General features: G+C 38.3%; 110 protein-coding genes, 2 tRNA genes, 1 rRNA gene, 3 pseudogenes, 2 riboswitches and 2 other annotated features. Of the genes and pseudogenes, 80 read left to right on the top strand and 36 right to left on the bottom strand.

All coding sequences use genetic code 11. The features are described from left to right. The first annotated feature begins 9 nt into the window (after window positions 1–9). The 9 genes from rrf (at window position 10) to OXPF_RS16280 (ending at window position 6,487) form a co-directional block, all read left to right on the top strand. Window positions 10–126: ribosomal RNA gene (gene rrf / locus OXPF_RS16240) — 5S ribosomal RNA — on the top strand. A gap of 206 nt (window positions 127–332) precedes the next feature. After that, window positions 333–419: riboswitch (cyclic di-GMP riboswitch) on the top strand. 115 nt (window positions 420–534) lie between these two features. Further along, entirely contained in the window at window positions 535–1,623 is a 1,089-nt protein-coding gene (locus tag OXPF_RS16245; RefSeq protein ID WP_054876289.1) for an HD-GYP domain-containing protein, read from the top strand. 497 nt (window positions 1,624–2,120) lie between these two features. Beyond that, window positions 2,121–3,290, top strand: a complete 1,170-nt coding sequence (locus tag OXPF_RS16250; RefSeq protein ID WP_054876290.1) for a DEAD/DEAH box helicase — start codon at window positions 2,121–2,123, stop codon at window positions 3,288–3,290. Window positions 3,291–3,445: 155 nt separating this feature from the next. After that, window positions 3,446–4,321: a UbiA-like polyprenyltransferase gene (locus OXPF_RS16255; RefSeq protein WP_054876291.1), complete on the top strand. Its 876-nt coding sequence runs from the start codon at window positions 3,446–3,448 to the stop codon at window positions 4,319–4,321. Further along, window positions 4,318–4,917 carry a UbiX family flavin prenyltransferase gene (locus OXPF_RS16260; protein WP_083480008.1) on the top strand — a complete coding sequence of 200 codons (600 nt, stop codon included), beginning with the start codon at window positions 4,318–4,320 and terminating at the stop codon, window positions 4,915–4,917. Before OXPF_RS16255 ends, OXPF_RS16260 begins: the two co-directional genes overlap by 4 nt. Before the next feature lie 105 nt (window positions 4,918–5,022). Beyond that, window positions 5,023–5,098 (top strand) — tRNA-Ala (locus OXPF_RS16265). Window positions 5,099–5,101: 3 nt separating this feature from the next. Beyond that, window positions 5,102–5,177, top strand: a tRNA-Lys gene (locus OXPF_RS16270). A 112-nt stretch (window positions 5,178–5,289) separates the two neighbouring features. Beyond that, window positions 5,290–6,015, top strand: coding sequence for a M48 family metallopeptidase (locus OXPF_RS16275; protein ID WP_054876293.1), 726 nt, complete (start codon window positions 5,290–5,292; stop codon window positions 6,013–6,015). Window positions 6,016–6,025: 10 nt separating this feature from the next. Further along, complete coding sequence (locus OXPF_RS16280; protein WP_054876294.1) at window positions 6,026–6,487, top strand: GNAT family N-acetyltransferase; 462 nt, start codon at window positions 6,026–6,028, stop codon at window positions 6,485–6,487. On the opposite strand, the gene yqeB is transcribed toward OXPF_RS16280, so the two are convergent. Continuing rightward, complete coding sequence (gene yqeB, locus OXPF_RS16285) at window positions 6,484–7,290, bottom strand: selenium-dependent molybdenum cofactor biosynthesis protein YqeB (RefSeq protein ID WP_083480009.1); 807 nt, start codon at window positions 7,288–7,290, stop codon at window positions 6,484–6,486. The genes OXPF_RS16280 and yqeB overlap by 4 nt on opposite strands. 100 nt (window positions 7,291–7,390) lie before the next feature. After that, window positions 7,391–8,797 carry an aminopeptidase gene (locus tag OXPF_RS16290; RefSeq protein WP_054876295.1) on the bottom strand — a complete coding sequence of 469 codons (1,407 nt, stop codon included), beginning with the start codon at window positions 8,795–8,797 and terminating at the stop codon, window positions 7,391–7,393. A 187-nt stretch (window positions 8,798–8,984) separates the two neighbouring features. Between OXPF_RS16290 and OXPF_RS16295 the strand changes: the two genes are divergently transcribed. Both OXPF_RS16295 and OXPF_RS16300 read left to right on the top strand, forming a co-directional pair. Continuing rightward, window positions 8,985–9,881, top strand: coding sequence for a DMT family transporter (locus OXPF_RS16295; RefSeq protein WP_242854435.1), 897 nt, complete (start codon window positions 8,985–8,987; stop codon window positions 9,879–9,881). Window positions 9,882–10,059: 178 nt separating this feature from the next. After that, window positions 10,060–10,737 carry a bactofilin family protein gene (locus OXPF_RS16300; RefSeq protein ID WP_054876296.1) on the top strand — a complete coding sequence of 226 codons (678 nt, stop codon included), beginning with the start codon at window positions 10,060–10,062 and terminating at the stop codon, window positions 10,735–10,737. 228 nt (window positions 10,738–10,965) lie between these two features. On the opposite strand, the gene OXPF_RS16305 is transcribed toward OXPF_RS16300, so the two are convergent. Next, on the bottom strand, window positions 10,966–13,386 hold the full coding sequence (locus OXPF_RS16305; protein ID WP_054876297.1) for a histidine kinase N-terminal 7TM domain-containing protein: 2,421 nt from the start codon (window positions 13,384–13,386) through the stop codon (window positions 10,966–10,968). 416 nt (window positions 13,387–13,802) lie between these two features. On the opposite strand from OXPF_RS16305, the gene OXPF_RS16310 reads away from it, so the two are divergent. The 5 genes from OXPF_RS16310 to OXPF_RS16330 all read left to right on the top strand — a co-directional run bounded on the left by OXPF_RS16310 (window position 13,803) and on the right by OXPF_RS16330 (window position 17,833). After that, complete coding sequence (locus OXPF_RS16310; RefSeq protein WP_054876298.1) at window positions 13,803–14,003, top strand: hypothetical protein; 201 nt, start codon at window positions 13,803–13,805, stop codon at window positions 14,001–14,003. A 108-nt stretch (window positions 14,004–14,111) separates the two neighbouring features. Then, window positions 14,112–15,266 (top strand): amidohydrolase, encoded by a 1,155-nt coding sequence (locus tag OXPF_RS16315; RefSeq protein WP_054876299.1) that lies wholly within the window; start codon window positions 14,112–14,114, stop codon window positions 15,264–15,266. Between the two features lie 24 nt (window positions 15,267–15,290). Then, complete coding sequence (locus tag OXPF_RS16320) at window positions 15,291–16,442, top strand: THUMP domain-containing class I SAM-dependent RNA methyltransferase (protein WP_054876300.1); 1,152 nt, start codon at window positions 15,291–15,293, stop codon at window positions 16,440–16,442. A gap of 768 nt (window positions 16,443–17,210) precedes the next feature. Then, window positions 17,211–17,399 carry an alpha/beta-type small acid-soluble spore protein gene (locus OXPF_RS16325; RefSeq protein ID WP_054876301.1) on the top strand — a complete coding sequence of 63 codons (189 nt, stop codon included), beginning with the start codon at window positions 17,211–17,213 and terminating at the stop codon, window positions 17,397–17,399. 239 nt (window positions 17,400–17,638) lie between these two features. Beyond that, window positions 17,639–17,833 carry an alpha/beta-type small acid-soluble spore protein gene (locus OXPF_RS16330; RefSeq protein ID WP_054876302.1) on the top strand — a complete coding sequence of 65 codons (195 nt, stop codon included), beginning with the start codon at window positions 17,639–17,641 and terminating at the stop codon, window positions 17,831–17,833. A 46-nt stretch (window positions 17,834–17,879) separates the two neighbouring features. Here OXPF_RS16330 and OXPF_RS16335 read toward each other — a convergent pair whose 3' ends face one another. Both OXPF_RS16335 and lepB read right to left on the bottom strand, forming a co-directional pair. Continuing rightward, window positions 17,880–18,182 carry a hypothetical protein gene (locus tag OXPF_RS16335; protein WP_054876303.1) on the bottom strand — a complete coding sequence of 101 codons (303 nt, stop codon included), beginning with the start codon at window positions 18,180–18,182 and terminating at the stop codon, window positions 17,880–17,882. Between the two features lie 45 nt (window positions 18,183–18,227). Further along, window positions 18,228–18,746, bottom strand: coding sequence for a signal peptidase I (gene lepB, locus OXPF_RS16340; RefSeq protein WP_054876393.1), 519 nt, complete (start codon window positions 18,744–18,746; stop codon window positions 18,228–18,230). Between the two features lie 339 nt (window positions 18,747–19,085). Here lepB and OXPF_RS16345 point away from each other — a divergent pair, with 339 nt between their 5' ends. Then, complete coding sequence (locus OXPF_RS16345; RefSeq protein WP_054876304.1) at window positions 19,086–19,610, top strand: hypothetical protein; 525 nt, start codon at window positions 19,086–19,088, stop codon at window positions 19,608–19,610. 26 nt (window positions 19,611–19,636) lie between these two features. Here OXPF_RS16345 and OXPF_RS16350 read toward each other — a convergent pair whose 3' ends face one another. Next, window positions 19,637–20,806 carry a M20 family metallopeptidase gene (locus OXPF_RS16350; RefSeq protein WP_054876305.1) on the bottom strand — a complete coding sequence of 390 codons (1,170 nt, stop codon included), beginning with the start codon at window positions 20,804–20,806 and terminating at the stop codon, window positions 19,637–19,639. A 133-nt stretch (window positions 20,807–20,939) separates the two neighbouring features. On the opposite strand from OXPF_RS16350, the gene OXPF_RS16355 reads away from it, so the two are divergent. From OXPF_RS16355 to rsmI, 10 genes are all read left to right on the top strand, one after another. Then, on the top strand, window positions 20,940–21,158 hold the full coding sequence (locus tag OXPF_RS16355) for a sigma factor G inhibitor Gin (protein WP_083480010.1): 219 nt from the start codon (window positions 20,940–20,942) through the stop codon (window positions 21,156–21,158). Between the two features lie 173 nt (window positions 21,159–21,331). After that, complete coding sequence (locus OXPF_RS16360) at window positions 21,332–22,783, top strand: aminotransferase class I/II-fold pyridoxal phosphate-dependent enzyme (RefSeq protein ID WP_083480011.1); 1,452 nt, start codon at window positions 21,332–21,334, stop codon at window positions 22,781–22,783. Window positions 22,784–22,812: 29 nt separating this feature from the next. Further along, on the top strand, window positions 22,813–23,484 hold the full coding sequence (locus OXPF_RS16365) for a dTMP kinase (RefSeq protein WP_054876307.1): 672 nt from the start codon (window positions 22,813–22,815) through the stop codon (window positions 23,482–23,484). Between the two features lie 13 nt (window positions 23,485–23,497). Then, window positions 23,498–24,475: a DNA polymerase III subunit delta' gene (gene holB / locus OXPF_RS16370; RefSeq protein WP_054876308.1), complete on the top strand. Its 978-nt coding sequence runs from the start codon at window positions 23,498–23,500 to the stop codon at window positions 24,473–24,475. Window position 24,476: 1 nt separating this feature from the next. Continuing rightward, entirely contained in the window at window positions 24,477–25,385 is a 909-nt protein-coding gene (locus OXPF_RS16375; protein WP_054876309.1) for a PSP1 domain-containing protein, read from the top strand. 113 nt (window positions 25,386–25,498) lie between these two features. After that, window positions 25,499–25,669, top strand: coding sequence for a DUF362 domain-containing protein (locus OXPF_RS16380; protein WP_054876310.1), 171 nt, complete (start codon window positions 25,499–25,501; stop codon window positions 25,667–25,669). 103 nt (window positions 25,670–25,772) lie between these two features. Beyond that, complete coding sequence (locus OXPF_RS16385) at window positions 25,773–26,450, top strand: cytochrome c biogenesis CcdA family protein (RefSeq protein WP_054876311.1); 678 nt, start codon at window positions 25,773–25,775, stop codon at window positions 26,448–26,450. Window positions 26,451–26,483: 33 nt separating this feature from the next. Continuing rightward, on the top strand, window positions 26,484–27,056 hold the full coding sequence (locus OXPF_RS16390) for a peroxiredoxin family protein (RefSeq protein ID WP_054876312.1): 573 nt from the start codon (window positions 26,484–26,486) through the stop codon (window positions 27,054–27,056). Beyond that, complete coding sequence (locus OXPF_RS16395; protein WP_242854436.1) at window positions 27,046–27,831, top strand: tRNA1(Val) (adenine(37)-N6)-methyltransferase; 786 nt, start codon at window positions 27,046–27,048, stop codon at window positions 27,829–27,831. The genes OXPF_RS16390 and OXPF_RS16395 overlap by 11 nt, the downstream gene beginning before the upstream one ends. Continuing rightward, window positions 27,831–28,667 (top strand): 16S rRNA (cytidine(1402)-2'-O)-methyltransferase, encoded by an 837-nt coding sequence (rsmI, locus tag OXPF_RS16400; protein ID WP_054876313.1) that lies wholly within the window; start codon window positions 27,831–27,833, stop codon window positions 28,665–28,667. Before OXPF_RS16395 ends, rsmI begins: the two co-directional genes overlap by 1 nt. 35 nt (window positions 28,668–28,702) lie before the next feature. On the opposite strand, the gene OXPF_RS16405 is transcribed toward rsmI, so the two are convergent. Beyond that, window positions 28,703–28,951 carry an AbrB/MazE/SpoVT family DNA-binding domain-containing protein gene (locus OXPF_RS16405; protein WP_054876314.1) on the bottom strand — a complete coding sequence of 83 codons (249 nt, stop codon included), beginning with the start codon at window positions 28,949–28,951 and terminating at the stop codon, window positions 28,703–28,705. Window positions 28,952–29,744: 793 nt separating this feature from the next. Here OXPF_RS16405 and OXPF_RS16410 point away from each other — a divergent pair. Further along, entirely contained in the window at window positions 29,745–30,842 is a 1,098-nt protein-coding gene (locus OXPF_RS16410; protein WP_054876315.1) for an HD-GYP domain-containing protein, read from the top strand. A gap of 46 nt (window positions 30,843–30,888) precedes the next feature. On the opposite strand, the gene OXPF_RS16415 is transcribed toward OXPF_RS16410, so the two are convergent. From OXPF_RS16415 to OXPF_RS16430, 4 genes are all read right to left on the bottom strand, one after another. After that, window positions 30,889–31,374 carry a hypothetical protein gene (locus tag OXPF_RS16415; RefSeq protein WP_160317248.1) on the bottom strand — a complete coding sequence of 162 codons (486 nt, stop codon included), beginning with the start codon at window positions 31,372–31,374 and terminating at the stop codon, window positions 30,889–30,891. 145 nt (window positions 31,375–31,519) lie between these two features. After that, on the bottom strand, window positions 31,520–32,641 hold the full coding sequence (locus OXPF_RS16420; RefSeq protein ID WP_054876317.1) for an aminotransferase class I/II-fold pyridoxal phosphate-dependent enzyme: 1,122 nt from the start codon (window positions 32,639–32,641) through the stop codon (window positions 31,520–31,522). A gap of 74 nt (window positions 32,642–32,715) precedes the next feature. Then, window positions 32,716–34,071: a PFL family protein gene (locus tag OXPF_RS16425; RefSeq protein WP_423230586.1), complete on the bottom strand. Its 1,356-nt coding sequence runs from the start codon at window positions 34,069–34,071 to the stop codon at window positions 32,716–32,718. 15 nt (window positions 34,072–34,086) lie between these two features. Beyond that, complete coding sequence (locus OXPF_RS16430; RefSeq protein WP_054876319.1) at window positions 34,087–34,356, bottom strand: ACT domain-containing protein; 270 nt, start codon at window positions 34,354–34,356, stop codon at window positions 34,087–34,089. 297 nt (window positions 34,357–34,653) lie between these two features. Between OXPF_RS16430 and OXPF_RS16435 the strand changes: the two genes are divergently transcribed. Beyond that, entirely contained in the window at window positions 34,654–35,046 is a 393-nt protein-coding gene (locus OXPF_RS16435; protein ID WP_054876320.1) for a bacteriohemerythrin, read from the top strand. Window positions 35,047–35,211: 165 nt separating this feature from the next. Here OXPF_RS16435 and OXPF_RS16440 read toward each other — a convergent pair whose 3' ends face one another. Next, entirely contained in the window at window positions 35,212–35,442 is a 231-nt protein-coding gene (locus tag OXPF_RS16440; protein ID WP_054876321.1) for a hypothetical protein, read from the bottom strand. A 16-nt stretch (window positions 35,443–35,458) separates the two neighbouring features. Beyond that, complete coding sequence (locus OXPF_RS16445) at window positions 35,459–35,707, bottom strand: hypothetical protein (protein ID WP_054876322.1); 249 nt, start codon at window positions 35,705–35,707, stop codon at window positions 35,459–35,461. A gap of 229 nt (window positions 35,708–35,936) precedes the next feature. On the opposite strand from OXPF_RS16445, the gene OXPF_RS16450 reads away from it, so the two are divergent. The 13 genes from OXPF_RS16450 to OXPF_RS16510 all read left to right on the top strand — a co-directional run bounded on the left by OXPF_RS16450 (window position 35,937) and on the right by OXPF_RS16510 (window position 49,969). Next, window positions 35,937–36,515 carry a nucleoside recognition domain-containing protein gene (locus tag OXPF_RS16450; RefSeq protein ID WP_054876323.1) on the top strand — a complete coding sequence of 193 codons (579 nt, stop codon included), beginning with the start codon at window positions 35,937–35,939 and terminating at the stop codon, window positions 36,513–36,515. 12 nt (window positions 36,516–36,527) lie between these two features. Then, entirely contained in the window at window positions 36,528–37,064 is a 537-nt protein-coding gene (locus OXPF_RS16455) for a spore maturation protein (protein ID WP_054876324.1), read from the top strand. An 88-nt stretch (window positions 37,065–37,152) separates the two neighbouring features. After that, window positions 37,153–38,751: an RDD family protein gene (locus OXPF_RS16460; protein WP_054876325.1), complete on the top strand. Its 1,599-nt coding sequence runs from the start codon at window positions 37,153–37,155 to the stop codon at window positions 38,749–38,751. A 139-nt stretch (window positions 38,752–38,890) separates the two neighbouring features. Continuing rightward, window positions 38,891–40,300, top strand: coding sequence for an MATE family efflux transporter (locus OXPF_RS16465; RefSeq protein WP_054876326.1), 1,410 nt, complete (start codon window positions 38,891–38,893; stop codon window positions 40,298–40,300). Window positions 40,301–40,696: 396 nt separating this feature from the next. Beyond that, window positions 40,697–41,278 (top strand): sigma-70 family RNA polymerase sigma factor, encoded by a 582-nt coding sequence (locus OXPF_RS16470; RefSeq protein ID WP_054876327.1) that lies wholly within the window; start codon window positions 40,697–40,699, stop codon window positions 41,276–41,278. Further along, window positions 41,260–41,709, top strand: a complete 450-nt coding sequence (locus OXPF_RS16475) for an anti-sigma factor family protein (protein WP_054876328.1) — start codon at window positions 41,260–41,262, stop codon at window positions 41,707–41,709. The genes OXPF_RS16470 and OXPF_RS16475 overlap by 19 nt, the downstream gene beginning before the upstream one ends. Before the next feature lies 1 nt (window position 41,710). Further along, window positions 41,711–42,418 (top strand): B-box zinc finger protein, encoded by a 708-nt coding sequence (locus OXPF_RS16480; RefSeq protein ID WP_054876329.1) that lies wholly within the window; start codon window positions 41,711–41,713, stop codon window positions 42,416–42,418. 56 nt (window positions 42,419–42,474) lie between these two features. After that, window positions 42,475–42,742, top strand: a binding site (T-box leader). Between the two features lie 109 nt (window positions 42,743–42,851). Continuing rightward, the gene (gene metG / locus OXPF_RS16485) at window positions 42,852–44,801 is read left to right on the top strand and encodes a methionine--tRNA ligase (protein WP_054876330.1); all 1,950 of its coding nucleotides are present in this window, start codon (window positions 42,852–42,854) and stop codon (window positions 44,799–44,801) included. Further along, complete coding sequence (locus OXPF_RS16490; RefSeq protein ID WP_054876331.1) at window positions 44,798–45,565, top strand: TatD family hydrolase; 768 nt, start codon at window positions 44,798–44,800, stop codon at window positions 45,563–45,565. Before metG ends, OXPF_RS16490 begins: the two co-directional genes overlap by 4 nt. Window positions 45,566–45,905: 340 nt before the next feature. After that, window positions 45,906–46,940, top strand: a complete 1,035-nt coding sequence (locus OXPF_RS16495) for a 3D domain-containing protein (RefSeq protein ID WP_054876332.1) — start codon at window positions 45,906–45,908, stop codon at window positions 46,938–46,940. A gap of 85 nt (window positions 46,941–47,025) precedes the next feature. Beyond that, window positions 47,026–47,580, top strand: a complete 555-nt coding sequence (rnmV, locus tag OXPF_RS16500) for a ribonuclease M5 (RefSeq protein WP_054876333.1) — start codon at window positions 47,026–47,028, stop codon at window positions 47,578–47,580. Then, window positions 47,567–48,430: a 16S rRNA (adenine(1518)-N(6)/adenine(1519)-N(6))-dimethyltransferase RsmA gene (gene rsmA, locus OXPF_RS16505; protein WP_242854437.1), complete on the top strand. Its 864-nt coding sequence runs from the start codon at window positions 47,567–47,569 to the stop codon at window positions 48,428–48,430. The genes rnmV and rsmA overlap by 14 nt, the downstream gene beginning before the upstream one ends. 78 nt (window positions 48,431–48,508) lie before the next feature. Continuing rightward, the gene (locus OXPF_RS16510) at window positions 48,509–49,969 is read left to right on the top strand and encodes a DUF7922 domain-containing protein (protein ID WP_054876334.1); all 1,461 of its coding nucleotides are present in this window, start codon (window positions 48,509–48,511) and stop codon (window positions 49,967–49,969) included. A 41-nt stretch (window positions 49,970–50,010) separates the two neighbouring features. On the opposite strand, the gene OXPF_RS16515 is transcribed toward OXPF_RS16510, so the two are convergent. Then, a complete protein-coding gene (locus OXPF_RS16515; protein WP_054876335.1) occupies window positions 50,011–51,306 on the bottom strand; it encodes a PTS transporter subunit EIIC in 1,296 nt (431 codons plus the stop codon). A gap of 173 nt (window positions 51,307–51,479) precedes the next feature. Between OXPF_RS16515 and OXPF_RS16520 the strand changes: the two genes are divergently transcribed. The 3 genes from OXPF_RS16520 (at window position 51,480) to OXPF_RS16530 (ending at window position 53,051) form a co-directional block, all read left to right on the top strand. After that, a complete protein-coding gene (locus tag OXPF_RS16520; RefSeq protein ID WP_054876336.1) occupies window positions 51,480–52,058 on the top strand; it encodes a hypothetical protein in 579 nt (192 codons plus the stop codon). A gap of 8 nt (window positions 52,059–52,066) precedes the next feature. Further along, on the top strand, window positions 52,067–52,651 hold the full coding sequence (locus OXPF_RS16525; RefSeq protein ID WP_054876337.1) for a hypothetical protein: 585 nt from the start codon (window positions 52,067–52,069) through the stop codon (window positions 52,649–52,651). A gap of 187 nt (window positions 52,652–52,838) precedes the next feature. Beyond that, a complete protein-coding gene (locus tag OXPF_RS16530) occupies window positions 52,839–53,051 on the top strand; it encodes a hypothetical protein (RefSeq protein ID WP_054876338.1) in 213 nt (70 codons plus the stop codon). Window positions 53,052–53,134: 83 nt separating this feature from the next. Here OXPF_RS16530 and OXPF_RS16535 read toward each other — a convergent pair. Next, window positions 53,135–54,074, bottom strand: a pseudogene (locus OXPF_RS16535) (transposase); the annotation flags it as partial. A gap of 172 nt (window positions 54,075–54,246) precedes the next feature. Between OXPF_RS16535 and OXPF_RS16540 the strand changes: the two are divergent. The 5 genes from OXPF_RS16540 to OXPF_RS16560 all read left to right on the top strand — a co-directional run bounded on the left by OXPF_RS16540 (window position 54,247) and on the right by OXPF_RS16560 (window position 58,906). After that, window positions 54,247–54,804 (top strand): RNA polymerase sigma factor, encoded by a 558-nt coding sequence (locus tag OXPF_RS16540; protein WP_054876339.1) that lies wholly within the window; start codon window positions 54,247–54,249, stop codon window positions 54,802–54,804. Beyond that, complete coding sequence (locus OXPF_RS16545) at window positions 54,791–55,147, top strand: hypothetical protein (RefSeq protein WP_054876340.1); 357 nt, start codon at window positions 54,791–54,793, stop codon at window positions 55,145–55,147. The genes OXPF_RS16540 and OXPF_RS16545 overlap by 14 nt, the downstream gene beginning before the upstream one ends. Continuing rightward, window positions 55,128–57,374 (top strand): tetratricopeptide repeat protein, encoded by a 2,247-nt coding sequence (locus tag OXPF_RS16550; protein WP_054876341.1) that lies wholly within the window; start codon window positions 55,128–55,130, stop codon window positions 57,372–57,374. The genes OXPF_RS16545 and OXPF_RS16550 overlap by 20 nt, the downstream gene beginning before the upstream one ends. A gap of 152 nt (window positions 57,375–57,526) precedes the next feature. Continuing rightward, window positions 57,527–58,063, top strand: coding sequence for a GNAT family N-acetyltransferase (locus OXPF_RS16555; protein WP_054876342.1), 537 nt, complete (start codon window positions 57,527–57,529; stop codon window positions 58,061–58,063). A gap of 36 nt (window positions 58,064–58,099) precedes the next feature. After that, window positions 58,100–58,906, top strand: a complete 807-nt coding sequence (locus OXPF_RS16560) for a hypothetical protein (RefSeq protein WP_054876343.1) — start codon at window positions 58,100–58,102, stop codon at window positions 58,904–58,906. A gap of 116 nt (window positions 58,907–59,022) precedes the next feature. On the opposite strand, the gene OXPF_RS16565 is transcribed toward OXPF_RS16560, so the two are convergent. Next, window positions 59,023–59,550: a hypothetical protein gene (locus OXPF_RS16565; protein WP_054876344.1), complete on the bottom strand. Its 528-nt coding sequence runs from the start codon at window positions 59,548–59,550 to the stop codon at window positions 59,023–59,025. Window positions 59,551–59,693: 143 nt separating this feature from the next. On the opposite strand from OXPF_RS16565, the gene OXPF_RS16570 reads away from it, so the two are divergent. From OXPF_RS16570 to OXPF_RS16640, 15 genes are all read left to right on the top strand, one after another. Then, complete coding sequence (locus tag OXPF_RS16570; RefSeq protein WP_054876345.1) at window positions 59,694–60,359, top strand: stage II sporulation protein P; 666 nt, start codon at window positions 59,694–59,696, stop codon at window positions 60,357–60,359. 141 nt (window positions 60,360–60,500) lie between these two features. After that, window positions 60,501–61,334 carry a polyamine aminopropyltransferase gene (gene speE / locus OXPF_RS16575; RefSeq protein WP_054876346.1) on the top strand — a complete coding sequence of 278 codons (834 nt, stop codon included), beginning with the start codon at window positions 60,501–60,503 and terminating at the stop codon, window positions 61,332–61,334. A 234-nt stretch (window positions 61,335–61,568) separates the two neighbouring features. Next, the gene (locus OXPF_RS16580; protein WP_054876347.1) at window positions 61,569–63,161 is read left to right on the top strand and encodes an ABC transporter substrate-binding protein; all 1,593 of its coding nucleotides are present in this window, start codon (window positions 61,569–61,571) and stop codon (window positions 63,159–63,161) included. A 79-nt stretch (window positions 63,162–63,240) separates the two neighbouring features. Beyond that, on the top strand, window positions 63,241–64,245 hold the full coding sequence (locus OXPF_RS16585; protein WP_054876348.1) for an ABC transporter permease: 1,005 nt from the start codon (window positions 63,241–63,243) through the stop codon (window positions 64,243–64,245). 52 nt (window positions 64,246–64,297) lie between these two features. After that, complete coding sequence (gene nikC / locus OXPF_RS16590; RefSeq protein WP_152967792.1) at window positions 64,298–65,149, top strand: nickel transporter permease; 852 nt, start codon at window positions 64,298–64,300, stop codon at window positions 65,147–65,149. A gap of 11 nt (window positions 65,150–65,160) precedes the next feature. Beyond that, the gene (locus tag OXPF_RS16595; protein ID WP_054876350.1) at window positions 65,161–66,138 is read left to right on the top strand and encodes an ABC transporter ATP-binding protein; all 978 of its coding nucleotides are present in this window, start codon (window positions 65,161–65,163) and stop codon (window positions 66,136–66,138) included. Between the two features lie 2 nt (window positions 66,139–66,140). Beyond that, window positions 66,141–67,103, top strand: coding sequence for an ABC transporter ATP-binding protein (locus OXPF_RS16600; RefSeq protein WP_054876351.1), 963 nt, complete (start codon window positions 66,141–66,143; stop codon window positions 67,101–67,103). Between the two features lie 196 nt (window positions 67,104–67,299). Then, window positions 67,300–67,863, top strand: coding sequence for a helix-turn-helix domain-containing protein (locus OXPF_RS16605; protein WP_054876352.1), 564 nt, complete (start codon window positions 67,300–67,302; stop codon window positions 67,861–67,863). A 45-nt stretch (window positions 67,864–67,908) separates the two neighbouring features. After that, window positions 67,909–69,009 (top strand): M24 family metallopeptidase, encoded by a 1,101-nt coding sequence (locus OXPF_RS16610; RefSeq protein WP_054876353.1) that lies wholly within the window; start codon window positions 67,909–67,911, stop codon window positions 69,007–69,009. Between the two features lie 141 nt (window positions 69,010–69,150). Continuing rightward, a riboswitch (cobalamin riboswitch) is annotated at window positions 69,151–69,344 on the top strand. 102 nt (window positions 69,345–69,446) lie between these two features. Further along, window positions 69,447–71,510 carry a hydantoinase/oxoprolinase family protein gene (locus OXPF_RS16615; RefSeq protein ID WP_054876354.1) on the top strand — a complete coding sequence of 688 codons (2,064 nt, stop codon included), beginning with the start codon at window positions 69,447–69,449 and terminating at the stop codon, window positions 71,508–71,510. Beyond that, complete coding sequence (locus tag OXPF_RS16620; protein ID WP_054876355.1) at window positions 71,511–73,244, top strand: hydantoinase B/oxoprolinase family protein; 1,734 nt, start codon at window positions 71,511–71,513, stop codon at window positions 73,242–73,244. After that, a complete protein-coding gene (locus OXPF_RS16625) occupies window positions 73,241–73,804 on the top strand; it encodes a hypothetical protein (RefSeq protein WP_054876356.1) in 564 nt (187 codons plus the stop codon). The genes OXPF_RS16620 and OXPF_RS16625 overlap by 4 nt, the downstream gene beginning before the upstream one ends. 10 nt (window positions 73,805–73,814) lie before the next feature. Next, on the top strand, window positions 73,815–75,182 hold the full coding sequence (locus tag OXPF_RS16630; RefSeq protein WP_054876357.1) for a UbiD family decarboxylase: 1,368 nt from the start codon (window positions 73,815–73,817) through the stop codon (window positions 75,180–75,182). 20 nt (window positions 75,183–75,202) lie between these two features. Further along, entirely contained in the window at window positions 75,203–76,738 is a 1,536-nt protein-coding gene (locus OXPF_RS16635; protein WP_054876358.1) for an ABC transporter ATP-binding protein, read from the top strand. Next, window positions 76,713–77,474, top strand: a complete 762-nt coding sequence (locus OXPF_RS16640; protein WP_054876359.1) for an energy-coupling factor transporter transmembrane component T family protein — start codon at window positions 76,713–76,715, stop codon at window positions 77,472–77,474. Before OXPF_RS16635 ends, OXPF_RS16640 begins: the two co-directional genes overlap by 26 nt. Window positions 77,475–77,617: 143 nt before the next feature. Here OXPF_RS16640 and OXPF_RS16645 read toward each other — a convergent pair whose 3' ends face one another. Further along, complete coding sequence (locus tag OXPF_RS16645; RefSeq protein WP_054876360.1) at window positions 77,618–78,601, bottom strand: helix-turn-helix transcriptional regulator; 984 nt, start codon at window positions 78,599–78,601, stop codon at window positions 77,618–77,620. Between the two features lie 366 nt (window positions 78,602–78,967). On the opposite strand from OXPF_RS16645, the gene OXPF_RS16650 reads away from it, so the two are divergent. Both OXPF_RS16650 and OXPF_RS16655 read left to right on the top strand, forming a co-directional pair. Next, window positions 78,968–80,797: an ABC transporter ATP-binding protein gene (locus OXPF_RS16650; protein WP_152967791.1), complete on the top strand. Its 1,830-nt coding sequence runs from the start codon at window positions 78,968–78,970 to the stop codon at window positions 80,795–80,797. Then, window positions 80,790–82,538, top strand: a complete 1,749-nt coding sequence (locus OXPF_RS16655) for an ABC transporter ATP-binding protein (protein ID WP_054876362.1) — start codon at window positions 80,790–80,792, stop codon at window positions 82,536–82,538. Before OXPF_RS16650 ends, OXPF_RS16655 begins: the two co-directional genes overlap by 8 nt. A gap of 28 nt (window positions 82,539–82,566) precedes the next feature. Here the strand turns inward: OXPF_RS16655 and OXPF_RS16660 are convergent, their stop codons facing one another. From OXPF_RS16660 to OXPF_RS16670, 3 genes are all read right to left on the bottom strand, one after another. Beyond that, on the bottom strand, window positions 82,567–82,944 hold the full coding sequence (locus tag OXPF_RS16660) for a metal-dependent transcriptional regulator (protein WP_054876363.1): 378 nt from the start codon (window positions 82,942–82,944) through the stop codon (window positions 82,567–82,569). 118 nt (window positions 82,945–83,062) lie between these two features. After that, window positions 83,063–83,668, bottom strand: a complete 606-nt coding sequence (locus tag OXPF_RS16665; RefSeq protein ID WP_054876364.1) for a DUF3793 family protein — start codon at window positions 83,666–83,668, stop codon at window positions 83,063–83,065. A gap of 16 nt (window positions 83,669–83,684) precedes the next feature. Beyond that, window positions 83,685–84,116 carry a flavodoxin gene (locus OXPF_RS16670; RefSeq protein WP_054876365.1) on the bottom strand — a complete coding sequence of 144 codons (432 nt, stop codon included), beginning with the start codon at window positions 84,114–84,116 and terminating at the stop codon, window positions 83,685–83,687. 302 nt (window positions 84,117–84,418) lie between these two features. Here OXPF_RS16670 and OXPF_RS16675 point away from each other — a divergent pair, with 302 nt between their 5' ends. Then, window positions 84,419–85,261, top strand: a complete 843-nt coding sequence (locus OXPF_RS16675; protein WP_054876366.1) for a patatin-like phospholipase family protein — start codon at window positions 84,419–84,421, stop codon at window positions 85,259–85,261. Between the two features lie 21 nt (window positions 85,262–85,282). Here the strand turns inward: OXPF_RS16675 and OXPF_RS16680 are convergent, their stop codons facing one another. Continuing rightward, on the bottom strand, window positions 85,283–86,986 hold the full coding sequence (locus OXPF_RS16680; protein WP_083480014.1) for a flavin monoamine oxidase family protein: 1,704 nt from the start codon (window positions 86,984–86,986) through the stop codon (window positions 85,283–85,285). Window positions 86,987–87,151: 165 nt separating this feature from the next. Between OXPF_RS16680 and OXPF_RS16685 the strand changes: the two genes are divergently transcribed. Further along, window positions 87,152–87,433, top strand: a complete 282-nt coding sequence (locus tag OXPF_RS16685; protein WP_054876367.1) for a DUF4491 family protein — start codon at window positions 87,152–87,154, stop codon at window positions 87,431–87,433. Between the two features lie 68 nt (window positions 87,434–87,501). On the opposite strand, the gene OXPF_RS16690 is transcribed toward OXPF_RS16685, so the two are convergent. From OXPF_RS16690 to OXPF_RS16710, 5 genes are all read right to left on the bottom strand, one after another. Beyond that, window positions 87,502–89,322 (bottom strand): ABC transporter ATP-binding protein, encoded by a 1,821-nt coding sequence (locus OXPF_RS16690; protein ID WP_242854438.1) that lies wholly within the window; start codon window positions 89,320–89,322, stop codon window positions 87,502–87,504. After that, window positions 89,315–91,045, bottom strand: coding sequence for an ABC transporter ATP-binding protein (locus OXPF_RS16695; protein WP_054876368.1), 1,731 nt, complete (start codon window positions 91,043–91,045; stop codon window positions 89,315–89,317). The genes OXPF_RS16690 and OXPF_RS16695 overlap by 8 nt, the downstream gene beginning before the upstream one ends. Further along, on the bottom strand, window positions 91,038–91,496 hold the full coding sequence (locus tag OXPF_RS16700; protein ID WP_242854439.1) for a MarR family winged helix-turn-helix transcriptional regulator: 459 nt from the start codon (window positions 91,494–91,496) through the stop codon (window positions 91,038–91,040). Before OXPF_RS16700 ends, OXPF_RS16695 begins: the two co-directional genes overlap by 8 nt. 378 nt (window positions 91,497–91,874) lie before the next feature. Further along, window positions 91,875–92,318: a hypothetical protein gene (locus OXPF_RS16705; RefSeq protein ID WP_054876370.1), complete on the bottom strand. Its 444-nt coding sequence runs from the start codon at window positions 92,316–92,318 to the stop codon at window positions 91,875–91,877. A gap of 116 nt (window positions 92,319–92,434) precedes the next feature. Beyond that, the gene (locus OXPF_RS16710) at window positions 92,435–92,929 is read right to left on the bottom strand and encodes a dihydrofolate reductase (protein WP_054876371.1); all 495 of its coding nucleotides are present in this window, start codon (window positions 92,927–92,929) and stop codon (window positions 92,435–92,437) included. 157 nt (window positions 92,930–93,086) lie between these two features. After that, window positions 93,087–93,327, top strand: a binding site (T-box leader). Between the two features lie 49 nt (window positions 93,328–93,376). Between OXPF_RS16710 and leuA the strand changes: the two genes are divergently transcribed. Next, entirely contained in the window at window positions 93,377–95,050 is a 1,674-nt protein-coding gene (gene leuA / locus OXPF_RS16720; protein ID WP_054876373.1) for a 2-isopropylmalate synthase, read from the top strand. 219 nt (window positions 95,051–95,269) lie between these two features. Here the strand turns inward: leuA and OXPF_RS16725 are convergent, their stop codons facing one another. Continuing rightward, window positions 95,270–96,049: an arylamine N-acetyltransferase family protein gene (locus OXPF_RS16725; protein WP_054876374.1), complete on the bottom strand. Its 780-nt coding sequence runs from the start codon at window positions 96,047–96,049 to the stop codon at window positions 95,270–95,272. A gap of 176 nt (window positions 96,050–96,225) precedes the next feature. Here OXPF_RS16725 and OXPF_RS16730 point away from each other — a divergent pair, with 176 nt between their 5' ends. The 5 genes from OXPF_RS16730 (at window position 96,226) to OXPF_RS16750 (ending at window position 99,532) form a co-directional block, all read left to right on the top strand. Continuing rightward, window positions 96,226–96,528 (top strand): Dabb family protein, encoded by a 303-nt coding sequence (locus OXPF_RS16730; RefSeq protein ID WP_054876375.1) that lies wholly within the window; start codon window positions 96,226–96,228, stop codon window positions 96,526–96,528. 222 nt (window positions 96,529–96,750) lie between these two features. Beyond that, window positions 96,751–97,368: a GTP-binding protein gene (locus tag OXPF_RS16735; RefSeq protein WP_054876376.1), complete on the top strand. Its 618-nt coding sequence runs from the start codon at window positions 96,751–96,753 to the stop codon at window positions 97,366–97,368. After that, on the top strand, window positions 97,369–97,824 hold the full coding sequence (locus OXPF_RS16740) for a hypothetical protein (RefSeq protein WP_054876377.1): 456 nt from the start codon (window positions 97,369–97,371) through the stop codon (window positions 97,822–97,824). A 44-nt stretch (window positions 97,825–97,868) separates the two neighbouring features. Then, the gene (locus OXPF_RS16745) at window positions 97,869–98,849 is read left to right on the top strand and encodes a uroporphyrinogen decarboxylase family protein (protein ID WP_054876378.1); all 981 of its coding nucleotides are present in this window, start codon (window positions 97,869–97,871) and stop codon (window positions 98,847–98,849) included. A 56-nt stretch (window positions 98,850–98,905) separates the two neighbouring features. Then, window positions 98,906–99,532: a corrinoid protein gene (locus tag OXPF_RS16750; protein ID WP_054876379.1), complete on the top strand. Its 627-nt coding sequence runs from the start codon at window positions 98,906–98,908 to the stop codon at window positions 99,530–99,532. A 73-nt stretch (window positions 99,533–99,605) separates the two neighbouring features. Here OXPF_RS16750 and OXPF_RS23190 read toward each other — a convergent pair. The 4 genes and pseudogenes from OXPF_RS23190 to OXPF_RS16765 form a co-directional block, all read right to left on the bottom strand. Next, window positions 99,606–100,724: pseudogene (locus OXPF_RS23190) on the bottom strand (FAD-dependent oxidoreductase); the annotation flags it as partial. 43 nt (window positions 100,725–100,767) lie between these two features. After that, window positions 100,768–101,571 carry an FMN-binding protein gene (locus OXPF_RS23195; RefSeq protein ID WP_242854441.1) on the bottom strand — a complete coding sequence of 268 codons (804 nt, stop codon included), beginning with the start codon at window positions 101,569–101,571 and terminating at the stop codon, window positions 100,768–100,770. A 105-nt stretch (window positions 101,572–101,676) separates the two neighbouring features. After that, the gene (locus tag OXPF_RS16760; protein WP_160317249.1) at window positions 101,677–102,084 is read right to left on the bottom strand and encodes a hypothetical protein; all 408 of its coding nucleotides are present in this window, start codon (window positions 102,082–102,084) and stop codon (window positions 101,677–101,679) included. After that, entirely contained in the window at window positions 102,044–102,490 is a 447-nt protein-coding gene (locus OXPF_RS16765) for a MerR family transcriptional regulator (RefSeq protein ID WP_054876381.1), read from the bottom strand. Before OXPF_RS16765 ends, OXPF_RS16760 begins: the two co-directional genes overlap by 41 nt. A 180-nt stretch (window positions 102,491–102,670) precedes the next feature. Between OXPF_RS16765 and OXPF_RS16770 the strand changes: the two genes are divergently transcribed. Continuing rightward, window positions 102,671–103,411 carry a DUF1638 domain-containing protein gene (locus OXPF_RS16770; protein ID WP_054876382.1) on the top strand — a complete coding sequence of 247 codons (741 nt, stop codon included), beginning with the start codon at window positions 102,671–102,673 and terminating at the stop codon, window positions 103,409–103,411. A gap of 46 nt (window positions 103,412–103,457) precedes the next feature. On the opposite strand, the gene OXPF_RS16775 is transcribed toward OXPF_RS16770, so the two are convergent. Both OXPF_RS16775 and OXPF_RS16780 read right to left on the bottom strand, forming a co-directional pair. After that, window positions 103,458–104,852, bottom strand: coding sequence for an MATE family efflux transporter (locus OXPF_RS16775; protein WP_054876383.1), 1,395 nt, complete (start codon window positions 104,850–104,852; stop codon window positions 103,458–103,460). A gap of 18 nt (window positions 104,853–104,870) precedes the next feature. Then, complete coding sequence (locus OXPF_RS16780) at window positions 104,871–105,308, bottom strand: MarR family winged helix-turn-helix transcriptional regulator (protein WP_054876384.1); 438 nt, start codon at window positions 105,306–105,308, stop codon at window positions 104,871–104,873. 209 nt (window positions 105,309–105,517) lie between these two features. Here OXPF_RS16780 and OXPF_RS22810 point away from each other — a divergent pair, with 209 nt between their 5' ends. Together OXPF_RS22810 and OXPF_RS16785 are read left to right on the top strand one after the other, a co-directional pair. Then, the gene (locus OXPF_RS22810) at window positions 105,518–105,664 is read left to right on the top strand and encodes an LDCC motif putative metal-binding protein (protein ID WP_162838568.1); all 147 of its coding nucleotides are present in this window, start codon (window positions 105,518–105,520) and stop codon (window positions 105,662–105,664) included. 209 nt (window positions 105,665–105,873) lie between these two features. Further along, window positions 105,874–107,181 (top strand): hemolysin family protein, encoded by a 1,308-nt coding sequence (locus OXPF_RS16785; protein WP_054876385.1) that lies wholly within the window; start codon window positions 105,874–105,876, stop codon window positions 107,179–107,181. Between the two features lie 29 nt (window positions 107,182–107,210). Here the strand turns inward: OXPF_RS16785 and lpdD are convergent, their stop codons facing one another. Genes lpdD through OXPF_RS16800 form a run of 3 tightly spaced genes read right to left on the bottom strand, consistent with a single transcriptional unit; the run spans window position 107,211 to window position 108,573 of the window. After that, window positions 107,211–107,603: a prenylated flavin chaperone LpdD gene (lpdD, locus tag OXPF_RS16790; RefSeq protein WP_054876386.1), complete on the bottom strand. Its 393-nt coding sequence runs from the start codon at window positions 107,601–107,603 to the stop codon at window positions 107,211–107,213. 24 nt (window positions 107,604–107,627) lie between these two features. Continuing rightward, a complete protein-coding gene (locus OXPF_RS16795; protein ID WP_054876387.1) occupies window positions 107,628–108,290 on the bottom strand; it encodes an SdpI family protein in 663 nt (220 codons plus the stop codon). Next, the gene (locus OXPF_RS16800; protein WP_054876388.1) at window positions 108,274–108,573 is read right to left on the bottom strand and encodes an autorepressor SdpR family transcription factor; all 300 of its coding nucleotides are present in this window, start codon (window positions 108,571–108,573) and stop codon (window positions 108,274–108,276) included. The genes OXPF_RS16795 and OXPF_RS16800 overlap by 17 nt, the downstream gene beginning before the upstream one ends. Before the next feature lie 791 nt (window positions 108,574–109,364). On the opposite strand from OXPF_RS16800, the gene OXPF_RS16805 reads away from it, so the two are divergent. Together OXPF_RS16805 and OXPF_RS16810 are read left to right on the top strand one after the other, a co-directional pair. Next, window positions 109,365–109,643: a hypothetical protein gene (locus OXPF_RS16805; RefSeq protein WP_054876389.1), complete on the top strand. Its 279-nt coding sequence runs from the start codon at window positions 109,365–109,367 to the stop codon at window positions 109,641–109,643. Between the two features lie 158 nt (window positions 109,644–109,801). Next, window positions 109,802–110,367 (top strand): annotated as a pseudogene (locus OXPF_RS16810) (IS21 family transposase); the annotation flags it as partial.

Below are 110,367 nucleotides of genomic sequence, written 5' to 3' on the forward strand. Positions count from 1 at the left end.
GTTATCATAATCGGTGGCAATAGCCCCAGGGTCACACCCGTTCCCATACCGAACACGTAGGTTAAGCCTGGGTACGCTGATGGTACTGCCATGGAAGCGTGGTGGAAGAGTAAGTCGTCGCCGGTATTATAAAGAGAAACGGTTCTCGAAAGAGGGCCGTTTCTCTTTATATGTGCAAATTCCTCGATGGATTCAAAAGAGCTTACAGCAAGATAGCTACTAAATAAAATAAAACATTGGCATAACTATTGAATTATTAATAAAATAATGTTAAAATTTTAATTAAAATAATAACTTTACATGATTTTTGCAACTTCATAATTAAATAAAGTAATTGTAAATAGCAAACTCATCGAAAGGTGGAGACGCAAAGCTACGAGTCTAAAGCAGTTTACTGCCATGACAGTCGGGTTGCCAATGCCAATTTGCATTTTTTGTTTTGCAAGCAGGTAACCGATACCTGCTTTTATTATTCCATATAGTTCAATATGATTTATTGAATATGAGCACTGATGAGTTAATGTTTTGGAGGTGATGAAGATAAGCAAACGGAAAATTTCTGTATCGGAGTGCAAAGAACAGGATATTATTGCAGAAAATATTGTAAATAAAAATGGCATAATGATGGTAGCAGAAAATACTGTGGTAAATGAAAAGATTAAAAGAAAATTGATAGAACTTCAAGTAGCTGATGTAATTGTTATTAGGGAAAATGAATCCTGGGAAGAAACAGCCCGTAATTCAGATCCGCTGCTTGAGGCCGATTTCAGCAAGTTTAAGGAAAAGTATGTTAAACGAACTAGGAACGTTAAGAAAATATTGGACAATCTGGCTGAAGGATACACTGTAACAGGTGAGACTATAAATTACATAGTAGAATCGTTTTATGAAGATATAATGAAGAACAGACGGATTATTGAATATATATGCCGTATGGAAAACATGGATCAGCAAACATATTCGCATAGTATCAATGTTTCCATATATTCAATGATGATAGGTAAGTGGATGGGACTTCCAGGGATACAAATCCGGGACTTAATGAAAGCTGGCATGCTTCATGATATAGGCAAATTGAAAATTAGTAAAGAATTACTTGAAAAGACATCATCATTAAGCCCAGAAGATTTAGAGGAATTTAAAAAGCATCCTGTCTATGGATACGAGATTGCTAAAAATATTCCTGACCTGCACACGCATATAACACAGGCAATTCTTATGCATCATGAGAGAGAGGATGGAAGCGGATATCCCATTGGCCTAAAGGGAGATAAGATCAATACATTTTCCAAAATTATTTCAATGGCCGATTTATATGATAATATGATATTTGAAGGGAATAATACTATGAATACACCCTTCGATGTCATAAGAAAGATAGAAAGAATGGGTTTTGGCTATTTTGATATTAAGGTGAGTATGGCCTTTTTATCAAATATATCAAACTGTTACATTGGCGCCAAAGTAAGATTAAGCAATGGAGATATAGGAGAGATTAGTGGTATCATTCCGACTAATATTTCTAATCCCATTGTAAAAGTAGGAGACAAGTCGATTAGTACTGCAGATGGGAAGATAAGCATTGTTGAGATTTTAGGCAAGGAAGTAAGCTTGGCACAATAAAAAATTGTGATATTAAGATATTGTAATTAGGTGTCATTTTTGGGATAAACCTATGGAAGTCATAGAAACGGTTATAACAAGCCTCGTTGCCAAATTAGATATCTTAAGAGGCAGGTTCATAAGGCCTATAATAAACCCTGCAGTATTTTGAAAGAATTGCCCGAAGAAGCTAACGACACACAAAAAAAGGAAATAGGGGACAGATCATTTCTATATACCTTATAATGCTAATAAGGAATGATCTGTCCCCTATAAACATTACTGTACTTCACCTCTGCCCTATCAACTATGTGTTCTTCATAGGGCCTGGGGGATGGTACAGACCTAGTGTATCCGTATGCTTTTCTTTTAGACACAGAGAATATGGATTTTAACTAGGGATAATAATATTTAAAAAGATAGATGAACAGCGTAAATATACTGTCATCTTTTTCTTATATTAAAATATATGAATTTACTTAAAGGAGCAGAAATACATTCTGCAAAAAGGAGATAAAATGACGAGAACATTTTATGAATTAGGCCTGGACACATTCTTAACAAAAGCCCTCGAGATGGAGAGCATTCAAAATCCAACTGCTATACAGGAAAAGGTTATACCTGCCGCTCTTGAAAATAAGGACATAATTGGACAGTCTGAGACAGGAACGGGAAAAACTCTTGCTTATCTTCTGCCTCTATTTAAAAAAATCAATACAGGCATAAGGGAAATTCAGGCCTTGATAGTAGCACCTACCCATGAACTTGCAATACAGATACAAAGGCAGATAGAAAACCTGGCTGGAAATTCCGGCATATCCGTTACATCTGCGCCCATAATAGGCAATGTAAATATAAAAAGGCAGGTAGAAAAGCTTAAAGAAAAGCCCCATATAATAGTAGGTTCTCCAGGCAGGATACTGGAGCTTATAAAGATGAAGAAAATATCTGCTCATACCATAAAAACCATAGTAATCGATGAAGCAGACAGGCTGCTGGATGATAATAATATTACCAATATAAAAGCAATCATTAAAAGCACATTGAAAGAGCGGCAGCTAATGATGTTTTCTGCAACCATGCCTAAAAGGACGATAGATGCCGCTGCTGAATTGATGAAGGATCCTGAGGTTATAAAAATCGAAGATAAGGAAAAAATTAATTCCGGCATAACCCATATGTATTTTATTGCAGAGCAAAGAGAAAAAATTGAGGTCTTAAGAAAACTGGTGCACAGTATAAATCCGGATAAGGCATTGGTATTTGTAAACAAGAGCGATGAAATTGAGATTATAACATCTAAATTGCAATACCACGGTATTAAGGCAGAAAGTATACATGGCACGTCTGTAAAGCTTGATCGGAAAAAGGCCCTGGATGATTTCAGAGCCGGCAGAATAAATCTGCTTGTAGCATCAGATATTGCAGCAAGGGGACTTGATATAAGAGGTGTTACCCATATATTCAATCTTGATCTTCCGGAAGAACCAAAGGCCTATCTTCACAGGGCAGGAAGGACGGGCAGGGCAGGAGAAAAAGGTACCAGTATATCAATAATCACCGAAAGGGAGAAAAAGTACATAGATGAATATCAAAAAAAATTTAGCCTGACTGTTGAACCAAAGGTTATTTATAAAGGCAGAATATTCGATAGCAGAAGGAGGGCAAAAAGGATTTCAAAAAAGTAACAGGAGGGTTTATAATAGATAGAGGAAAGGGGACACAACTAACGTTATGCCTCAGCGCAAAATGTCCCCATGGCTAACGAAGTTAGTGATATTAATATAATTTATCTGCCTATTAGATTTGATTGTTTAATATGATGACGGAAAGTGGGATAAACATGGTAATTAAAAAACTAAAGACATATGCTGATCTTGTGATGTTTGAACATACTTTATTTGCTCTTCCTTATGCATTGGCTGCTGTTTTTATGGCATATGACGGATTGCCTGATCTCAAGACTCTGTTTTGGGTGCTATGTGCAATGGTGGGGTCAAGAAACGGTGCAAATGCCTTAAACAGGCTGGTGGATGCTGAGATTGACGGTAAAAATAAAAGGACGGCACACAGGCACATCCCTTCGGGATTGGTTAAAAAGAAGGAAGTACTGCTACTAACGATATTTTGTTTCGCTCTTTTTGTATTTTCCGCATTTATGCTGAATCCTGTATGCGTAATGCTGCTGCCAATACCTGCAGCACTGTTTATAGTATATTCATATACCAAGAGGTTCACCTGGCTGTGCCATTTAATACTCGGCATAGCCATCGGAGGTGCACCGGTGGGTGCGTGGCTGGCTGTTACCGGGAAAGTGGATTTAAGCTTAATACCTTCGTTTATAATGGGCGCATCAGTGGCTCTTTGGATAGCGGGTTTTGATGTTATATATGCCACTCAGGACATCGAATTTGACAGGAAGAATAAAATACACTCAATACCTGCCAGATTCGGAATTGTGGGAGCATTGAGGATATCAACGGGCTTTCATGTTATATCTGTAATTTTGCTTTTGCTTCTGCCTGTGTTTGTAGACTTAGGAATAATATATTTCATAGGTATAGCGATTATAGCCATACTTCTGGCTTATGAACACAAAATAGTATCACCGAATCATCTGGAATCGGTCAAAATAGCATCTTACAGCGTAAATCAGGTAATAGGCGTTTTATTTCTCGTTTTCTCAATATCCGATGTATTATTGGGGTGGAAACTATGAAGGAATATACTATAGCCATAACGGGAGCCAGCGGCGTTGTATACGGCGTCAGACTCATTGAAAAGCTTTTGGAACTTAATAATAAAATAAATGTGATCGTCAGCAATTCAGGGAAGATAGTGCTGGAAGAAGAAATGGATTTTAAATATCAAAACGATAAAGAGCTGTTTAAAATAAATTTCCTTAGTTTTTTTAAAGATAATAATAACCTGTGTTATTATGAAATTGATGATATGATGGCACCTATTGCCAGCGGTTCTCATAAAACAGACTGCATGGTTGTAATACCATGTTCCATGTCTACATTGGCCGCTATAAATAACGGCTTGTCTAAGAACCTTTTAGAGAGAGCGGCAGATGTGACCATGAAGGAGGGACGAAAGCTGATATTGGTCCCCCGGGAGACCCCTTTTAATACAATTCATCTTAAAAATATGATGGAATTAAGCCAGTGGGGTGTTAAAATCCTCCCTGCCATGCCGGGCTTTTATAATAATCCAACTACATTGGATGATATCATAAGCTTTATAGTTGGAAAGACAATGGATTTGATGGGAATAGAAAATGATGTATATAAAAGATGGGCAGGTCAGTAAATAGACCTGGCTCGGTTTGGATATATTTTCATTAAGCATTTTCTTATATAGTAATTGACATAGGGTTAAGCGTATGATATTATATAAAAGTCGCGTCGGTCATATGGGGGTGTAGCTCAGCTGGGAGAGCACCTGCCTTGCAAGCAGGGGGTCATCGGTTCGATTCCGTTCATCTCCACCATACGAGCCACTAGCTCAGTCGGTAGAGCACATGACTTTTAATCATGGTGTCCAGGGTTCGATTCCCTGGTGGCTCACCAAAAGATCAGTACAATTATGTGCTGGTCTTTTTTATATTTGTATCATTTATGTTTGCAATATATATATCATTCTAATACAATTTTAGTATCAGCAAAGTGAGGATGAGGAGCATTGCCTATAATTAAGGTCACTAATACAGATATACCCTATGATATAGTTATAAATAAGAAACTAAAAAATTTAAGAGTCAGCATTGGAATTAATGGAGTAAAGGTGTCCATGCCATACAGCATTAATATCCCAGAAGTTGAGAAGATTCTCCTTAATAAGTCTCAGTGGTTATACAAGCATTATATAAGGTTTCAGCATATAATGCTTGATAAAGCTATGAATGAATGGAGTCCGGATTCAGGATTAATGTTCAGGGGAAAAAAATTTGAAATAACTGTAGATGGCGGGGATAAAAAGGGAGTATCTGTATATAGGTTTGATGATAGTTTTAAAATTATTATCGACAGAAACATTAAAGGCACTGAGAAAAATGAATTAATAAAGATCGCCTTTGAGAGAATGTACAAAAACATAGCTAAAGATCTGATAGAACAAAGGGTTTCATATTACAGCAGTATCATGGGCTTATCTTATAACAAAGTAACAATAAAAGACCAGAAGACCAGATGGGGCAGTTGCTCCAAAAAAGGCAATCTAAATTTTAATTACAGGCTTATTATGGCTCCTGATGAGGTGGCAGATTATGTTGTTATCCATGAGCTGTGCCATTTAAAGCATCTCAACCACTCTGAAAAGTTCTGGAATATGGTGAGAATGTATATGCCTGATTATGAACAATCGAAGAAATGGCTAAAGGATAACGGAGCTAATTTATTTGCATTTTAAGGAGGATATCATGAAAATTTTAAAGGTACATGATGATAAGAATCTTGAAGTTATAAAAGGGCTGTTTATGGAGTATGCCGAATCCCTTGGAATTGATCTTGGATTTCAGAATTTCAAAGAAGAGCTTGATAACCTCCCGGGAGGCTATGCGGCACCTGAGGGCCGTCTCATGCTGGCCTATTCAGGTGATGCTGCCACAGGATGCATTGCTCTTCGAAAAATAGATAATGTAACCTGTGAAATGAAGAGGCTGTATATAAGGCCGGAATTCAGGGGGCAGGGGTTAAGCCGAATTATGGCAGAAGAACTTATAAAAGAAGCTAAAAAGGCAGGGTACAAGTACATGAGACTTGATACTCTGCCATCAATGAATGCGGCAATAGGCCTTTATAAATCCTTAGGCTTTATAAGCATAGAGCCATACAGGTTCAATCCTATTGAGGGAGCTATGTTCTTTGAGCTGGTGCTTTAAGCAAGGGGCGTATTTTTTAGCAATATTAATATTGCCTCTAAAACACCGCCTGCAATATTTCTTCCTTTGTCGCTTATAGTATAACAATATTCACTGTCTCTTCTGGGGTCAATGTCGCCGACTTTATAATCGGAGTCTATGTATATGCCGTCTTTTATTAAACCCCGTACAATCCCGTCTATTTTGGTATAAACAGGTGTTGTATCAACCGTACATATGATGTCGCCGGACCTTACTATGTCACCTATTTCTACGTGATTTTTTATAATGCCACATTCGGGAGAGCGCAACACCCTCTCGAAAGTATAACCGCATACATCCCCGGGAACATGAGTGTTTGTTTCCGCCTTCCCGTCAAAAATTATTCTTCCTAAGTTATGGCCTCTGTTGGTTTCTATTATTGCATGGACATCTTGGCCTGCAGTAAATCCGGGGCCTAGGCCTATGACTATGGGGGCATCGTTGATGTCAGTGCTTAAGTTTTTCTTTGCCAAAATTGCATCTATAATTATGGCTGGTTTAACTTTTTTTCTAATCTCACATGATGGGTCAATAAGGACAGGAATTTTACCATTCATAAGAATGCCATGAATTCCCTCTTCCCCAGTTAACACTGAAGTCATGCCTTCCACAGTCCATTCTTTTTCATAAACACAATTTCCGAAGGATACAGATCTTCTAACCATCCTAGGTTGCTCCAGTTCCGTGATGATGACCTGAAAGCCTGACCTTTTAAGCTTATGGGCAGTTGCTGACGACAGGTCTCCGCCTCCTTTTATAATAATACAATGTTTTGAAAACACCGCATTCTTCCTCCTTAAGTATATCCCCAGACGATTTTATCTTTGTTCAAAAATTAAACCTGGAAAATTAATTCCGGGTTTAATTTTTGACTCAATTTTATTATGCTTCCAAAAGGAAGGCTTCATATGCTCTGCAGGTTTCGTATATGTCGGCCTTGCTTGCAATCTCCCAGGGAGCATGCATGTTATGAAGGGCTATTCCGCAGTCTATAACCTCCATGTTATATTCTGCCAGAATGCTTGCAATTGTTCCGCCCCCGCCGGCGTCCACCTTACCAAGTTCTGCTGTCTGCCAAGTAATATCATGTTTTTCCATTATGCTTCTTAGATGTGCTATATATTCGGGATTCGCATCATTGGAACTGACTTTACCTCTTGCGCCGGTGTATTTACTGAATACAACACCCTTTCCGAAATATGCTGCATTTCTTTTTTCCATGGGAGATGGATAATTTGGGTCAAAGGCCGCATTGACATCGGACGAGAGCATTTTTGATGAAGCCAGGGCCCTTCTTAATTTAAGCTCGCTGTAATCCCCTGTTAAACTCATTATCTCAGCTACTATGTTTTCGAAGAATTTTGAATTCATGCCGGTAGCGCCGTCACTCCCTGTTTCTTCCTTGTCAACAAAGAGGGCAACACAGGTTTTGTCGGGGTTTTTTATGGCCATCATGGCTTCAAAGGAAGTATAGGCACAAATTCTGTCATCATGGCCATAGCCCATTACCATGCTCCTGTCCAATCCATAGTCTCTCGCCTTTCCAGCAGGGACTATTTCAATTTCTGCAGAAACAAAATCCTCTTCGGTCATTCCGTATTTTTCATGTAAAAGCTCCAGTATATTACTCTTTACCCTTTCCTTTGCATCCTTGTCTGTGACAGGCATGCTGCCTATGCATATATCGAGGTCTTCGCCTTCGATTGCCTTAGAAATCTTCTTTTCCATCTGTTCAGCGGCAAGATGTATCAAAAGGTCTGATATACCCACGACCGGGTCCTTCTCATCTTCGCCTATTACTATTTCAACCAAAGATTCGTCTTTTTTTGCAACAACTCCGTGAATAGAGAGGGGAAGTGTAACCCACTGATATTTTTTAATGCCGCCGTAGTAGTGGGTATCCAGCATTGCAAGGTCATTTGACTCATACAGCGGATTTGGTTTTAAGTCCAGCCTTGGAGAGTCAATATGGGCGCCTAAAATTCTCAGGCCTTTTTCAATAGGCTCTTTTCCTATGTTGAAAAGTGCCAAAGCTTTACCTTTGTTATTATAATAGAAGCAATCGCCCTTATTTATGGGAGTACCGTTTTTTATTGCGTCTTCTATATCTTTATAGCCTTGTTTTTTTGCCAGTTCAATGAAGCCTTTTACACATTCTCTTTCAGTCTTGCATTGTGACAGAAAATCTTTATATCTGTCCGATAAAGCAAATACTTTATCTAGATCATCCTTGGTATATTTGTCCCAGGCAACCTGGTATTTTTTTTCGAGATTATTTTCCTGTGCCATAACCTTTTCCTCCTTTTTTAAATACAGTAAGATTTTATCATAAATTCCGGAATAAAGCTTAAAAAATTTTTCTTTCTTTATTCAATATACCCAATTTACGTATAATTAGTATATAATATACTTTAAGCGCTTCTGCCTGTGGACGCTGATTTAATCGAAAATACATTATAGGAGAGGTTGAAGTAAATTGGAGAATATAAATACCGGTCAAACACAAAAGGCAAGATATAAAGCCATATTTTCCCTTGTAATAGCTGCCCTCATGTGGAGCACGGGAGGAGTACTCATTAAGCTTGTAAACTGGAACCCCATTGCTATATCCGGCTTAAGAAGCGCCATTGCAGCACTTGTAATATTGTGTGTTATTAAAAAACCCAAAATATCATTTTCATTTTATCAGATTGCAGGAGCAGTTGCATATACGTCGACCCTCATTCTCTTTGTTACGGCAAATAAAATGACTACCGCTGCCAATGCCATACTTCTTCAGTACACAGCCCCCATATATGTTGCTATTTTCAGCGCATGGTTTTTAAAGGAGAAGATTACGCTTTTAGATTGGTTTACCATCTTTGCCGTCATCGGAGGAATGGTTCTTTTCTTCATGGACAGTGTGACGGCCGGAAACTTGACCGGAAACATACTGGCAATCCTAAGCGGTATCTGCTTTGCGGCATTGGCTATGCTTATGAGAAAGCAAAAAAATGAATCACCATTGGAATCTATTTTTATCGGCAACATAATGATTGCTCTGGTATCAATACCTTTTATGTTTAAGACCATGCCGGATACTAAAAGCCTTATTGGGCTCTTTATATTAGGGGTTTTTCAGATTGGCATTCCCTATATTTTCTACTCCTACGCAATAAAAAACGTAACAGCATTAGAAGCTGTGCTGATACCTGTATTAGAGCCGGTTTTAAATCCTGTATGGGTTTTTCTTGTGGTGGGAGAAATACCGGGAGTATGGTCAGTTGTAGGCGGAATTATCGTTTTATTTTTTATAACAGCCCGGTGTACAATTGTCGCTGTAAGAAGTCAAAAAAGCCGCCAACTATCAAGAGGTGGGGAAGTCTCCTGCTGAAGTTTATGATGACAATCTAGCCGCTATATGGAATTATATAATAATGGCAATCCATTTTGACAGGATTGCCCCTTTTTTGCCCTTTTTGCCTCTTTTTTGCCCCCTAAAAAACCGGAGTACTATTATAATTAATAATTAATCACCAAAAATTTTAATACCAGATAGGGAGTGTTTAATTATGAGTAATACATACTCGCCAAGGACCAGAAAATTGCATGCAGCATGGGTGAATCTTTTTTCAGGCAGATCGAAAGCCACCAAAATTTCGGAGCAGGAAATTTCACAGCCGACTTCATTGTCGAAAGAGGAAACTATTAATATTTCAAAGGTGACTGACCCGAATACGGAATCAAGTCTGACAATGACTCAGAATACGGATTCCCACGAGTATACTGTAATCTCTGTAGATACAGAAATTTATGGTTCCATAACAAGCCGGGCGGATATAATTATTATGGGTATCGTAAAAGGAAATATAACGAGTGATGAAAATGTGATAATATCGGGAACGGTGGAAGGTGATATAATTGGAGAATCTATTGTAGTACAAAACGGCAGTATTACCGGAAATGTTACAAGCAAAACTACCGTTATCGTGTCGGAGAATTCCATGATTGATGGTGACATAAAATGTGATAAATTCAGCTTAAACGGCAATATTAAAGGAGATATTCAAGCATATTCCTCAGCTATATTAGGAAATATCGCCGTCATCCAGGGTAACTTGACGGCTCAATACCTTTCAATACAGGAAGGGGCCATTGTAAACGGCGCCATCAAGGTAAGCAGAGATGAGGAGCCAACAATGGAAGATATGTTTCAGAATGGTCTTAAGAAGCCTGTTGTTTTTGTTTAAGCATCTTAGCTTAATACAACAGGTGCAGATGGCTATTTTAATTACATAGATTAAAATACGCACATTACCAGAAATTACACCATTTTATTGACAGACTCCTTTTTACTGGGTTAACTCCTCAGGGGTATTGAATGACTTGACACAGCATTACTATTATAGGCCGCTGCCGCTAAAGCGGCTTGTTTTTTGCAGCAGGTGCTTAATCTGAAGCTTATTGCAGCCTCGATCTTATCTTTCGTTTCCTAAGTCAGGCTCTTTTCCCAACCCTGCCTTCCGCGCATAAGCGATTGCCTGGCGGCGGTTTTGGAGTTGAAGTATTCTTAATATCTCGGCCATTTGGTATTTAACGGTTCTCTCGCTTATAAAAAGCTTGGACGCTACCTCCTTGTATTTGTATTCTTTCGCTATCAGCGTTAGAATTTCAATCTGTCTTTTAGATAAGTATTTTTCGGGATCAACCGTACTTGAGGCTGCCTCCTCAAGTATGTCATTTTCATTCCGTATGAGCTCATCCAAAATATGTGTAGCCAATTCTGGCGAGATTATAGCGGTATTTGAGGCCAGACTGTAAAGCTGATCAATAAACTCTTCGGTCCGAAGTCCCTTTAGTAAATATCCGGATGCCCCGTTTTGAATGGCTGTGAGAAGATCCAGCTCCTGGTCGGACATGGTCAGGATTACGATTTTAATTTCCGGTATTTCAGCCTTGATTAACCGGGTGGCGATCAGGCCGTTGCATCGGGGCATCTGAAGGTCCATAAGGATCATTTCTGGATGCAGTAAACGGGCTTTCTCCAGAGCTTCCATGCCGTCCCTTGCCGTTCCGACGACCTCAAATCCTTTGGAGCCGATTAAAGTTTGCAATCCTTCTATGAACAGAACGTGGTCATCCGCCAATAAGACTCTGATTTTAGCGTGTTTTACAGCAGCATCAACTCCAAGCCCTTCGACTTCCGCTCCTCCGCATCGATCAGCAAAGTCTGGAATGGATACTATCACCGTGGTGCCATGTCCTAGCGCAGTGTTTATTCGGATTTCTCCGCTGATTTGCTGTGTGCGCTCACGCATCACTTCAAGGCCGAAAGAAAATTCTCCGGTAGTAAGCTTTTCGGGGTCAAACCCCACTCCGTCGTCAGCCACTGAAATCAAGATTTGCCGGTCTTTTTTCTCAAAAGAAACTGTTGCTTTGCTGGCCTGGGCATGTTTGCGCACATTATTGAGAGCTTCCTTTATAATTCGGAAAAGCTGAACTTTTGCAGGAAGATCCAGTTCATTCTCAGTAAGGTTATCCGGATTTTTCATGTCAACCTGTATTTGAAAGTTATGCTCAAAGTGGATCAGATATTGTTGTAAGGCAGCAAAAAAACCTTCTTTGAAAAATAAAGTGGTTTTAACTTCGTAAATAAACTCTCTGACCTCAGTGTTAGCTTCCATGATAACCTGGGACAAACAGTCAAGGCTGCGGCCAATTGCCTCAAACTGGCCTGCTTTGAGCATATCCCTCATGGTCTGTATTTGGATGTTGGTGTAACCTAAGACCTGTCCCAAGCTATCATGGAGTTCCCGGGCCAATCGCTCTCTTTCCTGTAAAACAAGTAAAGCCCGTTGCTGCTCAATTACCTGAGCTTCAACTGCTTTATTGACGGTGATGTCCTGTACGACTACTATGTAACCTGCTGCTTTACAGCCGTCACTTAAACCTGAGAAGTAGGCTTCATAATGCCGTCCATTTCGGGAGAACTCACAGTAACTGACGGACTTATCCCGGATAGCTGCGGTCAGCTCTGACCAGCTCGGCAAAGCCTTTTCAAAGACAAGGCCGGCCGCTTTGGACGATCTCAAACCGAAAAACGCTTCCGCCGCTGAGTTTAAGTCCATGATCCGATTGTGGTCGTCCAGGATCAACACTGCGCTGGTCATTTTTTCCATGACCGCATTACGGGGAACCGGAACGGCCTCCTGAGCCTGAAAACTAAATGCCAGGCCGGTGAGGACTGCGGCAATACCGATCACGACAGGTGTGAGATCATAATAAGCGAACATTGAACCTTGTGTGAATATACTTAAAAAAATAAAAATCAAAACAGCAGCAGTCGTGGCAGCTATGGTAAAACCTTGTATCGGGTGCAAAAGCTCTCGGTTTAGGGCTGCCTTAACCTGAACGGCTATCACGGCAAGGAGCAAAATACTACAGTAGGCGGTAATTATCCAATACCAGGGGCCGCAAATAAAGTATAATAACGGATACTCACCTGACATATCCAGCCACATCTGGCGATAGATCAGACCGTGATAGGAATTGGTAAGATTGAGAATATCAGTAATTATGGGTATAATAAGGAGTAACGATGGCTGACGCCGGGTGAACAGATTTTTTTTGCCCGCTACCCTCAAAGCCCATAACAACCAAATAACCGGTACCTTAAATCCCACGAAGTCATTGGAGGCGAGGTACCAAAAAGCCGCTGTTTTGATATCAGCTCCAGATATTTGAAGCGCATATCCGAGGCACCAAAAAATCACCATGGCCTGAGTGGCGATCCATAGTCGGCCGGCAACCCTCCTATATGTCGTATATGCCACAACTAGAAGCAGTACAGTTGCTGTGCCAATATAAACCCACATATGGGGGTTGTATTGAAAATGCATGTATGATCCTCCTTCCGCCTGATTTATTTAGCAGTCAGTATTCAATAAGTTGCATCATACAAATTACCAAGGAGTGTGCGGGGCGTTTTTATGCCTGCCAGTAGTCGAAAAAACGGTATGACATTCCGGACAAGATTTTCTGTGCCAACTCTGTTGATTTAAACAGTTTTAGCAGTTAACGAAGCTCATATGCATGTCTTCGCTATGTATTATAGCATATGCTGCGGTATGTGACCATTTTTTATCTTCAAATCGCCCTCTATCGGCAAAAAAGATAAAATGTCTTGGCTTTGTCGTTTTTTTAACTCAAATTTTGGACATCTTGAAAAATATACTTGGCAAAATATGCTGATTTGTATATCATTTCTTTTTTTTAGCAATAATAAAAACAACTATTGATTAGGGGAGTTGTTTTTATGGATTTCAACGAATATCAGGTAATGGAAGATAAGGTATGTGATATAGAGCGGCAAATAAAAAACCTGATAGGATATTATAGTCAGTTTAAGGGCGTAATGGCTACTCAGCAAGAAATAGAAGTTTTAAATAAAATTGAACAACTGGAAGGACAGTTAAAAGAAGTAATTATATGTTTAAACTCATATGAAATTTTTTAAGTCCTGCTTTCTTTTTATGAAGAAGGCAGGTTTGATTTTTTACATATATTTTATAATGAATTTGCATGGTAGCTTTCATATCACAATGTTTCATAATGAGGTGATTTTATGGAGTCCTTGCTTTTAAAAAATTGTTTGTTAACGGATGATAATGATGATATATTTATTAAAAATATATTTATTGAAAATGGAAAAATAAAAGAAATCACTGATAAAGAGCTTACGGAAGAGAAAAATACTGAAGTAGTGGATATAAAAGAAAATCACGTCCTTCCAGGGCTCATTGACTGTCACACCCACTTAGGAATTATCGAAGAGGGAACAGGCAAAATAGGCATTGATAATAATGAGACTTCTGAACCTGTTACACCTCATTTAAGAGGCATAGATGCCATAAATCCACTGGATATGGCATTTCATGACGCTGTTAAAGCCGGTATAACCTGTGTTATGAGCGGTCCCGGCAGCAACAATGTTGTAGGCGGTCAAAATGTTGCCATAAAAACCTCAGGTTCTATAATCGATGAAATGATAGTCAAAAATCCGGTAGGGTTAAAGATAGCCTTTGGGGAAAACCCCATGAATACTTACGGTGCCGACAGCAAATGCCCTGTGACGAGGATGGGCACAGCAGCACTTATAAGAGAGCTTTTTATGAGAACACAGGATTATATGGAGCTGAAGGAAAGAGGTAAAATAAAAGAGAGAAATATAAGGCTGGAGGCGGTTATTCCCCTTTTAAAAAATAAAATATCCCTTCGTGCCCATGCCCACAGGGCGGATGATATTGTAACCGCCGTGAGGATAGCCGATGAATTCAACATTAAAAAGCTGGTTATAGAGCATGGTACCGAAGCTCATCTTGTAAAGGAGTATTTAAGGGATAGAAACATTCCGGTTGCTTTTGGCCCCATACTCACACCCAGAATAAAGATGGAGCTTAAGAGAAGAAAATATAATGCATCACTTGAACTATTGGACTGCGGCGTCAAGGTGGCGCTGATAACGGACCACCCTTACAATTCCATAGAGCAATTAAGGATGGTGGCTATTCTTGCGGTATCCGAAGGGCTGTCCCAGAGGATGGCAATTAGGTGCATCACAGGACATCCGGCGGAAATACTTGAATGCCAGCATAAAATAGGAAATATTAAAAAAGGGTATGACGCGGATATTGCAGTCTTTGACGGCAATCCAATGGATATAAATTCTAAAGTTGTAATGACCATAATAAACGGAAGGATAGTATACAATAAATTATAAATTACTTAGATTTGGAGAGGTATTATGAAGCAGTTTGAATTAATTGCAACTTCAGCCTTTGGACTGGAATCAGTCCTCGCAGAGGAGATTAAAAAATTAGGCTACGAGGATATAAAGGTTGAAAACGGGAGGGTGGAGTTTAAAGGCGATGAGGGGGCAATTGCAAGATGCAACCTGTGGCTTAGAACCGCCGACAGAGTTTTAATCAAGGTTGGAGAATTTGAAGCCTTAAGCTTTGAAGAACTATTTGAAAAAACAAAAGCCCTAACCTGGCCGGATTACATACCCGTTAATGCAAATTTCCCTGTAGCTAAGGCCAAGTCTGTAAAATCAAAGCTTTTCAGCCTGTCGGATTCCCAGGCTATTGTAAAAAAAGCCGTGGTTGAGAGTATGAAGAAAAAGTATAATAGGGAGTGGTTTGAAGAGACTGGCCCAATGTATTCCATACAAGTATCAATATTAAAGGATGTTGCAACCCTCACTATAGATACAAGCGGAGTGGCATTGCATAAAAGAGGATACAGAAAGCTAAACAACGAGGCTCCCATAAAGGAAACTCTGGCGGCAGGAATGGTGCTTTTAAGCAGGTGGAAATCAGACAGGCAGCTTATAGACCCGATGTGCGGTTCAGCTACCATACCCATTGAAGCAGCCATGATAGGACTTAACATGGCTCCCGGAAGCAGACGTAATTTCGAATGTGAAAACTGGCCTATTATACAAAGTGGGGTATGGAAAACCGCCAGAGAGGAAGCCATGGATCTCTTTAATTATGAATCGGAGTTTAAGATTTTAGGATCTGATATAGACGGGCAAGTTTTAAGAAATGCCCGGCACAATGTGGATCATTTCGGGCTTTCAGATTACATTTATTTTCAAAAGCTTTCGGTTTCAGAATTAAAATCCAGCAAAAAATATGGTTACATAATAAGCAATCCTCCTTATGGAGAAAGACTGGGGGAGAAAAGGGAAGTAGAGGAATTATATAAGACTATGGGCAGGGTATTTAATAATCTGGAGGATTGGTCGTATTATATTCTAACAGCTCATTCTGATTTTCAAAAATTATTTGGCAAAAAAGCAGATAAAAACAGGAAGCTATATAATGGCAGGCTGCTCTGCTATTATTATCAATACTTCGGCGCAAGGCCGCCCAAACAGAAAAGTCCTGATTAAGTTCTAATGTAATTAAGTTAAGGCCAAATCCGTGCTTTAAAAAATACCCCTGACTATTTTCGAAAAATAGTCAGGGGTATTTTTTATCTGTTCATTTGTGAGTAATTATTAAGAGTTATTTGTTTTATCAGTGAAAGCTGTTATAATCTTTGTGGGAATTACAAATAGGAATTTGATGCAAAAAGTATTTGTATTTTCCTTCGTACAAAATACAAATAAACAAAGATACAAGTAGATTTCGCAGAAATCACATTGGCTATAACAAAATAGAGATGTGTAAGGCATTGCACAGGTTATTGCAGATGTATTTGAAAATTACTTTAGTTCATCTGATAGTCAAAAAATATAAATTCTAAATTGCTGATCAAGGTATGTGAATAGTAGGCCACCGTCGCATAAAAAGTAATCAGCAGACAGCGGATAATTACTGCCTACCGATACATATCACCCAGCTTCCCCACGGTTTAGAAAATGTCCCTATGACACCGTAGGGAAGTTCAGGTTTTTTTGTTTACCGTCAGCTACAAATTTATTTATTATTATTGAAAAAATTTTACTGTTTTTCATAAAGAATGGCTTATTTACTTGAATATATGGAATTTTATAAAAATACCCTACTAATACAAAATATACAGGCTATATTAATTCTAATACGGCACATAATACTATTACAATAACAAATTCGTTATTGTTTAGTTCAAAGGTTGAACCTCCTTGAACACAGTTTCGACAGCTTTGATTACATACTTTGAAGGGAGGTGAAATATAATGCCAGACTTAAATAGTACTGAACGTAGAGGCGTTGGAAAGCAGTTCACCCAGGAAACAGCCAACGAAGTAGGAGTACAGCTTAGCGATTACAATCCTGACTTAAGGTCAAGAGACGCTGGTAAAGTTGGTGGAAGAATAACTCAGAAGCTTGTTAGCGCAGGTAAGAATCAGATGGGCATTAAATAGTTGAGATTTAAATAAATTAAAAGGTAGGTTATATAACCTACCTTTTAATTTTAAATTCTGATGCTGTAAAAATATAGAATAAGTATAAATAATCAGCATATTTTGCATTCATATATAGTTTTGTAACTAAGACACTGTACTTCAAATATATACAGGATATAATTATCTTATATGTGGGTAATATAATATCACAAGGGGTTGAAGCTCCTTGAAAAATTAAAAATCCGGGAGGGAATTGTATGCCAGCAAACAGCAATTTATATGTATCAGACCGTAGAGGAGTTGGGAAGCAGTTCACCCAAGAAACAGCCAATGAAGTAGGAGTTCATATTGGGGACTATAATCCTGACATTACAGCAAGGGACGCAGGACGTGTAGGCGGCAGAATAACTCAGAAACTTGTCAGCGCCGGCAAAAATACACTGGGACTATAAAAATTAAATAAATAATAAAAGGGTAGGTTTAATGCCTACCCTTTTATTATTTATTTAATTTTCTTTTAGCATGTCCGTCATAATAATCCTTGTAAGCCATCAAAATGAAATCCTCATCCATGTATTCAAAAGGCTCTTCTTTTAAAATATGTTCAATTATTTTAATCAAAGCCAAGTCCTTGATGCTCTTTTTTCTTTTTGCCCTTATTTCAAATAAAGCTTCAGCAGCGTCAAGAAGGGTCTTGAATTCATAATCCTCTACTTCATCCAATATTTCAGCCTTTTTCAAATCAAGATCGGCTTTGCTGTATTTTTCTGCTTGCTGTGCCATGCGTTCAAGTTCGTCCACGTTAATTCCCCCATAAATTTTTAATTTAATATAAAAAAGCTTTTATTAATGAAGTGTTTGTATTCTGTTAAAAGGATAAACAATTATCCATGCTTTTCCTACAATATCCTTTTCAGATATATAAGGCATCTTCCAGAATCTGCTGTCTAATGACTCAGCCCTGTTATCACCTAAGAACAAATAGCAGTCTTCCGGAACTTCAAAATTACCGGGAGTATTATCTTTTCTTACTACGTAAGGCTCATCAATTTTTTCGCCGTTAATATGCAATAATCCTTCTTCATCAATTACAATTTTATCACCCGGAAGGCCGATAAGCCTTTTGACCAGCAACATATTAAGCTCCTTTGAATTAAAAAGCACTATATCTCCTCTTTGAAGCTTGCCTTTATTATAGACTCTGGTGACAAAAATATGATCTCCTTCCATTATGGCTGGGTGCATGGAGGAAGAAGGAATCTTTGATTTAAAAAAAAGAAACTTGTTTATAAGAACTGCTATAACAAGAGCCAGGATAATGGGATAAATCCATTCCTTAAAAAACTTTTTTACTGTATCATTCATAGTTATCACCTTATGCTTAGGTTTTAATTGTGCATAATCCTTTTCTTTAAAATACATGTTATATAATTTGCTACTATCCATAATACATTATTTTATTAATTAATGGAATATATATAAATTTCTTGCAGTGCAAAGCTTGAGCAAACAACAGCAGTAAGTCGAAATATCGCACCTTGCAAAGAGCGGTAAGTATACATAACATTAAACGTTTAATTCATGATTTTTAAAGAAAAATTGGCTCTTTTAAGCTGTAGTATATAGTCATGGAGGATTGTATAATTTATTGGGAGGAGGGAGAAAGAAATCAATAATATTCTCTAAAATTGAGAAGGAGTCATTATGGGTATTATTTATAAAGAAATGGTCAGTTATAAAAAGGCTTCATTTTTAAAAATTATTTTATTGTTAATCTTCTTTTTACTCACTTTCAACCTTATGGTAAACAGCGCTCATTACAGCAGCAGATATAATGTAGCTATAGAAATCTTCGTTTTATTCGGAAGTGCTGTTGCAATTGCTATGATGTCGGTGTCTTATAATTTATTTTATAAGAGCAGGTTAAGCTACACATACAAGCTTATTGACAGAGAGCTTATATTCGAGAGAAAAGTCGGTAGCGGCAATAAAAAGGTTATATTAGGCGTTGACATGAAGCATGCTGAATTTTTTGTATATTCAGCACAAGGGGATAAAATCAAGGATATAGACAGAGTTTTTAATTTTGTCTGCGGTAATTCAAGGAAAGATACAAGCTGTCTCATTGCATTCCATAAGGACAAAAAGATAAAGGTATTCTTTAAGCCCAGTCCGGGACTTATTTTGAAACTTGAAAATATCAATAAATTAAAATGTGCAAACAATTAAATTTTGCATAAAAATACTCGGAAAACTTAAGGCTTCCGAGTATTTTTATGCAATGAAAATTCCTCTTTCATCTCATTTAGCAATTCTTTATTTGTTATCAAATCATATCCTGTCAATGCCAGGGCGCAAGCCGCCTTAACCATATTTTCAAGAGCAAATTCAGATTGGGTGGCTTCTGCAAATTCCCTGGTATGAGCGGATATGTCCTCTTTTGATATCTGTATATAAGGATGAATTGCAGGAACTCTTTGGCTTACGTTTCCCATATCAATAGAGCCGGTGCTGGTTTGAGGCCCGTGAATATCTATTATTCCGCTTTCTTTGAGATTGTGGCAGAATATCCTGGACAGAGTATGGTTGGTAATCATATTATCATATGAGAACTCATAATTTCTTATGGTAAGCTGTGTTCCCGTTCCTATAGATGCACCTTTAGCACAGTTTTTTACTCTTTCGGTTATTTCATTTAATGAAGCCCTATCAAGGCTTCTGACATAAAATTTTGCTACGGCTCTGTCAGGCACGATATTAGGCGCTATTCCGCCTTCGGAAATTATGCCATGAATGCGTACATCCGATGGTATATGCTGTCTTAGGGCGTTAATCATATTAAAGGTCTCAATACACGCATTGAGAGCGTTAATGCCGTATTCTGGGCTGGCGGCAGCATGGGCACTCTTGCCCGTAAAGGTGAATTCCAGGGCATCCATGGCCAGGGATACACCGCTCTCTGAAGTTTTGGATGAAGGATGCACCATTAATGCGGCATCGATATCCTTAAAAACATTTTTTTCTACCATGGTAACTTTGGAGCCGTCGGATTCTTCGCCGGGAGTTCCAAGTACAACTACTTTTCCGCCTATATCGTTTATAACCTTGCTTAATCCTATTGCTGCTGTCATGCTGCAGGCCCCTATAAGGTTATGCCCGCAGCCGTGACCAAGTCCTGGCAGTGAATCATATTCGCATAGATAAGCTATTGCGGGTTCCCCCTGGCCATATACTGCGATAAATTCCGTCCCCAAGCCCAGAAAATTTTTGGTTACTTTAAAGCCGTGCTTTTCTAAAGCTTCTGACAGTACACTCATGGCTTTATATTCCTTGTATGCTGTTTCGGGATTGTCATAGAGATATTTGCTTATTTTAGATATTTCATCACTCATGGATTCTATGCAGCTAATAATCTGCTGTCTCATTAAATCAACTCCTCTAGGTTATTTTGTTACGGAAATTGTTATATATTCAAAAAATAAAATTATATGAACAGGCTCTTTTAAGCATCATCGGGAATAAAATAGTATAAAAGGGTCAATAATCATTGATATAATTATGATTGAGGCTGGTGGTTTAATGGATATCCCCATGGAATGCATATTCTGCAAAAAGAGTTCCGGAACGGGAATCAATATTCTCGGTGAATTTATATGCATTGATTGTGAAGAAACCCTGGTTAATACCGATATAAACGATGAAAACTATGAAATTTATAGAGAATTGATAAAAAAGAACATATACGGTGAAATTTTCTTGAAGGAACCATCCAAATAATTCCGGCTGACAGCCGGAATTATTTTTTATGAGTACGCCCAATATAGGCACAATCTAACGTATATATCTGAATTTTATCGCTGGACGAATTATAGCATTATTTTTGGTAATATTAAAGGGAAAAGATAATTTCTAGTAGAATAATAATAAAAGTTAAAACTGGAGGAATTGCTTTGATAAACAAGACACCGCTTTACGATGGGATAATGGAATATATAAAGGAAGGAAATACATCCTTCCATATGCCCGGGCATAAAAACGGCAGGAGCATATTAAGGATTAATGAAAGAGCGGACTTTAAAAATAATATTTTATATTTGGACCAGACTGAAATTCCAGGGCTGGATAATCTGCATCTCCCCGAAGGCATAATAAAAGAAGCTCAGGAGCTGGCAGCCCGTGCGTTTAGATCGGATTATACTTACTTTCTCGTCAACGGTACTACCTGCGGAGTATATTCAATGATACTGGGAGTAACCAATCACGGAGATAAGATCATCGTCCCGAGGAACAGCCATCGGGCTGTGGTAGGAGCCATGATTATAGGAGGATTATGGCCTGTTTATTATGAACCTGATGTGGACCTTGAAAAAGGCATAGCAGTTTCAGTGTCGCCTCTGAAAATAGAGGAAGCAATAAGAGAAAATCCTGAGGCAAAGGCAGTGCTGGTCACAAACCCCACATTTTATGGCACCTGTTCGGATATAGAGGCAATAGCAGAGCTGGTTCACAGGAACAACATGGTATTGCTGGTTGATGAAGCCCATGGCGCTCATTTGCCCTTTAGCAGGAAGCTCCCCTTGAATGCCATGGATGCGGGAGCTGATTGCGCTGCCCAAAGTGCTCATAAAACTCTTTCATCCTTTACTCAAAGCTCTATGCTCCATGTCAGAAAGGGCAGGGTGGATGTTGAAAAGATTGAGTTTATGCTAAGGCTTACCCAGACTACCAGCCCTTCCTATATATTGATGGCAAGCTTGGACATTGCACGATATCAGATGGAAGAGTACGGAGAGGAATTATATGAAGAGCTTCTGAGTACATTGGACGTCTTCAGGGAAAGGGTAAATACCATATCTGATATATACTGTTTCGGAAGGGAAATAATAGGCCAGCACGGTATTGTGGATTTTGACCCTACAAAGGTGACTATAAATTTTAAAAATTTCGGAATGCAAGGAACCAGAATAGCTGATATACTTAGAAAAGAATATAAGATTCAAATGGAATTGAGCGATTTGTATAACATACTGGCAATGGCTACAATAGGTGATGAAAAGGGAGACTATGAAAAATTATATGATGCCTTGTGTGACATTTCCAATAAATATAAAAGTGAAAGGGAGATAAGGGATATACCTCTTATTGACTGGAAGATGCCTTATCAGGCTTTAAGTCCCAGAGAGGCGATATATGAGCCCATGGAGATGATAGATTTTGAAATGAGCGACGGAAGGATAAGCGCCGAAATTATCGCTCCCTATCCTCCGGGAATTCCCGTCATTCTTCCGGGTGAAATCATTACAAGGGATATTATTGAAAATATAATAAAGACCAAGGAAGCAGGAATAAAGATAAACGGTCCCCGTGACCAGCGGCTGGATAAAATAGCCGTTATAAAATAAAAATTAAAGCGTATTGGGAAGGATATGAAATGGAAGGAAAGTTAATCATCATTGAAGGGTCGGACAGCAGTGGTAAAGCTACCCAGGCCGCTAAGCTTTTTGAAAGATTGAGAAATGAAGGACATGTAATTAAAAAAGTAGAGTTCCCCAATTATAACAGCCCTTCCTCAACTTTGGTTAAAATGTATTTAGGGGGCAGTTTCGGCAAAAATCCTGCAGATGTGGACCCCTACATCGCATCAAGCTTTTATGCAGTTGACAGGTATGCTTCGTATAAGACTGAGTGGGAGCGTTTTTACAAAGGCGGAGGTATAATAATCTCTGACCGGTATACCACGTCAAATATGCTGCATCAGGCTGCCAAGCTTAAGAGGGATGAGAAGGATAAATATTTAAACTGGCTGTGGGATTATGAGTTCAATATGTACAAACTTCCCATTCCCAATTGTGTGATATTTTTGAATATGCCTCCTGAATTCAGCCAAAAGCTTATGGAGGAGAGAGCAAATAAGATTACAGGGAAAAAAGAGAAGGACATACATGAGAGCCATAAAGGATATTTAGCCGATTCGTATAATAATGCCTTGTACGTATCAGAGAAATACAGCTGGGAGAAAGTAGACTGCGTAAGGGATAATAATATAAGAACCATTGACGAAATACACGATGATGTTTATAGTATTGTGAAGAAATATATATGAAAGGATAATCAGTATGGTTTTTGAAGACATTGCAGGACAACATAGTGCTGTTTTAAGCCTTAAAAACTCCATTGAAAAGGGCAGGATAGCCCATGCATATCTCTTTTCAGGCCCGGATGGCGTGGGGAAAAGCATAGCAGCATCTATATTTGCAAATACATTAAACTGCAGGGAAAAGGGAGTCAACCCTTGCGGTCACTGCCCCTCCTGCATAAAAGCACAGGATAAAAACCATCCTGATATAATACATGTAAAAAAATTGGGAGGAAGTATCTCCATTAATGATATAAGAGAGCTTCAGGCAAATATACAAAAAAAGCCTTATGAAAAGGGAATCAAGGTATTCATTATTTATGAGGCTGATAAAATGACAGAAGAGGCACAGAATGCACTGCTAAAGACCTTAGAGGAGCCGCCGGGTCATGCAGTCATAATATTGCTTGCTGAAAAGCAGCATACTCTTTTAACAACGATTGCATCAAGATGCCAGATATTCAAATTTTCAAGGGCATCCCAAAGGGATGTGGAATTATTTTTAAAAAAGCAGTGCGTAGATGAAAAAGAAATAAGATACATTGCCGCCCTTTCAAATGGTATAATAGGAAGAGCACTTGAAATTATACAGGATAATAGGGGGAAGAAGGACAGAGACGAGATAATTGAAATCATAAGAAAGTTATTTAAAAACGATACTTTTTATGTTTTATCAAAGGTTGACTACTTTTTAAATAATAAAGACAACATTGAATATATACTGGATGTAATGATTTCATGGTACAGAGATATTTTAATTTATAAAGAGACTAAGGATGAGAGCTTTTTGATAAACTTAGATAAAGAGGATATAATTATTGATGAATCTTCAAAGCTGACTTCAGCCAATATCAATAAGATTATAAACAGTATTAAAGATACTTTAAAAAATATAAAAGCAAATGCTAATTTTCAGCTTTCTATTGAAACTATGCTGCTTAATATACAGGAGGGTTAGAATGGTTACTGTTGTAGGAATAAGGTTTAAGAGCGCCGGTAAGATATATTACTTCGATCCGGATAATATACCTGTTGCACCCGGAGAATTTGCCATCGTTGAGACGGCCAGAGGAATTGAGTTCGGAGAAGTAGTGGTAGGTCCAAAGGATGTAAGCGAGGATGATATCGTTGCCCCTTTAAAAAAAGTGCTTAGATCAGCCACAGAAGAAGATGAGGAAAGGGATGCTGAAAACAAGGAAAAAGAAAAGCAGTCCTTTGATGTTTGCATTAAAAAAATTGAAGAGCATGGTCTTTCCATGAAGCTGGTGGATGTTGAGTACACCTTTGACAATAATAAAGTGATATTTTATTTTACTGCAGACGGACGTGTTGATTTCAGGGAACTGGTAAAGGATCTGGCTGCAATATTTAAAACCAGGATAGAATTAAGGCAGATAGGCGTTAGGGACGAGGCCAAGATGGTAGGGGGATTAGGGCCCTGCGGAAGGCAAATGTGCTGTGCATCATTTTTGGGTGAATTTGCTCCGGTGTCCATAAAAATGGCAAAGGAGCAGAATTTGTCCCTAAACCCTACAAAGATATCGGGAATATGCGGCAGATTGATGTGCTGCTTGAAATATGAACAGGATACTTATGAATTTATAAGAAAACAGCTCCCCAGAGTAGGCTGTATCGTAAACACCCCTGACGGAACAGGGGAGGTTGTTGAAAATAGCGTAGTAAAGGAAAGCGTTAAAGTGAAAATAGTGAATTCCGAAGGTGATGAAGAATTCAGGCTGTACCCCATCACAACTGTTACAATCATAAAAGGAAGCACCGAGGGTGATGCTACGGATGACAATATAGTAATTGAACAAAATGAGGATGTTACGCCTGAAGAAATTAACAATCTCTTTAAAGAAAGTTAGAAGAATTATTGATACCATTGACAAAAATGTACCAGACTTATGGACTTTTCATAATCATGGAATAGTGATAGAATAAGAATGGACATGCTATACTTCTAGGGGAGGTGAGATTCATGGCATATAAAATTACTGATGCTTGTATCAGCTGTGGTGCATGTGCTGCAGAATGTCCGGTAAGCTGCATAAGTGAAGGAGATTCAATTTATGTAATAGATGGAAGCACTTGCATAGATTGCGGAAATTGTGCAAATGTCTGTCCCGTTGGAGCCCCTGTTGGAGAATAATTAATTTTGTTTAAAAAAGACCTTCAAGGTCTTTTTTAATTTGTGTGTTTAAGCGGTTTATGTTATAATTTTACATACCTATATAGGGTATAGGAGGAATACAATGAAGAATATATCTTTATATCTGGTATTCATAGAAGGCATGGCATCATTTTTATCTCCCTGTCTTCTGCCTTTGCTTCCCGTTTATATAGGGTATCTGTCAGGAGAAGCAACCATAGGCAGGCAGGATAAAAGGGCCCTTATCATAAATTCCCTGTTTTTCAGCCTGGGGCTTACCCTTGTTTTTATCGCCATGGGAGCTACCGCCAGCGCTTTAGGCCAATTATTGAATGAATACAGATATGTGCTTATGAAAATTGCAGCAGTTGCAATAATTGTTTTCGGATTGTTCCACATGGGCATATTAAAGATAGGATTTTTATATAAGGAAAAGAGAATAAATGCAGTATTTAAAAAAAGCAGTATATTAAATTCCCTGCTGTTTGGAGCAGCCTTTGCCTTTGGATGGACCCCATGTATAGGGCCTATTTTAAGCTCTGTATTGTTTATAGCAGGTACATCGGAAAGCGCAGCCTTCGGAGGATATTTGCTTACGATTTATTCCATGGGGCTTTCCATACCTTTTATCATAACCGCAGCACTTATGGAATATATGGTTAAAAAGCTTAAACTTATTCAAAGATATAGCAGCATTATAAATACTGTAAGCGGCATTATTCTCATATTTTTAGGTATTGCACTATATACAGGATGGCTCAATAAGTTAACCCAATTTTAGCAAAGTAAGTCTTTACATAAAAAGGAGAAGTTTATGAAAAGGATTATATTCATATTAATCTCAATCTCAATGATTTTGACATCCTGTACAGTTTTAGGGAAAAAGGATGATATGAAATCAGTTATTACATCCATAGAACAGGAAAATACAAATAAGGAAAGCACAGAAAACGGAGTAAACAAAGAGACTGGAATCACCCAGGGAAAACAAGCCCCTGATTTCACTTTATATGATATTGAAGGCAATGAAGTAAAGCTTTCTGATTACAGAGGAAAAAAAGTTCTGCTTAATTTTTTCGGAGTATGGTGCATATGGTGTACAAGGGAAATGCCGGGCTTTATGAAGGTTTATAATGAATACAGGGATAAAAATATTGAGCTTTTGGTTGTGGATTACAATGACAGCTTAGATGTGGTTACAGAGTATCTTAAAGAAAACTCATTTGGCATAAAGCCTGTAATGGATACCGATGGCAAGGTAAGTCAATTATTTGCCATAAGGGGATTTCCCACCACATTTATAATAGATGAGGATGGAATAATAAAAAGAGTCCATGCAGGATACATGGAAGAAGATATGCTCAGAAGCATTATAAATGAATTATAAATCATACTGTTCATTCAATGGTGATAATATGGAAGCTAATATAAAAGAAAACGAGAGAATAGATGATCTGCAGCTTAAAGGTCTAAAAATTATACAAAATGTCGAAGGCTTCTGCTTTGGTGTCGACGCCGTGCTTCTATCCGATTTTGCTGAAATAAAAAAGGGACAGCGGGTAATGGATTTGGGTACAGGTACCGGTATTGTCCCCATATTGATGGCTGGAAAAACAGAAGCCGGTGAAATAATAGGCCTTGAAATACAAAGTGAAGTGGCTGAGATGGCTCAAAGGAGCATGCTCCTTAACCATATAGATCATAGGGTTAAGATATTTAACGAAGATATAAACAATGCTCTGGATATATTCGGAAAGGAAAGCTTTGATGCCATAACAACAAACCCCCCCTATAAGCACGGAGGGTCGGGGATAGTCAATCCCGAGGATGCCAAGGCAATTTCAAGGCATGAAGTCAAGTGTACCTTAGAGGATGTCATTTCAGTTTCATCAAGGCTTTTAAAGAATAACGGAAGGTTTTTCATGGTGCACAGGCCGGAGAGAATAGTGGATATTTTATTTTTAATGCGCCAATATAAGTTAGAGCCCAAAAGGGTTAGATTTGTCCATCCTTATCCCGGGAAAAGGCCCAATCTGCTTTTGATTGAAGGTTTAAAATACGGCAAGGCGTTTTTGAAATTTATGGATCCTTTATATGTATATGATGGAAATGGAAGCTATACAAAAGAGATAGATGAAATATATAGAAGAGGTGAGGCGTAATGGGAAAGCTTTACTTGTGCGGGACTCCCATAGGCAATTTAGAAGACCTGACCTTAAGGGTGATAAGGGTATTAAAAGAAGTTGACATAATAGCAGCTGAGGATACCAGACAGTCCATTAAGCTTCTGAATCATATTGAAACTAAAAAGACTATGATTAGCTATCATGAGCATAACAAAAAAGAAATGGGCCCCCTCTTAATTCAAAAGCTTAAGGAAGGTTTAAATATAGCTCTTGTCACCGATGCCGGTATGCCAGGTATATCAGACCCGGGAGAAGATCTGGTCAGGCTGTGTATCCATGAAGGTATAGAGGTTGAAGCAATTCCAGGGCCGACGGCTTTGATAACGGCACTGGTACTTTCCGGATTTTCTACAGGAAAATTTATTTTTGAGGGTTTTTTACCCAGGGAAAACAAAGGCAGGAAGGAAGTTTTGGAAACCCTGAAAGACGAAATCAGGACGGTAATAATATATGAAGCGCCTCACAGGATAAAAAATACATTGAAGGATCTGCTTGAATGCCTTGGCAACAGAAAGGTAGCAATTTGCCGGGAGCTGACAAAAAAATTTGAAGAGATATTAAGAGTCAGTCTTAAAGAAGCATTGCAAGTTTATGATAATAAGGAACCCCGAGGTGAATATGTAATTATAATTGAAGGAAAAGATAAAAAGGAACTCATTGAAGAACAGCAAAGACATTGGCAATCAATGAGCATTGAGGAGCACATTGATATTTACATAAAGAAAGGTTTTAATAAAAAGGATGCATTGAAGATGGCTGCCAAGGATAGGGGAATTTCAAAAAGGGAACTGTATAAATATACTATAGAATAGAAAAATAGGTGACACTTAATGTGTCACCTATAACTTTATATATCTTTGTCTTTTAATTCATCAAGGCATTTGCTGCATATATTTTTGCCTTTATACATAAGAACGTCCTTAGCTTGGCCACAAAATATGCAGGCTGGTTCATATTTCTTTAGGATAATCTGTTCACCGTCGACATATATCTCTAAAGCATCTTTTTCTGCGATATCCAGAGTTCTTCTCAATTCTATTGGAATAACAACTCTGCCTAACTCATCCACTCTTCTAACTATACCTGTTGATTTCATAAATTTCTCCTCTCGATTTCTGCAAATATCGACATATGTTATGTAAAAATAGTAACAAAAATTCCAATATAAGTCAATATATTTTTTTTAAATTTTTCTATAAAAAATATTTTTTTGAAAAATTTCATAAAAATGTTTATTGAATATATGGAATAAAAATAAGGAAATAGCAGTTAAAACAGCCTATATCAAAGCTCTCTGCCATTCAGTCCTATAAAAAAGAATTACCTTAAATAGTGTAAACCAAAAATTAAAACATGTAAATATCTAAGCTTTACAATATTTGATAATACACATAATTTCGACAAAGGCGTTATTTTTAAAAGTCATAAAAAATACTGTTTGATTAGCGCTCTGTGAATGTCTGCATAAATACTCAGCCAATCCTTACATTTGTAATACGACATGATTTTCTTATTTAGCGGCATAGAATATGTAAATTTATTTAAAAAATGAAATAAAATTCTTTATTATTTAGTTTTTGTACACAGTATGACAAAAGCTTTATTGAACAGGTATATATTTGATCTTTTAAGGGTTTACGGTTAATATGTAAATAATTAGTTTTATATTATATTATTAGCGATGTTGTATATTTTACGGATACAATATTAACTTCTTATTATGCTTTTTACTGAATAGTAACTTTTATACCGCGTTATATACACTGGCTTTTTTTAGCAAAATATTGTATAATATAAGTCACGTTGTAAAATTAGGTAAAATTATATCTGAAATTTGAAGTTTATACAATAAGTTAACATATGATAAGACAGACGAAAGGAAGAAAAAAATGCGACTCGTGCCTGTTAATTGTATAAAGGAAAACAGCATCCTTGCAAAAACCATATATGATAGAGATGGCAGAGTACTGCTGGCCAAAGGGTATAAGCTCAATAAAGATATGATTAAGAGGGTTGAATTAATTGGTATACAGTCTTTATATGTAAATGACAGTTACAGTGATTCGGAAATTGAAGATATCATAAAGCCTGAACTCCGTCAAAAAGCCATAAAAACCATAAAGGGCGGTTTCGAATTTTTATCAAAAAATAAGAATGCCACATACAAGGAAAGAAATGCCAAGAATAGAGATAAAATAATAAACTCTATTTCAAAGGTAGCCAATGAAATATTAGATGAGCTTTTAGAGCAAAAGGATTTGCTTATCAATCTTGTGGATATAAAGAGTATGGATAATTATACATATGAACATTGCATAAATGTTACTATTCTGTCTGTAATCATAGGAATTGAACTTAAATTTGACAGAAGCAGGCTTTTAGATTTGGCAATAGGAGCAATGCTTCATGATATAGGAAAAGTTTTTATGCCGGTTGACATATTACTTAAAAACGGGAGCCTGACTGACAGCGAATATTCCATTGTAAAGCTTCATCCCGTTGATGGTTATGATTATGTAAGAGATAATTTCGATATCAGCATGCTCTCAAGGAATATAATACTCCACCATCATGAAAAGGTGGATGGAACGGGATATCCTGACGGTTTAAAAGGAGAGAGCCTTCATGAATTTGCGAAGGTTGCGGCAATAGCAGATGTATACGATGCCTTGACCTCGGACAGGCCATACAGAAGAGCCATGTCGCCTAATGAAGCCATTGAATATCTTATGGGGGCGGCGGATAGGCACTTTGACTATAAAATTGTCAGCGCTTTCGTTAAAAAGATAGTGCCATATCCTATAGGAACTCTTGTAAGGCTCAGCAACGGCGACATTGGCGTGGTTGAGGAAATCTTTTCAAACATGCCTTTGAGACCCAAAATAAAAGTTGTAAAACAGTCCGTTACTTCATTTGATAAGAAGTATGTTGATTTAAGAAAAGAGTATAGCGTCGTTATAGAAGGCATACAATACGAAACTCCTTGAATGACATATTATTTTCTTTTAAAACTGCAAGCTGACCGTTTTGTATTTAATAGGTCCGGGAACTGGAGACGCTGTCCTTCATACCTATAGTAATACCTTTTATTTTATCAGAGTCAGTATCAATTATTATATAGGCATTTCCTTTCCAATACCCAGGATACCCTGGTTTTTCTCTTTTAAAGCCATGCTTGTGGATATTGTTCAAAACTTTCTTAAAATCTTCATCAATTGTGATATCAAACAGTGTATATTCTGGGCTGGAAATACTGATTTCAGATACTTTATGATAAAAATCCGTATCCTCATCGTTCAATAAAGTTAACCTAAGGCCTTTGCTTGGATAGGATAATATATAGCCTCCAAATCCCTGGATGTATTCATCTTCTTCTCCTATTAAGTTTCTTACTTTGCTGGCTGGCATCATTAATTTAATGCCATTTGCATGGATTTTTGGATTCACCTGCCAAACTAAAATATATTGACCATATCTGCAGCAAATAAAAATCCCCAATGATACAATCATTAATGACAAGATAGGCTTAAGTTTCTTTTTATACAAAGCTTCATACCCTTAAGAATAAAATTTTATAATAAAGACGCAGCCTTGCAATAAAGGTTCCGGTAAATTATCGCTATGAATTTTTTATGAGAAAGTATGGTTTTTCATAACTGCGAACCTATAGATTGTTTTGAATTTTAAAATACTCATGGAAGTGTTCAAGGGCTTCCGGCATATTATATCTGCCAAAGCCTATCCTGAAGTTTCTGCTGTTTGAATCATAATATGTACCCGGTAAAAGCAGCACGCCGCTTTTTTCAACCAGATCTATACAGAATTTTTCTATATCCACACCTGTTTTGATGCCGGGAAAACCTATAGAACCGGCTTTTGGCCTGACCCAGGTAAAAAAATCACTATACCTTTCAAAAAATGCATCCAGCAATGTAAGATTTCTTATAACTATAGCTTTGTTCCGCTCTATTATTTTTTCCTTGTTCTTAAGTGCGATAATGGATAAAAATTCGCTGGGAGCGCTGTTGCATATGGTGGTATAGTCTTTAAAGGCAGCCATATTATTGTAGCTCTCTTTATTTTTTGTCGCAATCCATCCGATTCTCAGTCCCGGAAGCCCGAAAGTTTTGGACATAACCCCCAAAGATACTGCGTTATCATATATGTCACAGGCAGCAGGAATCCTGTCTTTTTCATCGTATTCCAAATATCTGTATACTTCATCGGAAAAAAGAAATATATTGTGATGTTTTGCTATATTTGTAATTTCATATAATTTTTCTTTGCTCATAAGGTAGCCTGTAGGATTGTGGGGGCAATTAATAATTATAGCCTTTGTATTTTCTTTTATGTTTTCCTTCAAAAATCCTATATCAAGCTCCCAGTTATTTTCTTCCTTTACCTCCCATTTTGTTATTTCACATCCTATTGAATGGGCTATTTCAAAAAGGGACTGATAGCAGGGATAGTGTACTATAATATGATCCTTATATTTCAAGACAGCGTTCATGAAAGTAAAAATTGCTTCTTCGGCACCTGAATGGACGAGTATTTCTGAAGCTGAGGTCTTTTCATAAAACCTGGAAATCTCTTCCTTAAGAACAGGATTACCCTGGGACTCTGTATAACCCAGCCAGTGATTTTTAAATTCATCTTCGGATCCTTTCTCTAAAGATAGAAGCTCGCCTATAGACATGGACTCACAGTCTGAAGTGCATAATAAAAAGGATGTATTGAATTCGTAATTAGCGAAGTATCTTTCCAGCTTGAAGGGAGCTATTTTCATGATTTTATCCTTCCTTTCATTAAAATATAAGCAGAGGTATATTTTGTCACCTCTGCTATCATGCTCATTTATATTTAATTTCTGAGGCTGTGTATCGGTGCGGGTATTCTCCCGCCTCTATTGATGAATTTTTCGCTTGAAAATTTATTTACTGCCATAATAGGCGCTCTGCCTAATAATCCGCCGAATTCAACACTATCCCCCACGTCCTTGCCAGGGGCAGGGATAATGCGTACAGCCGTGGTTTTGTTATTTATAACTCCAATGGCAGCTTCATCGGCAATGATACCTGCTATGGTTTCCGCACTGGTGCTTCCAGGAACGGCTATCATATCCAATCCAACGGAACATACACAGGTCATGGCTTCCAGCTTTTCAATGGATAAAGCCCCTTTTTCAACGGCATCAATCATACCTGCATCTTCACTGACGGGAATAAATGCTCCGCTTAATCCTCCCACGTGAGATGATGCCATGGTGCCGCCTTTTTTAACCGCATCGTTTAAAAGAGCCAGCGCAGCAGTAGTTCCTGGTGCTCCGCAGCTTTCCAAACCCATCTCTTCCAGTATATGTGCAACGCTGTCACCGACGGCTGGAGTGGGGGCTAAGGATAAATCCACGATTCCGAAGGGCACATTAAGCCTCTTGGAAGCTTCTTGTGCAACTAACTGCCCGATCCTTGTTATTTTAAAGGCTGTCCTTTTGATGATTTCGGCTACCGTATCAAAATCCGCATCCTTAAGGGTTTCCAAGGCAGCCTTTACAGTTCCGGGGCCGCTTACTCCCACATTTATTACACAGTCCGGTTCACCGACGCCATGGAAGGCGCCTGCCATAAAGGGATTGTCTTCAGGGGCGTTTGCAAATACAACCAGCTTTGCGCAGCCTAAGCCGTCCCTGTCGGCTGTGAGGTTTGCCGCTTCCTTTATTATCTGTCCCATGAGCTTGACGGCATTCATATTTATTCCTGTTTTCGTGGTGGCTACATTAACGGAGGCACATACTCTTTCAGTTATATTCAAAGCCTCGGGTATGGACATTATGAGCTTCCTATCTCCGTTGGTATATCCTTTATGGACCAGGGCTGAAAATCCGCCTATAAAATTCACCCCTACAGTTTTAGCAGCATTATCAAGGGTCTGAGCAAATTTTACATAAGTTTCTTCATTACTTGCCTCGGCAACCAAAGAAATGGGAGTGACGGATATTCTTTTGTTTATTATAGGAATTCCATACTCGGATTCTATATCCTCGCCCACTTTAACAAGCTTTTCGGCATATCGGGTTATCTTATCATATATTTTAGAACGGGCTGTATTACCATCGGAATGACAGCAATCCAAGAGGGATATGCCCATGGTTATGGTGCGGATATCCAGCTTCTGCTTATCGATCATGCTGATGGTTTCCATTATCTCTGTGGTGTTTATCAAAATTTTTACCTCCTAAATGCGGTGCATGGAATTGAAAGTGTCTTCTCTTTGAATTCTTATAGAAATTCCCAAGTTTTCGCCTACTGAGTTCAGGCTGTCCTTAAGTTCTGTAAAAGATATATCCATTTTTGATAAGTCTACGAGCATAATCATTGTAAATATGTCTTGCATAACTGTCTGAGTAATGTCTAAAATATTGACATTTTTTGCTGCCAGCAGGGTGCTTACCCCTGCAATTATACCAACTTTATCATTTCCTATAACGGTTATTATGCCTCTCATTTTATCCACTCCTTGAGATTAGTTGTAATTATATTATCACTAACTGGCGGTTATGCCAATATTACATTATATTGTTTTAATATTCTATATATATTATTGATTAATTTATGTAGTTTGTTTTGAATTTCCGGTAGACAAGAAAGGATATATGCTGTATATTATTGTCATAATATATCATATCAGGAAATAATGATTATATTTGGTTCGATGAAATAATTTTGCTTAGGTTATGGTCATGTATATATTTCATGAACATAAATTAAATTCATTATTTCATTATGAGGGAGCGTGATTTAGATGATAAGATGGAAGGACGAATACAGCATTGGTGTAGCCCGTATTGATGAGCAGCACAAGAAACTTTTTGAAATAGCAGACAGAGCTTTTGAACTTATGAAGAACCAATTCTATACCGATAAATTTGATAAAATTGTTGAGATATTGGAAGAGCTTAAGGATTATACGGTTTTCCACTTCAAGTTCGAAGAAGAATTTATGCAATCCAGAGGATATAAAAAGTTCCTGTCCCATAAAGTAGAGCATACCGATTTTTTAGAGAAGGTAAACAGCATAGATTTAAACACTATTGATAACGACCAGGATAAATACATAATGGATATATTGAACTTTGTGGTGGATTGGATAGACAAGCATATCTTAGAAAAAGACAAGCTTATTATGGAAGAATAATAAAAACTCACCTGCTATAGCAATCAAGGATTGCTAGCGGGGAACCTTGTTGCTGCACAATAAGAATATATACCAGTCCATAGATTACCGGCGGTATTAAGGAACATTGTTCTTCGTAATAAAAAAGAGTATTGTAAAGCCTTAAAAGCTTTCAATACTCTCTTTTTATTCATTTTCAATAATTCCTATACCAACCAGCATTTTGGTTAATTCCTGAAGGGAGCTGTTAAAAGAAGAAAATTTCTGGCGAAGAATTGTACAATCTTCCTTTATGACATTTCCTTCATCGTCGGTTTTTATATTCTCCAGCTTTTTTTCAAGCTCATTTATCGTGCTTATTGCTTTGGAAATTTCGGTATCGATTATCTTCAGCTGTTTGGATATATCTTTTTCCAATATCACATTCCTCCGGTTAATTATACATAGAGTCCTTCTTCTTTGTTTTTTTCTTTATTTCTTCAAGGTATGGGGCATGGAACTCAAAGGATTTTTCATGACCACATTTTGAACAGGCACAAATCAATATATCATACATACTATCGTCTTTGCTTACTATTTCCTGATAATTATGGAGATATTCGCCGCCGCAAACTTCACATGGAGTAAGCCGAATAATTTCATATTCGCTCTCTACGTACCTCATAACTTCTTGTGAATTCATAAAATCCCTCCTTAACATGTTATTTATACATGGCTTATACAGGGGACTCTTAACCATATGAGATATTGTACTACTATTATAAATCATATTCAATAAAAAAGCATTTAATTTATATTTTCTCATAAATTTATTTACTGCAATAATTATACCTTATGTTCTCATATATTTATAAATAGAACGCAGAGGAGAGGTCTTCTCTGTATAAGTAATTTTAGGAGGTATTACAGTAGTGATAAATATTATCTGGTTTTTCATGATATTTATAGGTTTTTTTCTTTCCTTTTTAAACGGCAGTACGGACGCTGTAACAAATGCTGCTATGAAAGGCGGCGCGGCAGCTGTCGAACTCACAATAGGATTGATGGGTATTATATGCATTTGGTGCGGTGTAATGAAAATAGCTGAGAAGTCAGGGCTTACGGACATTATAGGAAAAATATTGACTCCTTTTTTAAAGCTCATTTTTCCCGGCATTCCCTCAGGCCATCCTGCCATGAGCGCCATTATAATGAACATGGCTTCAAATATGCTGGGGTTATCCAATGCAGCCACCCCTTTTGGAATAAAGGCCATGGAGGAGCTTCAAAAGATAAACGCCAATAAGGATAAAGCAACAAATTCAATGGTAATGTTTCTTGTTATTAATTCCGCTTGTTTGCAGCTTATTCCTGCTACCATTATATCATTAAGAGCTGCAGCAGGTTCCAAAAACCCCTCGGAAATAATTTTTACTACAATAATGTCGACAGTTATAGCAGCAGCAGTGGGTTTTATATCCTGTAAGCTTCTTGAAAAAAGCTATGAATAGGAGGGGTATTCTATGGCAGCTATAATAAAGCAGTTTACCATATACACCGTCCCCTTTATCATATTGGGGGTGCTTATATTTGGTTATTTAAAAGGGGTAAAGCTCTATGAGGTATTTGTGGAAGGTGCAATGGAGGGTTTTAATATATCCATTAAGATACTTCCCTATCTGGTTACCATGCTCTTTGCCATAGCCATTTTAAGAGAATCAGGTGCGCTGAACCTTATAACGGCAGCTTGTGCCCCGGCGTTGAAATTACTGGGAATCCCTCCGGAGGTTCTTCCCCTGGTATTGATGAAACCAATGTCAGGGAGCGGCTCATTGGGCATAACGGCAGAGATAATACAAAAATACGGTCCCGATTCTCTGATTGGGAGGATAGCATCTACCATGATGGGCTCAACAGAGACCATATTTTATACCATGGCGGTATACTATGGTGCCATAGGGATAAAAAAAATGCGGCATACGTTAATAAGCGCTATTTTAGCCCATGGAGCCGGAGTTATAGCATCCTGCATTATTTGCAGAATGGTATTTGGATCATGAACATCAAATGTAAAAAGAAGGAAAATATGGATAATGTATAGAATATTGTTTTCTAGGGCTTAATTTTCTAAATGAAAGGGGTAAGCTTATGGGAAATAATTTTGAGACGGATGTAAAAAAGACAAGCGCTTCTTTATATAAATCCATTGATTATAGCGGCTTTATTGAAAGGGCTTTTGCAAGAGGAGCAGATTTTGCCATTGCAGCGGCAGCAGGATATTTTATATATAAGCTCGAGGGAATTACCTTTGCTTTGCTCTTTGGTTTTATTTTCGATATGCTCCATAGAATTATATTTACTTATATTTGGGGCGCTACTATTGGGAAGTTGTTATTTGGGGTAAGGGTGATATCCAGAAATTCCGGCAAGCTTGTCTTAGGCCAGGTTATAATAAGGGAATTTTCTAAATACATATCAGGAGCATTCCTGAATTTCGGATACATTACAATTATATTTAGCAGAAGAAAAAGGTCGTGGCACGATATGGTAGCCTGTACTGTAGTTACATCAGGGGGGAGGGATGAGGCCATATATGCCAGAAAGGTATATAAAGACAGTCCGGAAAAATGGAATATGCCTGCTTCGGCATCTGTAACATTTATATTTACAGCTGCATTGATTTTTTTAGTAATTAAAACTTCAGCATATATTCTGCATGATATCGGAATGATTGGCTTTGTACCTGTAAGAGATACTTATCCCGAGGAATTTACATATAATGTCCCATCTTCGTCTATTGTGTCCGACAGCTTCATTAAAGATATAATACAATTAGGAGATACAGATGGTGATGGGAATTATGAAGTTTTCAAGGAAGGCATAAAGATGGGAGAGACATCCATTAATGACATACGCTTTCTTTCAGGAAAGCCTGCAGACGGGAAATTAGGAATTTTAACTGAAAACAGAGTAATACAATACAGGTTATTGGATATGAATCTTGATAAAAGGGATGAATTGGCTGTTCTTTATGAGGATAAGAGCATAAGCATTTACAGTCTGATAGAAAGCAGCAGGGAAATAGCAAAATTCGGACCTATAGGCTTAGAGACAATCATTTCCGTATTTAAGGGAAGGCTTCAATCCAATGGTCCCTGCAGTTTTTACATACTTGGGGATAAAAATAAACTGTCTGTTGTAAATATTGTAGAGGGTAAAGCCGAATGCAAAGATTATATACTTCCCGGCTCTTATAATTTTATCTCTGCAGACATAGGTATCTTTAATGATGAGGGTTATTTAGCAGCTGTGACGGAGGATAATAGGCTTGTATTTTACAGCTTTGACGGCAATTTCTTTAACATAGACAAAGAAATGGACATGAATATAAAGGGAAAAATCAATATAACAATCAAGGATATAAATGCAGATGGCAAAAATGAGATGGTTGTTATGTCACCATTAGCAAGTGACAGGCATAATGGTGTTTTTGCGGCCTATGATGTATCGGGAGATAAAATTAAAAAGATATGGGAAGGCGGAAGAACCTACTATCATGAAAAACAGGATATAGTTTTTTTCCTTGCCGACGGTGCTGACGTGGATAAGGATAAAAGATTTGAAGCTTATCTGGTTTCACCAGGTATATCAGGAGATGCCGGCAAGACAGCCTTGTTTATGTTCGAAAGCGACAATAACTTATTTAAAGCAAATGACATTTTAAGGGCTTTAAGTTTTAATCGGTAAAAACCACGGTTAATACAATGCAATTTGTTATAATACAAAATAAAAAGCCATACCGAAGAAATACATGATTTGACAAAAACTTATAACAGTATTATAATCCAATATATGTAAACAGACGTCAAAGAAAGAAGGACTATAATTGAAGGAATTGAATTACAAATCACACGCGGCTCCATCCGAATCGGGTTCCATAAGGCGGGAGATTTTAAAGATTACTATCCCTGCATTTGTGGAACTTGTCATGTCAACGCTATTTGGCATGGTGGATATGATTATGGTGGGTCAATTGAGTCCTGCCGCCATTGCCTCCGTCGGGCTGACCAATCAGCCTTTCATGCTTCTCCTCGCAGTATTTGCAGCCATAAATGTCGGTACAACTACATTAGTAGCCTGGAACATAGGCGCAGGAAACCGGGAAAAAGCCAACGACGTTGCCCGCCAGACTGTAATTATAAATATTATTCTGGGGTTAATAATGAGCAGCATAGGCTTTATTTTTTCGCGGCAAATTATAATTTTTATGGGAGCAAACGCAGATACCATAGGTTACGGAACCTCATATTTTAGAATTGTAGCTGCAGGACTTGTTTTTCAGGCTGTTTCCCTTGGTGTAACCGCTGCCCTTCGCGGCGCCGGTGAGACAAAAATTCCTATGATGTACAACGTTGGGAGCAATCTGTTAAATGTTTTTGGAAATTATGTGCTCATTTACGGGAAATTCGGTTTTCCCGAGTGGGGTGTTGCCGGAGCTGCCGTTTCAACATCTCTCTCAAGGCTTTTAGCATGTTTTATAGCGTTGTATATAATATTTTTCTCAAAGCATTCCCGTGTAAAGATTAACATAAGAAGCATGTTGAAAGTTGATACGGAAATAATTAGAAAAATGTTTTCCATAGGACTTCCAGCAGCAATTGAACAATTTATTCTGCAAAGCGGGCTTATGATTTTTGCCAGGACGGTATCCACTATAGGTACTGCAGGTTATGCCGCTCATCAGATAGGACTTAATATAAGCGGCCTGACCTTTGCACCCAGCATGGCCTTTGGTATAGCTGCCACCACACTTGTAGGCCAAAATCTTGGTGCCAATGACGAAGAAAAGGCCAAACAGTGCGGGGACATTGTGCATCATATTTCCATGGTTATAGCTTGTATAATGGGCCTTATATTTATTTTGTTTTCCTATCCGATGGCCCTCTTATATACAAAAGATTTGGAAGTTGCGGCCATGGCGGGGATGGTTTTAAAAATAATGGCATTGGCCCAGCCCGGTCAATCAACTCAGCTGACCTTAGCCGGCGCCTTAAGAGGTGCAGGAGATACTAAATATCCATTATATGCTTCGTTTTTAGGGATATGGGTATTCAGAGTAGGGATTGCCTATATCCTGGTTAATGTATTGCATTTCGGACTTATAGGGGCCTGGGTGGCATTGACGCTAGACCAGTATACCCGTTCTGCCATTATATATCTCAGGTACCGTTCAGGCAAATGGAAGTATATAAAGCTGCGTTCCCAGGAAGAAAAAGAAACTTTAAAAATATCCTGATTATTAGAGGCTTCAAAATTTCGAACACTCAATTCGCTATGTTCGAGCTCTGCAAGTTCTAAGGCTCCCTGCCTTGAAAATACAAGAATTTTTGATAACTCACTTTCGCTCAAACAATCAAAAATTTTAAGCATTTTCTGCGGCAGAGCCGCCAAGAGCTTTTAAAGAACTCTCACAATGCTTATTTACGTTGTTCAAAATTTTGAAGCCTTCTTTCTTTTTTGTATAAAAGATATAATTTACAAAAGCTTCAATTAGAAGATATTATTTCTATTTGCAAATGTACATAAAGCATTCTATAATTCGCAAGAAGAATTAATTTTTATAACAAATTTATGAAGGCCAACAGATAATCAGGACGTCTAATATGGTGTGAGGGAAAAGGAGGTGACGGTATTGCAGGATGAAAGTATAATAAAAGCTGTGCTGAAGGGCCATACAGCAGGATATGCCATACTGGTTGACAGATATAAGAATATTATCTTTGACCTTTGCTATAAGTATACATATGACTACAGCGAAGCTCAGGATCTGTCCCAGGAGATTTTATTAAAGGCATATAAGAAACTGAGTACTTTTAAGAATTCATCAAAATTTTCCACATGGCTTTATAGGATAGGAGTAAATACATGTATAGATTGGGTAAGAAAAAATAAAAAGTACAGCGGCACGATTTCTATAGACCAAGACAGATATATAGAGCTTCTGCCGTCACAGAATCCGGTGCCCGAAGATATTGTAGTCGATAGTGAAAAAAGAGAATTACTGAGAAATGCAATACACAGCCTTCCTGAAAAATACAAAACGGTGATAATATTATATAATTATAAAAATTTAAGCTGCAAAGAGATATCCGACATATTGGGTGTTGCTGTGAATACTGTCGAAACCAGGCTTTATAGAGGGAAAAAGTTATTAAGAGATAAGCTTTTAAAACCGTGTAACGGAGGTGAGTATTTATGGAATGCAGTGAAGTAAGCATAAAGCTTGATGAGTTCATTAAAAACAGGCTTGATGAATCTGTTATGAATAGTATAAAACTCCATCTTTCAGAATGCCGTGAGTGTTCCGAGGAGCTTAGTGTGTTAAGAGAAATAAACGGAATACTTGCCATGGATGGACAGGTAAGTACGGACTTGGGGTTTACTGAAAGTGTAATGCAAAGTCTAGAAAAAGAGCGGGAAAAGAGAAGAAGATTTATATTTGAGAGCCTTCCGTCTGTTAATCTTGGAGCAAGCCTTATATTAACAGGGATTCTCATTATGCTTATGAACACAGGGGGTATGGTAACCCGGTGGGTTGACAGCAGTATTCAGTACAGCACCGATGCCATTGACAGGAATGTAAATACTACTTCTCAAAGCATAGATTTGCTGATAAACAATATTATTAATCCAGGAGGTAAATAAAATGAGATGTGCATTTCACAACGAAAAGGATGCGGAGTTTATATGTTCATCCTGCGGACAGCCCATATGCAGGGATTGTCTTATGATTGTAAATGGTAAAAACTACTGCAGGACATGCGGTCATAATCTATCCGCGCTCAATAATACCCATCAATATGGTCCTGTGCCTGACAAAAGAGGAGATGGAATAAGCGGATTTTTATTCTTCATATTCCTGTTTGCACCCGGGCTCAGGCATATGTATCTGGGCCTTATGAAAAGAGGAATTCATTTTCTTTTGACTTTCTTCGGAGCTATAGCTGTTGGGATGCTCCTCGGAAGCGGTATAGGAGAAGTTATCATACCGGTATGCTTTATAGTTTGGTTCTACAGTGCCTTCGACAGCTATCAGTGCAGGAAGCTCCTTGCGAGGGGTGAAAAGGTTGAAGACGCTCCCCTGTTTAAGGATTATGGCTATGAGGAGATTAAAAATTATTTTTCAGGAAGGAAGCAGCTTATTGGAATTGCAGCAATAGTGCTTGGGGGCTATCTTTTGTTAAAACAATTTGTCCGGTATGGATGGGCGTTCCCTTTGCCTAATGCAGTGATAAGAGCTATTGACTTCATACTTAGAAATTCTGTGCCGATATTTATGATACTCTTTGGAATATATCTTATTGCCAGGACAGGCAAAAAGGCCAAGGATTATATTGAAACACCCAATGAATAGTATATAAATATTGACAAAAAAATTAAGCTAATATATAATTTGTAATAGTTTTATAAGTAAAGATGTTGACGGGAAGAGTAAGCAGTGAAGAAATCTTAAAGAGAGCCGGATCAGGTGAAAGCCGGTGTTTTCAAAGCTGTTGAACATGGCCCCTGAATCGCACAGTCGAAAAAAGTATGGATATTTAATAGTATCAATAGCCTTTATTTAAACTGTGCCGGAAGCAGCCGTTAAAATTGCAGGGTGATTATTGTCACTTGTTGAGTCCCATATCGTGAGATATGGGAGAATTAGGGTGGTAACGCGTTTAAACTCGCCCCTTCTTGTAAGGGTGCGGGTTTTTTTATTTTGTATTCAAGCCCTGTTACGGACTTATGTGAGTTTATATCGTAAAATTAGGGGTATATTAAAAAATAGATAGGAGGAAAATTTCATGACACAAAAAAAGACCTATTATATTACGACACCTATATATTATCCCAGTGACAAGCTTCATATAGGTAATACCTATACAACCGTTGCTGCTGATGCTGCAGCCAGGTTTAAAAGGTTATCGGGATACGACGTAATGTTTTTGACGGGTACAGATGAGCATGGCCAGAAAATCCAGAGGATAGCCGAAGGCAAGGGCACTACTCCCAAGGAATATGTTGATAAAATCGTAGCCGGAATTAAAGAGTTGTGGAAAGTTATGGATATATCCTATGACAAATTCATACGTACGACAGACGGCTATCATGAACAGTCAGTTCAGAAGATATTTAAGAAGCTCTTTGATCAGGGGGATATATACAAAGGCCATTATGAAGGTCTTTATTGCACACCCTGTGAAGCCTTCTGGACAGAGACCCAGGTTTACGACGGCAAGTGTCCCGATTGCGGAAGGCCGGTGGAATTGACCCGGGAGGAAGCTTACTTCTTTAAAATGTCAAAATATCAGGAGAAGCTTTTAGCGCATATAGAAGAAAATCCTGAGTTTATACAGCCGGAGTCCCGGAAAAATGAAATGATAAATAATTTCTTAAAACCGGGCCTGGAAGATTTATGCGTGTCCCGTACTTCCTTCAGCTGGGGAATTCCCGTCAGCTTCGATGAAAAGCATGTTGTATATGTATGGATAGATGCACTTTCAAACTATATCACGGCTTTGGGCTACGGTCAGGAAGAGGATTCCCTTTATAAGAAATACTGGCCTTGTGATGTCCATCTTGTGGGCAAAGATATAATAAGATTCCATACAATAATATGGCCGATTATGCTCATGGCTTTAGGAGTACCTCTTCCAAAGCAGGTATTCGGTCATGGATGGCTTTTAGTCGATGGCGGTAAAATGTCAAAATCAAAGGGCAATGTAGTAGACCCGGTGGTTTTGGTGGAGCATTTTGGCGTGGACCCTGTAAGGTATTATCTTTTAAGGGAAATACCTTTTGGCTCTGACGGTTTATTCAATAATGAGATATTTATGAAAAGAATAAACTCAGACCTGGCTAACGACCTTGGAAACCTGGTATCCAGGACAGTGACCATGGTAGAAAAGTATTTTGACGGCAAAATCCCTGCTCCTGATAAAAAAGATATCTTCGATGAAGAACTCATAGCTTTAGCTGAAGCAGTACCTTCAAAGGTGGAAAAATTAATGGATGGGCTTAAAATAAGCGATTCATTAGAAGAGATATGGAAGCTTATCGGCCGCGCCAATAAATATATAGATGAGACAGCGCCTTGGGTGCTGGCGAAGGACGATGAAAACAAGGGAAGGCTTAAGACGGTAATTTATAACCTGTGTGAAACCATAAGGATAGTATCCGTGCTCATATCCTCATACCTTCCGTCAACATCTCCTAAAATAAACCTACAGCTGGGGATAGACGGAGAGCTTATACAATGGGAGAGCATTAAAAAATTCGGTAAATTAAAGGCTGGAACGAAGGTTCAAAAAGGCGGAGTCATATTCCCAAGGGTAGATATTGAAAAGAAGCTTGCGGAGTTTGAAAAAATAAGAGAAGAACAGATAAATGCCGCAAATGCTTCAATAGTTTCTCCTATGGCGCCAATAAAGGAGCAAATTACAATCGACGATTTTGCAAAAATAGATTTAAGGGCTGCAAAAGTTATAGCCTGCGAAAAAATAAAGGGTTCTGATAAACTCTTAAAGCTTCAGCTGGAAATGGGGGGAGAAGTAAGGCAGGTTGTATCCGGAATTTCAAAATATGTAACCTGTGAGGAAATGGTGGGCAAAACCGTAGTAATTGTTGCCAACCTGAAACCGGCAAAACTTAAAGGCGAGGATTCCCTCGGCATGATACTGGCTGCTGAAAGGGACGATAAGCTGTCGCTGGTTACTTTATCAGGAGAATTCCCAACAGGAGCTTTGATAAAATGATATTTGATTCCCATGCCCATTATGACGACGAGGCCTTTGATGCCGACAGAGACCAGGTTCTAAAAGAGGTAAAGGAAAGCAAGGTTTCATATATAGTAAATGCCGGTTCCAGTATTGAATCATCAAAGAGAGGCATAGAGCTGTCCGGTAAGTACGATTTTATATATGCAGCAGTAGGTATTCACCCCCACGATGCTAAAAATTTTGATAAAAAATCAATTGAAGTTTTAAAGGACCTGGCCGCCTTTCCCAAAGTAGTTGCAATTGGAGAAATAGGGCTGGATTATTATTATGATTTTTCATACAAGGAAGACCAGATAAAAGCCTTTGAGGAGCAAATAAAGCTAGGATTAGAATTAAATCTGCCCATTATTGTTCATGACAGGGATGCCCATAGTGATACCTTTGAAATAATCAAAAAATATATAAAGGATGGGTTAAAGGGGATTATCCATTGTTATTCGGGCAGCGCTGAAATGGCGGTGCAATATACAAAACTGGGCTTTTATATTGGTTTAGGCGGAGTCATTACATTTAAAAATGCCGTAAAATCCCTTGAAGTCTTAAAAAATATACCACAGGATAAAATATTAATTGAAACCGATTGCCCTTATTTGACACCCGTACCCCATAGAGGAAAAAGAAATGATTCTCGATATCTTAAATATGTGGTGGATAAGGCAGCGGAAGTGCTTGCTATGGACAGAGAAGAGTTTATAAAATTAACCTGTGAAAACGGAAAAAGAATATTTAATATGAAGTAGAACCAGAAATTTAAAGCTTATGTTAAAAATTACCAAATTTTTCAACATAAGCTTTACTATTTTAGGAATTCTGTTATAATAGTTAGTGTTCCAGCTTTATCCTTGTCTTCATAAATACTCCAACAAATAAATAGCTGATCTCTTGTTAAACAAGCCTGTATAACACCCAACATAAATGGATATAATTACCAATACAAAAGACGATATGATAACTTATGCCGCTATTTGCGCCATTTCTTGTGGTCGAGAATTGGACATGTTTAAATAGTAAGGCAAAAGACAGGAGTCCCTTATTAACTAACTGATTTTTGTTCCTGTCTTGAACAAAGGAGGTTTTATCATGAACAAGAGTTTTAAAGATAAGATGATCAGCTTTTTTTCAAATAACCCTGCCATAACCTTGACCTGTATGCTGCTGCTAGTCGTATCTTTGGTTATTGCCGGCGCTTCACAAAAAGAAGTGTTTATAATAGAGGGCAATAAAAGCACGGCTGCAGTAACATTCAAGAGTACCGTAGGAGAACTTTTAGATCAGAATCAAATCCAATTAGATTTGAAGGATAAAGTGTTTCCTGGAATTGATTCCATGATAAAGGATGGAGACAGAGTCATAATAAAACGGGCAGTGCCTATCACGGTAATTACAGACGGGGAGGAAATTCAGTTTATAACTGCTGAAGAAAACGTGGAGGATATGCTCTTTGCGGAAGGCATAGCATTAGATGAGAAAGATAAGGTATATCCCGAAATGGATACAGCCATTTCAAAGGGCATGGAAGTAAAAGTGGTAAGAGTTACGGAGAAGGAAATAACCGAAAAAGAGATAATTGCATACACTAAAGAAATACAACCTAAGCCGGACTGGGAAGCAGGCGAGGAAAAGGAATTAAGACAGGGTGAAAACGGCGAGAAGGAAAAGACCATAAAAATCACCTATGAGGACGGAGTTGAAAAGAGCCGGGAAGTTATTGACGAGAAAATAATAAAACCGGCCGTAAGCCTTTTGATAGCAGCAGGTACTCTGGATACTAAGGTTTTATCCAGAGGAGATACTATCAGATTTGAAAAGATGATGGTTATGAAGGCTACATCTTATACTGATGATATTGCTAACACCGGAAAAATAGGTGGTAACACTGCTACCGGTACAAAACCCAGAAGGATTTCCGGGGGAGGAAAATGGAGTACCGTCGCAGTGGACCCCAAAGTAATTCCTTTAGGAACCGAGCTTTATATTGAAGGATATGGTTATGCCATCGCAGAAGATACAGGCGGAGCGGTAAAAGGAAATATTATAGACCTGTTCTTCACGCAGAATACGGAAGAGTATCTTGCATGGAGTACCCATAAAACTAAGGTTTATATTCTTAAGTAGTAGTTATAAAATAATAATGGTATAATAAATAGAGCAGGGATTAACCCTGCTCTATTTATTACATCAGTTAAGTGTGAGGATATTTATGATAAAAGAAATCATTGTCGTAGAAGGCAGAGATGATTATATAGCAGTAAAAAGGGCGGTAGATGCAGAAATAATTGTTACAGGCGGATGGTCCTTAAGAAAAAGTGTAAGGGAAAGTATCAAGACAGCCGGTGAGCGAAGGGGAGTAATAATATTTACAGACCCCGACTATGCAGGAGAAATGATAAGAAAAAGAGTTCAAAGCCTGGTCAAAGGGTGCAAGCATGCCTTCCTCCCCGTGGATTTAGCCACTAAAAACGGAGATATAGGTATTGAAAACGCTGAACCTCAGGATATACTGGATGCATTGAATAAGGCCAGGGCTGAGAGCACAGAGAAAAGACAGGAGTTTACGGTTAACGACCTAATTGAGAACGGCCTTTTAGGAACTTTGGAATCTGGACTAAAAAGAGATAAAATAGGGAGAATACTGGGTATTGGCCATGCAAACGGCAAGCAGTTTTTATCCAGGCTTAATAATTATGGTATAACAAGGGAAGAATTCATAGAGGCGATAAAACGAGTTAATAAACAGGGGTATGAAAATGAATGATTTGATAAAGAGCATAAGGACAAGGTCTATAATCGAAAAATACGGATTTAGGTTTAACAAAAGCTTGGGGCAGAATTTCCTTATAGATGATTTAGTACTGAAGACTATAATTGAAGCGGCTGAAATAACAAAAGATGACAGCGTACTTGAAATAGGACCAGGTATCGGAACCCTGACATTAGAACTCTCGGGAAATGCGGGAAAAGTAATGGCAATCGAGGTGGATAAAAATCTGATACCTATTTTATCAGATGTCCTTAAAGACGCAGGTAACGTAAAACTGTATGAAGGGGATGCCTTAAAAGTAAATATAAAGGAAGCAGCAGGAGATTTCTTAAATTTTCCAATAACCATATGTGCCAATCTTCCCTATTACATAACAACACCCCTTATAACCAAGTTTTTTAAGGAAAGTATAGATGTTAAAAACATAGTTGTCATGGTTCAAAAAGAAGTTGCCGAAAGGATGGCAGCACAACCCGGAGGAAAGGACTATGGGGCATTATCCCTTTTAGTTCAATATTATTCAAAGCCCCGGATTGTTGCTAAGGTGCCGCCCCATTGTTTTATGCCAAGGCCCAAGGTGGATTCGGTTGTTATAAAGCTTGAAATAAATAAACGGCCCCCTGTTGAAGTCGAAGACCTGGAACTTTTTTTTTCCATAATAAGGGATTCATTCAACCAAAGGAGAAAAACCCTTTCAAATTCTTTGAAATCTTTGAAGCTTTCAAAGGAGGAATTGAATACCGCCTTTGAAAAAAGCGGCATAGACCCAATAAGAAGGGGCGAAACATTGTCAATTGAGGAATTCGCCCGAGTTTCCAATGAAGTGTATAATTTAAGAAAATAAAGATAGTTTTTTTGTCACTTTACCCGTTTTCCTTCATATATTATATTGAATTAATATTTTTTTGAGGGAGGGTACGAATTGGCTGCCAAAAAAAGCTACAATAGATTTTTTATAATCTTTCAGGAAGAGGACAAGGGATACGGAATAGGGCCGGGCAGAATGCCTACCGGATATGTAAAAGTCGAGACTAAAAATGATAAAGGCAAGGTAACAGCTTATGTTCAGAATCTAAAGCCCTTTGAAAACGGTGAATGTTTGTACAAGTGCTATCTAATAAGTCACAAGGATGGGAAGGATAGCGTCGCCTATTTGGGTATAATGAACATAGATGAGTTCGGAAGAGGAGAATCCTCGTGGGAATCGGGAGCTGATAATGCTTTTGACACCAAGCTATCAATAGATAAATTCAATGCTGCTGCCATCATTGTCGACAGAGAGGACGCAGACTCGGTAGTAGCTCCTCTTGCAGGATATATGAGCAAGGAGAAATTTGAGTGGAGGAGTGCCATTCCTAATCCTAAAGCAAAGGCAGTACAGCCTGCGGTACAAACTGACGAAGATAAACCAGAGGATGAGTCCGTTGAAAGTATTATGTTCTCAAAATATGAAAAGGAAATCAGCGGCATTATAGAAGGCGAGGCAGAGGTCTTAAGTGAAAGCCTGGAAGTAAAAGAAGAAGAGGCCCCTGTAGAAAATGTAAGTGCCAATGAACCGGAAGAAAAAAGGGAATACGTTAATATAATAGACCAGGCCGAAGAAAGTGCTGCAAATTATACAAGAGATAAACACAAACATAATAAAAAAGATGATAAGAAGAAAAAGAAGAATTTATATGGACATATGCAGGATATGAATTTAAGCCCTTACAGCGCACTTATGGGTTATCCTAATTGCATGGGTCAGCAGCAGCTTCCGATGGGCATGAGTATGGGAATGCCGGCCTCTATGCACATGGGATGCCCCTTTATGACAGGAAATCAAAATATGATGGGCATGGGCTTAATGGGTATGGATTATCAGAATTTCATGGGTTATCCTAACATGATGGGAATGGAAACAATGGATGATTTGGACAATGACGCAGAAGAAGGAAGGGACATGATTAAAGATGCTTTAGAAGATATTCTGGAGGATTATGAAGAGATAAAAATGGATAAGGATTTTCCATCCTGCAGATTATGGAAAGTAGATATGGATAAATATCAGAGGGATGGACGCAAGATGTTTGTTTTCCCCTGTTATGACCTTATATTTTATCCATTCCTTAATAATGCCAATATAAATATTCAAAACAGCATGAAAAAATATGGACACTATCTCTTTGGAATTCAATACCAGGATAAAGGCGATCGTCAGGCCGGCAGAGCTTTAAGAAGATTGGTATTTGGCATACCCGGAACTAATAATCCCTTTGAACAGCCTTTCCCGGGTATGGGTGATTTTGTGTCATGGATACCTTCCTCAAAAGGCAGCAAGGATATGGGCTATTGGGTAATGATGTACGATCCGATTACAGGAATAATAGGTCAAAACGATTAGTTGAGGCCAAGCAAGATATTATAGAAAGGAAGACCCAAATTTTAAAGGGGCCTTCCTTTGTTATTGTTAATTAAGGTTAAACTATGAAGCTTATCAATTATAATTTTAACTCTTGAGATCAAGGGGATGGATAGGGACGTCTTCTCACTTTTTGTTCCGCAGCTTATGATCAGCCATTCCTCATGAAGTTTGTAAAAGGGATAGTAAAGACATAAGCCTAAGGCTATGTTTAACAATTGGAGCAGGATTATAAATATGACATTCACTATTGTTAAGTTTCCTGAAAGTATAGCGGTGCCTGATATTGCATGTACTTCAATGGAAATGAGACCGGAAGATACCGAAGCTTCATTCATGAATGTACTTAAGATGGAATGAGCGATAAAAGGCAGAGCATATACCGGGTTTAATATTATAGGTACTGCCAGCAAAACAGGGTAGGGTATATTGAAAATCCCCGGAATGATGCACAAAGTTCCTAGCTGTTTTAAATGCTTTGACGGTGACAATAAAAATAAAATTATCAAAGGCAAGAGGGTACTTGCTCCTCCTAAGTTGGAAAAAATACTGTATGAAGGTGTGCCTAATACTTCGCCGTTCATACCTATAATGTACATAAGAGATGTTTGTAGAGAACCTAAAATTGCTTTTGCAAAAGAAGAGCCTAAAAGTCCTTTGTAATTTATGAATGCCGGCGACAAAAAGGCAGTAAGATAGTTAAGGAGTATATTATAGCCCCAGCCTATGAGCCACATAAAGGGGACTACAATCATGATGGGGAATATATTTTTAAAGCCGTAGGAAAGTGCGGGAGAGACTCCTTTTTTAATTGTAAAACCCATATTTTTAGACTTAATAAGTGCCAGCAGATTTATACATGCAGCGGAAATAATGAAGCCTGATAAAAGACTGCTGGGCCCTGTTATTTTGCTCAATTCTAAAAGCGTGAGTGCCGTATCATTATATCCGGGAATTAATATTGCAAGATAAGAAATAGCCGTTATCAATGCAGATAATAAGGGATCAAGATTTTTGTTTTTTGCAAGGCAGTAGGAAAGCATAAAGGATGCCGTAATGCCTGCCATTCCGTAAGTAAGGTAATAAGGTATCATTAATTGCTCCCTTATTCCGTAGGCTGCCGAGGTCCATAATTTTAAAAGGCCAGTGTTTGTCCACTCCGGAGGGTTGGCGGCGATATAAAATATACTGCCTATAAGTGTCATGGGAAAGCACAGAGAAACCAAAATGTCCTTTACATTAGATACATATAAATTTTTTTCATGCTTGTCCAAGATTTCTATAAGCTTAGTTTTGAGTAAGGTTAATTTTTCTTTCATAACTCATCCTCCACATAATTTAAAAAATAGTTTTATTTTCTGTTAATCCATATATAAAATTATTGACGGCATTTATAATTTTTAATCCTTCAAGCTCATTCAAATATATTAATATTCCTGTATAATAAGAATATATATTAACAGTAGCTAAATTAAAAAGGATGGTGCTGCTGTTGGTAGTTATAGATATGAGAAGTTCAAAACGCAGGGCTTTAATTGTAGTCTGCCTTATATTAATAATTGTCGTTATATTTTTAGCCAGAAAAAATATTGAAACATATAATGCAATAACCTTAAAGGATATAAATTATAAGGCGTACACAGGATTGAACGGAATGCTTTCCTATAAGCTTCCTGCGGATTGGAGCGCTCAAGAACAAAATTTAAACAGTACTGAAATCGTATATCATATGGATTTTGAAACAAAGGATAAAAAGATACATGGCTATGTTGAGATATTAAACTTTAATAAACCCCTGATAAATTTTTTAAATGAAAGCAAGAAGAATTTACTGGAAATAATTTCCTTTAAACAGTATACCATAGAACCTATAAAAATTGACGGGGCAGACGGATATATTTTAATGTATTCAAAAAGAAGTAATAATAAATACATAAAAGCATTTGAAGTTTTCAGACAGGATAAGGATAATATTTTCCACAGATTTGCTTTTTATATGGACGAACAGGAGTGGGAAAATGAATTGCGGCCTGTGCTTTTGGAAATTGCGGCTTCAGCTGTTTTAAAATAGGTGATTTTATGAATAAACTAATGGGATTTTATGAACTAAAAGCACTTTCATTACCAACGGTTAAATGGAGTGAATTCACTCCGGAAACAAACTTAAATGACAGCATCCTCTGGACCATAAGGACGGCACTGTATAAAGGCAATGACTATAATCTCCCGAGACTTGTAGGAGTCACTGCCAAAGAGGCATATAATGAAGGTGTTAAAATATACCAAAGGATAAAGGATAATGGCCTTTGTATATGCTACCCGTATTTTATAGCTGATGTGAGCGGCACCGTGAGGATAGAACAACAAAGGACCATAATCGAAGCTGTTATGGGAGATCTTTGGAACCTGGTAACTGACGGTAAAAGAGATATTACGGTAATTGTTGACAATAATGAGAGAGAAGTGTCGGGAGATGAGGCATTTCTCGCTAAGGAAGAAGATGAAATATTAAATTACGCTAAATTATTGCGCGGGAAATATCGAAGAGATTTAGCCGAGGGAAGGGAAATTTATTTGGAGTGGAGCTATGCCTATGACTGCTCTGTAAATAAAGAGCCAAAAGGTCAAAGATATATAATTTTTTATGAAATGCGAATAGCGTAAGCCTGAACTATAAAGATATTGTTTTATCAGTCATTCCGGCTTATTTATAGCAAGTGTGAAAACGCCTCCTTCTTTAATCTTAATAGAAGGTGGTGTTTTAAATTTATGCCTGTTTTTTATGTGTCCGGCGGAGACGCCTCTGTTTATAAATATCATAGTTGAATTAACTCGATGAGCTAGGTTTAATATGACGGAAGGAACATTTGCGGTGTCTACGAGGCTGTTAACAAATGTTGGAAGGTATCTGGTTGCAAAGAAGAGTAAAGCCAGCCAGGGATGGCGAGCGCAGCCGTTAAAAGCAGGATGGTTTTCGGACGGAAAGCTCTTAGCAATCAGCTGCCAGATATGCAACCTTTTTATGTGCTATTATGTCTATATAGATAATTGCGAAACTAATTGATTTTATTGAACAGAGAATACCTGATAAAGAAAAAGAAGAGTTTTAAAAATCTAACAAGGTGCATTTTCTCAAATACACATTTGAAACTTTAAATCATGAAATAAGTCATGATAAATCTGAATGATATCGAAAGCGGCATAACCTATGAATACCCTAGGGTTAATGAGAGGATGTTTGGCGAAGAAATCCTTAAGAACGGGTATGAGAGCCTTTGAATCTGCAAGTATTTATCTTTATCAGGAGAATCGGATTTTTTCTCGACTATGATATCGACATGAGATTCAAGAAACTTCTTATTGTAGAAAGAAATATCCCTTACAATGCCAAGACCGTTGGTTATAATACCAAATTTAAAGGAATAGCAGAAATGCCCATTGATATACATCTGCTGAATGGCTGGATTGGAAGCAGAATGGGAGGGCATAGAGGCGTAGGTAGCTTTATAAGGGTCATAGGAATCGTCAATCTCATTAGCTTTTTTAAAGGATTTCAGCTGTTTTTTTAAAAGGATTTCAGTTGTTTGATAATACGGTTTATGTATTTAGGGTTATTCTCGGTAACAAAACCTTCAATACCAGAGGTATCAAATATGGTCATTTCAGCAAGTTTGGGATCAACCTGTTGGCATATCGGTTCGGTAATATCCACTAAGGATTCGAACATGAATTGTAAGTCCAAAAGGAAATCCTGCTTGAAGCGGGTGAACTTAGAAGCATTAGGAACTTTGGTAAACCCGCAGAAATCTCTTAATTCTTTAGAGTATTGAAGAAAAATGATTAACAGGGAATTTGTAGGTATGGAAAAAATACGTTGCAAAATCAGTGCCCAAAGCATGGCGTAAAGCTGAAATTTCCGTGGCCTACCAGTAGAAGCGTAAAAGTGGTTTTTGAAAGAAGCAGGAACCAACTCGTCAAGGTTGATGTTATTTTCAAGCAGGGAAAGGAACTGATATTTATCATTTTCAAATTTTTCTTTGCAATCAGAAAAAATATCTGCCAAAGAAAGCTGTTTATATGGTAACATATGTGTATAACTCCTTTCTGAGGTAGTGGTGAATTTGTTTTTCGACAATTCAATTTTACCATAAATCAGTGAGGAGTTGTTTTATTTTGTAACGAAAAAGTCATGCAATTATGCAGGTTCCAGCGTTTCGCAAACGCCTAATTATGTCTATAGTGTGAAAGGAGGGGATGATATGCCTGTAACCTACCTCAGGGACAGGGACATTGTAGAAGGTATAATTAATGGAGAAAATGCTGCCTTTGAAAGCCTTGTTGAAGTCTATGGAGACAGAACCCTAAGAGTATGTTATCTCATATTGAGGGATCTCCAGGCAGCAGAGGACGCAGTACAGGAGACCTTCATACAGGTATACAGAAATATCAGTAAATTTCATGGCAATTCATCCCTCTATACCTGGATATATAAAATAGCAGTAAATAAATGCCGCGACTTTTTAAGAAAGGATATGCAGTACCCATCTATAGACGGAACTGACATAAAATGTGAAGTTGATATTGAAAATGAAGTAATAGAAAAGCTGGACAGAGAAAAAATAAAGAGCTTGGTTTTTTCAATGCCCGCCATATATAGAGAAGTCATAACACTTTTTTATTTTGAGGATATGCCTATAAAGGATATTTGTTCCATACTCGATGAAGGCGAGGGAACCGTAAAAAGCAAGCTTCATAGAGCGAGAAATTTATTAAAGAAAACCCTTGCAGAGGAGGGAATCCAATATGGAAAAGGATAAGCTGGATCTGAAAATAAGAGAAAGCCTGATGGACGAAGCCGGTTCATTAAAGATGTCTTATGAATTGAAAAAAAGGATAATGGATGAAACAGTAAAAAAGAAAAGTATATATAAAAAATTCAGAGAATTGATGAATACAACTGTTGAAATTCCCATTCCCCCTGTTATGGCAGCTTTTCTTATAATATTTTTTATGACATTTTGGTCATTTACCGCAACCGACCGGATGAAAATGGATAAAACCATAAAAGGGTACACCAGCATAAAGGTTATAAACATGGGAGGGATTGAAGTGTACCAGGATATTGGCGGAGGTGAATCCTATGAAAAAGATAAGGATTAGGGTAAAGCACCTTCTAGCCATAATTGCCGGAATTCTTGTAACGGTGATTTTTATAGTCCCAAATGCTTTAATGACATTTGCTGAAACTATTGGCGACAGGGATATGGAAGCTTCAAAGGTTTTTTATAAAAGATATATAAACCTGTTTCCTTATGGCAGCCGGAAGGATGAAGCGCTGTACAACCTGGCAAGCAGCCTCATACCTTCAGAGAGTTTTGATTCGAGGTTCCGGTTTTACGCCGGAGGAATGAGCAGCGGCGGACCAGTCATAACCGATGATATGGTTCAAAATGCAGTGAATTATTACAACCAAATATTGAAGGAATATAAAAACAGCAAGTTTTACAGCCTGGCATATAATAACCTGCTGGATCTTTATATGATGAGCGGAAGATATAAAGAGGCCAAGGAGCTTATTTTGCAGGGCAGTAAATCTCAAAACAAAGAGCTTAGTATTATATCCTCCGAATACAGCATGATTTATAATATAATAGATAAAAAATATAATGAAGCAATAAATACAGGAATGGAGAGCATAGAAAGGGGAGAAAATGACCCGGATATTCATATGCTCCTCGGGAATGCATATCTTTATGACGGCAATACAGGGGAAGCACTGAAGTACTATAAAAAGGCGCAGGATTTAGCCAAATGGGAAAAAGATAATTCTCACACAGAATTATCAATGCTTTCCCATACAGGGTCTTATTTTGATAAGATTGATATTATCAATAAAATCAACGGCGGCTATAGCGGCAGCTCAAGTATAGAAGGAAAGGTGACGATAAACGGCAGCCCCGCACCCTATGTATATGTATATTTAAAGGATGAAAAAGACGGCAGGCTCAATGCCATGGGAGATGAAGGATCATGTATAAATGCCGTTACCGATTTTGAGGGAAGATATATTATACCCGGCCTTCCTGAAGGGAATTACACCCTTGGGATAGGAGTATCTGCCTTCAACATAGGAAATACAGTATTCCAAACGACTTCAGAGGGATATTTTCACCTTAAAGAAGGAGAAAACAAAAAAATCGATTTTTCTTTTGCAAAGCCCATGAATGTAATAAAACCAGAGGGCACCATATCACCCGCTGACGGAAAGGTAGAAATAGAGTGGGAAAGAGTAGGCGGTGCTGCGTATTATCATGTATACCTCATACAGTTTGAAGACCTCGAAAAAAGAGAAGGAAGCTACGCAGCCTTTTCACCGGGGGATAAAATAAAGGATACAAAGTATGTAATGGATATAAATAAAGTGAATATGGGAACATATGGGTTTATGATGGACGATGACGGCATATTAAACCCCCAGGCATATATTGGAAGCTTCTATCCCGGAAGCCTTGTTCCCTTCTATATCAATGCCTATGACAGCCGCGGAAAGCTTATAACAAGTTCTAAGACCATAAAACTCAATTTGAAGGACATGACGGCCATCAGCATTTCGGAAAACTCCCTTACGGAAAGCGACAGGCTGATACTTGAAAGAAAACCCGAAGAAGCCATAGAAAGCTATGAAATGGACCTTGAAAAAAACCCTGATGATACCCATGCGATGATGGTACTGTCTAAATTGTATTCTATAGGTACCAGAAGAAAATATATAAACGGCCAGGGAGAAATAACAGAGGGAAGGAATATAGACAGGGCGACAGAGCTTATTGACAGATTGTATGATATAACAGGTGATGTATACTATCTGAAAGCTTCTTTATCGGGGCATTTTACCGAAACTCCCGAAGATTATAAAAGGGCTGTTGAAGGATATGAAAAAATACCTTCTTATTATCTTGAAACCGATGACTATGGCAAGATGGCACAAATGTATCTTGCATTAAGGGATTATAAAAAGGCAGAAGAGTGTTTTGACAGGATATATGATGCATATAAGGATACGAATTATTTTGACTTAGCCCCTGTTGTACTCTCAATATACTTTGAGGACTATGATAAGAGCATTGAATTTTTGGATATGCTTGATCTCAGGTTATACAAAATAGATAACGGCTATATGAGACAGGGGATACTTGCTCTTAAATATGAAAATAAAGACAGCGAAGAGTATAAAAGGTTCAAGGAAGCCCTGGATATAATATTAAGCTCAAAGGCCGATAAAGAGTATAAAAATCATTACAAAGACATATATGAATATATGGACTCCCCGGTTTTAAAGGATCTTCTTCGGCAAATAGGCAGCTATTATTATATTTTTGAGGATTAAACTTTAAAATTATTTATAAAAATCCAGGTGGGCGGCTTTATGTCCGCCCTTTATATTATTTTCCATAATAATAAAAATAATATATTTTTATCATTTTAACTGTGAACTTCCATATACGGATAATATATAATATACATACGGGGGTGTTTGCATTGAATGTATACAAACTCAAGGATGGCACCGAATGTTTTATAAGAAGGGCTACTTTAAGGGACGCTGCTGAAATAGTGAGGTACTCAAATGTTGTAGGCGGAGAGTCGGATTTTTTAAGTTATGGCAATAATGAATTTTCATATACTATTGAACAGGAGAGACAGGTTATCAAAGACTATACTGAAGTAAAAAACCGCTTGTTTTTGGTTGCCGTTATTGATGGCAGCATATGCGGTACTTTGACATTCTGGGGAAATAACCGCAAACGCCTGGAACACTGGGGAGAATTCGGAGTAAGCGTGATCAAGAAATACTGGGGAAAAGGAATTGGGACCACCCTTTTGGATACTCTAATAAAATGGGCGGAAGCGGGGAAAATCATTAAAAAAGTAGATCTCATGGTGAGGGAGGATAATTATCCTGCCATAGCTCTCTATAAGAAAATGGGGTTCCAGATAGAGGGAAGAATAAGAAGGGCCATGATAATTGGCGGTAAATATTACGATTTTTTATATATGGGAAGACTTGTTGATTAAAAGTACAGGTTGGTTTTGAATAGTGAGGTGATACATATGAGGAAAATTTTCATTTTGTCTTTGATTGCGTTAACGGCATTTCTCTTATGCTCCTGCAGAGTTGAGCAATGGAAATCCGCCATTTTCAAAAAACCTACTGAAAGCGAGCTGATTTCAGCAAGCCGGATTGTATTTACCAATAATAAGGAAAAAGCATTGAAGTTTACCGTGGCAGATCCTAAAGTCATAAGTCAGATTGCATCAATATTAAGCAACAGAAAAGAAGTAAACCTGTATCCCGGCATTGAGGCAGATTATACCATTAACGTATATCTTGCCAATGGAGGAGAAAGAATTTACGAATACTGGATGGGGGCTTTGGAATATAAAAAGGAAGTAAATTTAAAAGGTGAGGGGGATGTGTATTACAATATTCCCGAAAGTCTGGACCTTTATATTTTAAACAGCACAAAGATGTATCTTAGGCCCAACAATTTTGTAAGCCTGTATACACAGGTTATTTCACAATGTATTTCCATGCTGGATAAAAACAGTGTCGGGGATACTACCGTGGGTGTGGATATAAAATCGGACAGGAGAATGAGAAGATTTACCATGTCCTATGAGGAAGAACCTCTTTTTGCAGGTATTGAGGCAGCCGGATATAAAATAGAAGCCTTTAAGGAAGAGAGTGAATACGACTATACTTTAAGCTTTGTCACCAACACCTATAACCCAAAAAAGGCCAGCATAACGGTAGAAGCTATAAAAAATCCCGATCAGATAAACAGGACATTTATCGCAGAAGCAATATTGGAGAATAATTCGACCTGGACTATACAAAAATTAGAGGAAACAAATTGATGAAAAAAAGATGCAAAAATCAATTGATGATTTTTGCATCCTTTTTTATTTGCTGGATAAACATAGGTTCCTAGGTACTGCTAGCAATCCTTGATTGCTATATGTAATAATGGGGCTTATTTGTTGCCGGACAGTGCTTTGGCAGAGGGATTTGTCCTGCCGTATTCAACTATGAAGTAATTCCCTCCTGCTTTTTCTGCAGTAAGGTAATATGAAAAAACTTCTGTTTTATTATTTTTATTTATAGCAGATACTTCCGAAAATATCATGTATTTGCCTGTGTCAAGAGGTTTAACTAAAGTCTCGATGTGATCTACATTGTAAGATGTTTTTGTGCCCAGGTAGTCCTCTGCGTTTCTTTCAATGTCATTGGTCAAAGCCTCATCACAGAAGCTCTGCATTTTATCCACATCGCCTTCAAAGGCTGCATTTAGAAAATTTTCTCCTATTTCAATGAGCGCCTCAACGCTTCCATAGTTTGCTGGAATGCTTGGGGAAGGCTGATTTTCCCTTTGTGAAACATCAATTGTATCGGAAGATGCAGCTTGAAGGTCGTCTTGCGTGGCCAGCGCATTTAGAGAATCAAGGCTGCACCCATATAAAAAAATGGATAAGACAAAAATAAAGCATAAATTTCTATTCACTAGTATCCCTCCTTAGCCTAGTATTATTGACAAACTACACTAAAATAAACGTGTAAGCAGAAAGTGGATAAATATTAAAATTTTATTATTCGTTCTATATAAATAAAAAAAAAATAAAATTGTAATAGGCAGGAGGTGGCTTAATGAAGCGGCACAGTATTTTATTTTACATATCCATAGCAGTTTTGATAGCGGCGGGAATGCTGTTTATAAAAAGCAACAGATATGAAAAAACCGTAAGAATAATAGAGGACTTAAAGGATAAAACAGTTGTTTTCTATAGCTCCAACTTCAAGAGGCTGTATTTGAATTCGCCCCAAAGCCAGGTTGGGGATATGGAGAAACTGTGTTTTGAAGGATATAATATAATAAATGACGGCGGAATGAGCTCTTTTTTATTGAGGATAGAGGACGGAAATGCCGACCCTTACACATTGTCATCATCAAAGCTTGACAAGGTTTTAAAAAAAGATGACCAGTATATTTTGCTGGACTTAAGCAGAGGGCAAACACGCCATGGAGAGAAATATATTGCAGGAGATAAAAATTGCAGTCCTATCGATATAATAATTTCTAAAAAATCCTTAAGCTTTGATCAAAGCCTTTTGTTCATTGGAAGGGTAAAGGCTGTTATTGAAAAGAAATATCCGACGCTGCCGGTAAGGATTACCACCGTAGATACCGAGGATTACAACCAAAGCTTAGGGTATATAGGAATTCTCATAGAACTGGGGGATTCAGCCAATTCCTATGATGAAGCAAAGGAAAGTATGAAAATTTTATGTGAGGCCATTAAAGAGGTAATATGAATCAAAGTTAAAAAATTAAGCATTCTAAAATAAAGTACTTTAAATAAGTACTTTATTAATTTCTTTATTAAAAATAAAGACTAAAGATAAGATAATGATGTATAATAATATGGTTAATAAGGTTACAAGGAGGTAGTACATATGGAAATGTGGATTAAGGAAATGCAGATAGAAGGAGCAGCAATGACTTATAAAGTAAATGAAACTCTGCTTCGTAAGAAGACAGAATTTCAGGACCTCGCAATAGTTGATACTCCTTCCTTCGGAAGGATGCTTGTTTTAGACGGTATAGTCCAGACCACAATCAAAGATGAATTTATTTATCATGAAATGATAACCCATATTCCTTTGTTTACTCACCCCAATCCTAAAAAGGTGCTGGTAGTCGGAGGAGGAGACGGCGGAGCCATAAGGGAAATCTTAAAGCATCCATCAGTTGAAAAGGCAGTTTTATGTGAAATTGACGGAGATGTAATTGAAGCTTGCAAAAAATATCTTCCCGAGATAAGCTGCGCCCTTGATGATAAAAGGTGCGAGGTTTTTGTTGGAGACGGAATTAAATATGTAAAAGACCATAAAAATGAATTTGATGTAATAATAGTGGACTCCACCGACCCTTTCAACATGGCAGAAGGGCTATTCGGAGGAAACTTTTACAGGGATATATTTGATGCACTGACAGAGGAGGGTATATTCATCGCCCAGACTGAAACACCATACTTTCTTCCTGATACCGTAAACAAGGTTTTCAATGATGCAAAGAAAATATTTCCGGTGACAAAGATGTTTATGGCAGGGATACCAACGTATCCGGGGGGCTATTGGAGCTTTACCGTAGGATCTAAAAAGCATGATCCATCAAAGGTTGATACATCAAAAATAAAAATACAAGATATGAAGTATTATACTCCGGAGCTTCACAATGCATGCTTTGTACTTCCCCAATATGTTAAAGATGTAATAGGTGAAAAATAATATAAACATTTCAATAAGACTGTATAAATGCCAGAAAATGGCTTTATACAGTCTTTTCCATTTAGAAATAGTGAAATAAAAATTATTAAATTATATATATATTATAAAAATTAAAATGGAATTACGGTATATATGAAATTTTGGGTGATATAATATTGCATTTTGCACTTTAACGTATTATTATAGTAATAATGTTAAACCATGATTTTAATGGAAATGAAGGAGGGGTTTTCAATGAAAAAGAGATTAGCCGCTTCAGTTCTGACAGCTGTTTTATCAGCGACATTATTGCTTTCAGGCTGCGGCAACTCGCAATCCAATTCAGGAAATAATTCAGCCACACCAAGTGCCGCACCTGCTGCACCAAAGGTATTCATTTTTGCTCAGGGTGCTGACCCAAGAGGTCTTGACCCGGCATATGTGGATGACGGCGAATCAGCAAAAGTTATGTGCAACATATATGAAGGATTGGTACAGTATAAAGGCCAGACTACAGAAATTGCACCGGCGTTAGCAACAGATTGGACAATCAGTACCGACGGTAAAGAGTATACATTCAAGCTTCGTGAAGGTGTAAAATTCCATGATGGAACACCATTTAACGCAGATGCAGTAGTGTTCAGCGTAGAACGCCAGCTGCCTCCCAATCAAACTGACGATATGCCTTATGCGTCATTTACATTCGAACAGGTTGACAAGGTTGAAAAAGTGGACGAGTATACCGTTAAATTCACTTTGAAGCAGCCTTCGACTCCATTCCTTGCAAACCTTGCAATGACTCTTGCTGCACCTATAGTAAGTCCTGCAGCTGTTGAAAAATTTGGTGACAAATACATAGAAAATCCGGTTGGTACAGGTCCTTTCAAATTTGTTTCCTGGGAAAAGGGACAATCTGTTACAATCGAAAAGAACAACGAGTACTGGGGAGAAAAAGCAAAGCTTGATAAGGTAGTATTCAAAATCACGAAGGAAAACTCAGTACGTGCCAGCGAGCTTATGACCGGTGCAATTGACGCCATGGACGGACTTGACCCAAATGACGTTGCTAAATTGGAACAGAGCCAGATGGTTATATACAAAGAACCGGGTATGAACATAAACTACATGGCATTTAACTGCTCAAGGGCTCCCTTTGATGATCCGAAGTTAAGGGAAGCATTATCACATGCAGTTAACCGTGAAGAACTCGTTCAGTATTTATATCAGGGATATTCATCCGTAGCTAAAGCTCCCATGCCTGACTTTATCCCAGGATATAATGACAGCCTCTCAATATACGAATATGATACTGCAAAAGCTACTGCTATGTTAAAGGAACTTGGCAAGGAAAATCTCCAGATAAAGATGATCACTTATTCAAACCCAAGGCCATATAACCCCGTTAACGGACAGAAGCTGGCAGAAGCAATCCAGAACTATTTCAGCAAAATAGGCGTAACAGCTACAATTGATGTATATCCATGGACTGAATACAAAGAAAAAGCAGGACAGGGTGAAGGAGACATCATGTTCTACGGATGGACAGGAGATAACGGCGATGCCGATAACTTCCTTTCATTGTTTGATTCAAATCAGATAGAATCAACTTTAAATGCTGCTAAATATACAAACAAAGAAGTTGATGATCTTCTTGCAAAAGCAAGGACAATTCCTAACGGTGAAGAGAGAAATAACGTCTACAAGGAAATCCAGGAGATTGTAATTAAAGATGCGGCTTGGCTTCCCATTTCCCATTCAATGGCCATGGCTGCCCATTCACCAAAGGTTAAAAACTTTGAAGTTCATCCGACAGGAAGCGTATTCTTCGTAAACGTAGATAAAGAATAACTGAATATAAACGGAAAGCCGTCATTTACGACGGCGTTTCCGTTTTATGATTTTTATTTCTATTTAAGGTGGGAAAAGCATGCTAAAATACATATTAAAAAGATTGCTGTTATTGATTCCCGTTTTAGTAGGCGTTTCATTAATGGCATTTGTAGTTATGCACTTGTTTACAGCCGATCCGGCTGCTGTCATATTAGGCGAGCATGCTACAGCGGAACAGATAGAAAAATTGAGACAGAGCCTGGGATTGAATGATCCGATATATGTGCAGTACTGGAACTTTTTAAAAGGTGCAATCCGGGGAGATCTCGGCAATTCACTCATCTCCAAGACACCGGTGACAACAGAAATACTGCGGCGTTTTCCGGCAACAATAGAGCTTGCCTTTGCCGCAATTTTATTTGCATCCTTTTTCGGAATTATAATTGGCGTAATATCTGCGATAAAGCAGAATTCCATAATTGACTATATCAGCATGGTTGTTGCTCTTTTAGGGGTATCCATGCCTATCTTCTGGCTGGGACTGATACTTATAGTTATATTTGCCGTGACCTTTCACTTGCTTCCCGTAGCCGGAAGGATACAGATAGGCTATGAACCAATGAGGGTAACGGGATTTTATCTATTAGACAGCCTTATGACGGGAAATATGGTGGCTTTTAAAAGTACCTTAAGGCATCTCGTGCTTCCTGCCATTGCACTTGGCTCTTATTCAACGGCAATTATCGCACGTATGACCAGGTCTACCATGCTGGAAATCGTAAGGCAGGATTTTATCCGTACAGCCAGGGCAAAGGGTTTATTGGAGAAAATAGTAATTTTCAGGCATGCTTTAAGAAATGCTCTCATTCCCATTGTAACGGTAATAGGGCTTCAGTTAGGCTCCCTTCTCGGAGGAGCAGTGCTGACCGAAACGGTATTTTCATGGCCGGGGGTAGGAAGCTATGCCATTGATTCAATTTTGAAGTCTGATTATCCCGTAGTCCAGGGTTCGGTAATACTTTTGGCGGCTGTGTTTGTCATCATAAACCTTATAGTTGATATCCTCTATGCCTTCTTAGACCCAAGAATAAAATATTCATAGGAGGAAAGTTATGGAAGCAAATGTTGATACAAAGATTGAGACCCAAGATGATATGGATGAAATAACCTCCCCCTTTAAGAATATGTGGGAAATATTGAGAAGAAACAAAGCAGCCATGATAGGCCTGACTATAATCATCCTTTTAATTTTAGTAGCTCTCTTCGGTAAATATATAATGCCCTACAATCCCTATCAGGGTGAATTATCCCAGAGCTTAAAACCGCCGTCCAGTGAGCACATATTAGGCACCGATGAACAGGGAAGAGATATTTTAAGCAGGATAATCGACGGTACGAAGATATCCTTAAGAGTAGGCGTGACGGCAGTGGCTATTGCCTTATCCATCGGTATTGTATTAGGCTCCCTTGCGGGATACTATGGTGGTTGGGTAGATATGCTTATTATGAGGTTTATGGATATAATGCTGGCTTTCCCGTCCATGCTATTGGCCATAGCCTTTATGAGCGCCCTTGGAAGGGGAATTGACAATGCTATTATTGCAATAAGTATTGTAACCATACCTGAATATGCAAGAATAGTCAGGGGTTCAATTTTATCCATAAAGGAAAACGAATATGTACAGGCTGCCAAGGCCATAGGAAACAGAGATATGGCAATCATATTCAAGCATATAATTCCAAATGTAATATCCCCTATTATCGTACGTGCCACCCTGGGAGTTTCAACGGCAATACTTGATACATCGGCATTAGGATTTTTAGGACTTGGAATACAGCCTCCCTATGCAGAATGGGGAAGTATGTTAGGAGCAGGAAGAGGTTATTTTTACAATGCCCCCTATATCGTTTTGTTCCCGGGTATTGCAATTACCATTACTGTTTTAGCCTTTAATTTATTTGGTGATGGTTTGAGGGATGCCCTTGATCCAAAGCTTCGCAAGTAGGGGGATTTTATATGTTACTTGAAGTTAAAAATTTAAAAACACAGTTTAAAGTAAAAGGCGGAACAGTTAATGCCGTAGATGGGGTTAATTTTGAAATAGACAAAGGAGAAGTAGTTGCAGTTGTCGGTGAGTCGGGAAGCGGAAAAAGCGTAACTTCCCTTTCCATAATGGGGCTTATAGCCACCCCGCCCGGGAAAATAGCCGATGGTGAAATACTTTTTAAAGGAGAGGATTTGCTTAGAAAATCCTCAAAAGAAATGAGGGACATAAGGGGCAAGGATATTTCCATGATATTTCAGGAGCCCATGACCTCATTGAATCCTGTATTTACAATCGGGAGACAAATTACAGAGACATTGATAAGGCATGAAAAAGTCAGCAAAAAAGATGCAGAAAAAAAGGCTGCGGAAATGCTGGAACTGGTTGGAATACCATCGCCTAAGGAAAGGCTCAAAGACTATCCCCACCAATTATCCGGCGGAATGAGGCAAAGGGTGATGATCGCTATCGCACTGTCCTGTAATCCTCAGCTTTTAATAGCCGATGAGCCTACCACAGCTTTGGATGTTACCATTCAGGCACAAATTCTTGACCTTATGTTAAAGCTTAAGGAAAGATTAGGTACGGCAATACTTTTGATTACCCATGATTTGGGAGTGGTGGCCGAAGTAGCCGATAATGTTGTTGTAATGTACTGCGGCAAAGTTGTGGAAAAAGGAAGGGTAAAGGAATTATTTCAGAATCCCATGCATCCGTATACTAAGGGATTGATAAATTCCATACCAAAAATGGATGAAAAAAGAGAAAAGCTTTATATGATACCCGGTATGGTTCCCAATCCTTTGAAAATGCCTCAAGGCTGTTCTTTTAATTCAAGATGCAGTGAATGTATGGATATATGCAAATTGGAAGAACCACCTCTTATAAACTATGATGGCAGAGAAGTAAGATGCTTTTTATGCTCAAAGGATAACGGAGGTGAGATATAATAATGAAAACCTTATTGGAGGTTAAAAATCTTAAAAAATATTTTCCCATTGAGAAGGGTTTTTTCGGTAAGGCAGCAAACTACGTCAAAGCCGTTGATGATATAAGCTTTGAAATTTTCGCCGGCGAAACTTTAGGCCTGGTTGGTGAATCCGGATGCGGAAAATCCACCACAGGCAGGATGATCGTCAATTTGCTGGAGCCCACATCGGGAGAGGTTTTATTTGAGGGTAAGAATATAACTCAGCTTAGCAATAACGAAAAAAAAGAGCTGTGCAAAAGTATTCAGATTATATTTCAGGATCCTTACGCATCCTTGAATCCCAGGATGACCATAGGCGATACAATTGCAGAGCCCATGAAGATAAATAAGGTTGTAGGCAATAAAGATTTGGATAAGGAAGTAAACAAGCTTCTTGATTATGTAGGGCTTGCAAGCTATCATAAAAACCGATTCCCACATGAATTTTCAGGCGGGCAAAGACAAAGGGTGGGAATTGCAAGGGCTTTGGCTGTAAGGCCTAAACTTATTGTGTGCGATGAGCCGGTTTCGGCCCTGGATGTATCAATACAGGCACAGGTACTGAACTTATTAGACGATTTGCAAAAAGAATTTAACTTGACTTATTTATTCATAGCCCACGGCCTTAATGTAGTCAAGCATGTAAGCGACAGAGTGGGGGTAATGTACCTTGGAAAGCTGGTTGAAATAGGAGAAGGAGATACTTTATATACTTCACCGAAGCATCCTTATACTAAGGCGCTCTTATCTGCCATACCAATACCTGACCCTACGGTAAAAAAAGAAAGAATTATATTGACGGGGGATGTGCCCAGTCCTGTAAATCCGCCGGTGGGATGCCGCTTCCACACCAGATGCAGTGAATGCATGGATGTATGCAAAATCGACGAGCCTGACATGAAGGACATCGGTGATAAGCATAACGTAGCCTGTCATTTGTACTAAAATGGATAAAATCCTTGGCATTGCTGCCGGGGATTATCTTTTATATATAAAAATTTTATAGTAGTATAAATACTGCAAGGATTCGTTTTATCATGAATTTTACTGTGCAAAATTCGTGTCAAATGATTTCAAATGGCTTGTTACTTGAAATCATTGTATCATATAGCAAAAGTATATTAATATGGAGGATTGGTATATGCAAAAAGAAATAGGGCAAAAGATAAATGAATTAAGAACTGCCAAAGGATTGACGCTGAAGGATTTAAGCGAAAAAACCAATCTTTCCGTCAGCTTCATATCCCAGGCAGAGAGAGGACAAACTTCTGTTGCCATAATGTCATTGAAGAAAATTGCCGAGGCACTGAATGCGGACTTGGCGCTGTTCTTCGATCCCCCAAAAAGTAAAAGACCTTTAATCACAAGAAGCTATGAACAGGAAGTATTCAGGATTGAAGAATCCAAATTCATTCACAGCAGCTTATCAAGTGATATTCATGATAAGAAATTCGAGCCCATGGTGGTAACCATACTGCCAAATTTGCATGAAGAGGAAGTGATTCCTTACAGCCATGACAGTGAGGAATTTATATATGTGCTGGAAGGGGTTTTAACTTTATTTTTAGAAGACAATACCTATGAATTGTATCCGGGAGACAGCGCCCATTATTCTTCTTCAACTCCTCATAATTGGGCTAATTTTACCAACAGGCTTGTTAAAATCATCTCTGTAACTTCTCCCAGTTTTTTTAACGGGAAATAAAGAGAACTGTTAACTATATATAATCCTTGAAAGGAGGGTATACAAGTGAAATTTAGCGAAAAGATAGACAGGCTGGCTCAGCTGATGGTAAAGAATAATGCCGATGTATTGATTATAGGGACCTCTTCGGACATGGAATACATTACAGGCAAAAGCTCTTTTATATGCGAGAGATTCAAGGCCTTGTTCATATTATCCGACGGGAGATTTTTCTACATTTCCCCTGAGCTTTATTATGAAGAGACCAGGGAGGTTTTCGGAGGTCAAACCGACATATTTGTATGGAGTGATTCGGAAGGCTTTTTGCCTTGCTTAGAAAAGGCAAATATAAAATACGGGCTTAAGGGAAAAACCATAGGGGTAAATGATGCCATAAGGGCTGTTGATATGCTGGATATGAAGACCGTATTGGATATGAATTTCATAAATGGTGTCAGTATATTGGAAGAGTTAAGAGTTGTAAAGACACAACAGGAGAGGGATTATCTAAGGAAGGCTTCTTTAATTGCCGATGAAGTAGCAGCGGAAATAGTAAAATATATTAGGCCGGGTATTACGGAAAAAGATATAGGTGATAAAATAATAGAGCTATTTTTTGAAAAGGGAGCTGAAGGCTTATCCTTTGAGCCTATAGTGGCGTCAGGACCTAACAGCTCAAAGCCCCATTATGTTGGTAACAGCAGGGTTATCGAGGACACTGATATAATAGTTTTGGACTTTGGATGCAAGTACAAGGGATATTGCTCGGATATGTCCAGAACTGTATTTGTCGGTGAACCAACAAAGGAGCAAAAGAAAATATACAGCATAGTACTTGAAGCCAATAAAAGTGCTGAAAGCTATGTAAAAGCAGGAGTAACAGCTCGCGATACAGATTTGGCGGCAAGGAAGGTTATAAGAGATGCAGGTTATGGTGAATGCTTTTTAAACAGGACAGGCCATGGAATAGGTACTGCCGTTCATGAAGCTCCGTATATAAGAGAAGATAATAGGCAGATTTTAAAAGACGGAATGTCCTTTAGCATCGAACCAGGTATATACATCCCGGGAAGGTTTGGAATGAGAATTGAGGATATAGTCTTAATCCATAACGGCAGCGGGGAAATACTTAACAAGTTCACAAAGGAAATGATAATTATAAAATAACAATGAGTTTACATAAATAAGCATCAATCTACCTAATTACTTGCAATTTGCTAAAATATTTATGTTAAGAGAAATAGATAGGCCGTGTGTTATTCATAATTTATCCTTGATTTTTTAAAAAAGTTTTAATATAATCTAGATAAATGAATATTTCCAATAAGTGCTTCATTAAAATGAGGATAATAGGGAATCAGGTGAAATTCCTGTACGGTCCCGCCACTGTAAGCGAGGAGCGGCTTATCAATAAACCACTGTTTTTTATAATAGGAAAATGGGAAGGAGATAAGCTGCAATGATACGCAAGTCAGGAAACCTGCTTGTTGGTGAATTTGTACACTCTCCAGGAAAGGGTGGTACTTAGAGAATGATGGCAAAGTTCTCAGTCTAAAAGGCTGAGGACTTTTTTATTTTATTTAAAAACTTTAAGGAGTGGTTGTATGTTTCAGGTCGGTGTGGATATGGGGGGAACATTTACAGATTTTATTGCACAAAGTCCGGAGGGCATAAAAACGGTAAAAATCCCCTCAGACAAGGGAAATCCCATTATAACGGTTATGGAAGGGCTTAAGATATTAGCTCATGATTTTAACTTATCATCAAGGGAGTTTCTTTCCTGTATCAAATCCCTTGTTCATGGAAACACCGTTGCAGTTAATGCCCTTATTCAAAGGAAAGGGGTAAAGACCGCCCTTATCACAACGGATGGATTTAACGATGCCTTAGAGATGAGGCGTTCAAAATTGGACAATCAATGGAATTTCTTTGCATCACCTCCGGAGGTTTTGGTACCCCGGCATCTCCGCTTTAACCTTAAAGGGAGAGTTGATTACAGCGGAAGGGAAATAACTGCTCTGGATTTGGACAATTTAAAGCAAATCAAGGATGAGCTTAAGTTATTAAAAGTAGAATCGGTTGCCGTATGCCTTTTATTCTCTTTTTTAAACCCGGCTCATGAAAAATGTGTGAAGGCATATTTAGAAGACATGCTCCCCGGTGTGTATATATCCTTATCCAGTGAAGTTGCGCCCAAATTAGGTGAGTATGAGAGAACTTCCACTGCTGTTTTGGATGCTTATCTTACACCAAAGATATCCCATTATCTTAAGGAATTATCATCTTCCCTTAAAGAATGGGGACTAAATTGCGGCGTGAAGCTGGTTCAGAATAGCGGAGGAGTCACAAGCATATCTCTTGATAACCATTTTGGAGTCAAAGGCCTTTTTTCGGGCCCTGCGGCAGGATCAAGCGGAGCAAGAGCCCTTTCAATGGAACTTAATCAACCGGATATGGTGCTTATTGATATGGGGGGTACAAGCTTTGACGTCAGCCTTATAAAGGGCCATTCAATAAAAATTTTGTCTGAAACTTCAGTCGAGGGTTATCCTTTAAGCCTGCCTGCAGTGGATATAAATTCCCAGGGTATAGGAGGCGGAAGCATTGCTAAGGTGGATGAAAGCTTAAGACTCAATGTTGGGCCGGAATCAGCAGAAAGTTTTCCAGGGCCTGCCTGCTTTGATAAAGGAGGAGAAGCCCCCACCATCACAGATGCCGCATTGCTCCTTGGATTTATAGAAGAAAAAAGCTTTGGAAAAGGAGCAATAAAAATAAGAAAAGATTTATCATTAAAAACCATAAAAGAAAAAATAGCCGATCCTCTCAACATAAGCCCCCATGATGCTGCCCTTGCAATTTATGAGGTTGCTTCGGCAAAAATGGCGGATGCAGTAAGTTTAATGACTCTGCAAAAAGGATTTAACCCCATGGATTTTGCACTTTTGGCGGCAGGCGGGGCATCGCCTATATTTGCAGCTAAGATAGCACGGGAGCTTGGCGTGAGAAAAATCATCATACCTGCCTTTGGAGAAGTGTTTTGTGCCCAGGGAATGTTAAAGTCAAAAATAAAAACTGATATAGCCCAGAGCTTTATTAAGAGCATGAGTGAAATCAGCATGGGTGAAATAAACCAGGTGATGAGTAAACTTAAAAAAAGTGCCGACATCAATCTCAGTCAGCAAGGGGTGGCTTTTGAAAAAAGAGAATTTAGATTTTATTTTGGGGTGCGGTATTCAAATCAGCATCATCAGCTATCCCTCCCCTTTGAAGGTGAAAGCCTCGATAAAAACAGCATAAGGGAATTAAGAATAAAGTTTAATAATCTTCATGAAAAATATTACGGATATAAAGAGCCGGAAGATGAATGCGTCATTCTGGATGTGCGTATTGAAGCAGGCGAAAAGGAAGATGATATACCTTTCCATACAAATAATTTTAGTATGGAAAGCGGTGCCAAATATGATGAATACCGCAAAGTGTGCTGGGATAAGGATTTAAAAATTAAAGATTTGCCTGTTTATAAATTCATGAATATAAAAGCCCAAGTTATTGTTTCAGGCCCTGCTCTCATTGAAAAGGATTATACCACAATATTTGTAAGCCCTGATTATAAAGCTTATAAGGATGAAGGCGGCAATATAATCATGGATGTGAAGGAGGTGAAATAATTGGATGTTGGTAAAATCATTCTTCAGTCTGTTATAGCAAACAGATTGTACACCATATCAGAAGAGATGGGAGCAGCATTGGAAAAGTCCTCCCGCTCTCCCATATTTGCAGAAGCCTGCGATTTTGCCTGCGGTGTCACAAATAACAGAGGAGAACTCATCTCACAGCTAAACGGAATACCTATTTTAGCCGCTGCCGGTTCCTTTAGTGTACAGGCTGTTCTTGAAAAATATAAGGAAGGCATAGAGGAAGGGGATGTATTTATCATAAACGACCCTTATATGGGAGGCAATCACCTGCCGGATATAGGTATAGTCACCCCTGTGTTTTATGAAAAAGAGCTTATATTTTTCACAGTCAGCCGTGCACATCACGGTGATATAGGAGGAGCAGTTGCAGGCAGCTATAACACAGGCGCCACGGAAATTTTTCAGGAGGGAATAAGAATTCCTCCCACAAGGCTTGTAAAGGAAAATAACCTTTGTGACGATGTCTTAGAGCTTATAACCTATAATACAAGGAATTCCAAAATGATGAAGAGCGACCTTTTTGCTCAAGCTGGAGCCAATAAAATCGGCAGTGAACGATTAATTGACATGCTTAATAAATACGGCTTAAAGGAAGTTAGGGAAGCAGCGGAGGAATTGCTCTTAAAGGCTGAGGAGCTGACAATTAAAGGAATTTCTAAATTTCCAGAAGGTACATATGAGGGAGAGGAATACTTGGATGATGACGGTTTTTCGGATAAACCAGTTAAAATAAAGGCTTCCGTCACCTTTAAAAAGCAGGAGGTGACAATTGATTTTTCCGAAAGTGATAAACAGGTTACAGGCTTTATAAACAGCGGGCTTGTTACTACAAAAAGCGCGGCATACATCGCCCTTCTTTGGGCATTGTCACCGGATATTCCAAGAAACAGCGGCGCCTTTAAGCCTATAAAAATAATTGCTCCAAAGGGCTCGGTAGTCAATCCAAATTCGACGGCTCCCGTAACATTATCCACCCTTCATTGTGCCAGTGAAATAATTTCTGCAATTTTAAAAGCCTGTGCCCTTGCAGTGCCTCAAAAAATACCTGCCGGCTTTGGACGGTATTGCGGGCCTTCCTTTTACGGTATTGACCCCAGAAATAATAATTTTTTTGTAGGCTTTGGATTCTGCTGCTTGGGCTCGGGAGGGGGAAAGGAAGGGCAGGATGGTTTTCCCTATATGGCTCCCATATCAAATTACGGAGGAGTAAGAGCTCCAAATAATGAAGCCAATGAAGTCCAATATCCCATTCTAACCTTGAACCACCATTTGGTTATGGATACTGCCGGCGCGGGAAAATACAGGGGAGCTCCCGGAGTGAAATATGAGATCCAATTTTACGGCCATGATACAAATATAGTAATGTTCGGCGATGGGATGAAAATACCGCCCTACGGCTTAAAGGGGGGGAAGGAGGGAAGCTTAAACAGCAATAAATTATGCACACAGGAGGAGGTGCTGCATTTAAAAAGCAAAACTTCTCCGCTGCCGCTTAAATGCGGAGATACGCTAACTCTTATATCTTCCGGGGGAGGCGGCTTTGGAAATCCTCTTAAAAGAGATATAAATCTTGTATATGAGGATTATATAAATGGCTATATAAGCCTTGATTCAGCATTAAAGGATTATGGCGTAGCAATAACTCCACAGGGTATCGACATAGAAGAAACTTTAAAATTAAGAAAGATGGAGGAAAAATCATGAGTGAAGCTATAACTAATAAGGATGTAAAAGTAAAAAAAGCCGTAAGATACGATACAAAGGCACTGGTGGGAGCGGTTATATTAGGAGTTGTATTTGTTTTTGTGCAGCAGATAGCCCACAGGATAGATGCAGTTATAAACCCCGCCAGCGTAATCGTAGGCGGAGTTACCTGGGCTATATTTACCGGACTTGTGGTCCTTTTATTCAAGCAGCCGGCAGGAATAATCACCTCGGAAATCCAGGCATTTGTGGCGTTGGCCTCGGGGCTTTCACCTTTGGCACCTTTTTTCATACCGGCAAACGGATTGGCATCATTAGCCTATTCCCTTGTTTCATGGAAGCTTTCCATGGATAAGTGGTCCCACCACATAATAGCCCAGGTATTATCAAATGTTGTGGGGAATATATGCGTAGGACTTGGCCTTTATGTTATATTAAGGCTACCCATTCCGGTAATCATCATATCGTCGCTCATCACAACTTTAGCTGGCATTGTAGGAGGAACCATATTTACAAAAATAATTTACGATAATGTGAAAAAATCCGGGGTATTGAATTAGGAGGGATTATATGAGCCAGGACTGGAGAATATTTTTGCAGGATTTTGAGGAGAGGTTTCCAAGAGAGGTTTTGCATATAAAAGAAGAATTGAAAAGAGAATATGAACCTACTGCCATAATTATGGAATTAGAGCGGCGAAAGAAATATTCCTTGGTGCATTTCGAGAAAATAAGCAGTTCTGAATTTGGCGTAATAGCCAATACCATTGCCACAAGGCAGCGCATGGCAATGGCCATAGGAGTTGACGAGAGGGATTTGCCCGTAATTTATGCAGAGCGAATTAAAAAGGAAATAGAGCCTGTAGTTTTAAATGAAGCTCCTTTTAAAGAAAATTGCATGACAGGAAAACATCTGGATTTAACAAAACTTCCTATTTTTACCCACTTCCCTATAGATGCCGGTCCATATATAACGGCAGGGCTGGTGACTGCAAAGGATCCGGAATCGGGAGCCGATACCTGCGGCTATCACAGGATGCAGCTTAAGGGTCCCGATAAGCTGGGTATCAGCCTTCATTCAAGGCAAAGGCTGTGGGAATATCACAGGAGGGCTCAAAAACTGGGCAAAAATTTAGAAGCAGCCGTTGTGCTGGGCGTACATCCGGCAATTTCTTTAGGCTCTATGGCACTTGTGCCCTATGATAAGGGCAAGTTTGCCCGTATGGGAGGGCTTTTAGGGGAGCCCCTCCAAATCACAAAATGCACGGGCATAGATGTGGAAGTGCCATTGTGGGCTGAGATAGTAATTGAAGGGGAGATATTGACGGACAAAAATGAGCCGGAAGGCCCCTTTGCCGAATTTACCAATTATGCCTGCCACAGGAGCACTGAAAATGTATTCATACCAAAGGCAATATATCATAGAACCAATGCCCTTTATCAGAGCATAACGCCGGGAATGTGTGCAGAGCATAATACAGTTGTGGCTGTGCAAAGAGAAGGGGATGTATTAAAGGCGTTAAAGGATAATTTGCCTAATATAATAAATGTACATGCTCCCTTATCTGCCTGCGGTTTGTTTCACTGCTATATTTCAATGAAGAAAATAGCCGAAGGCCAGCCCATGCAGGCCATTATGACTGCACTCTCCGTAGACCACAACTTAAAGCATGTAGTGGTAGTTGATGAGGATGTGGACGTATTTGACGAAAGCAGGGTGCTATGGGCAATTGCCACCAGAGTTCAGGCAGACAAGGATGTGCATATAATTCCCCAGCATATGGGAATGGGTTGCACCTTGGACCCTTCAACCGATGAATTGAGCAGGAGCGCAAAAATGGGTATAGATGCAACCAAGCCCCTTAATAATTTTGCCGACAGCATCGAGCTTCATCCTGAGGCAATGGAAAAAGCTAAAATTATTTTAAACAATATATAAGTTTGAAAGGAGGGGATTTGATGAACAAGCTTTTTACTGCAAAAATCCAAAAGCTTATTTTTCCGGAAGAAGATGAAGCCGCCCTTGAGGATGTTTTTATAGAATTCAATCAAGGAGAACTTGTGTTTTTATCAGGCTCTCCTCCTTGCAAATCAGCCCTATGCCTCGCCTTATCCAATGTAATTCCTGCATTTGTACAAGGGACTCTAATGGGAGAGGTATATTATAAGGGAAAAAATATATTTAATAAAGCGTTGCCTCAATTGGCAGGCATTATAGGGCTTGTAATGGATGATCCTATGAATCAGCTGTTTTGTGCTACTCTGGAGGAAGACCTGGCTTTTGCTCCCTGCAATCTTCTTATAGAACCTTCAAAAATTAAAGAAAGAATAAAAAATGTCCTTGAACTTGTAGGGTTATCGGGATATGAAAAAAGAAAGCCGGAGAGTTTATCGGGAGGGGAGGCTCAAAGAGCAGCCTTGGCCTCCGTACTGGCGGCACAGCCGGATATAATAATACTTGACAATGCCTTAACCCAGCTGGATTCTCAAGGCAAAAAAGAAATATACGAAAAATTGAACATCCTTGCAGTCAAAGAGAACAAGATTATCATCATATCGGAGGAAAAGGCCCATAATTATCTTGATTTGTGCCACAGGCACATTTTCCTTGAAAAAGGTAAGATTATTTATGACGGTTTTCCCCGTAATGAAGTCCCAAACTTTTTAAAAACAAGGCCTTCCTTTATTAAAGGAAGGAGTAGGGTTAAAAGCAGGCTCTTTGATGAGCCAATAATATCGGTAAAGGATTTAAGCTTTGAATATGAAGGAGGGGACTTTGCATTAAAAGGCCTTACCTTTAATATTTACCCTGGAGAGTTTGTGGCATTAATGGGCAAAAACGGCGCGGGAAAAACTACTTTGACCAAGCATTTTATCGGCATTAATAAGCCTTCGGCCGGAAATATAAAAATTAAAAATATGGATACAAAAAACCATACCATATCTCAGTTGTCACAATGTGTAGGATACCTGTTTCAAAATCCTCAAATGCAAATATGCACCGACTCTGTGGAAAATGAAGCAGCTTTTGCTCTGAAAAACAGAAAATTTCCTGAAGGAACCATAAAAGAAAGGGTGACAAAGCTTTTGGATGCAACGGGCCTTTTAAAATATGCCTCATTGCATCCATATAAGCTCAGTAAAAGCAATATGCAAAAGCTGGCTCTTATATCCTGCCTGATAAATGAGCCTGACATTTTGATAATTGATGAGCCTGTATCTTTTATGAGCTTAGAGGAGTCCAGGGATATAATGGAATTGGTATGGGAATGCAACTGCAAGGGAACTACGGTCATCATGATTACCCATGATTTGAATTTAGCCATAAATTACTCTTCCAGGATAATGGTAATGGATGACGGCAAAGTGGGCTTAGATATTAACAGTACAAATTTCCTCCATTATAAAAAGGAGCTTAAAAGCTTGGGAATTGATATAAGCGAAGTAATTAAGGAAGGAGAAATTGAGTATGAAGCTGTTACTGGAGTACAATGAAAAAAAATCCTTTATACATATGCTGGACCCAAGAGTTAAGCTTTTTTGGCTGCTGGGAAATTTGCTGCTCATAATTTTTTTTCAGGATATAAGAATGCTGACACTAAGCTTTGGCATGATCATGATAACCACTGTTTTGGCAGGTATTAATCCAAGAGTATTTTTGCCAATGGTTAAGGTCATGATTGTAGTTGGGACACAATATATAATATTTCAAGGACTTTTGAGGCCTGAAGGGGAAATTTTATTTAATGTTTTAGGTCTGAACTTTTATGCCGGCGGCATGATTATTGGGATAAGGGGAATCTTCCTTTTATTGAATTTAGCATTTTTATTTTTGCAGTTTGTAATGTGGACATCACCTCAGGAGATAGCCCTGTTATCCGTAAAGTCAGGCCTTCCCGATAAATATGCGGTCTTAATGGGAATGGCCCTTCATTTTCTTCCTGTAATAGAAAGGGATTTGCATTCAATATATGAAAGCCAGCAAGCCAGGGGATTAAAGCTTGATACTTTATGGCAAAAGGCAAAAGGACTTCCCCCCATAATGCTTCCTTTGATATTAAGAGCGCTGAAAAGGACTCAGCAAGTGGCCTTGTCCATGGAATTGAAAGGATATGGCCTTCATAAAACACGAACTCTTATTAATAACATAGCTTTTTCTAAGAAGGATTATTTGATATTTACATTATTGATATTATATTTCAGTGTGTTTATAGGCTGCAAAATTTTATGACCCTGCAAAACCTTGCAGCAATTGCCGGATCAAATTATGAACCGGCAGGCAGCCCGGAAATTTTGTGGAAAGCAAGGACGTGGATTCACCTAAGTTCAAAATCAATATATTGATACCGGCTAAAAAAGACTGGTAAAAACAACTTAAGTCTCTTTGCCGCCATTAAAGAGGCTTAAATTTTTACGAAATTTTAAGGGGGGAATTCCCATTATCTCCTTAAATGCAGCAGCAAATTTGCTGGAGTTTTCATAGCCGGCTTTGGCTGCAATATGCATGACACTGTCATTGCTTTGGCGCAGCAGCAGGGCGGCAGCCTGCATACGGTAATATTTTATATAAGCTGAAATTGAAGTGCCGTATACTCTCTTAAAGCAAAGTTTCATAGTGGTAAGGCCAATACCAAATTTTGATGATAATTCAGTTAAAGTAATTCTTTTATCCATATTATTTGTTATATATTTTTTAATTTCCTTTACTGTTTCAACTTGATTTTTTGTAAAATACTTATCCGGCTCACTTTGCCTTGGTATGTCGGCAACGCTTAAAAATAATAGGAGTTCCAATATCTTAAGCTTAAAGTATCCTTTGCGTATCTCTTCGGGAACGGTATAAAGCTCCGAAAAAATATGCTGTATCTCTTCCTTTGCCCTCATTATAAAGCAGCGGTTGTCCGGACACAATCTGTCACGCAGCAAATAAAGGTTAATTGAAATATCGTCTAAAAAAGATAAAAGGCCCTGTGAAGCTTCTGTAAAATCTATGATTACAGCTACGCCATGGTAATGATCCAGCGGGAAACTTGAATTTATAACATGGTTGCTCAACATATTCACCGAAAGATCTCCTTCTCCCAAATAACCATAAGATCCGCCTCTGAATTCACATTCGAACCGCCCTGCCCTGCAGTGGTTGATTTCCATGATTTCTCCCTTAGGATAAATATTATGAAAGCAGCTGGAAGTATGGAAGTCATTATATACCAATTCGATTCCTGGAAATACCATATGGCTTGTCATGACCCCTTCACCTCCGGGAGTCATCATCCTGTATACAGTACAACCTTCTTTCTTTTTTATAATTTTAATGTTTGGGCCGTAAAAGTTCTTTTCTTTTTCAGATGCTTGCATATTCCCTCCGATTTATATATCCTGGAAATTCAAAATAAAATATACAACTTGCTGCAATAGCTAGTTAGATAAAGCTAACTCAATTTTATAATATCCATTTATTTAATAAAAGTAAAGTAGGTATTTATAAAAACCTGATGTCTGAATGGAGCATGTAACGGCTGAACGGAGCAGAGGACATGATTTTGTTCTGGTATAATATTTACAATTTAATATATTAAACTTTGGCCGGAAGGCTGTTTTATTTATATTTTAGTTAGAGTAATCTAACCTTGTTGTTAGACAACTCATTTTCTAATAAAAAAGTTCCGGGAAAAGGTTTTCGTCAATTGATTTATTAAAATTTTAAAGGAAAGAGGTTTTATGATGGAGAAAAAAAACAAAGAATCTGCCAATGAAAAAAATGGAATGGCACGGCTTATGGAACTGGCTGCTACCAAGAAGCTCCTTATAATATGCTCTGCAATTTTTTCAGCACTGGCATCAGTATTTTCCTTTGTCCCTTATATTTCGATTTTCAGCATTGTCCGCGAAATCATAAATATTTATCCGGATTTTTCAAATCTTGATACTCAAAGGATGCTGGGGTATGGGTGGATTGCCTTCGGCGGAGTAATTGGAAATGTGCTGCTTTATTTTATTGCATTAATGTGCTCCCATCTGGCGGCATTCAGTACGCTGTATAAGCTTAAGGTAAACTTTGCATATCATATAGCCAGGCTGCCCCTTGGTTTTCATCTAAATTTCGGCAGCGGAAAGCTGCGTAAGATTATGGATGAGAATATTGAAAAGATAGAGGGGTTTATTGCCCACCAGTTTCCGGATCTTGTAGCGTCTACTGTGGCGCCTGCAGTCATGATTGCCATTTTACTTTCAGTTGACTGGCGCTTCGGCCTGGCAGCTCTGGCAGGAATTATAACAGCATTTATTCTGCAATTTGCAGCATACGGTAATGAAGGCTCCAAAGCCATGATGGATAAATACCAGAATGCCCTGGAGGATATGAATAATGCATCGGTAGAATATATACGGGGAATTTCTGTGGTGAAGGCCTTCAGACAAACAGTGTATTCTTTTAGAAGACTCCGGGAAACTATTAAGGCTTATACGGATTTTGTCATTCCATTTACCTTAAGCTGGGAAAACTACATGTCAGCCTTTACCACAGTAATAAACAATATATATTTATTTCTGATACCGGTAGGAATAGTTATAGGGTTAAATACTGATGATTATTCAGCTTATGCCCTTACTTTTATTTTTTATCTGCTATTTGTACCGTCTATTTCTTCAGTTATGTTAAAGACAATGTACGTATCAAGACTTGGAATGCAGATATCCGGAGGCATTGAACGTATGGATGACATATTAAAAAGGAAAGAGCTGCCGGAGCCTGATGATACGATAACTAGCGACGGCTGTCAAATTGAATTTAAAGATGTGTCCTTTGCCTACGATACAGATAAGGAGAATCAGGCTTTGTTAAATGTATCCTTTGAAGCTAACCAGGGAGAGATCACTGCTATAGTTGGCCCTTCGGGTAGCGGAAAAAGCACTATTGCTCATCTGGTCCCCAGGTTTTTTGATGTATCCCAGGGCAGTATAGAAATCGGCGGTGTTGATATACGGAATATGAAGCTTGATTATTTAATGGATAAGATCAGTTTTGTGTTCCAGGATGTGTTCCTGTTTAAACAAAGCATAATGGATAATATAAGAATTGCAAATCAAAAAGCCTCGGATGAAGAGGTGATAGCTGCTGCCAAATCCGCCCAATGCCACGAGTTTGTTGAAAATCTGAAAAACGGTTATAACACTGTAATAGGTACAAAGGGTGTACATCTTTCCGGAGGAGAAAAGCAGCGAATAGCCATTGCCAGGGCTATTGTAAAGAATTCTCCGATTATTATCCTCGACGAAGCAACGGCTTTTGCCGATCCTGAAAACGAACACCTGATACAAAAAGCCTTCGAAAAGCTGATGAAAAACAAAACAGTTATAATAATTGCTCATCGTCTTTCTACCGTCCGAAGCGCCAACAAAATCATTGTCATGGATAAGGGCCGGATAGTTGAGGAAGGAACACATGAACAGCTGATAAAAAGAAAGGGAAAATACGGCGATATGTGGTATATGTATACAAAGGCCCTTGACTGGAAAATCAACGCTGGAAAGGAGATGAAGGTAAATGTTTAATTTGAAGGAAAAGCTGATGCTTACCGATAAGGGATACTCGGATTTGAAAAAGGCTATCACGGCCTGCACCATTACCAACATATCCCTGATGCTCCCCTTTACCATTACTCTTCAGATATTTACTGAATTATTAAAGCCATTTATGGGAGAAGAAATAGTCTGGTCAAAAATGTGGCTGCTTTTAGGACTGGGCATTATAGCAGCAGTAATTGTATTTTTAGCAAATAAAAATGATTATAAAAAAACCTATGTGACATCTTATATGGAATCTGAGGCAACCAGGGTGGGTGTTGCGGAACATATAAGGAAGCTGCCTATGAGCTTCTTTAATTCCAAGGATTTATCCGAGCTTACTACAAATATAATGGGAGACTGTGCCACAAGCGAACATGTACTGAGCCATATAATCCCCCAACTTTTTGCCAATGCAATATCCATTACAATAGTTTGTTTTTTATTAGCTATGTTTAATTGGAGTCTGGCATTGACAATATTCTGCACAGTTCCGGCAGCATTTTTAGTTATAGTGTTGAGCAGAAAAATCCAGAAAAGATTGGGAGAGAAGCATGTAGAATCTAAACTTAAGGCCTCGGATCAGGTACAGGAATACCTAGAGGGTATTAAAGTCATTAAGTCCTGCAATTTAATGGGTTCAAAATTTTCTGCACTGGATAATGCTCTTAAATTAATGAAAAAGATGGCAATAGAGATGGAATTCGGAGCAGGAGTATTTGTCACCGGAGCCCAAATAATTGTTCAGGCGGGAGTGGGTCTTACGGTTTTTGCAGGCACATACCTTCTGGCAGGAGGAAAAATTGAATTAATCCCTTTGCTGATGTTCTTTTTAATTGTGGTCAGGATATATGGACCGATTCTTACAATACTCACATTGCTTCCGGAGCTTTTATATATGCAGATTTCCACAAGCCGCATGAGGGCTCTCTTTTCCACACCGGTTATGGAGGGGGACACAGAAAAGGAAATAAAGGATTACGATATAAGCTTTGAAAATGTATCCTTCGGCTACACCGGAAAGACTTCCGGCGAGGAAGTAATAAAGGATGTAACTATATCCATTCCTTCAAACAGCATAACGGCACTGGTAGGGCCCAGCGGTTCGGGAAAAAGTACTATATCAAAGCTTATTGCAAGGTTTTGGGATGTGAATAAAGGTGCTGTAAAAATAGGAGGAGTTGATATAAAGTCATTAGATCCGGAACATTTAATGAGCTATATGTCCTTCGTATTTCAGGATGTGGTCCTCTTTAACGATACAATTTACAATAATATAAGGATAGGCAATATAAATGCATCAACGGAGCAGGTTATTGAAGCTGCAAAAGCAGCTTGCTGCGATGAATTCGTAAACAGCCTGCCGGACGGGTATGAAACCATCCTCGGCGAAAACGGAAGTACATTATCAGGAGGAGAAAGGCAGAGAATTTCCATAGCCCGTGCATTGCTTAAAAATGCTCCCATTGTTCTTTTGGATGAAGCAACAGCTTCCCTGGATCCGGAAAATGAGGTTCTGATTCAGCAAGCCATTTCAAAGCTTATTGAAGGTAAAACAGTTATTATAATAGCTCATCGGTTAAGAACCATTGCAGGTGCGGATAAAATAATAGTTATGGATAAGGGCAGAGTATCGGAAGAAGGCACCCATGAAGAACTGATTAAAAATAACGGGCTTTATGAGAGACTATATACAGTCCAGCAAAAAAGCCTGGGGTGGAGTGTATAAAACGGCAATAGATAGACTCTGTTAATTATTATTCCTTATATTCTTTAATAAAGTTTTCCATGGCTGCCACAGAATCACTGCTTATGACATGTTCAATGGAGCAGGCATCTGTTTGTGCGATATCAGGCGGTACCTTCAATACTTTAACCAAAAAATTTTCAATTACATGATGCTTTCTTGAAGTAAGTTCTGCTAGCTTTAAACCTTCGGAAGTCAAAAAAATTTCTTTATATTTTTCATTGCTTATAAGGCCTTTTTCAGCCAGTGCCGTCATAGCCCGATTGGTGCTGGCTTTTGTTACACCCATACGTCCTGCGATATCCGACACACGGGCTCCCGTGCCCTCGCCTGACAGCTCATATATGGCTTCCAAATAATTTTCCATTGAGAATGAAAGTTTTTCCACGTTTATCCCTCCATTATTCTGGATTGTGGTATAAGGTGAATACTTGATTAAAGTGACAATTTTTTCACTTAATATAGTATACCCTACTGCTTAATAAAAATAAAGAGCAGGCAAATAATTATGCTTGCTCTGCTAAAATGTTAGTCTTTAAATTAATCAAAAATTCAGCCATGTTGATCCTTGCCTTGTCGTAAATTTTAAAGAGGACCTCTGCCCTCTTAATGTCGCCATAGACCTTCCAGTATCTGCATATGAGGCAATTTTTCCCTTTGTGGCTTATGAACCCTTCCACGTCTTCAACAGGGATTCCCAAGAATATGCCTATTTCATGGGGGCATAATGTTTCAAACCGCTGTTTCAATTTCTGAAGCTTCTGCTCTAAATCAACAGCTGTACCATATCCCATTCTTTGCATAAAAGGCTGGTTGGATTTTTTACTCATATGGCGCTCCAGCATTTTTTTGCGGTAAAAAAGTACGATTATTTGATCATCTTCGTTTTTTAATTCAAAATAATCCAGACTGAAATCAGTGCATACACCCTGCCCGTAAAGTTTCCACAAAGCTGCGGCATCCTTGCCGCGAGATGTAAATGTCATGAGAGAGGAGGGTTTAAAGCCCTCAATTGTGGCAGCGGCATTGTAAGCTATTATTGAATGTATATAGTTCTTCCCCTCCATGCTACTCAAAGCTTTTGAAAACTTTAATCTCAATTCCCTGTCCATATATTCTCTCCGCCTATTAATAAGAGGCCAGCTTTTTCCCCAATTCTTCGCACCTTTCAAGGCCGTCATTATCCGGAGTACTTTGAATAATAAGACCCTTGTCTATAAGATTTACGCCGGCCTTTTTCATACGATCTTCCCAGTCTGCCATCCACTGGCCGTCTCCCCATTCATAGGAGCCGAACAATGCCATAGGCTTTCCAGCAATATTTTCCTGTTCGATTTCTGATATAAACGGTTCCATCTCAGCCTCTTCCAATTGCTCAGCTCCCATGGAAGGGCAGCCAAAGGCAACTATATCCGCATCCAGGACAGCGTTTTTATCGGCTTTGTCAACGCTCATAACATTGACTTCCAATCCTTCCTCGGAGGCTGCCTTTGATATTGCAGAAGCCATCATTTGTGTATTTCCGGTTCCGCTCCAATAAATAACCGATAATTTTTTCATATAAATCTCTCCTTTGAATTATATTAAATTTTGATAATCATTCTCAATTATATCTTTAAAAAATGCTACCTGCCGGCAGAAATTAATTTTAAATATAAAAGTTAGATTCTTCTAACATATTAATACTAATTATAAAGCATGTCAACAAGTATTTCCACATGTGTAATATTTTTTAATTCAGCAAAAAAATTTACAATAATCAACATGGAATAATGTTTATAATTTTAGGTAACAGGATAGAGTAATGCTAAAATAAATAGGCAGGATTAATTATAAAAATTGCCGGAAGGGTGGGCTATTGAGTGAAAACAGGATTGGTTTTAGAGGGAGGAGGTATGCGGGGTCTGTATACCGCAGGAATTCTCGACTTGTTTTTAAAGGAAAACATAGATTTTGATTATATTATCGGGGTGTCGGCAGGAGCATGTAATGCTGCTTCATATATATCAAGGCAATTAGAGCGCAACCAAAGAATATTTTTAAATTTTATCGGCGACAGGCGCTATTTAAGCTTGTATAATTTTTTAAAAACCGGCTCTCTTTTTGGTATGGATTTTATTTTCGATGAAATTCCAAATAAACTGGACCTGTTTGATTATGATGCCTTTAAGAAATCTACAGTGGACTTTTTAACGGGAGTCACCGATATAATGACAGGTAAAACTGTCTATTTCAACAAGGAAAAGATGTGCGGCAATTTCATGATACTTAGGGCTTCATCTTCCATACCGGTATTTTCTCCCATAGTTGAATTTGAGGGAGGAAAATATTTAGACGGAGGAACTTCGGATCCCATACCTGTGAAAAAGGCTGTTGATGACGGCTGCGAAAAGCTGGTTATCGTATTGACTCACAACAGAGGATATAAAAAATCTCCCGAGAGATTTAAAAACATTTACCGCAAAATATATAAAAGCTATCCTGAGATGATAAACGTATTAGATAAGCGCCATGAAGTTTACAACCAGACTATTGATTTCATTGAAAAGCTGGAATCTGAAGGAAAAGCGTTGGTTTTAGCTCCAAAGAGACCTTTTTCCGTAGGCCGTTTTGAAAAGAAGCCGTCTAAATTAAAGGACCTTTATCAGCAGGGCTTTGAAGAAACAAAAGAAATATCAGAAGACATTAAAAGCTTTTTAATATAATTAAAAAGCTTTTAATGTGTTTTACAGCTTAAATCTGTGTATTTGTGAATAATGGGCAATGCTGTTTGCCGCTTGCATGGCGCTTTGCAGCGAACCTTGTATCCAGGCATTTTTTGTTGAAGCATGCTCGCCGGCAAAAAATACTCTGTTATCGTATTCAGGAGTAGAGGATATATAAAGAAAATCCACTTTAGAGCCCGAGAAAAGCATCTGAAAACCGCCCTTAGCCCAGGGCTCATTAACCCAATCCACAGTTTTTACATCTTTGACGATATTATTCAAATAACCATCAGGAAGTCCATGTACCTGCTCCACGTTTTCCCTTATAATCCTATATTGCTCGGTACTTATGGTATGGCCCAGCCTTACTGCATCCTGCCCGGCGTTGTATGATGCCAAAAGCACGCCGGAATCGCCGGATCGATATTGGGAGGCGTGATCCTGGGGGTAGGATATTATGTTTATAAGCCTGTCTGTATAGGATGAGCCGCCGTAAATACCCTGCTTTTCCCAGAACCTTTCGCTGCAAAGAAAGAGGGTTTTTTGTGAATCATAATAATTTACATCTCTTATGGCCTCCATCTTTTTTCCGCTGAAATATGGATATATATCCATCAGTCTTAAAAGGGAAAGTGGAATGGCACAAATAACATAGTCGAAGTTTTCATATAAATTGCTGTCCCCATTCTTTTCGGGATAGGGGCGATATTTAAGTACGACCTTGCCGCCTCTTTCGGATTTATAAATCCCGTAGACCGCAAACCCCCTTTTCCATGTTACTTTCCCTAAATGCTCCTTTGGTATGCCGGGATATTCCTCGGGATCGGGGGAAGTCAGGGATTTATAAAATGCCATGGGAAGCTTTACCATTCCGCCGGGTATATAATACAGATTTAAAAAATCCATGGTATAGTCATTGTTTAATGTGGCTTCATAGCTGCTGTCCATTATGGAGCCTATTATGGGCATTATGCTTATTATAAGATTTATGGCTTCGGAGCTTAAACCATATTGGCTTATGGCCTGGCGTATACTCATATTTATTATTCTTTCAAATCTTGAGTCATATCTGGGCATCAATGTTAAAAACTGCTTTCTGATTTCAGGAGGCAAGGTAGATAAGTAATAATCGGAAATATGGTTGAAAAGATGTGGCCAGGGAGTGCTTCTTTCTTTGAGGTTCAAATCAAACAAGGGATAGATGTTGTGTGTTATGTTACTGCCTGCAGTATCATTTCTTACCCTGACATTTCTAACAAAAATCAAGGATTTTGGGTCTCTGTTTATCAGAGGCGCTGTATTTAATTTAAAGAGATTGATATAGTGCCAGGTAGTTTCATGGGATATGGGAAAGCGCATGGCACCTAATTCACCGTATAAACCCTTATCCTTGTCAAAATAATGGGTGTATATTCTTCCTCCGATGCGTTCGGTATTAGGTTCGAATATAGTTATGTCATATCCCAATTTTCTCAGCTCAAAGGCTGCTGCCATGCCGGATAAGCCTCCGCCTATGATGCCTACCTTTATATCTTTGAATCCGCCGGTATCGGCACAATTGGTTATGTCCTGGGGAGGAACAAGAAGGCTTACAATGTGGCGGTAATCATCAGCTCTTCCGGCAGAGACCAGGGCATTGTAAAGCATATCATGGCGCATGATATCTGTGGGGTTTTCAGGATCAAGTGATGGTTGAAGGTTTGACTCCTCTCTAAAATAATGCATATATTTACTCCATAAAAATATTGTCATGTTAGTATATTAAAAATACTTAACTTATGTGAATACTTGACAAATATGCCAGATAACTTGTACATTAATATAAAATCGTTAATAATGTGCACATAGTTTAGGGAAGGTGTTAATAACTATAAAGGGGAGGAATGATATATGAATTTAAGCGGAGTTATAATAGGCACCGGCTGCTTTTTAATTATAGGTTTATTGCATCCTGTGGTCATAAAGGCGGAATATTATTTTGGCACAAAAGCATGGCCTTATTTTTTAGGCGCAGGTTTTTTGTGCATTTTACTTTCTTTTTTTATAAAAGACACAATCTTATCTGCCCTCATATCAGTGCTTGGGTTTTCATTGCTGTGGAGTATTAAGGAATTATTTGAGCAGGAAAAGAGGGTTAAAAAGGGATGGTTTCCCCATAATCCAAAAAGATAAAGAGGCTGTTGCATTATGAACTCTCACAATGCTCATTTACGTTGTTCATAATGCAGCAGCTCCTAAAATTATATCTCTATACCTTTAAACTGGCTGTTATAAAGGCTGGAATAAAAACCATCCTTTTTCATAAGCTCATCATGGGTGCCCTGCTCGATTATCTCCCCATCCTTTAATGCCAGTATTTCATCAGCATTTCTTATGGTGCTCAATCTGTGGGCTATAACAAAGGCAGTCTTTCCCTTCATTAAATTAAGCATGGCTTGCTGAATGGCTAATTCTGTACGGGTATCGATAGAGGAGGTGGCTTCGTCAAGGACAAGTATTGATGATTTAGATAATACCGCCCTTGCTATTGCCAAAAGCTGCCGCTGGCCATGGGATAAATTGCTGCCGTTATCGGATAGCAGTGTATCATATCCATCCGGAAGCTGCATTATGAACCTATGGGCATTGGCATATTTAGCTGCCTCAACGATTTCCTCATCGGTGGCATCAAGTCTTCCATATCGTATATTCTCTTTAACGGACTCTGAAAAAAGATAGGTATCCTGCAAAACCATGGAAATTGAATGCCTTAATCTATGGCTTTTAATATTTTCTATATTCTCGCCGTCAATGGTTATCTCACCGCTGTCTATATCGTAAAATCTGGCAAGCAGGTTTATAAGCGTGGTTTTTCCTGAACCTGTAGGGCCTACAATTGCGATAGTCTTACCCTTAGTGGCTTTTAAGCTTACATCTTTCAGGATTTTTTTATCCTTTTCGTACGAGAAACTGACTTTGTTTAATACCACCTCTTTGCCTATAATCTCGATATCCTTTGCACCATCGTTGTCCTTTTCCTTGTCTTCATCAATAACTTCAAATACTCTCTCTGCACCTGCCAGTGCCGACTGAATGGTGTTGAAGGTAGACATTATTATATTGATGGGGCGGGCGAAATTTCTCATATAAAGTATAAAGGTAAAAATCATCCCTATGGTTATATCGACGCCTGATAGTATGAGGTATCCTCCTGTTACAGCCAATATCAAATAGGTGAGATTATTCAATGAATTATTAACCGGGCCCATGGAGCCGGATAAAGCCTGGGCGAAGGTGGAGCTTTTTGTAAGACTTTTGTTTATCTTCGAAAACTCTTCCTTTGCATTTTCCTCCTGGCCAAAGAGCAGAATGACCTTTTGTCCTGAAATCCTCTCCTCTATATATCCGTTTAAATTGCCCAGCTCTTTTTGCTGCTTTACAAAATAAGGCTGTGTCTTTTTAACTATGATACTGGTAAGCAGATACATTAAAGGCACTGTGGCTACGCCGATAAGGGTCAGAAGGGGACTTAAAAAAAGCATGGCAGCCAAAGTTCCCACGATATTTATAACTCCTGAGAAAAGCTGGGTAACGCTTTGAGATAATATCATATTTATATTGTCAACGTCGTTTGTAAGCCTGCTCATCAAATCGCCGCTTGAATGAGTATCGAAATATTTCAAAGGCAGCTGCTGTATGTTTTTATACAAATCTCTTCTTATATCCGAAGAGGTAGTTTGAGCTATTTTAACCATCAGCCTGTTTTGTATATAGGTAGAAACTACATTTACAAGATGTATTGCGCTTAAGATTATGCAAATATTCAATAAGCCGGATAGATCTTTCTTTTCTATAAAGTTATCCACTGTATAACCGTTAAGCCGGGTGCCTTCAATAGTTATCACCGCCGATACGAGGCACAGTAAAAAAGTGAATATAAGGATTTTCATTTTACCTCTAAGATAGGTCAGCAATCTTCTGGCGGTTACTTTGGGATTTTTAAGTTTCTCGGTTTTTTTGTTGAAGCGCGCCATATTGCCGCCTCTGTCCGGTCTTATGGTAGGCATGGATCTCTCAGACACGGATAAGCACCTCCTCACCCAATTGGGACACGGCAGTGCTCCTGTATATTTCATTTTTCTCTAAAAGATCATTATGAGTCCCTATGGCGGATATTTTGCCGTTATCTAAAACTATAATTTTATCCGCATCCATTACAGCTGAAATCCTCTGGGCTATGATTAAAACCGTGGTGTCTGCCATCCTCTTTTTTATGGCATTTTGAAGCCTTAATTCCGTTGCCATATCAAGGGCGCTGGAGGAATCATCCATTATAAGTATTTTAGGATTTTTTATAAGCGTTCTGGCAATGGATAAGCGCTGCTTTTGTCCCCCGGAAAAATTCTTTCCTCTTTGCTCTATGGTGCTTTTGAACTTTTCGTCCCTTTCCATTATAAAATCAGAAGCCTGGGCATCCATTACAGCATCTTCCATGAAATTCTTATCAGCTCCGGGTTTCCCAAATTTAAGGTTATCTTCAATGGTTCCTGAGAACAAAATACTGTCCTGCAGGACTACTCCTATGTTTTTTCTAAGGTCTTTAACTTTTATATTTTTTATATCCGTTCCGCCGATTTTTATCCTTCCTTCTGTGGGGTCATAAAGCCTGGGAATCAAATTGACAAAAGAGCTTTTACCCGAGCCTGTAGCCCCAATAATGCCTACTTTTTCGCCTGCATTTATTTTCAAAGATATATCCGTCAATACATTTTCGCTGTGTTCATTGTATTTAAAGGATACATTTTCAAATTCAATATCAAAGCCCTTCATATCGACAGAGTCAATTTTATCCTGAATGGAGGGGACGGTTTCCAGTACTTCGTTGATCCTTTCGGAAGATGCCTTGGCACGGGAAAAATTTAAGACCAGCATGACAACGGATATAAGTGAATTCATTATCTGGACAAGGTAATTTATAAAAGCCATGATTTTTCCTATTTCAAGGTCCCCTTTTATAGTCATGTTTCCGCCGAACCATAATACTGCAATTACGCTTAAGTTCATAGCCAGTGTAACTACCGGCCACAGTATGATATTCATGTTTTGTGCCTTTATGCTCATATTCATCAAGTTATAATTTGTATGTTCAAAGCGTTCTTTGTGCTTATCCTCTATGGTGAAGGCTTTTATGACCCGGACCCCTAATATGCTCTCACGCATGACTGTATTTACATTGTCCATTTTTTCCTGTACCAAAGTAAAAAGAGGAAAGGATTTTTTCAATATTATAATGACGGAGAAAAGTATAAGAGGGATTGCCACTAAAAATATTATGGAGAGTTTTTTACTTAACGTAACAGCCATTATAATGCTTCCCAGGCATAATAAAGGGGAGCGTACAGCCACTCTTAAGGACATGAGAACCATGGCCTGTACCTGGGACACGTCATTGGTAAGGCGGGTAATGAGGGATGAGGTTTTTAACTTATCAATTTCCAAAAAGGATAGGGTCTGTATTTTATCAAAGAGCCTCTGCCTTAATTTTTCACCCGTATTCATGGCTGCCATGGCGGAAAATACCGCACAGCCGCTGCCTCCTATAAATCCTATGAAGGCTGCTATAATCATCTTCCATCCCGTTGAAAATACATAAGAGGTATCATTGGTCGCAATGCCAATATCTATAATATCTGCCAAAAATTTTGGCTGCATAAGATCCATATAAACTTCTACAAACATCATAAGGGGAGCTAAAATTGCAAAAATTATTGCTGAGCCTTTTATATTTTTCAATAGCTTAAACATCTTTGCCCTCTCTGTTGGTCATATTGTTATGAAGCCTGCTTAAGATGTTTATAGCTTGCCTTTTTTCTTCCTCAGAAAATCCGGCAAAGCATTCTTCATCTAAAGCATCAAATAATTTTTCAACTTTTTTCTGGCTATCTCTTCCCTTATCAGTTAAAAATACCCGAAGCACTCGCCTGTCCTTTGGATCGGCTTCTCTCCTTATAAGCTCCGCTTTTTCCATGCTTGCAAGTATGCTGGTTACTGTGGCCGGCTCGATGTGGCAGCTCTCAGCTAATTCTCTTTGAATACATCCGTCATTTTGAAGCAGAAAATCCAGTATTTTTGGCTGACCTTCGGTCAAGCCTACTTTTATAAATTCCTCATGCCTTCTTTTTCTATGGATACGGTTGAGCCTTATTATGGCCATATGGAGTGTTTCGGTCCTTGGCTCTGTAACTTCATTTTTCACCATTAAACCTCCCGAAAATATATAATAAAGGTTAGAACTCTAATAATTAGATATCTAATATTTTAAATTTTACTACTTAATACGACTCAATTCAAATATTTTTATAAAATTTTAGTGAAGCATTAAAATTAAGACATAAAAAGGCAGGCTAAATGAAGGGCAATATATAACTGAATGATATAAAAAATGCTCACTTCAACAAAGGACCGGCTAAATGACGGTTAAATGCATTGTAATATATAACAGTTCATGGAAAAATAAAAAAATCCCAGGAAGCAATAAAGGAAATTTGGGTTTCCATAAAGATCCTTATTAGAAAGGTACATATATGGGAGATATTTTAGAAAAGATATGCGCTAAGTATGATATTCAGCTTTATTATTCTTTATCGTACCATCTTTGATAGAAATAAATAATTGGAACCAGCATAATAGTTAGAAGAAATGCTTCAAAATTGTTCATATTAATCATTTTTATAAGTCCCAGTTTCTGAAAAATAAAAGGATTTATTATAAATGCCTGTATTGCATCTATAATTATATTAGCCCCGAAAAATAGCCAGGGGTTAGGATAGGTAAAATAAAACACATAAATGGTTACAACGGGGAGAAACCCGTAGTTAAAGGCCGAGATATTTGTAAGAAAGAACAAATTATTAGGTACTTCCCACCAATTTACTACCTCACCAATTTGCCAGTTAATTGAGGTTAAAAGCAAAGTAAAAAATGCAACAGATAAAAAGCGTCTGACGCGTTTTTTATCCAATGGCAGTATTAAAAGCCAGGGTGGTAAGAATGTAATCCAAAGCAATATTTGCGCCATTATATTTCACCTCCGCAATTATAATTTATTATTTGCAGCGGAATTTGCTTTATACATAAAAAATAAAGCTCCGAAAAGTTTTCCGGAGCTTTATGGATAAAATAAGAATATATATTTTATACCCTTTCAAGGGTCAAATAAGTATGAGGATAAATATTTTTCTCGTCAATGGTGCCTTCCTTTTTTTCTGTAACCTTCCATTGTGATTTATCATAGTCGGGGAAAAATGTGTCGCCTTCAAAATTCTCATGTATTTCAGTTAAATACATCCTTTGGGTATAGGGGAAAAGCATTTTGAATATTTCTCCTCCGCCTATGACAAAATATTCTTGATCGGACTTTGCATAAGGCAGTATTTCATCTATGGTGTGTATGATTTCAACATTCGGGTCATCTATTTTATAATTTTTATCGCGGGTATAAACTATGTGCTTTCTTCCGGGAAGGACTTTGGGCAAAGATTCAAAGGTTTTTCTGCCCATTATCATGGTTTTTGTCTCACTCAAAGTCTTCTCCCTAAAAAATTTAACGTCATCCGGCAGTCGCCAGGCCAAACTATTGTTTTTTCCTATTACATTGTTTCGAGAAACAGCTACAACATAACTCAGCATTATTAATACCTCCCTTACCTTTAGTATTATGATGATTATAATCAATATTTTTTATGATTACTATCATAATTTTTAAAATAAAGAAAAATAGTTTTTACAATTGACAAGGCAATATTATTGTCTTATAATAATGAAAATAAATATTGGTAAGTTACCCCTAAAGACTGTGAAGGGAATAAAACATATGTGCACGAGCAAAAGAGAGCCGGTGTTTGGTGAAAACCGGTGCCGTACCCTATGTAAATAACTCGTCCCAGAGTCGCCTGGCCGAAAATATTTTTATTAGGTCAGGACGTTTAGCAGCGTTAATAGCTAGGCCTTGTTGGAGGTTACAAAGAGCCGTATTTACGGCTGAATTTGGGTGGTACCGCGTGGATTATATTATCCTCGCCCCTTATATTGGGGCGGGGATTTTTATTTTTGTATGAATGGAGAGGAGTAAGAATTATGAAAGCAGCATTTGAAAAATACATTCCGTTTGTACCTATTAATCTTAAAGACAGGCAATGGCCGGATAAGGCAATTGACCGTGCACCCATATGGTGCAGCGTGGATTTGCGCGACGGCAATCAGGCCCTTGTAGAACCTATGAATCTTCAGGAAAAGGTGACTTTTTTCAAGCTCCTTGTAGATATGGGTTTTAAAGAGATAGAAGTAGGTTTCCCATCAGCTTCTGAAACAGAGTACGAAATATTAAGGACTTTAATTGATCAGAATTTAATCCCTGATGATGTAACGATACAGGTCCTGGTGCAGGCCAGGGAGCACCTCATTGAAAAAACCTTTGAAGCCATAAGGGGAGCTAAAAATGTCATTGTGCATTTTTATAATTCCACTTCCGCCCTTCAGCGGAAAGTTGTGTTTAAAAAGGATATGGACGGCATAATAGATATAGCTGTAAAGGGAGCAAGGCTAATAAGGCAGCTGGCAGCCAAGGCCGATAAGGGTACCAGCATCCGCTTTGAATATTCACCCGAGAGCTTTTCCGGCACCGAGGTTGAAAATTCGGTAAAAATTTGTGCCAAGGTCATGGAAGCAATAGGCGCCACTAAAGACAATAAAATAATTATAAACCTTCCCTCAACAGTTCAAGTAAGCTCATCCAATCATTTTGCGGACCAGGTGGAGTATGTCTGCCGTAATCTGCCCAACAGGGAGGCGGCAATCATAAGCATCCATCCACATAACGACAGGGGTACCGGTATTGCCGATGCGGAGTTTGCATTGATGGCAGGGGCAGACAGAATTGAAGGAACCATTTTCGGAAACGGCGAGCGGACGGGAAACGTGGATATAATAACATTAGGTCTTAATATGTATACCCAGGGTGTTGATCCCAGGCTTGATTTCAGCGATATAAACCATATAAAGGAGGTTTATGAGGCCTGTACTAAGATGAAGGTTCACGAACGCCAGCCCTATGGCGGGGAATTGGTATTCACGGCATTTTCAGGTTCTCACCAGGATGCTATTAACAAAGGCTTTGAATATATGAAAGATAGCGGAACCGAATACTGGGAAGTGCCTTATCTTCCCATAGATCCATCAGACATAGGCCGTCAGTACGACCCGGTCATAAGAATAAACAGCCAGTCGGGAAAGGGCGGTGCCGCATTCATAATGCAACAGAACTTTGGCTACAATCTGCCAAAAGCTATGCATCCTGAGTTCGGAAATATTGTCAAAGCTGAGGCTGACCGGACAGGCAAGGAATTATCAGCCCAGGATATAATGGATTTATTCAACGATGAATACTTAAAGATAACAGGACCTTTTTCATTGAGAAGGCATAAAATCGAAGAAGGCGGTCAAAACGGAAATTCCTTTGTTCACTTTGAAGGAAGCATCAGAAAAAGTGATGAAGAATTGAACATAGAAGGGGAAGGAAACGGGCCTATCGATGCTTTCTTTAATGCATTGAACAAGGTGGGAATAGAAGGGTATGAATTCATATCCTATCACGAGCATGCCATATCAACCGGTTCAAATGCCAAAGCTGTAGCATATATCGAGCTTAAAAGGCCTGATGGCGGCCATGTATTTGGGGTGGGTATAGAAAGCAATATAAACATAGCATCCATAAAAGGGGTTTTATGTGCAATAAACCGTTCTTTAAAATAAAAAAATAAAGAAGCTGTTGCATTTTGAACAACGTAAATGAGCATTGTGAGAGTTCTGAACAAGTTCTTGGTGACGCTGCCGAAGAAAATACTTAGAATTTTAGATTGTCTGAACGATAGCGAGTTATCAAAATTCTTGTATTTTCAAGGCAGGGAGCCTTAGAACTTGCAGAACTTGAACATAGCGAATTGAGTGTTCATAATGCAACAGCCTTATTTTTTATACTGTTTCCATATCAAGCTTGAAGTATTTTTTTAATAATTCGTTGAATTCTTTTTCATCACCGGACAATTTTGTTTCAGTAATTGTGCCGTCCTTTATGACTTTAAGATTACCGTCCGTTAAAGTGATGCGGCCTTCCTTTGAAGGCATGGTGCACAGCCTTATTTTGATGAAAAGGGATTCGGGATAAGTTGCTGTATAATGGTTGGACATGACATAATCCATGGGGGAGCATTCTTCCAATGTGAAAGCATACATAATACGGAAGCCATCATCCACCTTACGCTGCAATATATAACCTACCTTGGGGTCTTCCAAAATGCGGTAAGTATTATGGAAATGCTTTTGTTCCAAATTAGGCTCCATTAAAACAGGCGCTTCTATGCCGTCATTGCCGTATCCTACGTCTGCCAGATATCTTTTGCCGTCAAGTTCCACCATAAGCACCTGATGGGTTTTAGGAGAATAAGTTATGCCATCCCTTGTGCCTCTTGCCAAAAGATTTGACACCTTAAAGCCTAAGTCCTGGAGAACAAAGGAAAACAAGCCGTTCATTTCAAAACAGTATCCGCCTCTCTTATTTAAAACTATCTTTTTAAATAAGGATTCCTTGTCTAATGGAATAGGCCTTCTTAAATACACGTCTAAGTTTTCGAAGGGAACATTGAAAGTATGGGCTAAGTGAATACCATACAAGGTTTCATAGGAAACATCGGTCTTTCCTTCATAATTTATTCTCTCGAGATAAGCTTGGATGTTAAAAGTATCATTTGACATAAGTAATCCCCCTTTTTTATGCAAACATTTTGTCTGCTTTTAAATTGCCTTTGTAAAGCGGTTTTCATAGTTCAAATAATGAACTATAAAAACCACATATAAATTATACAAGATTTCGCACGAAAATGATATGATAAAGATATAATTATTAATATTACATAATTTGGGAGGAAAAAGTGATTAAACATATAGTAATGTGGACCCTTAAGGATTTTGCCGAAGGCAGAAGCAAAAAAGAAAATGCAGAGATAGTAAAAATGAGCTTGGAAGGGCTTAAAGATAAAATAAAAGAGATAAAATTCATCGAAGTAGGAATAAATTTCAGTGAATCGGAAAGCGCTTTTGATATTGCCTTATATTCCGAGTTCGAAACAATTGAAGATTTAAATGTATACCAGGCCCATCCGGAGCACATAAAAGCAGGAGAGTTTGTAAACAAGGTGAGGGATAAGAGAATATCAGCTGATTATGAAATATAGCGCTTATCATAAAAACTGTATAAATAATACTGGAAGGATATAGGAATTATGTGTAGAATATAATTGTAGATTATATGACAAATCCTTCCTGCGTTATTTGCACTTCAAAGAAAATTATTTATTCAGCCTTATATAGTAATAATGTAATTTCCAAACAAATATATAATAATGAATCCCCGAAGTGAGATTGATATATTTATAAAAATAAAAGGAGCGGAGAAAATGAAAATCCTCATAATGGGCGGTTTTTTAGGGTCGGGTAAAACCAGCGTTGTTATTCAGCTGGCAAAATTTATGGCAGGTGAAAACCCTGACAAGCCTTATAAAGTTGTAATAATAGAAAATGAAATCGGCGAAGTGGGTATAGACGATAAAATCTTAAGCAAAATAGGCTATAAAGTAGAAGGAATGTTTTCCGGCTGTGTATGCTGCACTATATCCGGCGAGCTGGTTTTAAATGTGCTGGATATTATGAAAAATATGAATCCTGACTATATAATAATGGAGTCTACAGGGGTTGCATACCCCAATAACATCAAGGAAATCCTTGAGGAATCCATAAAGGATATAGACTGCAGGATTTGCTGCGTCACCGATGCAAAGAGATGGAAGCGCCTTTTAAAGCCCATGGAGCTTCTTTTAAAAGACCAGCTTAAAAATGCTGACGTAATACTCATAAATAAAGTGGATGCAATTGACTCGGATACACTAATAGAAGTGGATGAATCAGTAAAAACCTTTAACAATACGGCACAATTTTTCCATGTAAGTGCCATTGAACCTATAGATAGTAATATTCTGACCCAAGTTTTAGGTCAGGTTGAAAAGGGAGCGGTATAAATGGAAGAAAAACACATTCATGATCATTCCCATGATCATTATCACGACCATGATCATGGTCACAATCACGATCATGAACACCACGACCATGATTGTACTTGTGACTGCTTAAGTCTTGAAGAAGAAACTATAAGCGTTTCTACACATGAGATGTCCGTTGTAGGCTCATATAAAATAAAAATTGATAAGCCTTATGACGAAGCAGTCAAAATATTGGATGACTGCATAAAGGAAGTCGCTTCAGAGATTAATAAAATATCCGGAATAATAGGCCATATAAAAGCTTACCTTGTTTCTGAGGGAGACAGCTGTATGATTTCAATCACAGATGAGGAATCAAGCATCAAGCATATAAAAGGTGAATACGCAAATGTTGAAGGCGTAGCAATAGTATTTAATGTTGAGCCGGATAAGCTAAAAAGTATATTGAAAAAAGCTCTGGATAAGCTGAATTAAAAGGTTAAAACCTTATGATAAGCATATAAAAGGAGGTAGGTTTAATGTTAACCAAAAGGCAAAATCTTTTGGAGACTATAAGAGGGGGGAAGCCTGACAGGTTCGTCAACCAGTGGGAAGCCTTCGGAGGCGTGATGGGTGATCCATGTAAATTGCGTACCAGAGCTGAAAGAGGCGGCCCTGATGCAGTGGATTCCTGGGGAGTTACAACCACTTGGCCGGCAAATGTACCCGGACCTTTCCCGGTACACGATTATGAGCATAAAGTTGTAAAGGATATTACAAGGTGGAAAGAAGTAGTACATGCCCCAAGCTTAGATGTCCCGGACAGTGCCTGGGATGATGTTAAGGCTCAGGCCTCGCAAATCGACCGCAATGAACAATTTCTGACTTTCTTCATTGCACCGGGAATATTCGAACAGGCCCATTACCTCATGGGCATAGATACTACACTATTAAACTTCTATGAAGAGCCGGAAGCGATGCATGAGCTGATTGATTACATAACCGACTGGAAGATAAAATATGCTGAACTTGTCTGCAAGCACCTAAAACCTGAAGCCATACTCCATCATGATGACTGGGGAAGCCAGATTAACTCCTTCATGTCCCCTGAAATGTTTGAAGAATTCATAGTGCCCGCATTTAAAAGATTATACGGATATTATAAATCCCACGGTGTGGAACTTATAGTACACCATAGCGATTCCTATGCCGCCAACCTTGTCCCTTATATGATTGAGATGGGAATTGACATATGGCAGGGGGGATTAAAATCAAACAACCTGCCTGAGCTGGTAAAAAAATACGGCGGTCAAATCTCCTTTATGGGGGGCATAAACAACGGAATAGTTGACGTGCTTGACTGGACTAACGAGCTTGTGGCAAGAGAGGTTGAAGAGATGTGCACAAGCTGCGGAAAGCTTTACTACATACCAAGTATGTGCGGAGGCGGCCCGGGGGCTACCGATGTATATAAAGCAGTAAGCAAAGAAATAGACAGAATGAGTTCTGTAATGTTTTAAAGTATTGACGTAAATTATAGGCCCAAATTTAAAATATTTTAAAGGAGGAAAATAAAATGTCAAAAATTCAGGAAGTAAAAGATCTTGTTGCAGCAGGGAAAACCAAACTTGTTCCGGGTAAGGTTCAGGAAGCACTGGACGAGGGCAATGCAGCTACCGAGATACTCGCAGCCATGGTTGAAGCTATGGGAGTGGTAGGCGATAAATTTTCTGCAGGAGAAATCTTTGTTCCGGAAATGCTTGTAGCCGGAAAAGCAATGCAAAAAGGCGTGGATGTACTTAAACCCGCACTTGCAGGTGCAGGCTCAGTATCATTAGGAAAATGCATAATCGGCACAGTTGCCGGTGACCTCCATGATATAGGTAAAAACCTTGTTGCCCTTATGATTGAAAGCGCAGGCTTTGATGTTATCGATTTGGGAGTTGACGTTCCCACAGCAAAATTCTTGGAAACCATTGAAGCCAATTCTGATGTTAAAGTAGTGGCTTTATCAGGCCTCTTAACAACAACTATGCCGGCAATGAAAGAAACAGTGGAATCCATTAAAGCAAGCGGCAAAACAGGCTTTAAAGTCCTTGTAGGCGGAGCTCCCATAACTCCGGAATTTGCAGCATCCATCGGTGCAGATGCATATGCCCGTGATGCAGGCGGCGCAGCAATAAAAGCCAAGGAATTAATTTAATTACAGTTAAAGAGGGAGTGCCGCAAACTTAATAGCGATACTCCCTCTTTTCTTTGCTGTTCTGAATTTAAATTTATTTATTTAATGCTGCATTTTTGCCTGCAATGCGTCCAAAAACAAATATATCTGCAATTGCATTTCCGCCAAGGCGATTGCCTGCATGTATGCCGCCGGTCACTTCACCTGCCGCATACAGCCCTTGTATAACATTGCCTTTAGCGTCGATTACCTGGCCGTTTGTATTAATCTGTACTCCGCCCATTGTATGATGGATGGCAGGTTTGGCAGGGCAAGCGTAAAACGGAGCGTTCTTGACTTCCATCTGAAATACGTTTTTATTGAATTCAGGGTCTGTGCCGCTCTTTACATATGAATTATATTTATTGATTTTATTAACAAAAGTAGCACGGTCACAGCCTATAATATCTGCCAATCCCTCCAGGGTGTCTGCCCTGTATATAAGCTTATCTTCCACCATCTTATCAATCATTTCCTGGGTTGGGCGGTTTTGAGCTGATAAAGCCATATCCTTATCGGCAATTGTATAAAATACTCCATCCGGCTGACTTAAAGCTGCCCATGAAAGAACATCGCGTTCGGCATATTCATTGACAAAACGCTTTCCTTCTTTATTGACAAAAATATAGTTTTGAGGAGCAACCAACAGTGCGTCCGTCAATGAGCCTGTTTTTTCATTTGCAGTAGGCATAAGCTGTGTAAATCCCATACCTACAAGATTGGCACCTATTTCTTTGCTCATTATAATGCCGTCTCCTGTACTCGTGGAAGCATTGGTGGTCTTTATGTCATCAGGAATTGAAGGCCAGTAGGTATTGTATTCCGCACAAAGCTGAGGATTTGCTCCAAATCCTCCGGTGGCTAGAATCACTCCCTTTTTAGCATGTAAAACAACCTCTGTCCCGTCGGTTTTGGAAGCTTTGACACCCACTGCTTTTCCGTTTTCAACAATTAACTTCTCGGCCTTTGTTTCCATCATTATTTCGCTGCCGTTATTCACCGTATTTACTACGTAGTTGGATAATACATCAAAAATGCCTTTTTTATCGACAGGATTATGTCCTCTTGTCCACATTGCTCCTACGGGCGCGGTCAATGTATCCGAAAACTTGCCTCCCAGTCTTTGCACCCATTTATATGTAGGAAGACTGTTGGTGACCAAAGTCTTTAGAAGGTCAAAGTCTCCTTCTACCCAGTTGCCATCCTTATCTTGGCGTTTACCCCCCCATGTATGCCTGAATCATATGGAATTCAACGGAGTCAAACATTTTTGAAGTGTCTCCGGCAAGATAATTGTTGATTTGGCCTTTAAGAGTAACCAATGTATTCGAGAATTTACCAAACTCTTTTTCATCCAATTTTAATATGCTTTTTAAAGTATCGAGCTGGCCTGGCATTGTATCTATTTTCCCCTGTATCTCGGGGTCAACTGCGTTCCATGCAAAACCTGAAACAAGGGTATTGCCGCCAAGAGAAGCCGATTTTTCAATAAGTATAACGGTAGCTCCATTTTCTGCTGCAGAAGCTGCTGCAGAAATACCGGCTCCGCCGCCGCCGATAATAATAACATCAGCGGTCTTTTCAATATTTTCGGCTTTTTTATCTGCTGCCTTTTTAACTTTAAGGGCATCGACGTTGCCGCCGGCCTTAACAACAGCGCTTTCAACGGCTGTCAATATTGCGTTGCTTGTTATTGTTGCTCCTGCCACAGCGTCGACTGCAAGAGACTGATTATCGATAATAGCTTTGGGAATGCGTTCTAATGCAGGGTCAGATATACCGGGGGTTTCCTGGTGATCTACAATATCAATTCTTTCAATTCTGCTTTCCGAAAAAGTAACTGATAGAGAAATATCGCCAATTTTTCCCGCCGCCGATGCATCGTATGTACCGGCTTTATACACCGCATTTGCCGGCTGGCCTCCTGTTGGATTTCCTGATGAGGGCTTGCATCCTGTCATAGCTGACGCTACCATAACTATTGACAGGATAAATGCAAGACCTTTTATAAATAGTTTCATTTGATTTCCTCCACCTTTCATTTATTATGATCCAGGATCTAAGACCATAATAAACTTTATAATTGTTGTAAAGTCAATAAAAAGGTTATTTTTTTATCAATGAAACTATCTTATAAATTCTATTGGTATGTAAATTTCATGATATCTTTTATGAATATTGCCTTCCGAGTAGGAACCAATGGTACTGCCCCATGCATTTCCGCACATTTTCATACCGTTGTCTTCCATATAATTAACAGCGTCATGAAGCATGCTGGCCATTATATGCCCTGCTCCTTCACTGCTTATAACTGTTGTAAGACATGTTTGTGATGGAATTAACTTTATTCCGGGCGTGTCTGTAAGCTCTAATTCTTCTGCTAAAGATTGGTCAATCATAAGTCCAAAATTATAATCATCAAGATTATTATATACGGAATCAATTGTAAACTCAGGAGAAATTTGAACTACAGGCATCAATGAAATCCATTTGTCAACGGGATAATGTAGTTTGGCTAATGGAAAAAAGCTCATTATATTGAGTATGAATTCGATAGACGGCAGGATTGGTTTTTATAATATATTTATTATGAAGGCATTTTAATTTTTCATATCCATTCTGTTGCTTTTTTACAGCTTCAAGAATCAGCTGCTTCCACCGGATTTCTTTTGTAATCTTCTTTTCCATCTCATTTAAATTCTGTTGAATATCATTAAAAGATGCGAAGTTTATCAGTACTCCGACTTCTTCTACGGAAAAACCCATTCCCTGATATCTTCTGGCTCCCATCAGCATATTTATGTCTTTAAATGAAAAATACCTATAGCCGTTGCTTGCCCGTTCCGGGGCTATAATACCTTGTCTCTCATAATATCTTAGCATCTCACTTGAAAGCCCAAGGATTTTCGCGGCCCTGCTAATACTATATTTCTGATCCATGATAACCCTCCCAAGCTTTAGTATAAAATGCAATATATACAATTATATGATACAAAACATATTAAAAAGTATCTATAAGTAATATGATATTCTAATACCGGATCAGCCGGTATATTTATTGTTATATTAATATTTTTTAAAATCCAAATAGGCTATAATGATGTCAAAGGGGGAATAAAAATGATTAAGCTAAAGGTTATAGCATGTGATGTATTAAACAGGGAGATATCTTATTTAAGCAGCCAGTCAAAATGCTTTGTAGATGTGACTTTTATGCATCAGGGGCTCCACAGCAAACCAAATAAAATGGCGGAAATACTTCAAAAAGAAATAGATGAGGCAAATAAGGGTTTTCCCTACAGTCATCCAGACAGGCCGGAGGATTATGATTATATAATACTTATGTATGGCTTGTGCGGAAACGGAACCATTGGCTTATCAAGCAGCAAGGTTCCGTTAGTAATACCAAGGGCTCATGATTGCGGCACCCTTTTAATTGGCTCAAAAGAAGGCTTTAAAAAATATCATGAGGAAAATGCCAGAGGCTTTATGTATTCTCCCGGGTGGATAGAAAGGGGATTTCAGCCGGGAGCTGAAAGATTCGATGCTTTATACAAAAGATATGAAAAGAAATATGGCAGTGAAAAGGCTGCCTATCTCATGGAATTGGAGCACAGCTTTGTAAAGGAATATAACAGTGCCGTCCTTGTAAACTGGGGTATTTTAGGAAATGAGGAGTATTACAGAGGGGTTACAAAGATAAGCGCAAAGTATTTCAACTGGGAATATAAAGAGGTTAAGGGAAGCCCGAATTTACTCAGGAATATATTAAATGGTGAGCTTAATTATGAAGAGGTTCTGATTTTGCCGCCTAAGGAAAAAATTGCAGCAAGCTTTGATGATTATATATTAAAGTATTAATAATAAAGGAGCCGGGGTAAACATCGGCTCCTTATTATCTGTTGAACTATGCTACAACTCTTTCCTTCATTTCACTTGAGGTATCATGAAGAGATTTTCTCATGAAGAGAAAAAGTATAACTGAAAGCGTTGTTGTAAGCAAATCCGCTACAGGCAGTGCATATATAAATCCGTCTAATCCCCATACATTGCTGAATATTACTATTGCAGGTATAAAGAACAAGCCTTGCCTTCCCAGGGATATAATAAGGGACTGCACTGATTTGCCCAATGCCTGGAAGGATGTCATTAAAACCATCTGTGTGGCTATAATGGGATTTACTATTGCTCTTGACTTTATTATCCTTGCGCCTAAATTTATAACATCTGCATCGTTTATAAATACGCTAATCCATTTATCGGCAAATATATAGAATATGATTGCAAATGCTACATTCATTACAGTACCGATGGTAATGGCATTTTTTATTGTATCGACAAGACGCTTAAAGTTTTTAGCACCGTAGCTGAAGCCTAAAAGAGGCTGACAGCCCTGGGCCAATCCCATGGTAAGCATTACAGTAATATTGGTGACCCTCATGACAACTCCATTGGCAGCAACCACGTTATCACCGAAGCCGGCTGCAAAAGCATTGGATACTCCAAAGCCCAAGCTCATCAGTATCATACCGACAGATGCAGGTATTCCGATTTTAAAAATTTCAGCATATATATCCTTTTTGAAACCGAAATTTTTGGGAGAAATAGATATAATTCCTTTTTTCCTTACATAGAAGGATACATTGTATGCGAAACCGAATACGTTACCTATAACAGTAGCCAAAGCCGCACCGGCTACCCCTAAATCCATGCCTAAAATGAATATTGGGTCTAAAATAATATTCAATATAGAACCGATTACCATACCATTCATTGATACCTTTGTAGCACCTTCCGACCTTAAAAGTCCCGATAAGGCCATCTGCATTCCTATGAAGGGGCTTCCCAATAGCATATATATCAAATAATCCTTTCCGAACTGGAGAGTATTGGGGCTGGCTCCGCAAAATATCAATATAGGTTCTGCAAATATAAAAGCTATAAGAGATACCAGCGTGCTTACACCTAAAGCTGACCAGAAAGCAATGGAACCTGCTTCACTGGCTCTTTCCCTGTCGCCTTTCCCCAGCATCCTTGATATAAATGAAGCTCCGCCTATGGCAAATATATTTCCGAAGGCCTGAGAAATCATAAAAATGGGCATTGATAATGCTATGGCGGCAACCATGTTCGGATTATTTAATTTACCTATAAAAAAGGTATCTGTCATGTTATATACAACCTGGATTAACATAGCTACCATGGTGGGTATTGCTAAAGTCCATATAGCTTTGCTAACAGGCATTGAACCCAAAATATAGGTTCTGTCTTGCTTTGCATCAATTTTTCTTGACTCAGTCAAATGTAGTCATTCCTTTCATTACTTTATTTTTTCAATAAATGATATTACAGTTTGTAAAGCATTTTTAAGGCTAAGTACATCCTCTTCCCCCAATTGGCCTGCTTTTTTTTCTATGTGCTCATTGTAAAGAGATTCGATTTCCTTCGCTATGCTTTTACCTTCAGAAGTAAGTACCAATGCGTTTTTTCGCCTGTCATTGCATACTGTTATCCTTTTAATCAAGCCTTTTTTCTCAAGGCGATCAGCAACTGCCGTAAAAGAGCCCTTTAAAAGACCTACTTTTTTGCAGTAGTCTGTCATGGGCATTCCTTCATTTCTGTAAAGAAACATCAGCGTCCTTTCTTCGTTGAAATTTAATTTAGCGGAGGCTCTTCTTTCAAATCCGGACATCAGAGTTTCAGTAAACATAGGCAGCATGCTTACCAGTTCCCCAATCTTTTTTTCTGTGGTAGCCATTTCGTTACCTCCCAAACAACATATAGTTAGAATTATAACTATTAATAGTCAAATAGTCAATAATCAAACTATTTTATTTTAAAATAAATTTTGTCATTTATATTACATTTCTCCATAATATCTTCATGGCTTATTGGTATAATATAAAAAATGAGCTTTGACATACAGTATTTCACTGCATAGTAATGTAATATATAGGAGGTATTAAGATGAAGACATTATTGGGCAGCATTAAAAAAAGATATAATGAATTTATTGAAAGGCTGGCAAAGGAAAACGAAAAAAGCTTTGGAAACGGCAGATTGGATTGCTGCCAATTAAATAAAAATACCAAAACAAACGTTAAGAATAAGTAATTTTTCAAGAGAATATAAAAAATATTACCCTTAAAATCCACCAAATTTAAGTTTTATTCCCCTTAGGAAATTATTTACCTATGTTACAACTCATTATCTTAACATAAGTTGTTTTTTTAAGTCTATCATGTTGCCTGTGAATTTGTTCGGCTTTAAGTTGTATGATATACTATGTTCAACGTGTTAATTTTTAAAGGGGGAATTACTGAATGGACATAGGTCCTGGCAGTCGAATTATATTGGAGTTAGCGATAATATTCATTCTCATATTGCTGAACGCTTTTTTCGCCGCATCTGAAATGGCTATAGTATCTTCCAACAAGACGAAGATAATAATTCTTGCAAACGAAGGAAATACTAAAGCTGAATATCTATTGAAGCTTTTAAATGAGCCAAGCAGTTTTTTGGCTACAATTCAAGTAGGTATAACCCTGGCCGGATTTCTTGCCAGTGCTTCTGCCGCCACCAGTATATCCGAATATCTTTCAGAATTTATCAGTAAGTTTAATATACCTGCAGGTGAACAGATTTCAATTGTGGCAGTTACATTGCTGCTTTCATATATAACCCTCGTATTGGGTGAATTGTTCCCTAAAAGATTAGCTCTTCAATATTCTGAAAAAATTGCTATGGCAGTTGTAAGGCCTATTATGTTTGTATCTATTATGGCACGCCCTTTTATAAAGCTTCTTACAGCCTCCACAAATCTTTTGGTGCGCATGTTCAATATCCACTCCAATGATTTGGAGGAAAAGGTTTCTGAAGAAGAAATAAGGATGATGATAAGTGTCGGTGAGGAAACAGGCGTAATAAATGAAACAGAAAAGGAAATGTTAGATGGCATATTTGAATTTGACGATACACTGGCAAGGGAAATAATGACTCCGAGGACCGGCGTCTTTACAATAGATATCAATGCTCCTATTAAGGACATTATCGATTCGATTATTGAAGAACAGTACTCAAGAATACCTATTTTTGAAAATGATATGGATAACATCATAGGTATATTATATATGAAAGACCTGTTCAAGCATTTTATGAAGGGCAAAATGGACAATTCAGATATAAGAAAGCTGCTGCGTCCGGCATATTTTGTGCCCGAGACAAAAAATATCGACGCTTTGTTTAAAGAGCTTCAGGCAACCAAAAACCACATGGCTATACTAATAGATGAATACGGCGGTTTTGCGGGAATAGTTACCATAGAAGACCTGGTTGAAGAGGTTATGGGCAATATATTTGATGAGCACGATGAAAGCCAGGAAAGCATCACGGAAATAGATAAAAACACTTATTTAATAGACGGACTGATATCCATCGATGATATTAATGAAAGGTTCCAGTTAAAACTGCCTTCGGATAATTTTGAAACCATAGGAGGTTTTGTGGTAGACTTGCTTGGAAGCATCCCAAGCGAGGAAGAAGACCAGATGGTGGAATACGAAAATATCAAATTTAAAATAGAAAAAATGGAAGACAGAAGGATTGAAAAGCTAAGAATGCTCATAAATTAAGAGGACTATATGTCCTCTTAATTTTGCTCTTATTTTATTTTATCGCTTTCAATTGCCTTTATAATTTTTAAAATAATTTCATCCCTCATTCTAATGAATTTCTCAATATCAGAAGGGCCGGCATTATCAATATGGACACCTGCAGTTACAACAGTTGTCTCATTGAAGTGCCTGCATATTGCCTCGGATACGGGAACTGCAATTGCATCATCCTTGTGGCCTAAAATATTTATAACCGATGTTGTGCAGCTCACATTGCCATTCCCTGTCAAACTTAATCTTGGCTGGCTTATGACAGTTGAGCCTATATGAGCCTTTTCCCCCCCGCCAATATAAATTATTATTCCATCCGAAGTTCTAATGGCTGAACAATCCAATATTAAATTTCCTTGACTTATATTTATCCTAAAGGTTTTATACATCCCAAACCCTCTTTCTTACGGTAACTATTTACCGTTCATATCGTTACGGAACAGAATATATGAGTATACTGTAGGAACAGCTGCAATGATAACAATTACTAAAAAAAACAGCATGCTTGTTATTCTTGAATTTAAAAAGGAAAGTATGAGGCAGAGTATTCCCCCTGCTACCCACAAGGGTCCGGCAAGGCGGTGAGTTTTTCTCCATACTTCTTCATTTGATAATGTCCAGGGAGTTCTAATGCCTACAAAATAGTTGTGCTTGACCTTGCCCATAACATTGCCTAAAAGTATAAATAAAAGGGATACACCGGCAGGAACAATTACCTGAATCTTTATTGGATATCCCAAAGCTGCCATAAGTGTGACTATCTGAATGCCAACAAAGAAGATGTGCAGCATGTATCTTATAGCTCTATAGGCTGAAGAAAAATAATTGTAGTTGTTCTTTCTAGGGTCTAAATAAGGCAAAAATATAAAAAAGAAATAAAAACCTGCATTCATAAGAGGCATCAAGAAAGCTCCCCAAAATCTGTTCATATAGCCGTCGATCTCACCGTGTATATTCCAATGGCTGGGTACTCTGTCAGGCAGAGCGGGATAAAAATAAATACTCATGCAGAAACCGGCCAATATGAGCAAGAGTAAAATCCAGTCCTTTTTCAGAGTTTTAGCTATCTTTCCCATCTTCCATTCCCCCTTCATTTTTATTAACTGCATTGAAAAACCAATTGACTACCTCCTGAAACACTGAGGTATTTAAAGAATAATAAATGTTTTGCCCCTTTCTTTCATCCATCACCAAATCCGCCTGCTTCAAAATATTAAGATGATGTGAAATGCTGGGCTTTGTCATATCAAACTGGTCGGCAATTTCACCGGCAGTCATATCCCTTTGCTTCAATAACAATATTATCTTTCGCCGTGTCGGGTCGGATAATGCCTTAAAAGGTAAATTAAGAATCGCCATAGCAGTCCTCCTATGGAATATTAGATATTTAGACAAACATCTAAATATCTAATATTATTATATGATAAGTTGGGTGAAAGGGCAATTAGTTTACCAGTAAAAAATTATTGGCCTTTAAAAATCCAATGGTATCAAAATAAGCTGGCGTCCGTGGTAGAGCAATTGATAATATGTATTGAGCGATTCTTTCGAAGTTCAAAAAAAGCTTTACATAAGTATGTAGCAGTCTAAGTTAGTATAAAACCTACGACACTACATGCATAATTACTTCAACGAACACAGTTTTATATATGTTCTTTTTAATTTCATAATTATGAAACATTATTCACACAAGGACTGTCTTTATTTATTGAAGACAGTATTATAAAATTAATAAAAATAATATTAATTTGAGGAGAGGTATGATGTCTATTTTTACTAAAAAGCGAAATGTTTTTTTGTATTAGTAAGTTTGTTAATATTCTATACATTAGTAAACTTACTAATACAAAATCAACAACTCACTAGATATGTTAAAGAAGATAGGAAACAATCAATAAATACATCAGCAGAGATTTTTCTTCCTGTCTACTAATCATATAGCTCAATCGATATAATTATATACGTTTAAGAAGGCTATATCAGGTATACCAAGAACAGAAAGTGTACAAATAAAGGTAAAAATAAATATACCCTAAATTTCACAGTCAAGGCATGAAGAAATGAGAATGCTTTAAAAGCGAAAACAATCAGGGCACATCCATTCTTTATTTGCAATTTGAAAGCAGCTTTTAAGCGGCACCTTTAACATCATGTATTATTTTGATAATTATCTATATTATTCAGATCCAAGGAATGATAATTTGATATTCAGGATGAATGCATACAATCCCGCAGACATTGTAAGCCTTGATGCGAAAGGTGAGTACTTTTTTACTGACGGTCAATATATACACACTTATGACTCGGGTTCAGTAACAAAAACATCAATACTTGATTCAAGAGACAGGGAGTCCACCAAAATATTCGACTATGTTCTATCCTGGATGGCCGACTCGGAGACATTATACTACAGCACCCTTAAGAACTGAATATTCCGGTTCAGATTACATCACCTGTCCGGTCGTTGGAAATCAACATTCCGATATATAGGAAATCAGCTTTCTGGTTACCAGAAAGCATATAGTACAAGCTTTATAATTTATTTATACATCTCAAGATGTAAATAAATTATAAGGAGGTCATTTCTATGACCAAATACCGAGAAATCCTTAGACTACATAGTCTTGGATTTACACAACGCAACATCATGCTAAGCTGTGGTGTTGCACAAAAAACAGTTGTGAAAGTCTTGCGGCGCGCCAATGAATTAAACCTTAACTGGCCACTTGACGCAAATATCACAGATACTGTTTTAGAAGGGATGATGTTTCCAAAATCAGATAAGGACATCGGTATCAAAAGGAAGCCTGATTTTGGCTACATCCATAAAGAACTCCTAAAAAACGGTGTCAGCAAAAAACTCTTATGGACTGAATACATGGAGAACTGCCGCTTAAACGGTGAAGAAGCACTCATGTATTCCCAATTCTGCTATTATATCCAACAGGATGAGCAGAAACGACGTGCTACTATGCATATCAACCGTAAACCTGGAGAACAGGTTGAGGTTGACTGGGCAGGAGATATCGCTCATATTACCGACCCTGATACCGGAGAAATCATCAATGCATATATTTTCGTTGGTGTTATGACATACAGCCAGTATGCCTATGTAGAAGCATTTATCAATGAAAAACAGCGAGCATGGATAAC

Origin of the sequence: Oxobacter pfennigii, assembly GCF_001317355.1 — a bacterium.
GTDB lineage: Bacteria > Bacillota > Clostridia > Clostridiales > Oxobacteraceae > Oxobacter > Oxobacter pfennigii.

Excerpts from the sequence above, each read along its gene's own strand:
- OXPF_RS16475 (WP_054876328.1), top strand. The coding sequence starts at position 41,260 with ATGGAATGCAGTGAAGTAAGCATAAAGCTTGATGAGTTCATTAAAAAC.
- OXPF_RS16345 (WP_054876304.1), top strand. The coding sequence starts at position 19,086 with ATGGGTATTATTTATAAAGAAATGGTCAGTTATAAAAAGGCTTCATTT.
- OXPF_RS16280 (WP_054876294.1), top strand. The coding sequence starts at position 6,026 with ATGAAAATTTTAAAGGTACATGATGATAAGAATCTTGAAGTTATAAAA.
- OXPF_RS23195 (WP_242854441.1), bottom strand. The coding sequence starts at position 101,571 with ATGAAACTATTTATAAAAGGTCTTGCATTTATCCTGTCAATAGTTATG.
- OXPF_RS16490 (WP_054876331.1), top strand. The coding sequence starts at position 44,798 with ATGATATTTGATTCCCATGCCCATTATGACGACGAGGCCTTTGATGCC.
- OXPF_RS16630 (WP_054876357.1), top strand. The coding sequence starts at position 73,815 with ATGAGCCAGGACTGGAGAATATTTTTGCAGGATTTTGAGGAGAGGTTT.
- OXPF_RS16530 (WP_054876338.1), top strand. The coding sequence starts at position 52,839 with ATGACGGAAGGAACATTTGCGGTGTCTACGAGGCTGTTAACAAATGTT.
- OXPF_RS16385 (WP_054876311.1), top strand. The coding sequence starts at position 25,773 with ATGAAGAATATATCTTTATATCTGGTATTCATAGAAGGCATGGCATCA.
- OXPF_RS22810 (WP_162838568.1), top strand. The coding sequence starts at position 105,518 with ATGAAGACATTATTGGGCAGCATTAAAAAAAGATATAATGAATTTATT.
- OXPF_RS16305 (WP_054876297.1), bottom strand. The coding sequence starts at position 13,386 with ATGCATTTTCAATACAACCCCCATATGTGGGTTTATATTGGCACAGCA.
- OXPF_RS16350 (WP_054876305.1), bottom strand. The coding sequence starts at position 20,806 with ATGAGACAGCAGATTATTAGCTGCATAGAATCCATGAGTGATGAAATA.
- OXPF_RS16250 (WP_054876290.1), top strand. The coding sequence starts at position 2,121 with ATGACGAGAACATTTTATGAATTAGGCCTGGACACATTCTTAACAAAA.
- OXPF_RS16680 (WP_083480014.1), bottom strand. The coding sequence starts at position 86,986 with ATGCATTATTTTAGAGAGGAGTCAAACCTTCAACCATCACTTGATCCT.
- OXPF_RS16525 (WP_054876337.1), top strand. The coding sequence starts at position 52,067 with ATGAATAAACTAATGGGATTTTATGAACTAAAAGCACTTTCATTACCA.
- OXPF_RS16765 (WP_054876381.1), bottom strand. The coding sequence starts at position 102,490 with ATGGATCAGAAATATAGTATTAGCAGGGCCGCGAAAATCCTTGGGCTT.
- OXPF_RS16585 (WP_054876348.1), top strand. The coding sequence starts at position 63,241 with ATGCTAAAATACATATTAAAAAGATTGCTGTTATTGATTCCCGTTTTA.
- OXPF_RS16430 (WP_054876319.1), bottom strand. The coding sequence starts at position 34,356 with ATGAGAGGCATAATAACCGTTATAGGAAATGATAAAGTTGGTATAATT.
- OXPF_RS16315 (WP_054876299.1), top strand. The coding sequence starts at position 14,112 with ATGGAGTCCTTGCTTTTAAAAAATTGTTTGTTAACGGATGATAATGAT.
- OXPF_RS16625 (WP_054876356.1), top strand. The coding sequence starts at position 73,241 with ATGAGTGAAGCTATAACTAATAAGGATGTAAAAGTAAAAAAAGCCGTA.
- speE (WP_054876346.1), top strand. The coding sequence starts at position 60,501 with ATGGAAATGTGGATTAAGGAAATGCAGATAGAAGGAGCAGCAATGACT.
- OXPF_RS16785 (WP_054876385.1), top strand. The coding sequence starts at position 105,874 with ATGGACATAGGTCCTGGCAGTCGAATTATATTGGAGTTAGCGATAATA.
- OXPF_RS16515 (WP_054876335.1), bottom strand. The coding sequence starts at position 51,306 with ATGAAAGAAAAATTAACCTTACTCAAAACTAAGCTTATAGAAATCTTG.
- OXPF_RS16655 (WP_054876362.1), top strand. The coding sequence starts at position 80,790 with ATGTTTAATTTGAAGGAAAAGCTGATGCTTACCGATAAGGGATACTCG.
- OXPF_RS16735 (WP_054876376.1), top strand. The coding sequence starts at position 96,751 with ATGAAAATCCTCATAATGGGCGGTTTTTTAGGGTCGGGTAAAACCAGC.
- OXPF_RS16320 (WP_054876300.1), top strand. The coding sequence starts at position 15,291 with ATGAAGCAGTTTGAATTAATTGCAACTTCAGCCTTTGGACTGGAATCA.
- rsmI (WP_054876313.1), top strand. The coding sequence starts at position 27,831 with ATGGGAAAGCTTTACTTGTGCGGGACTCCCATAGGCAATTTAGAAGAC.
- OXPF_RS16805 (WP_054876389.1), top strand. The coding sequence starts at position 109,365 with ATGTATTATTTTGATAATTATCTATATTATTCAGATCCAAGGAATGAT.
- OXPF_RS16460 (WP_054876325.1), top strand. The coding sequence starts at position 37,153 with ATGGGAAATAATTTTGAGACGGATGTAAAAAAGACAAGCGCTTCTTTA.
- OXPF_RS16310 (WP_054876298.1), top strand. The coding sequence starts at position 13,803 with ATGGATTTCAACGAATATCAGGTAATGGAAGATAAGGTATGTGATATA.
- OXPF_RS16480 (WP_054876329.1), top strand. The coding sequence starts at position 41,711 with ATGAGATGTGCATTTCACAACGAAAAGGATGCGGAGTTTATATGTTCA.
- OXPF_RS16395 (WP_242854436.1), top strand. The coding sequence starts at position 27,046 with ATGAATTATAAATCATACTGTTCATTCAATGGTGATAATATGGAAGCT.
- OXPF_RS16245 (WP_054876289.1), top strand. The coding sequence starts at position 535 with ATGAAGATAAGCAAACGGAAAATTTCTGTATCGGAGTGCAAAGAACAG.
- OXPF_RS16260 (WP_083480008.1), top strand. The coding sequence starts at position 4,318 with ATGAAGGAATATACTATAGCCATAACGGGAGCCAGCGGCGTTGTATAC.
- metG (WP_054876330.1), top strand. The coding sequence starts at position 42,852 with ATGACACAAAAAAAGACCTATTATATTACGACACCTATATATTATCCC.
- OXPF_RS16705 (WP_054876370.1), bottom strand. The coding sequence starts at position 92,318 with ATGGCGCAAATATTGCTTTGGATTACATTCTTACCACCCTGGCTTTTA.
- OXPF_RS16635 (WP_054876358.1), top strand. The coding sequence starts at position 75,203 with ATGAACAAGCTTTTTACTGCAAAAATCCAAAAGCTTATTTTTCCGGAA.
- OXPF_RS16255 (WP_054876291.1), top strand. The coding sequence starts at position 3,446 with ATGGTAATTAAAAAACTAAAGACATATGCTGATCTTGTGATGTTTGAA.
- holB (WP_054876308.1), top strand. The coding sequence starts at position 23,498 with ATGGTTTTTGAAGACATTGCAGGACAACATAGTGCTGTTTTAAGCCTT.
- rsmA (WP_242854437.1), top strand. The coding sequence starts at position 47,567 with ATGAAAATGAATGATTTGATAAAGAGCATAAGGACAAGGTCTATAATC.
- OXPF_RS16405 (WP_054876314.1), bottom strand. The coding sequence starts at position 28,951 with ATGAAATCAACAGGTATAGTTAGAAGAGTGGATGAGTTAGGCAGAGTT.
- OXPF_RS16695 (WP_054876368.1), bottom strand. The coding sequence starts at position 91,045 with ATGTTTAAGCTATTGAAAAATATAAAAGGCTCAGCAATAATTTTTGCA.
- OXPF_RS16380 (WP_054876310.1), top strand. The coding sequence starts at position 25,499 with ATGGCATATAAAATTACTGATGCTTGTATCAGCTGTGGTGCATGTGCT.
- leuA (WP_054876373.1), top strand. The coding sequence starts at position 93,377 with ATGAAAGCAGCATTTGAAAAATACATTCCGTTTGTACCTATTAATCTT.
- OXPF_RS16760 (WP_160317249.1), bottom strand. The coding sequence starts at position 102,084 with ATGAGCTTTTTTCCATTAGCCAAACTACATTATCCCGTTGACAAATGG.
- OXPF_RS16560 (WP_054876343.1), top strand. The coding sequence starts at position 58,100 with ATGAGGAAAATTTTCATTTTGTCTTTGATTGCGTTAACGGCATTTCTC.
- OXPF_RS16640 (WP_054876359.1), top strand. The coding sequence starts at position 76,713 with ATGAAGCTGTTACTGGAGTACAATGAAAAAAAATCCTTTATACATATG.
- OXPF_RS16330 (WP_054876302.1), top strand. The coding sequence starts at position 17,639 with ATGCCAGCAAACAGCAATTTATATGTATCAGACCGTAGAGGAGTTGGG.
- OXPF_RS16455 (WP_054876324.1), top strand. The coding sequence starts at position 36,528 with ATGGCAGCTATAATAAAGCAGTTTACCATATACACCGTCCCCTTTATC.
- OXPF_RS16545 (WP_054876340.1), top strand. The coding sequence starts at position 54,791 with ATGGAAAAGGATAAGCTGGATCTGAAAATAAGAGAAAGCCTGATGGAC.
- OXPF_RS16325 (WP_054876301.1), top strand. The coding sequence starts at position 17,211 with ATGCCAGACTTAAATAGTACTGAACGTAGAGGCGTTGGAAAGCAGTTC.
- OXPF_RS16615 (WP_054876354.1), top strand. The coding sequence starts at position 69,447 with ATGTTTCAGGTCGGTGTGGATATGGGGGGAACATTTACAGATTTTATT.
- OXPF_RS16600 (WP_054876351.1), top strand. The coding sequence starts at position 66,141 with ATGAAAACCTTATTGGAGGTTAAAAATCTTAAAAAATATTTTCCCATT.
- OXPF_RS16750 (WP_054876379.1), top strand. The coding sequence starts at position 98,906 with ATGTCAAAAATTCAGGAAGTAAAAGATCTTGTTGCAGCAGGGAAAACC.
- OXPF_RS16375 (WP_054876309.1), top strand. The coding sequence starts at position 24,477 with ATGGTTACTGTTGTAGGAATAAGGTTTAAGAGCGCCGGTAAGATATAT.
- OXPF_RS16645 (WP_054876360.1), bottom strand. The coding sequence starts at position 78,601 with ATGCAAGCATCTGAAAAAGAAAAGAACTTTTACGGCCCAAACATTAAA.
- OXPF_RS16420 (WP_054876317.1), bottom strand. The coding sequence starts at position 32,641 with ATGAAAATAGCTCCCTTCAAGCTGGAAAGATACTTCGCTAATTACGAA.
- OXPF_RS16410 (WP_054876315.1), top strand. The coding sequence starts at position 29,745 with ATGCGACTCGTGCCTGTTAATTGTATAAAGGAAAACAGCATCCTTGCA.
- OXPF_RS16495 (WP_054876332.1), top strand. The coding sequence starts at position 45,906 with ATGAACAAGAGTTTTAAAGATAAGATGATCAGCTTTTTTTCAAATAAC.
- OXPF_RS16540 (WP_054876339.1), top strand. The coding sequence starts at position 54,247 with ATGCCTGTAACCTACCTCAGGGACAGGGACATTGTAGAAGGTATAATT.
- OXPF_RS16670 (WP_054876365.1), bottom strand. The coding sequence starts at position 84,116 with ATGAAAAAATTATCGGTTATTTATTGGAGCGGAACCGGAAATACACAA.
- OXPF_RS16550 (WP_054876341.1), top strand. The coding sequence starts at position 55,128 with ATGAAAAAGATAAGGATTAGGGTAAAGCACCTTCTAGCCATAATTGCC.
- OXPF_RS16780 (WP_054876384.1), bottom strand. The coding sequence starts at position 105,308 with ATGGCTACCACAGAAAAAAAGATTGGGGAACTGGTAAGCATGCTGCCT.
- OXPF_RS16745 (WP_054876378.1), top strand. The coding sequence starts at position 97,869 with ATGTTAACCAAAAGGCAAAATCTTTTGGAGACTATAAGAGGGGGGAAG.
- nikC (WP_152967792.1), top strand. The coding sequence starts at position 64,298 with ATGGATGAAATAACCTCCCCCTTTAAGAATATGTGGGAAATATTGAGA.
- OXPF_RS16605 (WP_054876352.1), top strand. The coding sequence starts at position 67,300 with ATGCAAAAAGAAATAGGGCAAAAGATAAATGAATTAAGAACTGCCAAA.
- OXPF_RS16665 (WP_054876364.1), bottom strand. The coding sequence starts at position 83,668 with ATGGACAGGGAATTGAGATTAAAGTTTTCAAAAGCTTTGAGTAGCATG.
- OXPF_RS16390 (WP_054876312.1), top strand. The coding sequence starts at position 26,484 with ATGAAAAGGATTATATTCATATTAATCTCAATCTCAATGATTTTGACA.
- OXPF_RS16365 (WP_054876307.1), top strand. The coding sequence starts at position 22,813 with ATGGAAGGAAAGTTAATCATCATTGAAGGGTCGGACAGCAGTGGTAAA.
- OXPF_RS16445 (WP_054876322.1), bottom strand. The coding sequence starts at position 35,707 with ATGAATTCACAAGAAGTTATGAGGTACGTAGAGAGCGAATATGAAATT.
- OXPF_RS16595 (WP_054876350.1), top strand. The coding sequence starts at position 65,161 with ATGTTACTTGAAGTTAAAAATTTAAAAACACAGTTTAAAGTAAAAGGC.
- OXPF_RS16570 (WP_054876345.1), top strand. The coding sequence starts at position 59,694 with ATGAAGCGGCACAGTATTTTATTTTACATATCCATAGCAGTTTTGATA.
- OXPF_RS16580 (WP_054876347.1), top strand. The coding sequence starts at position 61,569 with ATGAAAAAGAGATTAGCCGCTTCAGTTCTGACAGCTGTTTTATCAGCG.
- OXPF_RS16740 (WP_054876377.1), top strand. The coding sequence starts at position 97,369 with ATGGAAGAAAAACACATTCATGATCATTCCCATGATCATTATCACGAC.
- rnmV (WP_054876333.1), top strand. The coding sequence starts at position 47,026 with ATGATAAAAGAAATCATTGTCGTAGAAGGCAGAGATGATTATATAGCA.
- OXPF_RS16800 (WP_054876388.1), bottom strand. The coding sequence starts at position 108,573 with ATGGCGATTCTTAATTTACCTTTTAAGGCATTATCCGACCCGACACGG.
- OXPF_RS16685 (WP_054876367.1), top strand. The coding sequence starts at position 87,152 with ATGAATTTAAGCGGAGTTATAATAGGCACCGGCTGCTTTTTAATTATA.
- OXPF_RS16435 (WP_054876320.1), top strand. The coding sequence starts at position 34,654 with ATGATAAGATGGAAGGACGAATACAGCATTGGTGTAGCCCGTATTGAT.
- OXPF_RS16710 (WP_054876371.1), bottom strand. The coding sequence starts at position 92,929 with ATGCTGAGTTATGTTGTAGCTGTTTCTCGAAACAATGTAATAGGAAAA.
- OXPF_RS16725 (WP_054876374.1), bottom strand. The coding sequence starts at position 96,049 with ATGTCAAATGATACTTTTAACATCCAAGCTTATCTCGAGAGAATAAAT.
- OXPF_RS16300 (WP_054876296.1), top strand. The coding sequence starts at position 10,060 with ATGAGTAATACATACTCGCCAAGGACCAGAAAATTGCATGCAGCATGG.
- OXPF_RS16355 (WP_083480010.1), top strand. The coding sequence starts at position 20,940 with ATGATTGAGGCTGGTGGTTTAATGGATATCCCCATGGAATGCATATTC.
- lepB (WP_054876393.1), bottom strand. The coding sequence starts at position 18,746 with ATGAATGATACAGTAAAAAAGTTTTTTAAGGAATGGATTTATCCCATT.
- OXPF_RS16770 (WP_054876382.1), top strand. The coding sequence starts at position 102,671 with ATGATTAAGCTAAAGGTTATAGCATGTGATGTATTAAACAGGGAGATA.
- OXPF_RS16795 (WP_054876387.1), bottom strand. The coding sequence starts at position 108,290 with ATGGGAAAGATAGCTAAAACTCTGAAAAAGGACTGGATTTTACTCTTG.
- lpdD (WP_054876386.1), bottom strand. The coding sequence starts at position 107,603 with ATGTATAAAACCTTTAGGATAAATATAAGTCAAGGAAATTTAATATTG.
- OXPF_RS16650 (WP_152967791.1), top strand. The coding sequence starts at position 78,968 with ATGGAGAAAAAAAACAAAGAATCTGCCAATGAAAAAAATGGAATGGCA.
- OXPF_RS16290 (WP_054876295.1), bottom strand. The coding sequence starts at position 8,797 with ATGGCACAGGAAAATAATCTCGAAAAAAAATACCAGGTTGCCTGGGAC.